The sequence below is a fragment of the Rhodococcus sp. JVH1 genome (assembly GCF_000280725.2).
Lineage (GTDB): Bacteria > Actinomycetota > Actinomycetes > Mycobacteriales > Mycobacteriaceae > Rhodococcus_F > Rhodococcus_F jostii_A.
Genome location: NZ_CP166289.1, coordinates 3195001 through 3310343, shown reverse-complemented (window position 1 = coordinate 3310343; position 115343 = coordinate 3195001). Strand labels below are relative to the sequence as shown.

106 protein-coding genes, 2 tRNA genes and 3 pseudogenes (2 of these 111 only partly in view) are annotated in these 115343 nt (G+C 66.7%); 73 read left to right on the top strand and 38 right to left on the bottom strand.

Features of this window, described 5'->3' with window-relative positions; genetic code table 11:
- The 3 genes in view from JVH1_RS15105 to JVH1_RS15095 are tightly spaced (each overlapping or abutting the next) and all read right to left on the bottom strand, a layout consistent with a single transcriptional unit that may run on beyond the window.
- Window positions 1–669, bottom strand: partial view of an SDR family oxidoreductase gene (locus tag JVH1_RS15105; RefSeq protein WP_009477324.1) — the 5' portion only. 162 nt of this gene lie to the left of the window's left edge; only the first 669 of its 831 coding nucleotides appear in the window; its start codon is at window positions 667–669; its stop codon lies beyond the left edge, outside the window.
- Window positions 666–1595 (bottom strand): alpha/beta hydrolase, encoded by a 930-nt coding sequence (locus JVH1_RS15100; RefSeq protein ID WP_192817858.1) that lies wholly within the window; start codon window positions 1593–1595, stop codon window positions 666–668. Before JVH1_RS15100 ends, JVH1_RS15105 begins: the two co-directional genes overlap by 4 nt.
- Complete coding sequence (locus JVH1_RS15095; protein WP_009477326.1) at window positions 1592–3052, bottom strand: NAD(P)/FAD-dependent oxidoreductase; 1461 nt, start codon at window positions 3050–3052, stop codon at window positions 1592–1594. The genes JVH1_RS15100 and JVH1_RS15095 overlap by 4 nt, the downstream gene beginning before the upstream one ends.
- 190 nt (window positions 3053–3242) lie before the next feature.
- On the opposite strand from JVH1_RS15095, the gene JVH1_RS15090 reads away from it, so the two are divergent.
- Window positions 3243–4199, top strand: a complete 957-nt coding sequence (locus tag JVH1_RS15090) for an AraC family transcriptional regulator (protein ID WP_371113091.1) — start codon at window positions 3243–3245, stop codon at window positions 4197–4199.
- Between the two features lie 56 nt (window positions 4200–4255).
- Here JVH1_RS15090 and JVH1_RS15085 read toward each other — a convergent pair whose 3' ends face one another.
- Genes JVH1_RS15085 through JVH1_RS15070 form a run of 4 tightly spaced genes read right to left on the bottom strand, consistent with a single transcriptional unit; the run spans window position 4256 to window position 9144 of the window.
- Complete coding sequence (locus JVH1_RS15085; RefSeq protein ID WP_009477329.1) at window positions 4256–5143, bottom strand: carbohydrate ABC transporter permease; 888 nt, start codon at window positions 5141–5143, stop codon at window positions 4256–4258.
- Window positions 5144–5146: 3 nt separating this feature from the next.
- Entirely contained in the window at window positions 5147–6184 is a 1038-nt protein-coding gene (locus tag JVH1_RS15080; protein ID WP_009477330.1) for a carbohydrate ABC transporter permease, read from the bottom strand.
- Between the two features lie 12 nt (window positions 6185–6196).
- The gene (locus JVH1_RS15075) at window positions 6197–7462 is read right to left on the bottom strand and encodes an ABC transporter substrate-binding protein (protein WP_009477331.1); all 1266 of its coding nucleotides are present in this window, start codon (window positions 7460–7462) and stop codon (window positions 6197–6199) included.
- The gene (locus JVH1_RS15070; protein ID WP_009477332.1) at window positions 7459–9144 is read right to left on the bottom strand and encodes a glycoside hydrolase family 13 protein; all 1686 of its coding nucleotides are present in this window, start codon (window positions 9142–9144) and stop codon (window positions 7459–7461) included. The genes JVH1_RS15075 and JVH1_RS15070 overlap by 4 nt, the downstream gene beginning before the upstream one ends.
- Before the next feature lie 183 nt (window positions 9145–9327).
- On the opposite strand from JVH1_RS15070, the gene JVH1_RS15065 reads away from it, so the two are divergent.
- Window positions 9328–10344, top strand: coding sequence for a LacI family DNA-binding transcriptional regulator (locus tag JVH1_RS15065; protein WP_009477333.1), 1017 nt, complete (start codon window positions 9328–9330; stop codon window positions 10342–10344).
- A gap of 2 nt (window positions 10345–10346) precedes the next feature.
- On the opposite strand, the gene JVH1_RS15060 is transcribed toward JVH1_RS15065, so the two are convergent.
- Window positions 10347–11429: an ABC transporter ATP-binding protein gene (locus JVH1_RS15060; protein WP_009477334.1), complete on the bottom strand. Its 1083-nt coding sequence runs from the start codon at window positions 11427–11429 to the stop codon at window positions 10347–10349.
- Window positions 11430–11658: 229 nt separating this feature from the next.
- On the opposite strand from JVH1_RS15060, the gene JVH1_RS15055 reads away from it, so the two are divergent.
- Window positions 11659–12663 (top strand): ROK family glucokinase, encoded by a 1005-nt coding sequence (locus JVH1_RS15055; RefSeq protein ID WP_009477335.1) that lies wholly within the window; start codon window positions 11659–11661, stop codon window positions 12661–12663.
- Entirely contained in the window at window positions 12648–12983 is a 336-nt protein-coding gene (locus tag JVH1_RS15050; RefSeq protein WP_005253437.1) for a WhiB family transcriptional regulator, read from the top strand. The genes JVH1_RS15055 and JVH1_RS15050 overlap by 16 nt, the downstream gene beginning before the upstream one ends.
- Window positions 12984–12993: 10 nt before the next feature.
- On the opposite strand, the gene JVH1_RS15045 is transcribed toward JVH1_RS15050, so the two are convergent.
- From JVH1_RS15045 to JVH1_RS15035, 3 genes are all read right to left on the bottom strand, one after another.
- Window positions 12994–14802, bottom strand: coding sequence for a serine/threonine-protein kinase PknD (locus JVH1_RS15045; RefSeq protein WP_009477336.1), 1809 nt, complete (start codon window positions 14800–14802; stop codon window positions 12994–12996).
- Window positions 14803–14854: 52 nt separating this feature from the next.
- Window positions 14855–15103 carry a hypothetical protein gene (locus JVH1_RS15040; protein WP_016884498.1) on the bottom strand — a complete coding sequence of 83 codons (249 nt, stop codon included), beginning with the start codon at window positions 15101–15103 and terminating at the stop codon, window positions 14855–14857.
- 90 nt (window positions 15104–15193) lie between these two features.
- The gene (locus JVH1_RS15035) at window positions 15194–17746 is read right to left on the bottom strand and encodes a LuxR C-terminal-related transcriptional regulator (RefSeq protein ID WP_009477337.1); all 2553 of its coding nucleotides are present in this window, start codon (window positions 17744–17746) and stop codon (window positions 15194–15196) included.
- A gap of 401 nt (window positions 17747–18147) precedes the next feature.
- Between JVH1_RS15035 and JVH1_RS15030 the strand changes: the two are divergent.
- Window positions 18148–19107 (top strand): annotated as a pseudogene (locus JVH1_RS15030) (acyl-CoA dehydrogenase family protein); the annotation flags it as partial.
- Between the two features lie 309 nt (window positions 19108–19416).
- Complete coding sequence (locus tag JVH1_RS15025; RefSeq protein ID WP_272943938.1) at window positions 19417–19782, top strand: acyl-CoA dehydrogenase family protein; 366 nt, start codon at window positions 19417–19419, stop codon at window positions 19780–19782.
- A 68-nt stretch (window positions 19783–19850) separates the two neighbouring features.
- Here JVH1_RS15025 and JVH1_RS15020 read toward each other — a convergent pair whose 3' ends face one another.
- Together JVH1_RS15020 and JVH1_RS15015 are read right to left on the bottom strand one after the other, a co-directional pair.
- Entirely contained in the window at window positions 19851–21659 is a 1809-nt protein-coding gene (locus JVH1_RS15020; protein ID WP_009477340.1) for an alkyl/aryl-sulfatase, read from the bottom strand.
- Complete coding sequence (locus JVH1_RS15015) at window positions 21656–22780, bottom strand: AI-2E family transporter (RefSeq protein ID WP_043780593.1); 1125 nt, start codon at window positions 22778–22780, stop codon at window positions 21656–21658. The genes JVH1_RS15020 and JVH1_RS15015 overlap by 4 nt, the downstream gene beginning before the upstream one ends.
- Before the next feature lie 172 nt (window positions 22781–22952).
- Here JVH1_RS15015 and JVH1_RS15010 point away from each other — a divergent pair, with 172 nt between their 5' ends.
- The 3 genes from JVH1_RS15010 to JVH1_RS15000 are packed head-to-tail and all read left to right on the top strand — an operon-like array spanning window position 22953 to window position 26790.
- A complete protein-coding gene (locus JVH1_RS15010) occupies window positions 22953–23375 on the top strand; it encodes a hypothetical protein (protein ID WP_009477342.1) in 423 nt (140 codons plus the stop codon).
- Between the two features lie 12 nt (window positions 23376–23387).
- Complete coding sequence (locus JVH1_RS15005) at window positions 23388–25094, top strand: SulP family inorganic anion transporter (RefSeq protein ID WP_009477343.1); 1707 nt, start codon at window positions 23388–23390, stop codon at window positions 25092–25094.
- A 28-nt stretch (window positions 25095–25122) separates the two neighbouring features.
- Window positions 25123–26790: a SulP family inorganic anion transporter gene (locus JVH1_RS15000; RefSeq protein ID WP_009477344.1), complete on the top strand. Its 1668-nt coding sequence runs from the start codon at window positions 25123–25125 to the stop codon at window positions 26788–26790.
- Window positions 26791–26841: 51 nt separating this feature from the next.
- Here JVH1_RS15000 and JVH1_RS14995 read toward each other — a convergent pair whose 3' ends face one another.
- Window positions 26842–29211, bottom strand: a complete 2370-nt coding sequence (locus JVH1_RS14995; protein ID WP_043780595.1) for an arylsulfatase — start codon at window positions 29209–29211, stop codon at window positions 26842–26844.
- 144 nt (window positions 29212–29355) lie between these two features.
- On the opposite strand from JVH1_RS14995, the gene JVH1_RS14990 reads away from it, so the two are divergent.
- Complete coding sequence (locus JVH1_RS14990; protein WP_009477346.1) at window positions 29356–30693, top strand: DUF1254 domain-containing protein; 1338 nt, start codon at window positions 29356–29358, stop codon at window positions 30691–30693.
- Window positions 30694–30866: 173 nt separating this feature from the next.
- On the opposite strand, the gene JVH1_RS14985 is transcribed toward JVH1_RS14990, so the two are convergent.
- Window positions 30867–31364 (bottom strand): DUF2254 family protein, encoded by a 498-nt coding sequence (locus JVH1_RS14985; RefSeq protein ID WP_009477347.1) that lies wholly within the window; start codon window positions 31362–31364, stop codon window positions 30867–30869.
- 69 nt (window positions 31365–31433) lie between these two features.
- Between JVH1_RS14985 and JVH1_RS14980 the strand changes: the two genes are divergently transcribed.
- From JVH1_RS14980 to JVH1_RS14960, 5 genes are all read left to right on the top strand, one after another.
- Entirely contained in the window at window positions 31434–32405 is a 972-nt protein-coding gene (locus JVH1_RS14980; RefSeq protein WP_009477348.1) for a hypothetical protein, read from the top strand.
- Between the two features lie 95 nt (window positions 32406–32500).
- Entirely contained in the window at window positions 32501–33766 is a 1266-nt protein-coding gene (locus tag JVH1_RS14975; protein WP_009477349.1) for an aspartate kinase, read from the top strand.
- 3 nt (window positions 33767–33769) lie between these two features.
- A complete protein-coding gene (locus tag JVH1_RS14970; RefSeq protein WP_009477350.1) occupies window positions 33770–34801 on the top strand; it encodes an aspartate-semialdehyde dehydrogenase in 1032 nt (343 codons plus the stop codon).
- Window positions 34802–34880: 79 nt separating this feature from the next.
- A complete protein-coding gene (locus JVH1_RS14965; RefSeq protein WP_009477351.1) occupies window positions 34881–35999 on the top strand; it encodes a lipase family protein in 1119 nt (372 codons plus the stop codon).
- 93 nt (window positions 36000–36092) lie between these two features.
- Window positions 36093–36758: a GAP family protein gene (locus tag JVH1_RS14960; RefSeq protein ID WP_009477352.1), complete on the top strand. Its 666-nt coding sequence runs from the start codon at window positions 36093–36095 to the stop codon at window positions 36756–36758.
- Window positions 36759–37137: 379 nt separating this feature from the next.
- On the opposite strand, the gene JVH1_RS14955 is transcribed toward JVH1_RS14960, so the two are convergent.
- The gene (locus tag JVH1_RS14955; protein WP_009477353.1) at window positions 37138–38442 is read right to left on the bottom strand and encodes an amidohydrolase family protein; all 1305 of its coding nucleotides are present in this window, start codon (window positions 38440–38442) and stop codon (window positions 37138–37140) included.
- 27 nt (window positions 38443–38469) lie between these two features.
- Entirely contained in the window at window positions 38470–40131 is a 1662-nt protein-coding gene (locus tag JVH1_RS14950) for an alpha/beta fold hydrolase (protein ID WP_009477354.1), read from the bottom strand.
- A gap of 169 nt (window positions 40132–40300) precedes the next feature.
- Here JVH1_RS14950 and JVH1_RS14945 point away from each other — a divergent pair, with 169 nt between their 5' ends.
- Window positions 40301–40972, top strand: a complete 672-nt coding sequence (locus JVH1_RS14945; protein WP_009477355.1) for a FadR/GntR family transcriptional regulator — start codon at window positions 40301–40303, stop codon at window positions 40970–40972.
- A gap of 98 nt (window positions 40973–41070) precedes the next feature.
- Here JVH1_RS14945 and JVH1_RS14940 read toward each other — a convergent pair whose 3' ends face one another.
- Together JVH1_RS14940 and JVH1_RS14935 are read right to left on the bottom strand one after the other, a co-directional pair.
- Entirely contained in the window at window positions 41071–41973 is a 903-nt protein-coding gene (locus tag JVH1_RS14940) for a hypothetical protein (RefSeq protein ID WP_009477356.1), read from the bottom strand.
- Window positions 41974–42034: 61 nt separating this feature from the next.
- Window positions 42035–42973 (bottom strand): formylglycine-generating enzyme family protein, encoded by a 939-nt coding sequence (locus tag JVH1_RS14935; RefSeq protein ID WP_009477357.1) that lies wholly within the window; start codon window positions 42971–42973, stop codon window positions 42035–42037.
- Window positions 42974–43106: 133 nt separating this feature from the next.
- Here JVH1_RS14935 and JVH1_RS14930 point away from each other — a divergent pair, with 133 nt between their 5' ends.
- From JVH1_RS14930 to JVH1_RS14910, 5 genes are all read left to right on the top strand, one after another.
- A complete protein-coding gene (locus JVH1_RS14930) occupies window positions 43107–44900 on the top strand; it encodes a multicopper oxidase family protein (protein WP_237735237.1) in 1794 nt (597 codons plus the stop codon).
- Window positions 44901–45000: 100 nt separating this feature from the next.
- Window positions 45001–45594, top strand: coding sequence for a TetR/AcrR family transcriptional regulator (locus JVH1_RS14925; protein WP_009477359.1), 594 nt, complete (start codon window positions 45001–45003; stop codon window positions 45592–45594).
- Window positions 45591–47081 (top strand): NAD(P)/FAD-dependent oxidoreductase, encoded by a 1491-nt coding sequence (locus JVH1_RS14920; protein WP_009477360.1) that lies wholly within the window; start codon window positions 45591–45593, stop codon window positions 47079–47081. Before JVH1_RS14925 ends, JVH1_RS14920 begins: the two co-directional genes overlap by 4 nt.
- Entirely contained in the window at window positions 47078–48790 is a 1713-nt protein-coding gene (locus tag JVH1_RS14915) for an FAD-dependent oxidoreductase (RefSeq protein ID WP_009477361.1), read from the top strand. The genes JVH1_RS14920 and JVH1_RS14915 overlap by 4 nt, the downstream gene beginning before the upstream one ends.
- Complete coding sequence (locus JVH1_RS14910) at window positions 48774–49418, top strand: hypothetical protein (protein ID WP_009477362.1); 645 nt, start codon at window positions 48774–48776, stop codon at window positions 49416–49418. The genes JVH1_RS14915 and JVH1_RS14910 overlap by 17 nt, the downstream gene beginning before the upstream one ends.
- A 5-nt stretch (window positions 49419–49423) precedes the next feature.
- On the opposite strand, the pseudogene JVH1_RS14905 reads toward JVH1_RS14910, so the two are convergent.
- Window positions 49424–49788 (bottom strand): annotated as a pseudogene (locus JVH1_RS14905) (helix-turn-helix domain-containing protein).
- Between the two features lie 64 nt (window positions 49789–49852).
- Here JVH1_RS14905 and JVH1_RS14900 point away from each other — a divergent pair.
- From JVH1_RS14900 to JVH1_RS14890, 3 genes are all read left to right on the top strand, one after another.
- Window positions 49853–50311: a Fur family transcriptional regulator gene (locus JVH1_RS14900; RefSeq protein WP_009477364.1), complete on the top strand. Its 459-nt coding sequence runs from the start codon at window positions 49853–49855 to the stop codon at window positions 50309–50311.
- A gap of 54 nt (window positions 50312–50365) precedes the next feature.
- Complete coding sequence (locus tag JVH1_RS14895; RefSeq protein WP_009477365.1) at window positions 50366–51835, top strand: catalase; 1470 nt, start codon at window positions 50366–50368, stop codon at window positions 51833–51835.
- A 302-nt stretch (window positions 51836–52137) separates the two neighbouring features.
- The gene (locus JVH1_RS14890; protein WP_009477366.1) at window positions 52138–52941 is read left to right on the top strand and encodes a metal-dependent hydrolase; all 804 of its coding nucleotides are present in this window, start codon (window positions 52138–52140) and stop codon (window positions 52939–52941) included.
- Window position 52942: 1 nt separating this feature from the next.
- On the opposite strand, the gene JVH1_RS14885 is transcribed toward JVH1_RS14890, so the two are convergent.
- From JVH1_RS14885 to JVH1_RS14875, 3 genes are all read right to left on the bottom strand, one after another.
- Window positions 52943–53953 (bottom strand): ABC transporter substrate-binding protein, encoded by a 1011-nt coding sequence (locus tag JVH1_RS14885; RefSeq protein WP_009477367.1) that lies wholly within the window; start codon window positions 53951–53953, stop codon window positions 52943–52945.
- Window positions 53954–54082: 129 nt separating this feature from the next.
- Window positions 54083–54156 (bottom strand) — tRNA-Pro (locus JVH1_RS14880).
- Between the two features lie 54 nt (window positions 54157–54210).
- Window positions 54211–55182: a metallophosphoesterase gene (locus tag JVH1_RS14875; RefSeq protein WP_009477368.1), complete on the bottom strand. Its 972-nt coding sequence runs from the start codon at window positions 55180–55182 to the stop codon at window positions 54211–54213.
- A 67-nt stretch (window positions 55183–55249) separates the two neighbouring features.
- Between JVH1_RS14875 and JVH1_RS14870 the strand changes: the two genes are divergently transcribed.
- Window positions 55250–55717 (top strand): GatB/YqeY domain-containing protein, encoded by a 468-nt coding sequence (locus JVH1_RS14870; RefSeq protein ID WP_005248498.1) that lies wholly within the window; start codon window positions 55250–55252, stop codon window positions 55715–55717.
- A 54-nt stretch (window positions 55718–55771) separates the two neighbouring features.
- Here the strand turns inward: JVH1_RS14870 and JVH1_RS14865 are convergent, their stop codons facing one another.
- Entirely contained in the window at window positions 55772–58117 is a 2346-nt protein-coding gene (locus tag JVH1_RS14865; protein ID WP_029539710.1) for a transglycosylase domain-containing protein, read from the bottom strand.
- A gap of 258 nt (window positions 58118–58375) precedes the next feature.
- On the opposite strand from JVH1_RS14865, the gene JVH1_RS14860 reads away from it, so the two are divergent.
- Window positions 58376–58699, top strand: coding sequence for a WhiB family transcriptional regulator (locus JVH1_RS14860; protein WP_005248496.1), 324 nt, complete (start codon window positions 58376–58378; stop codon window positions 58697–58699).
- Window positions 58700–58767: 68 nt separating this feature from the next.
- Here JVH1_RS14860 and JVH1_RS14855 read toward each other — a convergent pair whose 3' ends face one another.
- Together JVH1_RS14855 and JVH1_RS14850 are read right to left on the bottom strand one after the other, a co-directional pair.
- Complete coding sequence (locus JVH1_RS14855; protein WP_011596758.1) at window positions 58768–59907, bottom strand: ArsA family ATPase; 1140 nt, start codon at window positions 59905–59907, stop codon at window positions 58768–58770.
- Entirely contained in the window at window positions 59904–60920 is a 1017-nt protein-coding gene (locus JVH1_RS14850; RefSeq protein WP_043780605.1) for an ArsA-related P-loop ATPase, read from the bottom strand. The genes JVH1_RS14855 and JVH1_RS14850 overlap by 4 nt, the downstream gene beginning before the upstream one ends.
- A gap of 55 nt (window positions 60921–60975) precedes the next feature.
- Between JVH1_RS14850 and JVH1_RS14845 the strand changes: the two genes are divergently transcribed.
- The 3 genes from JVH1_RS14845 to JVH1_RS14835 are packed head-to-tail and all read left to right on the top strand — an operon-like array spanning window position 60976 to window position 62418.
- Window positions 60976–61140 (top strand): DUF4177 domain-containing protein, encoded by a 165-nt coding sequence (locus tag JVH1_RS14845; RefSeq protein ID WP_005248493.1) that lies wholly within the window; start codon window positions 60976–60978, stop codon window positions 61138–61140.
- Between the two features lie 5 nt (window positions 61141–61145).
- Entirely contained in the window at window positions 61146–61622 is a 477-nt protein-coding gene (locus JVH1_RS14840) for a RidA family protein (RefSeq protein ID WP_009477371.1), read from the top strand.
- A gap of 4 nt (window positions 61623–61626) precedes the next feature.
- Window positions 61627–62418: an MBL fold metallo-hydrolase gene (locus JVH1_RS14835; protein ID WP_009477372.1), complete on the top strand. Its 792-nt coding sequence runs from the start codon at window positions 61627–61629 to the stop codon at window positions 62416–62418.
- A gap of 64 nt (window positions 62419–62482) precedes the next feature.
- On the opposite strand, the gene JVH1_RS14830 is transcribed toward JVH1_RS14835, so the two are convergent.
- A complete protein-coding gene (locus tag JVH1_RS14830) occupies window positions 62483–63157 on the bottom strand; it encodes a Crp/Fnr family transcriptional regulator (protein ID WP_005256089.1) in 675 nt (224 codons plus the stop codon).
- A 219-nt stretch (window positions 63158–63376) separates the two neighbouring features.
- A complete protein-coding gene (locus JVH1_RS14825) occupies window positions 63377–63649 on the bottom strand; it encodes a hypothetical protein (RefSeq protein ID WP_005248489.1) in 273 nt (90 codons plus the stop codon).
- A 21-nt stretch (window positions 63650–63670) separates the two neighbouring features.
- Between JVH1_RS14825 and nth the strand changes: the two genes are divergently transcribed.
- The 4 genes from nth to marP are packed head-to-tail and all read left to right on the top strand — an operon-like array spanning window position 63671 to window position 67136.
- On the top strand, window positions 63671–64516 hold the full coding sequence (nth, locus tag JVH1_RS14820; RefSeq protein WP_051033746.1) for an endonuclease III: 846 nt from the start codon (window positions 63671–63673) through the stop codon (window positions 64514–64516).
- 12 nt (window positions 64517–64528) lie between these two features.
- Entirely contained in the window at window positions 64529–65191 is a 663-nt protein-coding gene (locus JVH1_RS14815) for a TlpA disulfide reductase family protein (protein ID WP_011596763.1), read from the top strand.
- Complete coding sequence (locus JVH1_RS14810) at window positions 65188–65949, top strand: CoA pyrophosphatase (RefSeq protein ID WP_005256094.1); 762 nt, start codon at window positions 65188–65190, stop codon at window positions 65947–65949. Before JVH1_RS14815 ends, JVH1_RS14810 begins: the two co-directional genes overlap by 4 nt.
- Window positions 65946–67136 carry an acid resistance serine protease MarP gene (marP, locus tag JVH1_RS14805; protein ID WP_009477376.1) on the top strand — a complete coding sequence of 397 codons (1191 nt, stop codon included), beginning with the start codon at window positions 65946–65948 and terminating at the stop codon, window positions 67134–67136. Before JVH1_RS14810 ends, marP begins: the two co-directional genes overlap by 4 nt.
- A 7-nt stretch (window positions 67137–67143) precedes the next feature.
- On the opposite strand, the gene JVH1_RS14800 is transcribed toward marP, so the two are convergent.
- The 3 genes from JVH1_RS14800 to nhaA are packed head-to-tail and all read right to left on the bottom strand — an operon-like array spanning window position 67144 to window position 69848.
- Window positions 67144–68082: an alpha/beta fold hydrolase gene (locus JVH1_RS14800; RefSeq protein ID WP_009477377.1), complete on the bottom strand. Its 939-nt coding sequence runs from the start codon at window positions 68080–68082 to the stop codon at window positions 67144–67146.
- A gap of 9 nt (window positions 68083–68091) precedes the next feature.
- Window positions 68092–68616: a phage holin family protein gene (locus tag JVH1_RS14795; protein WP_009477378.1), complete on the bottom strand. Its 525-nt coding sequence runs from the start codon at window positions 68614–68616 to the stop codon at window positions 68092–68094.
- Complete coding sequence (nhaA, locus tag JVH1_RS14790) at window positions 68613–69848, bottom strand: Na+/H+ antiporter NhaA (RefSeq protein WP_009477379.1); 1236 nt, start codon at window positions 69846–69848, stop codon at window positions 68613–68615. The genes JVH1_RS14795 and nhaA overlap by 4 nt, the downstream gene beginning before the upstream one ends.
- Window positions 69849–70024: 176 nt before the next feature.
- Between nhaA and JVH1_RS14785 the strand changes: the two genes are divergently transcribed.
- The 3 genes from JVH1_RS14785 to JVH1_RS14775 all read left to right on the top strand — a co-directional run bounded on the left by JVH1_RS14785 (window position 70025) and on the right by JVH1_RS14775 (window position 73326).
- Window positions 70025–71410, top strand: a complete 1386-nt coding sequence (locus JVH1_RS14785) for an MFS transporter (protein ID WP_009477380.1) — start codon at window positions 70025–70027, stop codon at window positions 71408–71410.
- A 73-nt stretch (window positions 71411–71483) separates the two neighbouring features.
- Complete coding sequence (locus JVH1_RS14780) at window positions 71484–72905, top strand: DUF5939 domain-containing protein (RefSeq protein ID WP_237735238.1); 1422 nt, start codon at window positions 71484–71486, stop codon at window positions 72903–72905.
- The gene (locus tag JVH1_RS14775; RefSeq protein WP_237735239.1) at window positions 72805–73326 is read left to right on the top strand and encodes an adenylate/guanylate cyclase domain-containing protein; all 522 of its coding nucleotides are present in this window, start codon (window positions 72805–72807) and stop codon (window positions 73324–73326) included. The genes JVH1_RS14780 and JVH1_RS14775 overlap by 101 nt, the downstream gene beginning before the upstream one ends.
- A 51-nt stretch (window positions 73327–73377) precedes the next feature.
- Here JVH1_RS14775 and acs read toward each other — a convergent pair whose 3' ends face one another.
- The gene (acs, locus tag JVH1_RS14770; RefSeq protein WP_009477383.1) at window positions 73378–75342 is read right to left on the bottom strand and encodes an acetate--CoA ligase; all 1965 of its coding nucleotides are present in this window, start codon (window positions 75340–75342) and stop codon (window positions 73378–73380) included.
- Between the two features lie 316 nt (window positions 75343–75658).
- On the opposite strand from acs, the gene JVH1_RS14765 reads away from it, so the two are divergent.
- The 5 genes from JVH1_RS14765 (at window position 75659) to JVH1_RS14745 (ending at window position 81816) form a co-directional block, all read left to right on the top strand.
- Window positions 75659–77275, top strand: coding sequence for an ABC transporter substrate-binding protein (locus JVH1_RS14765; RefSeq protein ID WP_009477384.1), 1617 nt, complete (start codon window positions 75659–75661; stop codon window positions 77273–77275).
- A 124-nt stretch (window positions 77276–77399) separates the two neighbouring features.
- Entirely contained in the window at window positions 77400–78326 is a 927-nt protein-coding gene (locus tag JVH1_RS14760; protein WP_009477385.1) for an ABC transporter permease, read from the top strand.
- On the top strand, window positions 78319–79293 hold the full coding sequence (locus JVH1_RS14755; protein WP_009477386.1) for an ABC transporter permease: 975 nt from the start codon (window positions 78319–78321) through the stop codon (window positions 79291–79293). Before JVH1_RS14760 ends, JVH1_RS14755 begins: the two co-directional genes overlap by 8 nt.
- Window positions 79290–81035, top strand: a complete 1746-nt coding sequence (locus JVH1_RS14750; RefSeq protein ID WP_009477387.1) for an ABC transporter ATP-binding protein — start codon at window positions 79290–79292, stop codon at window positions 81033–81035. The genes JVH1_RS14755 and JVH1_RS14750 overlap by 4 nt, the downstream gene beginning before the upstream one ends.
- Before the next feature lie 31 nt (window positions 81036–81066).
- Entirely contained in the window at window positions 81067–81816 is a 750-nt protein-coding gene (locus JVH1_RS14745; protein WP_009477388.1) for a hypothetical protein, read from the top strand.
- Between the two features lie 414 nt (window positions 81817–82230).
- Here JVH1_RS14745 and JVH1_RS14740 read toward each other — a convergent pair whose 3' ends face one another.
- Complete coding sequence (locus JVH1_RS14740) at window positions 82231–83067, bottom strand: HAD-IB family hydrolase (protein WP_009477389.1); 837 nt, start codon at window positions 83065–83067, stop codon at window positions 82231–82233.
- A gap of 382 nt (window positions 83068–83449) precedes the next feature.
- On the opposite strand from JVH1_RS14740, the gene ssd reads away from it, so the two are divergent.
- From ssd to JVH1_RS14695, 9 genes are all read left to right on the top strand, one after another.
- Complete coding sequence (gene ssd, locus JVH1_RS14735) at window positions 83450–84535, top strand: septum site-determining protein Ssd (RefSeq protein ID WP_043780671.1); 1086 nt, start codon at window positions 83450–83452, stop codon at window positions 84533–84535.
- Window positions 84532–85734: a TadA family conjugal transfer-associated ATPase gene (locus tag JVH1_RS14730; protein WP_009477391.1), complete on the top strand. Its 1203-nt coding sequence runs from the start codon at window positions 84532–84534 to the stop codon at window positions 85732–85734. The genes ssd and JVH1_RS14730 overlap by 4 nt, the downstream gene beginning before the upstream one ends.
- Entirely contained in the window at window positions 85731–86522 is a 792-nt protein-coding gene (locus JVH1_RS14725) for a type II secretion system F family protein (RefSeq protein ID WP_011596776.1), read from the top strand. The genes JVH1_RS14730 and JVH1_RS14725 overlap by 4 nt, the downstream gene beginning before the upstream one ends.
- A complete protein-coding gene (locus tag JVH1_RS14720; protein WP_011596777.1) occupies window positions 86519–87109 on the top strand; it encodes a type II secretion system F family protein in 591 nt (196 codons plus the stop codon). Before JVH1_RS14725 ends, JVH1_RS14720 begins: the two co-directional genes overlap by 4 nt.
- 57 nt (window positions 87110–87166) lie before the next feature.
- Complete coding sequence (locus JVH1_RS14715) at window positions 87167–87343, top strand: DUF4244 domain-containing protein (protein WP_009477392.1); 177 nt, start codon at window positions 87167–87169, stop codon at window positions 87341–87343.
- A gap of 4 nt (window positions 87344–87347) precedes the next feature.
- Window positions 87348–88739 carry a recombinase family protein gene (locus JVH1_RS14710; RefSeq protein WP_009477393.1) on the top strand — a complete coding sequence of 464 codons (1392 nt, stop codon included), beginning with the start codon at window positions 87348–87350 and terminating at the stop codon, window positions 88737–88739.
- 228 nt (window positions 88740–88967) lie between these two features.
- Complete coding sequence (locus JVH1_RS14705; RefSeq protein ID WP_009477394.1) at window positions 88968–89333, top strand: hypothetical protein; 366 nt, start codon at window positions 88968–88970, stop codon at window positions 89331–89333.
- 61 nt (window positions 89334–89394) lie between these two features.
- The gene (locus JVH1_RS14700) at window positions 89395–89610 is read left to right on the top strand and encodes a MerR family transcriptional regulator (protein ID WP_009477395.1); all 216 of its coding nucleotides are present in this window, start codon (window positions 89395–89397) and stop codon (window positions 89608–89610) included.
- A 240-nt stretch (window positions 89611–89850) separates the two neighbouring features.
- Complete coding sequence (locus JVH1_RS14695) at window positions 89851–90033, top strand: hypothetical protein (protein ID WP_009477396.1); 183 nt, start codon at window positions 89851–89853, stop codon at window positions 90031–90033.
- Between the two features lie 201 nt (window positions 90034–90234).
- Here the strand turns inward: JVH1_RS14695 and JVH1_RS14690 are convergent.
- Window positions 90235–91700, bottom strand: a protein-coding gene (locus tag JVH1_RS14690) for an IS3 family transposase (RefSeq protein WP_371112988.1) whose coding sequence is annotated in 2 segments (ribosomal slippage) — window positions 90235–91331 and window positions 91331–91700 — 1467 coding nt in all. Because the reading frame shifts where the segments join, the coding sequence is not laid out codon by codon here.
- 40 nt (window positions 91701–91740) lie between these two features.
- On the opposite strand from JVH1_RS14690, the gene JVH1_RS14685 reads away from it, so the two are divergent.
- From JVH1_RS14685 to JVH1_RS14630, 12 genes are all read left to right on the top strand, one after another.
- Window positions 91741–92439: a bifunctional DNA primase/polymerase gene (locus JVH1_RS14685; protein WP_371112987.1), complete on the top strand. Its 699-nt coding sequence runs from the start codon at window positions 91741–91743 to the stop codon at window positions 92437–92439.
- A complete protein-coding gene (locus JVH1_RS14680) occupies window positions 92440–93402 on the top strand; it encodes an AAA family ATPase (RefSeq protein ID WP_009477401.1) in 963 nt (320 codons plus the stop codon). It begins immediately after the preceding gene.
- Window positions 93403–93701: 299 nt separating this feature from the next.
- Complete coding sequence (locus JVH1_RS14675; RefSeq protein WP_157174045.1) at window positions 93702–94046, top strand: hypothetical protein; 345 nt, start codon at window positions 93702–93704, stop codon at window positions 94044–94046.
- Between the two features lie 616 nt (window positions 94047–94662).
- On the top strand, window positions 94663–95535 hold the full coding sequence (locus JVH1_RS14670) for a hypothetical protein (RefSeq protein ID WP_009477403.1): 873 nt from the start codon (window positions 94663–94665) through the stop codon (window positions 95533–95535).
- Between the two features lie 652 nt (window positions 95536–96187).
- Window positions 96188–96505: an HNH endonuclease signature motif containing protein gene (locus JVH1_RS14665; RefSeq protein ID WP_083849811.1), complete on the top strand. Its 318-nt coding sequence runs from the start codon at window positions 96188–96190 to the stop codon at window positions 96503–96505.
- Window positions 96506–96783: 278 nt separating this feature from the next.
- A complete protein-coding gene (locus tag JVH1_RS14660) occupies window positions 96784–97116 on the top strand; it encodes a hypothetical protein (protein WP_043780698.1) in 333 nt (110 codons plus the stop codon).
- Window positions 97117–97126: 10 nt separating this feature from the next.
- Entirely contained in the window at window positions 97127–97381 is a 255-nt protein-coding gene (locus JVH1_RS14655; protein ID WP_157174046.1) for a hypothetical protein, read from the top strand.
- A 422-nt stretch (window positions 97382–97803) separates the two neighbouring features.
- A complete protein-coding gene (locus JVH1_RS14650) occupies window positions 97804–98145 on the top strand; it encodes a hypothetical protein (RefSeq protein ID WP_043780702.1) in 342 nt (113 codons plus the stop codon).
- 392 nt (window positions 98146–98537) lie between these two features.
- Window positions 98538–98747, top strand: a complete 210-nt coding sequence (locus JVH1_RS14645) for a hypothetical protein (protein ID WP_063720702.1) — start codon at window positions 98538–98540, stop codon at window positions 98745–98747.
- A 122-nt stretch (window positions 98748–98869) separates the two neighbouring features.
- Window positions 98870–99325, top strand: a complete 456-nt coding sequence (locus JVH1_RS14640; protein ID WP_009477409.1) for a hypothetical protein — start codon at window positions 98870–98872, stop codon at window positions 99323–99325.
- Between the two features lie 139 nt (window positions 99326–99464).
- Window positions 99465–99971 (top strand): hypothetical protein, encoded by a 507-nt coding sequence (locus JVH1_RS14635; RefSeq protein ID WP_009477410.1) that lies wholly within the window; start codon window positions 99465–99467, stop codon window positions 99969–99971.
- Window positions 99972–100355: 384 nt separating this feature from the next.
- Window positions 100356–101042, top strand: a complete 687-nt coding sequence (locus tag JVH1_RS14630) for a restriction endonuclease (RefSeq protein WP_083849812.1) — start codon at window positions 100356–100358, stop codon at window positions 101040–101042.
- A gap of 74 nt (window positions 101043–101116) precedes the next feature.
- On the opposite strand, the gene JVH1_RS14625 is transcribed toward JVH1_RS14630, so the two are convergent.
- Entirely contained in the window at window positions 101117–101356 is a 240-nt protein-coding gene (locus tag JVH1_RS14625; protein WP_009477413.1) for a hypothetical protein, read from the bottom strand.
- Between the two features lie 341 nt (window positions 101357–101697).
- A complete protein-coding gene (locus tag JVH1_RS14620; protein ID WP_009477414.1) occupies window positions 101698–101898 on the bottom strand; it encodes a hypothetical protein in 201 nt (66 codons plus the stop codon).
- A gap of 239 nt (window positions 101899–102137) precedes the next feature.
- Between JVH1_RS14620 and JVH1_RS14615 the strand changes: the two are divergent.
- The 4 genes and pseudogenes from JVH1_RS14615 to JVH1_RS14600 form a co-directional block, all read left to right on the top strand.
- Window positions 102138–102209 (top strand): annotated as a pseudogene (locus JVH1_RS14615) (DUF4244 domain-containing protein); the annotation flags it as partial.
- Window positions 102209–102583, top strand: a complete 375-nt coding sequence (locus JVH1_RS14610) for a TadE family type IV pilus minor pilin (RefSeq protein ID WP_011596779.1) — start codon at window positions 102209–102211, stop codon at window positions 102581–102583. The pseudogene JVH1_RS14615 and the gene JVH1_RS14610, both read left to right, overlap by 1 nt.
- The gene (locus JVH1_RS14605; RefSeq protein ID WP_009477418.1) at window positions 102580–102936 is read left to right on the top strand and encodes an Rv3654c family TadE-like protein; all 357 of its coding nucleotides are present in this window, start codon (window positions 102580–102582) and stop codon (window positions 102934–102936) included. Before JVH1_RS14610 ends, JVH1_RS14605 begins: the two co-directional genes overlap by 4 nt.
- A 189-nt stretch (window positions 102937–103125) precedes the next feature.
- Window positions 103126–104535, top strand: a complete 1410-nt coding sequence (locus JVH1_RS14600; protein WP_009477420.1) for an MFS transporter — start codon at window positions 103126–103128, stop codon at window positions 104533–104535.
- A 9-nt stretch (window positions 104536–104544) separates the two neighbouring features.
- On the opposite strand, the gene JVH1_RS14595 is transcribed toward JVH1_RS14600, so the two are convergent.
- Window positions 104545–105441, bottom strand: a complete 897-nt coding sequence (locus JVH1_RS14595) for a LysR family transcriptional regulator (RefSeq protein ID WP_009477421.1) — start codon at window positions 105439–105441, stop codon at window positions 104545–104547.
- 110 nt (window positions 105442–105551) lie between these two features.
- Here JVH1_RS14595 and JVH1_RS14590 point away from each other — a divergent pair, with 110 nt between their 5' ends.
- The gene (locus JVH1_RS14590) at window positions 105552–106472 is read left to right on the top strand and encodes a CoA transferase subunit A (protein ID WP_009477422.1); all 921 of its coding nucleotides are present in this window, start codon (window positions 105552–105554) and stop codon (window positions 106470–106472) included.
- Entirely contained in the window at window positions 106469–107251 is a 783-nt protein-coding gene (locus tag JVH1_RS14585) for a 3-oxoadipate--succinyl-CoA transferase subunit B (RefSeq protein ID WP_009477423.1), read from the top strand. The genes JVH1_RS14590 and JVH1_RS14585 overlap by 4 nt, the downstream gene beginning before the upstream one ends.
- Before the next feature lie 4 nt (window positions 107252–107255).
- Here JVH1_RS14585 and JVH1_RS14580 read toward each other — a convergent pair whose 3' ends face one another.
- Window positions 107256–109619 carry a DEAD/DEAH box helicase gene (locus JVH1_RS14580; protein WP_009477424.1) on the bottom strand — a complete coding sequence of 788 codons (2364 nt, stop codon included), beginning with the start codon at window positions 109617–109619 and terminating at the stop codon, window positions 107256–107258.
- Window positions 109620–110016: 397 nt separating this feature from the next.
- On the opposite strand from JVH1_RS14580, the gene JVH1_RS14575 reads away from it, so the two are divergent.
- From JVH1_RS14575 to JVH1_RS14555, 5 genes are all read left to right on the top strand, one after another.
- Entirely contained in the window at window positions 110017–110220 is a 204-nt protein-coding gene (locus tag JVH1_RS14575) for a cold-shock protein (protein ID WP_005248460.1), read from the top strand.
- A gap of 140 nt (window positions 110221–110360) precedes the next feature.
- Window positions 110361–110945: a hypothetical protein gene (locus JVH1_RS14570; RefSeq protein WP_009477425.1), complete on the top strand. Its 585-nt coding sequence runs from the start codon at window positions 110361–110363 to the stop codon at window positions 110943–110945.
- A gap of 137 nt (window positions 110946–111082) precedes the next feature.
- Window positions 111083–114004, top strand: coding sequence for a type I DNA topoisomerase (gene topA, locus JVH1_RS14565; RefSeq protein ID WP_011596786.1), 2922 nt, complete (start codon window positions 111083–111085; stop codon window positions 114002–114004).
- 52 nt (window positions 114005–114056) lie between these two features.
- Window positions 114057–115271 carry a DNA polymerase III subunit delta' gene (locus JVH1_RS14560; protein WP_009477427.1) on the top strand — a complete coding sequence of 405 codons (1215 nt, stop codon included), beginning with the start codon at window positions 114057–114059 and terminating at the stop codon, window positions 115269–115271.
- Between the two features lie 31 nt (window positions 115272–115302).
- A tRNA-Thr gene (locus JVH1_RS14555) sits at window positions 115303–115343 on the top strand (it continues 32 nt past the right edge of the window).

Here is a 115343-nt window from a genome sequence, read left to right as displayed (position 1 = left end):
CTCCGGCGAGTGCAGGGCCAGCCGCTTGTCGAAAAAGTCCGCGAAGGTCTGTGCGTCCTCGTCCTCGGCGACAGTGGCGTTGCGGGCCACGGCGGTCTTGATGCCTCCGGGATGCACGCACGTCACCTCGACGGGGTGCTTGGCGATCAGCATCTCCTGCCGCAGCGACTCGGTGAAGCCGCGCACGGCGAATTTCGCGGCGTTGTAGGCGCTCTGGCCCGGCACGGCGATCAGCCCGAACAGGCTCGAGATGCTGACGACGTGCCCGTCGCCGGACGCGATCAGATGTGGCAGAAAGGCTTTGGTCCCGTTGACGACGCCCCAGAAGTCGACGTCCATGATCCGCTCGATGTCCTTGAACTCGGACTTCTCGACGTTGCCGTTGTAGCCGATGCCGGCGTTGTTGTAGACCTGGTGGACGGTGCCGAACGTTGCGACGACGGAGTCTGCGTATTCCAGCATCTCTTCCCGTTCGGCGACGTCGATTCGGTCGGACCTGACCTCCGCGCCCAGCGCCTTGGCCTGGCGGACGGTGTCGGCGAGTCCGACGGTATCGACGTCGGAGAGGGCGAGCCTTGCGCCCCTCTTCGCGAGATCGAGGGCGAGGGCCCGGCCGATGCCGGATCCTGCTCCGGTGACGACGGCGACTTTTCCTTCGAACGTGCTCATGTGGATGCAACCTTTGCTGTGTCGGGGTGAATTTCCTGGATGTGACGGCGCAGTGCCGCGCCGAGGTCGGTGACCGCCTCGCGTGCCTCGGCGAGGAGGCTGACCTGGAGGTGGAAGTCGTGCCACAGGTCGTCGAACCGGCGATGGTGCAGGACGCCCGCCGCAGCGGCGACGGCTGCTTCGATCTTCTCCGCGTCGACGGAGATCGGATCGTCGCCGGCCGTGTGCATGACGATCGGCGGCAGACCTGTCATGTCGCCGTACACCGGGGAGATGCCGGGTGATCTCGGATCGTGCTGTCCGGCATAGCGCGGGGCCCATTCGGCCGTCATGGACGGCAGGATCAGGGGATCGCGCAGCACCGGTCGCGACCGGTCGACGTCGATCGCGAGGTCGGCCCACGGGCAGATCAGGCCGAGTGCGGCCGGGGCGGGGAGGCCGCGGTCACGCAGTGCCGTCGCGAGCGCCAGCGTCAGTCCGCCGCCGGCGGAATCGCCCGCGACGACGGTGGTGACCGGGTCGAGTCCGTCGTCGAGTAGCCGGGAGTAGACCGCGACCATTTCCTCGAGGGCAATCGGATAGCGGGATTCCGGTGAGCGTGAGTAGTCGGGGATCACCGCCGTCGTCCCGGCGGCCGCGGCGAGGTGCGTGACCAGGCCGCGATACCCCTTCGCGCTCCCGAGGGCGTATCCGCCACCGTGGAGGTAGATCAGCGTCCCCCCGGTGGTGTGCGCCGGCCGCACCCGCACGACGGGGACGCCGGCGACCGTGTCGCGCTCGGACCGGGTGCCACGAGGCGGGCGGGCGGCGGCCGTCACCATTTCGACCATGAGGCGCTTCGCCCCGACGGGCACGCGGTGGGACGCGAACAGGGGGCGTGCGCTGCGCAGGCAGGCCCGGATGGCACCTCGGCTGACGTTCCTCATGCCGGCGCCCCGAACTGCAGAATTCCGTCGTGAACAGGGTCGTCGAGGAGCATCGTGGAGTCCTTCTCGTAGTGCATGAGAACCTTCCACGGCTCCGCGGACCCCTGGCGGGGCATGACGTCCTTACCGCGCTGCACGTACCCGGACTGCAACTGATCGAGCATGCCGATGTCCATCGCGGAGTTCTCGACGTCGCGGGGCGTCGCGACGGTGTGACCGACCTCGTCCATGTACCGGAGGAGCCGGCACAGGTAGGCGCCCGCGATATCGGACTTCAGGGTCCACGGCGCGTTGGTGTAGCCGAAAACCCATGCCAGGTTGGGGATTCCCTCGACGAGCACGCCCTTGTAGGTCATCTGACCGTGCAGCGGACGGGGCTGCCCGTCCACGGAGAGTTCCATTCCGCCGAGCATCTGGATCTTCAGGCCGGTGGCGGTGACGATGACGTCCGCCTCCAATTCCAGGCCCGACTTCAGCAGGATGCCCTTCTCGGTGAACGTGTCGATGTGATCGGTGACGATCGACGCGTCTCCCGACGACAGCGCGGTGAAGAGGTCCGCGTCCGGCACCGCGCAGAGGCGCTCGTCCCACGGCATGTAGTTCGGCGTGAAGTGGCTCATGTCGAATCCGGGGCCGAGGCGTCGTCGCACCTGCCAGAGCAGGAATCGGCGCATTTGCCGCGGCCACCGTCGGCACGCCAGGTACAGCCCGCGCTGGAGAGCGATGTTGCGCTTGCGGCCGAACGAATACACCCACTCGGCGGGCAGGAATCGGCCCAGCACCTCGGAGATCTTGTCGAGGGCGGGGATCGAGAAGATGTACGACGGCGAGCGTTGCAGCATGGTCACGTGCTCTGCATCGCCGGACATCGACGGGACCAGCGTGACGGCGGTGGCGCCGCTGCCGATCACGACGACCTTCTTACCGGTGTAGTCGAGGTCCTCTGGCCACTGCTGTGGGTGGACGCACCGGCCCCGGAATCGGTCCGTGCCCGGGAAGTCCGGCAGGTAGCCGGCGTCGTAGTCGTAGTAGCCGGTGCAGCTGACCAGGTACCCGCAGGTGTAGGTGCGGATGTCGCCGGTCGCCTCGTGCAGGGCGGTCACCGTCCAGCGTTCCTCGGTCGTCGACCAGTCCGCCCCGACGATCTTCAGGCCGTAGCGGATCTTGTCCTCGATGCCGAACTCCCGCGCGGTGTCCGCGATGTACCGGCGGATCGACGCACCGTCCGCGAGCACCTTCGAGTCACGCCACGGCCGGAACTTGTAGCCGAACGTGAACATGTCGGAGTCGGAACGAATACCGGGGTAGCGGAACAGGTCCCACGTACCGCCCAGCCGCTCGCGGCGCTCCAGCACCGCGATGCTCTTGTGGGGGAACTCGGCCGTCACCTGGCAGGCCGTTCCGATGCCGGACAGTCCGGCACCGATGATCAGAACGTCGAAATGTGTCGTGCTCATGGCTTCCTCGCGCTTCTGCCTGCTGGATTCGCAGGATGGGGTACAAACAGAATGACTGTGTGCCACGTCACAGGTCTTGACACTTTCGGACATGCTTTTAGCATTTCCCGACATCGTTTCCGGCGAGAGGAGAGTTGACCCCGTGGGAAGTCTGATCCGGGCCACGAACCTCTGGGGGTACGGCGACCTGATGCGGGAGCTGGGCGCCGACCCGGAGTCGTCCCTCGCGCGCTTCCACATCCCACCGGGAGTCGAGCACGAGGAGGACGCGTTCGTGTCGTTCGAGGCGGTCGTGCACGTGCTGGAGGCCGGCGCCGCCGACCTGGGCTGCCCGGACTTCGGGCTCCGGCTCTCGCACTGGCAGGGCTTGGACATCCTCGGGCCCGTCGCCGTGATCGCGCGGAATGCGCAGACCGTGCACGGTGCATTCGAGGCGATCGCCCGCTACTTCTACGTGCACTCGCCCGCCCTGAAGCTGACCGTCGAGCCGCGCACCGCAGGCGACGTCCGGTTCGTCTACGAGATGACGGAACCGACGCTGCCCTATCTGCCTCAGGGGTACGAGCTGGCGATGGCCAACGGCGTCCGCATCCTTCGGCTACTCGGCGGCCCGGACGCGCGTCCCTCGCTGATCTCGTTCGTGCACGACCAACTCGGGTCGGACGCCGCCTACCGCGGCGCGCTGGACTGCCCCGTCCTGTTCGGTCAGACGTGGTGCGGGTTCGAACTGCCCCGAGTCCTGGCGGACCGGCGGATCGACAGCGCAGATCCGGAGACCCGGCGCATCGCCACGAAATACCTGGAAACGCATTACCTGCCGAGCACCGCGGCGCTGTCCGAACGCGTGGCCGAGTTGGCCCGGCGTCTGCTGCCCACCGGCCACTGCAGCGCCGAGGCCATCTCCGACCAACTGTCGATGCATCCGCGCACGCTGCAACGGCGGCTGGCCGAGGAGGGTGTGCGATGCCAGGACCTCATCGAACGGGAACGTCGCGCCCAGGCGGCGAGATACCTCGCCGAACCGGGATTTCATCTCGGCCAGATCGCGGGACTGCTCGGCTATACCGAACAGAGCACCCTCAACCGTTCCTGCAGGCGGTGGTTCGGGAAGACGCCGAGGCAGTACCGGGCCGACCTGCACCCGTGAGTACTTATTAACCGCGGGCGGTTAATAAGTACTCACGGGCGGCGGAGCCGCACGCGCTACTTGACGCCACCGGCGGTCAGGCCGGACACGATGCGGCGCTGCAACAGCAGCACGATGATGACGAGCGGGATGGTCACGACCGTTCCCGCTGCCATCACGGACGTGAACGGCTCCTCGTGCGGCTTGCTGCCCGCGAATTGTGCGATGGCGACGGTGGCCGGCTGGGTCACGTCGTTGGACAGCTGACTGGAGATCAGGTACTCGTTCCACGACGCGATGAACGCGAGGATCGCGGTGGTGAACAGTCCCGGCGCGGCCAAGGGCAGCAACACCATTCGGAAGGCCTGCCGCCTGCTGGCCCCGTCGATTCGGGCGGCCTCCTCGAGTTCCCACGGCAGTTCCTTGAAGAACGCGGTGAGGGTGTAGATGGTGAGGGGCAGCACGAACGAGATGTTCGGGATGATCAGCGCCTGGTATGTGCCGAACCAGCCCATCGACGTGAACAGTTGGAACAGCGGTGTCAGGACGGCGACGCCCGGGAACATCGACGCCGCCAGGATGATTCCGAGGACGACGTGCTTTCCCCGGAAGTGCAGTCGCGCCAGCGCGTACGCGGTGCCGACACCGACGACCAGACCGATCGCGGTGGTGACGGCGCCGATGATCGTGCTGTTGACGAGTGCCCTGGCGAAGTGGTTGCCCGCCTCCGTCGAGAACACGCTCGCGAAATTCTCCAGCGTGACGTGGGTGGGCCACGGGGTGGTGTCGAACGTGTAGTCGGAGTGGCGGAAGGCGGTGACCACCATCCAGTAGACGGGGGCCAGACCCCAGACGACGATCACCGCCAGGCCCAGGTAGGTGCGGATGGAGGCGAGCGACGGTGCCCGGCGCCGGCGTGCCACCGCGGCACGGGGGATCCCCGGTGTGACGACTGCTGTGGACATGGATCAGGCCTTTCGCTGCTGCTCTTGGGTGTCGATCACGTTGACGCCCATCACCTTCACCAGTACGTAGGCGACGGCGAAGATGAACAGGAACGTGATCGTGGAGAGGGCGGACGCGCTGTTGAAACCCTGGCGCATCTGGTCGATCACCAGGATCGACAGCGTGGTGGTGGCGGTGCCGTCGCCGCCACCGCCGCCGGTGAGGATCGCCGGGAGGTCGTAGATCCGCAGGACGTCGAGCACCCGGAAGAGGACCGCCACCAGAATGGCCGGCTTGATGAGGGGCAATGTGATCGACCGGAACCGTTGCCACGCATTGGCGCCGTCCATCCGCGCCGCCTCGTACACCTCGGCGGGCACCATCTGCAGTCCGGCGAGGATCAGCAACGCCACGAACGGTGTGGTCTTCCAGGCGTCGGCGATGACGACGGCGAACCGGGCGGGCCACGTGTCACCGGTCCAGAGGATCTCCGTGCCGAGCAGTTTGTTGGCGATGCCGTCGTAGGCGAAGACGAAGTACCACAGCTTCGCGGTGACGGCGGTCGGGATGGCCCACGCCACGAGGATGCTGGTGCGCAGCAGTGCACGACCGCGGAACGCCCGGTTCATGATGGTGGCGAACCACAGTCCCAGCGCGACCTCGATGGCGACGGTGACGACGGTGAAGAACACGGTGACCCACATCGACTGCCAGAACAGCGACCCCAGCGTGCCGCCGGGGCAGGACACCGACGCTCCGGTCGTGTCGGTGCACCGCTGGAACAGCCAGTGCGTGTAATTCGACAGACCCGCGAAACCCTGGTCGACGAACTTGCCGGTGGCGGGATCGATCGTCGGGTCCTTGAACAGCGACATCACCATGGCGCTGACCACCGGGTACAGAACCACGATGCCCAGCAGGATCATGGTCGGCAGGATCAGGAACATCGCCGCCTTGCTGCGGCCCTTCCGCGGTCGCGCGCCCTGCGGTCCGCCGGATCTCGCGCCGTCCCGATGTGGGGGAGCGGGCGTCTTCTCGAGCGAGAGTTCGTGAACGGTCATCGGCTGTCTCCTCTAGGACCCGGCCGCGGCGATCGCGGACTGGATGTCGGCGGCGGCCTGGTCCACCGTCTTCTCGCCTTTGATCGCGGCGTAGGCGTTGTTCTGCACGGCCCGGGTGACCGCGGGATAGAACGGGGTGATCGGCCGGGTCACGGCGTTCTCGATCGACGTCTTCAACGTGGGGAGGTACGGGTACTGCTCGATCAGCTCCGGGTCGTCGTAGACGTCGGCGCGGACGGGGGCGAGCGATCCCTGCGAGAGGAAGAATGCCTGTGACTTCTTCTCCAGGAAGAACTTCAGGAAGTCCGAGGCGGTCGCCTTGTGCTCGGAGTACACGTTGATCGCGGCGCTGTGCCCGCCGAGTGTCGAGTGACCGGGCCCGCTCTTCCCCGGCAGCGGCGCCACCGCGAACTTGCCCGACACTGCGGAACTGCCCTGACCGTCCATCAGGCTGTACGCGTACGGCCAGTTGCGCATGAACAGCAGGTCGCCGCTCTGGAACGCCTGCCGTGCCTGCTCCTCCTGGAACGTGACGGACTCGCGGGGGATGGCACCCGAACGGTAGGCGTCGACGAGCGATTGGAGCCCCGCCTTGGCTTCCGGGGTGGTCATCGTCGGGGTCACGCCGTCCGGTCCGAGGATCGACCCGCCCGCGGTGTTGATGGCCTCGGACGCGTTGACGGTCAGCCCCTCGTACTTGGCGTACTGCCCGGCGTAGCAGCCGATTCCGGCGTGTTGCGCCGTCCCGCACGCGCCGAGGAGCTCGTCCCAGGTGGCGGGCGGATGATCCAGCAGGTCGGTGCGGTAGTAGAGCAGCGCGCCGTCACTGGTCTGCGGAGCCGCATACAGGACGTCCCCGTACGTGGCCCCCGCGACCGTCGCGGGGAGCAGGCCGGACGTGTCGATCGCCATCGGGCCCTCGAGTGGTTGCAGCCATCCGCGGGCCGCGAATTCGGCGGTCCACACGACGTCGACGACGGCGACGTCGTACCCGGAGTCGCGGGACTGGAAGTGCTGCACCAGGTCCTCGTGCTGCTGGTCTGCCTGGTCGGACTGCTCCTTGAACGTCACCTCCTCGCCTGGATGGGTGGCGTTCCACTCGTCGATCAGCGGCCGGATGACGTTGGAGTTGTCCTTGCCCTGCACGTAGGTGATGGGCCCGCGGCCATCCAGGTTCTCCTTCTCCGCCTGCGCGGCTGCGTCGATGCCCTGATCGGCGCAGGACGTCGCCGCGAACAGGACGCCGACGGCCACCGCGGCGGCGGCGACGCGCTTCATCGTGATTCACCCGCGCCCGGTTCCGACACCCACACCGCGGCGTCGGACGGAAGAACCCCGCCGGTGATGCCGGCGACCGAACCGAGTACGACGGTCAGTCGTTCGGGGAGTGCGATCGGTTCGGTGCCGGTGTTCACCCAGCACTGCACTGCCCCGCGGGCGAACGCGAGCACGTCCCGGGGAGTGTCGAGCCACTCGACGGCATGCGGGGTGTCGAAGAATTCGCGTCGCAGTTCCAGCGCCTCGCGGTACAGTGTGAGGAACGACTCGGGGTGGCCGGCCTGCGCTTCCGCGGTGTGCGGGGCCCAGTGTCCCGGCTGCGGAAGCCACGTGTCCTCCTCCGCGTCGAACGGGGAGAAGCCGTACGGCACTGCGTCGTTCGACCACGGGATCGGAACCCGGCAGCCGTCCCGGCCGCGGTCGGTGAAGCCGGTCTGGAACCACGTCGGATCCTGCCGGACCTCGTCGGGAAGGTCCTCGACCTCTTCCAGTCCGAGTTCCTCGCCCTGGTAGATGTATGCGGTGCCAGGCAACGCCAGCTGCAGCAGCGCGGCCGCGCGGGCACGACGCCGGCCCAGTTCGTGGTTCGGTTCCTCGAGCGCCCAGCGGGCCCGCTCCCAATCGGTTTCGACCAGGTGGTCGGGCTGCGAGCGCGAGTAGCGGGTGACGGTGCGGGGAACGTCGTGGTTGGAGAGCACCCACGTGGCGGGTGCGCCGACGGTCGCCGCCTGCTCGAGCGCGTCGTCGATCACGGCGCGGATGCTCACAGAACGCCAAGGGGCGCGCAGGAAATCGAACTGGAACGCGGTGTGCAGCTCGTCGGGCCGCAGGTAGCGGGCCAGGCGGTCGTTGCCGGGTACCCAGGCCTCGGCGACGAAGACGCGGTCGGCGTAGGTGTTGGCGACGGCCCGCCAGCCCCGGTACACCTCGTGGACGGCATCCTGATCCCACGCGGGGTGGGGGTCGGTGTGCTGCGAACCGGGAAGGCGCTCACCGGCATCGGGGAGTGCGGGATCCTTGGCCAGGCCGTGGGCGACGTCGATCCGGAAACCGTCGACGCCCTTGTCGAACCAGAAGCGCAGGATGTCCTCGAACTCCGCCCGGACCTCGGGGTGCTCCCAGTTGAGGTCGGGCTGGGCGGGAGCGAACAGATGCAGGTACCACTCGCCGGTGTCCAGGCGGCTCCACGCGGGACCGCCGAACGCGCTCTGCCAGTCGTTGGGCGGCTCGTCGCCTGCCGGACCGCGCCCGGGGCGGAAGATGTAGCGGTCGCGGGCTCCGGGCTCGTCGCGGAGGGCGGCCTCGAACCAGCGGTGCTCGCTGGAGGTGTGGTTGGGCACGATGTCGAGGATCACGCGGATCCCGAGCTCGTGGGCCTCGGCGATGAACGCCTCACCCTCCGCGAGCGTGCCGTACGACGGCTCGATGTCGCGGAAGTCGGCCACGTCGTAGCCGGCGTCCGCCATCGGCGACGGGTACCAGGGATTGATCCACACGGCGTCGACGCCGAGGTCGGCGAGGTAGGGCAGCTTGGAACGCAAGCCGGTGAGGTCGCCGATGCCGTCGCCGTTCCCGTCGGCGAAGCTGCGGATGTAGACCTGGTAGACGACGGCCGTCTTCCACCAGGCCTCTGGGTGCCGGCTCGCGACGGTGGTTGCGGTCGACTCCACGGACTGGGTCATCGAATCTCCTCGGTGGGGGGATGGGATGGAGGAATGTGATGCGTAAACGTTTGCGTAAATAGCGTGAGGCACGTCACAGGGGGCTGTCAACTCGAGCGGTGGGATTACTTTTTCGCACTACATCGGCATGGAACTTGTGAGAATTCAACGCAAATATTTGCGTTACTCGCTTACTGTAGGAACGTGATCCCCAAGCAGTCCGTCAACATGGCCGACGTCGCGCGCCGCACCGGAGTCTCGATCGCCACCGTCTCGCGCGCGTTGCGCGGCGAACGCGGCGTGTCTGAAGCGACCCGACTGCGAATTCAGAGGGCCGCCGACGAGTTGGCGTACGTCATCTCACCCGAGGCGTCGAAGCTGTCGGGCGGCGCGACGGGCCGGGTGGCCGTCGTGGTGCCGTGGATCGACGCCTGGTTCTACTCGCGGATTCTCGCCGGCATCGAACACGAACTCCGCGCCGCGGACCTGGACGTGTTGCTGTACTGCCTCGAGGAGTCGTCCCAGCGCGAATCGTTCTTCGAACGGCTTCCCTTGCGCCGCAAGGTCGATGCCGTCATCGCCGTGGCGTTTCCTCTCACCGGGCCGGAGCGGGCGCGGCTCGAGGAGATGGATGTGACCGTCGTCGTCATCGGCGCGCACGCCGGCGAGTTCCCGTCCGTCCGGATCGACGACGAACTGGCCGCGCGTCAGGCCGTCGGGCACCTGATCAGGATCGGCCACACCCGGATCGGAATGATCCGCACCGTGGACCCGGAGGGTCAGTACTGGGAGGGCGACATCGCCCGGGTGGCGGGATTCCATGCCGCTCTCGCCGACGCCGGACTCGACGACGACTGCACGGCGACCGTTCCCTGGGGAATCGAGGGCGGTGAGCGCGGCATGGAACTGCTGCTCAGCCGTGCCGAGGTGCCCACCGCGGTGTTCTGTCATTCCGACGAGGTCGCCGTCGGAGCGTTGCGCACGCTGCGACGTGCGGGGATTTCCGTTCCGGCCGGGATGTCGGTGATCGGGATCGACGATCACCCGACGGCCGAGCTGGCCGACCTGACCACGGTGCGGCAGCCGGTCGGGGAGCAGGGTGCGGCGGCCGGCCGGGCGGTCGTGGAACTGCTCAGCGGACGGGAACCGGCGGAACGGGCGGTCGTGCTCCCGACCCACCTGGTGGTTCGGGGCTCGACCGCCCGCCCTCCGGAACTCTGACGTCAGCGCACGAGACGCTCGCCCGCCGCGTCGGTGGCGAAGATGTGCGCGTGTGCATCGTCGACGCGGACGTGCACGACCTGGCCCTTCTCGGGTGGGTTACGCCAGTCGACCCGTGCGACCAGGTTCTCGGTCCGGCCGCCCACAGTGGTGCGGCCGAACACGAATGCCTCGGAGCCGAGTTCCTCGACGACGTCGATCTCGAGTTTCAGTCCGCCGGAGTCGGCGATCTCGACGTGCTCGGGCCGGATCCCGAAGATCACCTCACGCCCGCCCGCCGCGGTGAGGGCGTCGCGGGGAACGGGAACCAGCTGGTCGCCGATCTGCACCCCGCCGTCGGTGACGGGCACGGTGAACAGGTTCATCGACGGTGAACCCATGAATCCCGCGACGAAGACGTTCGCGGGCCGGCGGTAGAGCTCGCGGGGGGACGCGCACTGCTGCAGCACGCCGCCCTTGAGGACGGCGACCCGGTCGCCCATCGTCATGGCCTCGACTTGGTCGTGGGTGACGTAGACGGTGGTGGTGCCGAGTCGGCGCTGGAGCTGGGCGATCTGGGTGCGGGTCTGCACCCGGAGTTTCGCGTCGAGGTTCGACAGCGGCTCGTCCATCAGGAACACCTGGGGTTGGCGGACGATGGCGCGGCCCATCGCCACCCGCTGTCGCTGGCCGCCGGAGAGGGCCTTGGGTTTGCGGTCGAGGTAGGCGCCGAGGTCGAGCATGTCGGCGGCTTCCCCGACGCGCTTGCGGATCTCGGCTTTGTCGGTGCCTGCGAGTTTGAGGGCGAAGCCCATGTTCTCGGCGACGGTCATGTGCGGGTAGAGCGCGTAGTTCTGGAAGACCATCGCGATGTCGCGGTCCTTGGGTTCGGCGTGCGTGACGTCGCGGCCGCCGATCAGGATCTGGCCGCCGTCGACGTCCTCGAGTCCGGCGAGCATCCGCAGGGAGGTGGATTTGCCGCAGCCGGACGGGCCGACGAGGACGAGGAATTCGCCGTCCTCGATGTGCAGGTCGAGTTGATCGACCGCCGGGACGTCCGAGCCGGGGAAGAGCCTGGTCGCGCCGTCATAGGTGATTGTTGCCATGAGAAATGAATCCCTCCACCGGCAGGAACGTGCCGGACGATCCGAGTGTTAGGGGTGTGCCGGCAGACACCGACGAGGAAGAACTATGGCCTAGATCACAGTTCTTGTCCACTTGGAGGCCAGCGGGCTTTGTTCTCGGAAAGACGGAAGTGTGTATTGATGAAAATCCAAAGGTCCTCTACTGTCAGCGTGACACCCCTCACTCGCAGATTTGAAGAGGACACGAGACATGGCTCTGACAATTGGCATCGACGTGGGTGGCACGAAGATCGCAGCCGGCGTGGTCGACACCGAAGGAGTCATCCACCGGATGGTGCGTCGTGACACCCCGTCCCACGATGCGCGCCGTGTCGAGAACGTCATCGCCGAACTCGTCCGCGACCTGGCAGATACCCACCCGGTGCAGGCGGTCGGCATCGGCGCGGCCGGCTTCGTCGCCGCGGACCTCAGCACCGTGCTCTTCGCCCCGAACCTGGCCTGGCGCAACGAACCTCTCGGCGAGGTGGTCGAAGCGGCGTGCGGACTGCCGACGGTGGTGGAGAACGATGCCAACGCCGCGGCATGGGGCGAGGCGCGCTTCGGGGCCGGGCGGACGGGGCAGACCGTCGTCGTGCTCACGGTCGGAACCGGGATCGGCGGCGGCATCGTCGTCGACGGCGTGCTCCATCGCGGCAAATTCGGTGTGGCCGCGGAATTCGGGCATCTCAATGTCGAACCGCACGGTCGCCGATGCGGTTGTGGCAACCACGGCTGCTGGGAGCGTTACGCCAGTGGCCGGGCGCTCGTCCGCGAGGCGCAGGATCTGGCGAACGTCTCGCCCGGTTTCGCCGCCGACCTCCTGACCCGCGCCGGCGGACGGGCGGACGCCATCACGGGCCTGCACATCACCGCGGCCGCGCAGGAAGGTGACCCCGCCGCGCTCGAGTGTTTCCGGGTGATCGGCTCCTGGCTGGGTCATGGCATGGCGGACATCGCGGCGTTCTTCGACCCCGACCTGTTCATCATCGGCGGGGGAGTGTGCGAGGCGGGCGAACTGCTGCGCGGTCCCGCCGCCGCCGCGTTCGAGAACCGTCTCACCGGACGCGCACACCGACCGGTCGCCGAGGTGCGACTGGCTGAACTCGGCGCGAACGTCGGCATCGTCGGCGCCGCCGATCTGGCCCGGGAACGAATTCTCGGGCTCGCACACAACGGCTCACGAGTATCTGGAGGAGTGCAATGTCCAATCGGTTGAGTCTTCCCATTCCGGTCGCCGAGGTGTGGGACTGGCAGAGGGACGCCGCGTGCCGCGGCTACGAGTCCTCCACGTTCTTCCACCCCGACCGCGAACGTGGCCGGGCTCGCGAGATGCGGGACTTCCGCGCCAAGATGATCTGCCGCGGATGCCCCGTCCTGGTGCAGTGCCGGGAGCACGCGCTCAGTGTCGGTGAGCCGTACGGCATCTGGGGTGGACTCTCCGCGAACGAGCGTGAAGAACTGCTCGCCAATCACCACGGCCGGGTGGACGAGGCCGTCGCGGAATCCTTCGGCTTCGATCTGGCGCGCCAGGCCTGAGCGCGAACGGTCAGCTTCCGGCGGGCAGCATGACCACTCGGCTGTTGTCGGTGTCCGCGACGTACACGTCGCCTCGGCTCGACACGGCGATCCCCTCCGGCTGGTCCAGCCCGGAGAACGGGAGAACCTCCTGCTCGTCCGAACCGGCGGCCAGTCGCAGAATGCGATTGTGGTTCTGATCGATGGCGTACAGGGTTCCCTCGTCGTCGACCGCGACACCACCGACGCTCTGGAGGTCGGTGAACGGCAGATAACTCTGGGCATGGGTGGCGGCGTTCCACGCGAGAACCTTGTTGGGTGTGCCGACATAGAGATCCCCGTGTTCACTGACGGCGACGGCGAACGGGCCGATCACCGTCAGCGGCACCGCGACGGGAGCCGCGGTGACGTCGTGCAGCGACATCACCCGATTGTTCAGCGTATCGGCGACATACAGCGTGGCGTCCGGCCCGAGTGCGATTCCGAACGGCTGGTCGAGTCCGGCGAACGGCAGCGGCACCTGGGTGCTGCCGTGCAGCATCGTCACGGTGTTGGTCACCAGATCGGAGACGTACACGTCGCCGGACGCACTGACCGCGACTCCCTGCGGAACCTCGAGTCCGGTGAAGGGAAGAACTGTCTGCTCGTACGTCCCGGCGCTCACTTTCAGGACCTGTTTGGCCGCGCTGTCGGCGATGTACAGGTCTCCGGTGCCGGAGACCGTGAGCCCTGCCGGACCCTGTAGACCGGTCAGCGGGAGCACGACCTGCGCGCTCGTCGACTCCTCTCCCGGCCAGGCGACATAGGCGACGGCGGCGACGACGAGGACGAGGACGCCGGCCAGCAGCGCGGCGAGCAGTCGGCGCGTCCGCCGCCCCGCGACCGGTGTCGGTTTCGTGGGCACCGCACCCGGCACGGTGTCGGGACGGGTCACGTCCGGACCGCTCGCGCGGGTGGTCGAGGCGGGGTCGACCAGGGCAGCAGGCCGGGTCACGTGGCCGGGCCCGGACCACTCGATCGCGCGGACGGCGTCGCTGAACTCACGACAGGTCGAGTAGCGATCTTCGCGGTCCTTGGCCATGGCGCGCGCGACGACCGCATCGACACCGGTGGGCAACCCGGGGCGCACCACGCTCGGCTGGGGAATCGGTCCGTTCAGATGGCCGTGCATCACCGAGGACGCGGTGTTGCCGGGGTACGGCGGTTCGTTGGTGAGCAGGTGGAAGAAGGTGCAGCCCAACGCGTAGATGTCGACGCGATGGTCGAGTTTCTCGCCCTCGATCTGCTCGGGCGCGGCGTAGTGCAGGGTCGCCACCAACATCCCGGTGCGGGTCAGCTGATGTGTTTCGTCCAGGGCCTTGGCGGTGCCGAAATCGGTGAGCAGGACCCGTTCTGGGTCGCCCGGCGCGAGCAGGATGTTCGCCGGCTTCACGTCGCGGTGCAGAATCCCGGCCTCGTGGGCGTGGTCGAGTGCCTTCCCTGTCTCGCTGACGATGTGGACGGCGCGCTCGACGTCCAGGGCGCCGGAGCCGAGCGCTTTCCTGGCGTCGCTGCCGGGAACGTACTGCATCGCGATCCACAACCTGCCGCCTTCGCGGCCGCGGTCGTGGACGGTGACGATGTTGGGATGGTCGAGATGCGCGGCGTGGTCTGCTTCCGATTCGAAGCGTGACCGGACGTAGTCGTCGTTCGTCCACGACGTGTCGAGCAGTTTGAGGGCGATCTTGCGCGGCAGGTTGGGATGCTGGGCGAGGTAGACGGTGCCCATGCCGCCTCGTCCCAGAACCCGTTCGATCACGTAGCCGGCAAATACCGTGCCCGGTTCGAACTCGCCGCTCACATCGGCTTCACCGCCTCCCGGGTCCCTCCAACCATTGAACGCCGACGCCGGGTCAGTCCGGTAGCCGCCGCATCTCGATGACGGTCAGTCCCAGCGCGTCGAAGCGTGCCAGCATGCCCCGGAGATCCGTCGGGCTGTCGACCGGGCCGTAGAGCGTGGTGTCACCGGTCGTGACGTCCGAGACGTCCAACTCGGGGAACGCGGCCAGCACCCGATCGGAGAGGGCGCCGCTGATCAGGAAGGCGTACCTGACCTTGCCGGGCCAGTTCGATTCAGGACGCACCACGGTGGGCTCCTTCATTCGCATCGTCGTTCCAGAACTCGGTCAGCCGTAAATTTCAGGGTGACCGACGAAACGGCAACGCGCCTCACCCGCAAGTGGTGAACCGGCTCAGAGCAAGCCGTTGTGTTGCGCGGCGGCGATGGCGTCGCGGCGGGAGGTGACGCCGAGCTTGCGGTAGATCCCGCGCAGGTGGGTCTTCACGGTGTTCACCGACACGCACAGATCTGCGGCGATCTGCTCGGCGGTCCGCCACGACGGAAGTTCCACGAGGAGTTCCAATTCGCGGGGAGTCAACATGTCGGACGCAGCACTCTCCGACCGCGGGAACGACGCCCGGAGCCTGTCCGCGAAGGGTTCGAGGACACCGAACCGGCCGGTGCTCCGCACGAGTAGTTCCCGGATCTGCGGTCCGCAGTCGTGGAACGGGCGCAACGCCGACTGCGGTTCGGCGAGACGCAACGCCTCGGTGAGCGCGCTGTGGGCTCGTGAATCATGTTTGCGGGCAAGCGCGATGGATGCGTCGACGAGCCACGCCGCGATCAGGTTGGTTCCCGCCGCGCACTCCAGTTCACCGTCCAGGACGGGTTGGAGTGTCTTACGTGCCAGGTCGAGGCGATGGAGGTGCAGATGGACGATCGCCTCGACGACGGCTGTGTCGCCGGTGGGTCCGAGGAGGGCATGCGTCTCGGACGCCAGCTCGTGCGCCCACCCGGTCTCGCCGGCGAACAGATAGGCGTACTGGATGGCAGGCAGCAGCACCGCCCGGATGCCGGGCGGGACCGGCAACGAGGACGACACGGGGCTCTCCGCGTGCAGCGTTGTCACCGAACTGTGCCGGTTTCCGGTCTCGTCGAGACCGAACAGGGTGGCGGCGCCGTCGGCGAAACCCGCCGTCTCGGTATGTGCGCGATGCAGTGCCTCGGCGGACTCGGCGGCGAGACGTGCGGCATCGGGGTCCATCCGAATGTAGCGGCACCAGGAGTCGATGAGCTTCGCCAGCTGGAATGTCGGGTCGCTCGTTGCGGAATGGGTCCGGCCGATCGCCAGTGCCTCGTCGGCCAGTGCGGACGCCCGCACCACGTCCCCCCGCGACATCGCGACGCCGCCGAGAGTTCCCAGGCAGTACATGACGCCCAGCGGCGCATCGCCGAGTCGAGCGTGGGCAAGCGACTTCCCGAGCACGACCTCCGACTCGTCGTTCCGCCCGAGGAACAGCAGCGCGCGCCCTTCCTGGAGCAGGACGAACGCGTCGAGATCGGGATCGCCGCTCGATCCGACACCGACATTGCGCAGCCGGTTCAGGGCGGTCTCGATGCCCCCGGTGCCGATCGCGGTCTGCACCCGGAGCGATTCGCGGAGCAGCAGGTGTACCCGGGACTCGGCGGCGCCGTCCACCAGCAACCCCGACCGCCTGCGGTCGAGAAGCTCGAGGGTGGACGTGGCCACCGGGATGTTGCCCGATGCGAGCGCCGCGGCGGCGCGGATGAGCCGCGCCGTCGGGTGGTCCTGCGAAGATCGGGGTGCCCGGGTGAGGAGCCGGTCGACGGTCTCCCCATGACCTCCGACGATCAGGGCCAGCGAAGTCCGGGCGAGCAGCGCCACGATCTCGTCGTGATCACCGGAGTTCACCGCGTGCTCGAGTGCGAGCAGCGCGTCCCCGAATTCGTCGTGCCAGTGGGCGGCCGTCAATTCGAGATGCTCGACTTCGACGTGCCCGATCCGGCTGATCTCCGCCCGCAGATAGCTCCGCAGCAGCGGGTGGTAGCGATAGTGAGTGGGGCTGTCGGTGATTCTGCTGATCAGAAAATTGTGGTGTTCGAGCCAGTCGATGTTGCCGTGCGCATCCGTGCAGCCCGTGAGCTTCTCCGCGAGTTCGACTGTGAACGAGACGGGTACGGACGTGCGCAGGAGGAACTCGCGCATCTCGTCGGTCTGGCCGGCGAGGACCTCTTCGATGAGATAATCGGCGACCGCCCGGCGGTCGCCCGTGAACTCGGCGATCAACCGGCTCGGATCCGGATGTCCTTCCAAAGACATTCCCGCCAAACGAATTCCGGCAGCCCAACCCTCCGTGCGATCCATCAGCGCGTCGAGATCGTCCGCGCTCAGCACGACGTCGTGCTCGTCGAGCATCTCGGCCGCCTCGTCGGACGTGAAGGCGAGATTCTTGGCCGTGAGCGTGAACAGCTTGCCGTCCAGGCGAAGTCGCTGCAATGCCAGCGGCGGCTCGAACCGTCCGATGATGACCATTCGCAGCATCGGAGGTTGCCAGCGCACGAACGACTCGAGGTCGGTGAGTACGTCGGTGTCGCGGAGGAGGTGGGCGTCGTCGATGACCATCCAGATGTTCTCGCCCAGTTCGTGCAACGCGGCCGACAACTGCGCGCCGAGGTCCGGTGCCTCGGAATCGAGCCTGGCGCATGCCTTCTGCACGCGAGCATTCCCGGTGTCGGTGAGTGAGCGGAGGATCGCCCGGTGGACTACGTCGAGGTCGTTGTGCCGCTCCTCGATCGTGAGCCAGGCAATGGTCGGAGCGTCGCCCGCGGCGAGCAGTTCCCGCGCCCAGTCGCCCACGGCCCGCGTCTTTCCCGACCCGGCCGGTGCGCAGACGAGCGCCACCGGGCAGGGGTGGGAGTCGTCGGTGAGCGCTTCGGTGAGCATGGTGTGCAGGCGGGTCCGAGTAACCGTCCGACCCCCCGCACTCGTAGGTATTCGAGTGCTCAGATGAAATTCGCCGAGAGGTGCTGCCGTCACGCCGACCCCCAATTCTCGCTGCACCGAGAAACGATCTTCGACAAACGCCAATCCCGGACGCCGTTGGCCGGTTTGACGATTTTAGCGAGAATGCGTTGTCTTGTGTGGGTGAACGTGTTTTACCGAACGGGAACGCCACGCTGTCGTGCTGGTGTTCGGACTACTTCGTCATCGCGATCCTGCACCCGATTCGGAGTCCGTCACTCCGCGGGGACCTGGGAAAATTAGCCAAAGCCGCGTTGCAGGCGTGAGCCTGCGGAAGCATTCGACGCACTCGTCAACGGAAGTAGACAGCATGCACACACAGGGTGCCTGCCGCGGGCCCACCCGATCACGAACTCGATGCGTTGCGGGCCGAGGTGCGAACGTTCCTGCGCGAGCAGATCGACGCCGGCGTGTTCACACCCGGTGTGGACACGTGGCTCACCAGGTGGAATCCGGACTTCACGAAGGCCCTCGCAGCCCGCGGCTGGCTGGGCATGACGATCCCGGCGGAGTACGGCGGGCAGGGCCGCACGTTCATGGAGCGGTTCGTCGTCACCGAAGAACTGCTGGCCGTCGGCGCGCCCGTCGCCGCACAGTGGGTCGCGGACCGGCAGACCGCGCCGTCGCTGCTCACCTACGGCACCGAGGAACAGAAGCAGCGGTTCCTCCCCGGAATCGCGGGCGGCGAGATCAGCTGGGCGATCGGAATGAGCGAACCGGAATCGGGCTCCGACCTCGCGAGCGTCCGCACGAAAGCGGTCCGGGTCGACGGCGGCTGGCGGATCACCGGGACCAAATTGTGGACGTCCGGCGCCCACCGGGCCGACGCGTTCTTCGCTCTCGCGCGGTCGGCTCCGCTGGATCCGGCGCAGCGCCACGCCGGGCTCAGCCAGTTCATCGTTCTGCTCGACTCCCTGGGGGTGCAGATCAGGCCGATCCTCTCGATGTCGGGAGATCACCATTTCAACGAGGTGATCCTCGACGACGTGTTCGTGCCGGACGAGTTGCGGCTCGGCCGCATCGGCGAAGGCTGGAAGCAGGTCACGTCCGAACTCGGGTTCGAATGCAGTGGCCCGGAACGTTTCATGTCCACGTTCCCGATCCTCGCCGCGATGGCCGAGGAAACCCGGGAGGGACGGCAACCGGCCGATGCCCGCATCGGAGCGCTCGTCGCCCGGACCTTCGGACTCCATCACATGTCCCGTGCGGTGTCGGAGGCACTGGGGCGTGGTGACGACGCCGAACTCGGCCTCACGAGGCTCACCGGCCCCGAATCCGAGGGCGGCAGCGACGCCGGGTGGACGGAGTCGGCGTACCTGCTGGCGGCCGCGGGCGCCGCCGATCTCCCGATCGCCGAGAACGACCTGCTCGCGGGATGGCTGCTCGGCAGGTCCGGGTGCCCGACCGCGAACTCCGGCCCCGCCGTGGTCCGCACCGCAGCCGTGCTGGACGCCGACGGCACTGCGTGGCACGTCCCGTGGGCACGCTCGGCGGATGCGCTGGTGGGGCTGTGGGAGGCGGACGGAACGTGGCGGGTCGCCGAATTCGCCCGCTCGGACCTCGAGGTGACGGAGGCGGCCAATTTCGCGTCGATGCCGCGGGATCACGTCCGGGTCGACCTGTCCGCACAGCAGGGCACACCGGTGCCGGCGGACGTGGTGATCGAGTTCCGCCGCCGCGGCGCACCGGCCCGGGCGCTTGCGATGGCCGGGACCATGGAACGCGTCCTGACCCTCGTCGTCGAACACACCTCGGCGCGCGCACAGTTCGGTCGCGCGGTGGGCAAGTTCCAGGCGGTGCAGGCCATGGTCGCCGACATCGCTGCGGAGGGCGCCCTGGCACGCGCCGCCGCGAACGCCGCGGTGTCGATCGCCGAGGAACACGGTTTCGGAAGCCCGGAGGCCGGTTTCGCCGTCGCCGGGGAACGGGGCCTGTGGCCGCTCATCACCGACGGGTAGGCGGCTCCGCTGCCCGTGCGCGGTTAGCGAGTGCAGAGACTCGTTGACCGCGCACGGGCGCGGAGCGCCTACGGCGTGACGATCGGGAACGCGCTGTCGGGTGCGTCGAGGAGTTCCGTGAGGACCAGGAGCTTCGACGGGTCGCCCGTCACCTCGATGCCCTCCAGCCCCTTGCCGGCGAACAGTCCGAGTAACTGCATCTTCGTCAGTGTCAGCGAGACGTCCGGTTGCGTCGGGGTCCTCGGCGACAATGTCTGGATGAGTGCACCGTTGGACAGCGTCGTCCGGTAGTGCGCTTCGGGTTCGGTGAAGTGCCACTCCGCGACAAGGGTCTTGTCCCAGGCTCGTGGACCGTTGATGCGGAGGGCGATGGAGTCGAAGATCTGCTCGATCGTCAGGGCGCTCAGCATGTCGGCGCCGAGGTCGCCGAGCGGAGGGGCGACGATGCCGCCGCGCAGTTCGAGTGCACCCGTGAGGTAGAAGTTGCGCCACGTCGCGTTCTCCGCGCCGAACCCGAGTTGCTCGTAGGTGCGGGCCAGCAGGTCCTTGGCCGCACCGTCGGAAGGGTCGGCGAAGACGGCGTGCTTGAGCAGTTCGGCGGCGAACCGCAGATCGCCTTGCTCGAGGTACTGCGTCGCCTTCGACCGCACCTCGCTCTGGCCGCCCATGCACTCGACGTAGCGTGTGGCCGCGTTCTCGGGTGGGTGCTGCCACAGCGACGTCGGGTTGCCGTCGAACCAGCCCATGTACCGCTGGTAGATCGCCTTCACGTTGTGGCTCACCGAGCCGTAGTAACCACGTGCGTGCCAAGCGGATTCGAGAGCAGGCGGTAGCGGGAAGTCCTCGGCGATCTCGATTCCCGTCCTCCCGGTGTTGAGCATCCGCAGGGTCTGGTCGTGCAGGTACTGGTACAGGTCGCGCTGCTGCGACAGGAATGTCACCACCCGGTCGCGACCCCACGTCGGCCAGTGGTGGGAGGCGAAAGCGACGTCGTAGCCGCCGTCGAACATCTCGATCGCCTGGTCGAGGTACCGCGACCAGGCGCGGGGGTCCCGCACCAGCGCGCCCCGCAGCGTGAGGAGATTGTGCAGATTGTGGGTGGCGTTCTCCGCCATGCACAGTGCCCGGTGGTCGGGGAACAGGAAGTTCATCTCGGCGGGCGCCTCCGTTCCCGGCGTCACCTGGAAGACGATCCGGATGCCGTCGACGGTCTCCTCCTGGCCGGTGTGGGTGATGTCGACGGTCGGTGGGATCAGTCCGGGTCGACCCGCCGAGGTGTTCGTTCCGAGCCCCGCCCCGAGGTGCCCGCGCGCGCCCTTGGGGAGCAGCGGTCCGTACATGTAGGTGGCGCGCCGGCCCATTGCCGTTCCGGCATAGACGTTCTCGGATACCGCGTGTTCGAGGAAACCTTCGGGGGCGAGGATCGGGACGTCGCCGCGACCGTCCGGGAGAACGCCGACGACGCCACCGAAGTGATCGATGTGGGAGTGCGTATAGATGACTCCGGTGACGGGCCGGTCGCCACGGTTCTTCCGGTACAGCGCGAGCGCGGCGGCCGCCGTTTCCTGCGAGATCAGCGGGTCGATCACCAGGACGCCAGTCTCGCCCTCGACGATCGTCATGTTGGACAGGTCGATTCCGCGTAGCTGGTAGATGCCCTCGGTGACTTCGTACAGACCGTTCTTCGCGCACAGTTGCGACTGACGCCACAGGCTCGGGTGGGCGGTGTCCGGGCAGTCACCGTTCAGGAACGAATACTCCTGCATGTCCCACACCACGCGACCGTCCCCACTCGTGACGGTGCAGGGGTCGAGGCGGTCGACGAAACCGCGGTCGGCGTCCTCGAAATCGGTGGTGTCCGAGAAATCGGGTGTCATGTTTCTTCCTTCTCGTGTCGCGGTGGGGAGGGGGCAGGAACCGGTGCAGGGGGAGTGGGAGCGCTGCTGAGGATCGTGTTCACCCACCGCGTGGACGGGTCGATGTCGATCAGCAGCGCCTTCGCCATCAACGACAACGGGATTGCCAGGATCGCGCCGAGCGGCCCGAGGATCCACGCCCAGAACACCAGCGACAGGAACGTGAACGTCACGGACAGGCCCACCGCGTCACCGACGAACTTCGGCTGGATCACCGACTGGATGATGACGTTGATGACGCTGTACACGACGATGACCGTCAGCATCAGTCCCGGACCACCCTGGAGCAGCGCGAGCAGGGCCGGCGGAACCAGCCCCAGGATGAACCCGACGTTCGGGATGTAGTTGGTGATGAACGACAGCAGTCCCCACAGGATCGGCAGCGGAATTCCCAGCGCCCACAGTGCCCCCGTGTCGATGACGGCGACGATCAGCCCGAAGACCGTGGACACGATCAGGTACGTGCGGGTGCCGGCCGAGAACGACGTGAGAGCGGTGGCGATATCGGGACGCATCTGCGTGACGATCCGCATCCGCGCACCGTAGGAACTTCCGTCGACGGCCATGAACAGCAGAAGGGCGAGGACGAACAGAAGATTCGAGAAGATGCCCAGCATTGACTGCAGGATCGCCTCCACGAAGCCGAAGACCTTGCCGTAATCCACCTGGGAGAGCAGGGTCTGGGAATCGGTCGAGTTCACGCCGTTGCTGTTCAGGAAACTCTGGGCGTCATCGATGAGGGCGGTGAAGTCGTCCGCGTACTCCGGTAGGAGCGTGGCGAGTTGGGCAACCGACAAGGCCAGCGACAGCACGAGGACGAGAATGATGCTGTTGACGACCAGGATCGCCGCGATCGTGGCGAGCCAGGTCGGGAGACCCTTTCGGTGAAGCCATTCGGGCAGCGGGTGAACCGCGACGGTCAGCATGAGAGCGAGAAAGATCGGGCCGACTATCGACGCGGCCACCTGTATGCCGGCCACGGTGACGACGAGTGCGGCCAGGCCGAGGATCACGATCAGACCCCGCGGCATCGACCACTGAGAATCCGGCGCCGCGCCGGATACGTCCTGCGGATCGGTCATCGCGTGTCCCTTCGCAACAATCGGCCAACCGGGATGCCCCGAATCGACTGTTGCACCCGGCCGACGACGACACATCATCCGTTGCAGATGAGGATCACCCGGCGCGGATGATGCCGATGCCATCGCGAAGCCGCACGATTCCACTGTTCGAGCACATCCTTTCGAGAAGGGCATGGACATGACGACAAATCCGGAGTCCAGGACCACCAGCCCTGTCAAACAGGGCTTTGCCGCGGGAACGTCGCTGGCAGCGGCGATATTGCTGCTGACCGTCGGCGTGATCTCCTTCTTCCAGGGCATCGCCGCGGTCGCCTCCGACAACCTGCTGGTCATCGGTGTCCAGTACACCTACCAGTTCGACACCACCGCATGGGGATGGATCCACATCCTTCTCGGCGTCGTTCTGGTCATCAGCGCGATCGGCCTCATGACGGGCGCCACCTGGGCCCGTGTCGTGGCCGTCTGCATCGCCGCGCTGTCGATCCTCGCGAACTTCCTCTGGCTGCCCTACTACCCGCTGTGGTCGATACTGATCATCGCGCTCGATGTCGTCGTGATCTGGGCGGTCACCACCTGGGATACCGCCAGGGACTAGGACGATGACGACGTGGTGAGCTCCGCGACCGGCACTTGGCCGGTATTCGGCTCGCTGCAGGAGTATCGGAAAGGGTGGGTCAGGCCCGACGTCATCGCGGGCCTGACCGTGTGGGCCGTGCTGGTCCCGGAGGCCCTGGCCTACGCGACTATCGCGGGAGTTCCCCCTGTCGTCGGTCTGTACGCGGCGACACCGGCCCTGGTCCTCTACGCCGCGGCAGGCAGTTCCCGGCATCTGGTGGTCGGGCCGATGTCGGCGACGGCCGCCCTGTCGGCCGCGATCGTCGCGCCGCTCGCCGGGGCGGACGGTGGCAAATACGCTGCCCTGACAGCGGTGCTGGCAATCGCCACCGGCATCGCCGGGCTGCTCGCGGGGCTCCTGCGTATGGGCTTCATCGCGGCTTTCATCTCGGAGCCGGTGCTGAAGGGCTTCATCGTCGGGCTGGCTCTGACCATCATCGTCGGGCAGGTTCCTGCCCTGTTCGGAGTGGAGAAGGAGCACGGCAACTTCTTCGAACAGGCCTGGGGAGTCGTCACCCACCTGGGCGACATCGACTGGGGCACATTCGTCGTCGGTGTGCTCAGTCTCGTCGTGGTGCTCGGATTCAGACGGTGGCTGCCGCTCGTGCCCGGTTCGCTGCTGGCCGTCCTCCTCGGTATCGCCGCGGTCGCCGTGTTCGGTTTGGACGGTAGAGGTGTCGACATCGTCGGTCACATCGACTCCGGTCTGCCGTCGGTGGGACTGCCGGGCGGTGTCGGATTCGACGACTACGTCGACCTTCTCGGGCCCGCAGTGGGCGTGCTGCTCATCGGGTTCGCGGAAGGGCTCGGTGCCGCGAAGACGTACGCCGCGAAAGAGGGCTACGAGGTGGACGCCAACCGGGAACTCCTCGGCCTCGGCATCGCCAATCTCGGCTCCGGGCTGTGCTCGGGGATGGTGGTGAACGGCAGCCTCTCCAAGACGGCGGTCAACGGCGAAGCGGGCGCAAAATCGCAGGTCAGCGGTCTCGTCGTCGCGGTCCTCACCGTGGTGACCCTGCTGTTCCTCACCGGACTGTTCGAGAAACTCCCCGAGGCGACGCTGGCGGCGGTGGTCATCGCCGCCGTCATCGAACTCGTCGACATCTCCGCGCTGCGCCGGCTCTACGGGGTGTGGACCGAAAGGCTCGGCAGCATCTACGGATACGCTGCGCGCGCCGATTTCGCGGCCGCGCTCGCCGCCATGGTGGGCGTGCTCGTGTTCGACACCCTGCCCGGACTCGTCATCGGCATCGGGGTGTCCATGCTGTTGTTGCTCTACCGGTCGTCGCGTCCCCACGTCGCGGCGCTGGCGAAGGAAGGGTCGCTGTGGGTGGACGCCGAGCGTCACCCCGACCTCCCGACCACCCCGCACGTGGTCGTGGTGCGCGTCGAGGCTGGACTGTTCTTCGCGAACGCCGATCACGTCAAGGACCGCATCGAGGCCCTGTGCGCCGACGACACGCGAGTGGTGGTAATCGACGCCGAGACGTCGCCGTTCGTCGACGTCAGTGCCGCGCAGATGCTCGTGCAGTTACGGGATGTGCTCGCACGCAGGGGAATAGAGCTACGTGTGGCGCGGGACATCGGGCAGTTCCGGGACACGATACGACGCTCGGGCTCGGACGCGACCCCCGTCGGCCTGTATCCGACCGTGCGCGAGGCCCTCGGGGAACCGGATCGGCGTAGCGAGGATTCATGACAGGGCCGACGTTTCGGTGTGAGTCACCGTGACCGTTCTCGCGCCGACCCTCGTCGGGTACCGGAAGAAGTGGCTCCGCGCCGACGTGGTCGCGGGCCTCAGCGCCGGCGCGGTCGTGATTCCGCAGGCGATGGCGTACGCCACCATCGCGAACATGCCCGTCCAGATCGGCCTGTACACCTGCATGGTGCCGATGGTGGTCTACGCGATGCTCGGCGGATCCCGCACCGCCAGTGTAAGTACCACCTCGACCATCGCGACCCTCACCGCGTCCACCCTGATCGGAGCGGGAATCGCCGCCGGTTCCGACGACGCCCAGACGTCGCTGATGACGCTGACGCTGTTAGTGGGCGTGATCCTGCTGCTGGCGAGGCTGCTGCGGCTCGGTGCGATCATCGAGAACATCAGCGAGGCAACACTGTCCGGGATCAAGGCCGGGGTGGGGCTGACGGTGGCCGCGAGCCAGCTGCCGAAACTGCTCGGCGTACCGTCCGATCCGGACGCCACCGGATTCTTCCGCGTCGTGTGGTCGGCGCTCCGGCAGGTCGGCGACGCGAACGCCGCCACCGTGCTGCTGGCCGCCGGGTCGATAGCGGCGCTGTACGCGATGGCGAAATTCATACCGCGGGTCCCAGGGCCGCTGGTCGTTGCGGTCGCGGGGATACTGCTCGTCGCGCTTGCGGGCATCGACGGCCGCGGGGTCGCGTTGATCGCCGAGGTGCCGCGTGGCATTCCGCTACCCGGTATCCCACCGCTCGCCGACATCGGTGCGCTGGTGCCCGGGGCACTGGCGATCGCGATCATGGCGTTCCTGGAGACGGTGTCCGTCGGGCGTGGAGTGCGGCGGCAGACGGAACCGCCGATCGACAGCGACCGCGAACTGCTCGCCAACGGCGCGGCGTCTGTGGCGGGCGCGTTCTTCCACACCCTGCCGCCGGCGGGCGGATTCTCGCAGACCGCGGTCGCGTTGCGGGCAGGGGCGAGGACCCAGCTGAGTGGGCTCGTCACGGCGGCGCTGGCGGTGCTCGTCGCGCTGTTCCTCGCCCCGGTGCTCAGCGACCTGCCGCAGGCCACGCTCGGCGCGATGGTGGTCGTCGCGACGCTCGGACTGCTCGATTTCGGGTCGTTCGCACGGTTCTGGCGCATCGACAGGACAGAGTTCTGGGTGGCGCTCGCGACCGCACTCATCGGTCTGGTCGCCGGACTGCTGCCCGCCGTCGCGGTCGGGGTGCTGTTCACGTTGTATCTGGTACTGCGCGAGCTGAACCGGCCGCACGTCGTGCAAATGCAGAAGGACGGACACGGCCAGTGGCGCGCGGGGGAGGAAGACGCGCCGACCGTGCCCGCCGATCCTCTCGTACTCCGGCTGAACGTCGGTCTCTACACCGCGAACGTGCGGGCGAACACGGTGGCGATCCGCACCCGCCTGGGGGTGGTCGAGGGCCACGACACGTCGACCGTGCCCCACACGCTGATTCTCGACTGCTCGCGCCTGCAGAAGGTGTCGCTGACCGTGATGCGCAGCTTCCTCGACCTCGAGCGGGAACTGTCGGACGCCGGGGTCACCGTGTACTTCGCCGAGTTGCCCCGCGCCAACCGCGACACGGTGCTCCGCACGGACCTGGGGCGCGAATTCGACGGCAGGGGCCGGTTCTTCCCCACCGTCGACGACGCCGTAGGCGCTGCGCACCCGTGAGTGGTTGACGAGTCTCTGGACTCGCTGACCACTCACGGGCGGCGGAGCCGCCTACTGGTGGCGCAAGGCCGCGGCGAGGGCGTCCTCGGGGTCGATCAGGTGGTTGTGGTCGTCGTCGCCCAGTTCGATGTCGGCCCAGTCGATCTTGCCGTTGAACTTGCCCCGCGGCGTGGTGTACCCCTCGTAGACGGGCATTCCGGTGTCCACGCCGACGTCGAGTCCCTCGTCGAACGAGAAGTACAGCGGATGGGTCCGTTCGACGTGCTCGCTGCCGGCCTCGTCGCCGTCGATGTACAGGGTGGCGGTGCCGCCCTTGCCGATGCCGCCGCCGTCGTACGCGAACTCGACGCGAACCTGATGCTCGCCCGCCGTGAGTGCGGTCGGCGCCAGCACCGTCGTTCTCCGTAGACCGCAGTAGTTGTAGTGGTAGCCGAGTGTGCCGCCGACGGTGAACAGGGCCCAGCCGCCGGTGCGTCCGCCCTGGGTGACGATCACCCCTTCGGCGCCCGATTCCGGAACCTGGATCTGCGCGGTGACCGAGTAGCTGCGGTTCTTGATGTTGATCGCGACGTTCTCGCCGAGCCGGGTCATGCCCTCGAACAGCCGGAGCTTGTCGCCCCGGACGAGGGTCGGCCGTCCCGCGATCTCCGGGTTCATCCGTTCGGCGGCCCGGTCGTCGAGCGGGAGCACGTTGTGCCGCACCGCCTCGATCAGGAACAGCTGCTGCAGTTCGGCGAGCTTGTCGGGGTTGTCCTTCGCGATGTCGTGGGCCTGCGTCCAGTCCGTGGTGGTGTCGTACAACTCCCACACGTCCAGGGAGAAGTCCGGGGCCTTCGCGACGACGTCCCACGGTGTGCGGTGTTTGGTGACGGCGGTCCACCCGTCGTGGTATACACCGCGATTGCCCATGAGCTCGAAGTACTGCGTCCGGTGACGTTCGCCTGCGTCCGCATCGTTGAACGTGTATGCGAAGGACGTGCCGTGCATCGGCACCTGAGTGACGCCGTTGACCGTGTGCGGTTGCGCCAGTCCCGCCAATTCGAGGATGGTCGGCGCGACGTCGATGACGTGATGCCACTGGTGACGGGTCTCGCCCTTGGCCTGGATGCCGCCGGGCCAGTGCATGATCGTCCCGTTGCGGGTTCCGCCGTAGTGGGAGGCCACCTGTTTCGTCCACTGGTACGGGGTGCACATGGCGTGCGCCCACCCGACCGCGTAATGGTTGTACGCCTCGGGGCCGCCGATCTTGTCGAGGTGCTCGTTCCAGAACTCGACAGTCTCGTACTCGCCGCCGCCGTTGGAGGCGGTGGTGATCATGTACGTGCCCTCGAGCCCGCCCTCGGCCGAGGCACCGTTGTCGCCGATGATGTAGAGGATCAGCGTGTTGTCCAGTTCGCCGATCTCCTCGACGGCGTCGACGACGCGGCCGACGTGGAAGTCCGCGTACTCGAGGAACGCCGCGTACTCGAGGAACGCCGCGTACACCTCCATCTGGTGCCGGAGGATCGGTTTGCGCTCCTCCGGGATGTCGTCCCACGCCATGATGCCGTCGGGGCGGGCGGTGAGATCGGAGTCGGGTCCGATGACGCCGAGTTGCAGTTGCTTCCGGAACGTTTCGTCGCGGACGGCGTCCCACCCCTGGTCGAACCTGTCCTTGTACTTGGCGATCCATTCCTTCGGCACGTGGTGCGGGGTGTGCGTCGCACCCGGCGCGAAGTACGTGAAGAACGGCTTGTCGGGTGTCAGCGCCTTCTGCTGTTTGATGTAGTCGATGGCCTTGTCGGCCAGGTCGGGCATCAGGTGGTAGTCGGGGTCGTCGGGCGGGAGGACGGCGGTCACCCCGTCGACGAGCGCGGGCTGCCACTGGTTGGTCTCGCCGCCGATGAATCCGTAGAAGCGTTCGAACCCGCTGAACGCAGGCCAGTGATCGAACGGGCCCGTGGGCCCCGATTCCCAGACCGGAATCTCGTGGCACTTTCCGAATTGTGCGGTGTTGTAACCGCTCTGCCGCAGGATCTCGGCAAGCGGTGTGCACGAGTTCGGCCGCGTCGACCGATAGCCGGGTGCGGGGGTGGCGGTTTCGGTGATGTGGCCCATCCCGACCGCGTGGTGGTTACGGCCGGTGAGCATGGCGGCGCGCGTCGGCGAGCACAGCGACGTGGTGTGGAACCGGGTGTATTTCAGACCATCCGCCGCGAGCCGCTCGGCGGTCGGGGTGCCGACCGGACCTCCGAACGCGCTCGACGCCCCGAATCCGACGTCGTCGAGAAGGATCAGCAGCACGTTCGGGGCGCCGGCGGGAGGGCGCTTGGCGGTGATGGGAGGCAGCTTCTCGGTGGCGTGTTTGGCGTCGAAGTACAGCGGCCCCTGATACTGCTGATCGGGGAGCGGGAGGATCGATCCGGGAAGCTCCTCAGGCATGGTGTTCGCCCTTTCCATGGACAGCACGGTCTCCCCGCCGACGCTAGGGCCGGCAACTCCGTTCCGGCTCACACTTTCCGGGTGAAGCCGTGACCCGTCCCGCCGTGGTCGCATGGATCGGAGACCGCGGGACAGGAGCCAGTCGTGAGTGCAGAACTGCAGGAACTCGCCGCCAAGGCGTGGGTGTACGGTTTCCCGCTGGTGTTCGACCTCGACCAGGTGAACCGCTTCGTGGCGGAGGGGATGGGGAGCCTCGATGCCGCACCCTTCAACACGTTCGGTCACGCGCGCACGCTCGCCGGGCCGCAGGACACGTTCGTCTCGGTCAACAACGACACCATCTATTCGATCGCCCAGATCGACCTCGGCCACGGACCGCAGTTGCTGCGAGTCCCGGACGCCGGTGGGGCGTACTACGTGCTGCAATTCGTCGATGCGTGGACCGACAACTTCGCGTACGTCGGCAAACGCGCGACGGGAACGGCGGCCGGCCGTTACCTGCTGACCGGTCCCGGGTGGTCCGGTGAGGTCCCCGACGGCGCGACGCAGATCGCGTTCCCCACCGCGGTGGGCACCGTCATCGGCCGCTGGGCCTGCGACGGCGAGGCCGACCTGGAGCGGGTGAAGGGATTGCAGTCGGCCCTCACGTTGGAACCCGTCGGCGACCAGGAACCGGCGGAGGGCCTGCCGGTACCCGACCCGAATGTCCCCGAGGAACTTCAGTTCTGGGAGAAGCTGCGGGTGTACTCGCAGGCGTACCCACCCGCTGCGCAGGACCTCGCCGCGCAGCAGGCGTTCGCCCCGCTCGGGTTGCTCGAGACGGGGCAGTCGCCGTACCTCGAAGCGCCGCCGGACCTCGCATCCGTGCTCACCGCTGGTGCCGAGGCCGGGCGCCAATCACTGGTCGCCGCACTGAAATCGGGTGCAGGAAGCGAGGTGGTCAACGGGTGGCAGTTGATGTACCACGCCTTCGACTACAACGACGACTTCTTCGAGATCGGCACCCTCGACTCACCCGAGTGGCGGATCGAGGACCGCTCGAAGGCGCTGGGACTGCGGGCCGGCGCCGCGATGGCGGGGCTGTGGGGAAACCATGGTTACGAAGCCGCATACGCACCGATCTACCACGACAGCGAAGGCAACGAACTGTCCGGCGAGCACACCTACACACTCACGTTTGCGCCGACCCCACCGGTCGACGCGTTCTGGTCGATCACCATGTACGACCTCCCGGACTTCTACCTCGTCGACAATCCGATCGACCGTTACTCGATCGGTGACCGCACGCCGGGACTGGTGTTCGCGGACGACGGTTCGCTGACCATCACACTCAGCGCGGACGCCCCGGCCGATCCGGTGGCCCGCGCCAACTGGCTGCCGACACCGGCAGTCGGGTTCCGGCCGCTGCTCCGGATGTACAGCCCGAAGCCGGAGGTGTTCGACGGAACGTTCGAGATCCCGCCCTTCGTGAAGACCAGGTGATGAGGGGGCGCAGGTGATCGGACTGATCTGAGTGCGAACGTCGTACGACGCCGCCGACACGTAGTCGTCCCAGTCGGGAAGGAGCAGGACGACGCGCAGTTCTCCCATCGCGGGGTCGGTGATTGATCCTCGACAGCAGAGTTCCCACGCAGTCGATGGCCTGCATCAGGGCGTCACCCACCCGGACCCGCATCCGCACGAGGACAGCCGCCCCGCGCGCGAGGTGCGCCAGCTTCGGCAGGTCGATCTGACAGAGCATCCCGCCGGTGCCGGTCCACCGGATGGTTGACGACCAGGCCCGCCGTGGTCGCGAAGACGAAGAAGCCCAGGAACATCCCGAAGGAGTTCCACACCAGCGGGTCGTCGCGGAACAGCGTCAGTCGCGGGGTCAGAGTCGTGGCACCGAACTGACCCACGAGGAACAGCAGCGAGAACACCACGCTCGCCGGCGTGATGACGGCGCCGGCGAGAGTGAACAGCAGGGTGGCCACGCTGGTGCCGCTCGTCCGGGGACCGATGTCGAGGGTGGGGAGCGCGAGGCCGAGGAGGAAACCGCCGAACAGATAGCCGAGCTGGACGAGCCCCAGTCGCAACGGCGGCCGGCGGCGAAGCGCGCGCAGAATGGGTCGCGAATCCGATCCGGACCGGGGGAACTCGGCTGCTCTGTTCACGGCGTCCCCTTCGCCCTCCGATGATCCCGAATCGGCGGTAGGGTTCGTGCCGATTCGAGGGGGGATCGAGTGAAGAAAGTTGCCGCGGCGCTCCTGTGCGCCGCGATCACGTCCGGGTGCGCGCACAGCGTGTCGGGGACTGCGGGGGCGTCTCCGCTGCAGGAACTGAGCACCGGGCAGCAACGGCACATCCACGTCGAGAACGCGCTCCGCGACGCCGATCCGTGCGGACTGCTCGACGTGGCCGTGGTGCGGGGCGCCGGAACAGTCCAGCAGTACGGGTCCGCCGTGCAACTGCCGGTGTGTTCGGCGTTGATGGCCGGGCCCGGCGGCGCGACCACTTACGTGGAGTTGTCCCTGCTGCCGTTGATGCTGTCCGACGCGGCGCTGACCCGGCCGGAGACGGTCGACGGGGTGACCGTCTACCGCGGTGCGGGCGCCGACCCGATGCGCGGGACGTGTGAGCGCGTCTTCCGGCTGAACCTCGGAACCGACCGGGAACAGGTGGAAGGGCAGCTGGCGACCGTCCGCGCCGGAACCGTCGCCGGCCAGGACGCCTGCCCGATCGCCGACGCGGTGCTGGACTCGGCGATCGACAGGATGCGGTCGGGACTGCCCGCTCGCGACGTCACGTCCGCGCATCAGGTGGCGCTCGCGGTCCACGACCCGTGCGAAGTACTCGACGTGCTGGGCGCCACGGCGGGCGGACGCGTCGTCGATCCGGAATCGCCGCCCACCCCGTTCGACTGCGTGCTGTTTCCGAACCCGAATCGGGTGCCGGGGAGTGAGGTGACCGTGTCGTTCACGGTGTCGCCGGTCAAGGAAAACCGACCATCCGTTCCCGCCGAGCCGGAGACGGTCGGCGACCGATGCCGGTGGACGAGCCCGATGGGCGAGCCGATCGACATCACTCGTCCCGGAGCGGGCGTCGACGAGTTCACCCGCAGGCTCGGTCACGCGGGTGCAGTCGTCACTGTTCACGGCCCGAACTGCGCGGCGGTGGCGAGGGTCGCGGACGCCGCGAACACGGCGTTCGGATAGGCGTCCGAATGGACTCACCCGGGATCAGATTGGACTCCGCCGGTAAGCTCGACAGCTGGACCAGTACAGATTCATCGACCTGGAGGTAGAAACGCGTGGCTCTCGTCGTCCAGAAGTACGGCGGATCCTCGGTGGCAACCGCCGAGAGAATCCGACGAGTGGCTGAACGGATCGTCGAGACCAAGAAGGCCGGCAACGATGTCGTCGTCGTGGTTTCAGCGATGGGGGACACCACTGATGAGCTGCTCGATCTGGCTCAGCAGGTGTGCCCAGCCCCACCCGCCCGCGAAATGGACATGCTGCTGACCTCCGGTGAGCGCATTTCCAATTCTCTCGTCGCGATGGCAATTCATTCGCTCGGTGCGGAGGCCCGTTCGTTCACGGGCTCCCAGGCGGGCGTCATCACCACCGGTGCTCACGGCAACGCCAAGATCATCGACGTCACACCGGGCCGCGTCCGGGATGCGCTCGACGAGGGCTCGATCGTCCTCGTCGCCGGGTTCCAGGGCGTCAGCCAGGACAGCAAGGACGTGACGACCCTCGGGCGCGGCGGTTCGGACACCACCGCGGTGGCCCTCGCCGCGGCCCTCGAGGCCGACGTCTGCGAGATTTACACCGACGTCGACGGCATCTTCACCGCCGACCCGCGCATCGTTCCCGACGCGCAGCGTCTCGAGACGGTGTCGTTCGAGGAGATGCTCGAGCTCGCGGCGTGCGGCGCGAAGGTGCTCATGCTCCGCTGCGTCGAGTACGCCCGCCGATACAACGTGCCTGTGCACGTCCGTTCGTCATACACGACCAAGCCGGGCACCATCGTGTCCGGATCGATGGAGGACATCCCCGTGGAAGAGGCAATCATCACCGGAGTCGCGCACGATCGCGGCGAGTCCAAGATCACCGTCGTCGGCCTGCCCGACACCCCGGGTTACGCCGCGCAGGTCTTCCGCGCGGTGGCCGAGGCGGAGATCAACATCGACATGGTGCTGCAGAACATCTCGAAGGTCGAGACCGGCAAAACCGACATCACGTTCACCTTGCCCACCGCCGACGGCCCGCGCGCCGTCGAGAAGCTGACGAAGCTGCAGGGCGACATCGGCTTCACGCAGGTGCTGTTCGACGACCACATCGGCAAGGTGTCGCTCGTCGGCGCCGGCATGAAGAGCCACCCGGGCGTCACCGCGACGTTCTGTGAGGCTCTCGCGAAGGCCGGTGTCAACATCGACCTCATCTCCACGTCCGAGATCCGTATCTCGGTGCTCGTCAAGGACGTGGAGCTGGACAAGGCCGTGAAGGCGATCCACGATGCATTCGGGCTCGGCGGCGACGAAGAAGCCGTCGTGCACGCAGGAACGGGACGGTAGATCATGACCACCATCGCTGTCGTCGGTGCCACCGGACAGGTCGGCATCGTCATGCGCACCCTCCTCGAGGAACGGAACTTTCCCGCGGACAAGGTGCGGTTCTTCGCTTCCGCGCGGTCGGCGGGCAAGAAGCTGCCGTTCCGCGGCGAGGAGATCGTCGTCGAGGACGCGTCCGCGACGTCCGACGAGGACTTGAAGGGCATCGACATCGCCCTGTTCTCGGCCGGTGCGACGCTCTCTCGTGAGCAGGCCCCGCGGTTCGCGGCGGCAGGCGCCACGGTCGTCGACAACTCGTCGGCGTTCCGCAAGGACCCCGACGTTCCGCTGGTCGTCAGCGAGGTCAACCCGGAGCAGGCGAAGAACCCGCCGAAGGGCATCATCGCCAACCCCAACTGCACCACGATGGCCGCGATGCCGGTGCTGAAGGTTCTGCACGACGAGGCCGGTCTGCAGCGTCTCATCGTGTCGAGCTACCAGGCCGTGTCGGGCAGTGGCATCGCCGGTGTCGAGGAGCTGCTGGGCCAGGCCCGTGCCGTCATCGACGATGCGGAGAAGCTGGTGCACGACGGCAGCGCCGTCGACTTCCCGGCCCCGAACAAGTACGTCGCACCCATCGCGTTCAACGTTCTGCCGCTGGCCGGCTCGATCGTCGACGACGGCAGCGGTGAGACGGACGAGGACCAGAAGCTCCGCAACGAGAGCCGCAAGATCCTCGGCCTGCCTGACCTGCTGGTGTCGGGCACGTGCGTCCGCGTCCCCGTGATCACGGGCCACTCGCTGTCGATCAACGCCGAGTTCGAGCGTCCGCTGTCGGTGGAGCGTGCGCAGGAGCTTCTGTCGAAGGCTCCCGGTGTGCAGTTGGTGGACGTCCCCACCCCGCTCCAGGCCGCGGGCAGCGACCCGTCGCTGGTCGGGCGCATCCGTCAGGATCCGGGTGTCCCGGAGGGCCGCGGTCTGGCACTGTTCGTGTCCGGCGACAACCTGCGTAAGGGTGCCGCCCTCAACACCATTCAGATCGCCGAACTGTTGGTCTGATCTCCCCCACGTGAGTGGCAAAGTGTGCTTCCGCACGCTTTGCCACTCACGTCTGTTTGTGCGGGTGGATACTGAGCCGATGAGAGTCGTCGGTGCTGCGGTGGCGGCGATTCTGTTGCTGCTCACCGGTGCGAGCGAGGCGCCCGCGCAGCCGGGAATCCTGCTGTCGCAGGAAGAACTTCCACCCGCCGCGGTCCCCGGCCAGGCAGGCGACAGCGTCCGGGTCCGCTACTCGACCCTGCGCACCGCGACCGCGACCGGTGAGTCGACCGGATCGATCTTCCTTCCCCGTGGCGATCCCCCCGACGGCGGCTGGCCGGTGGTGTCCTACGCGCACGGCACGGTCGGGGTCGCCGACCAGTGCGCGCCGTCCGTCGCCGGGTTCAACTACGTCGAACTGCCCGCGATCGAGCAGTGGCTGGCCGCCGGGTATGCCGTCGCAGCAACGGATTACGCGGGAATCGGCACGCCCGGTGTCAATGCCTACCTCGACGGCCCTGCCGCCGCCGCGAACGCCGTCGACATCGTCCTGGCCGCCCACGACGTCTACGGGGACGTGCTCAGTGACCGGTGGATCGTCACCGGACTGTCGCAGGGCGGGCACGCGACCTACTTCGCTGCCCGCGGGGCCTCCGCCCGGGCACCCGCGCTCGACTTTCGCGGCGCCGTCGCGGTGGCCGCGCCGACACACCTCGAACAGCTCTTCCCGGCCGCGGGTCCCTCGATTCCGGCGCTGCCGACAACCGGAATCGTGAACTACGGGTTGCTGAGCCTCGCCGGCATCGACGACCAGCGTCCGGAGGTCGACATTCGGCGGTATCTGTCGCCGAAGGGAATCGAATTGATGGAGCTGGCGGAGGTGACGTGCATCCGGGAACTCGGCCGGTACCTGCTCGCCCATCCCGCTTCGGGCGGGGACCTGTTCGCGGCGCCCCTGTGGAACGAGCAGTTCCGGGCGCTGTTCCGGGAGATGCAGCAGGTGCCCGTCGACGGGTTCGACCGCCCCCTGCGGGTGGTGCACAGTCTGTCCGACACGTCGGTGCCGATGCCGTTGACGTGGGCGCAACTCGCCGAGATGCAGCAGCGCGGGGTGAACGTCGAATATCAGCAACTCGCCGCCGAGGATCACCGCGAATCACTGATGGCCTCCATGCCGGAGTCCCTGGCGTTCGCGGCGCGCGTGCTGTCCCCCAGGTGAGTGGCACCGCGTACCCGAGCACACTTTGCCACTCACCTGGGTTCACCCGGCACGTGCGAGGCGGAGACGGCGCCCCGAACCTACGGTTCGGACATGGGCTCAGTCATCGGAGAACTGTTACCGCTCGCAGTGGGTGTCGCGATCTCGCCGATACCGATCATCGCCGTCATCCTGATGCTGCTGTCGAAGCGTGCGGGCGGTGCGAGCGCGGGCTTCGGTGTCGGCTGGATCCTGGGGATTCTTGTTGCGACGGGCATCTTCATGCTCCTCGCCGGCAGCATCGACACGTCCGGCTCCGACGGTCCGTCGGCGGCCGCGTCGTGGGTGAAGGTGGTTCTCGGTGTGCTGCTGCTCCTGCTCGCGGGGCGGCAGTGGAGAAGCCGCAATGCCCACGCGGAGCCGCCGAAGTGGATGCAGGCCATCGACGACCTGAACTTCGTGAAATCCACCGGTCTCGGATTTGCGCTGGCGGCAATCAATCCCAAGAACCTGCTGCTCTGCGTGTCCGCGGGCGTCGGGATCGGTACGGCCGGGGTGAGCGGCGGCGAGCAGGTGGTGGCGCTGATCGTGTACACGGTGCTGGCCGGATCGACCGTCCTCGTCCCGGTCATCGCCTACGCCGTCGCAGCCGACAAGATGCGCGGGACCCTCGACAACCTCAAGGTCTGGCTCCAGTCCAACAACGCCGCGGTGATGAGCGTGCTGCTACTCGTGATGGGGGCCGTCGTCCTCGGTAAGGGATTCGGCGGCTTGTTCTGACAAGCGCGGACTTCGCCGTGGGAGTGAGGGTCAACGCGGGTGCGTGCGGCCGATCGGCGGCGCAACGTATAACTCGGAAGAGCGGTGCGGGGCCGAGCGGTTGCGGGGATTCTTGGTCCCGGCGCGCGGAGAAGGTGGCCGAACCGACGGCGCGGCATCGTTCGTGGAGCTGCCAGTCCCAGAATTCGGTGACGGCGGTGAGCTTGGCCTGCTGGAGAGTCGACTGCGGCACGGTGGTTTCTCCTCAGGAGGGAGAGGGAGCCGGGTGACGGTCCGCCGCGGGCAATGAGGTGTCGGCGGACGTGGTTGTCCGTGGCCGGCCGGAGGGGTGGGTGCGCCACGCTCCCCACCCCGCCGACCGCCGACGGTCAGCGAATTCCTACGCGGGGATGGGGGTGCCGCGGTGGGTTTCGCTGAGCTCGGACGGGCGCGCGGACTGTCCGGAGCCCGGGTCCTTGTGGAAGGCACCGTTCTTCATGATGCCCACGATCTTGGACTGGTCCTGAAGGATGGTGATGTCTTCGAGCGGGTCACCGTCGATGAGGATCATGTCCGCGTAGAACCCGGCCTTGACCTGCCCGAGGTCGTCGGGCATCCGCATGATCTGCCCGCCGAGTGCGGTGGCCGAGAGCAGCGTGTCCTTCGGGGAGAACTCGAGTAGTTCGACGAAGTGCTGCAGGTCGCGGGCGTAAGTGCCGTGCGGGGTCCAGGCGAAGCCGTAGTCGCCGCCGGGCAGCACCCGGATGCCGCGTTCCTTCATCTTCTTCAGATTGTCGATCGCACAGTCGAGTTCGTGCTGGTATCCGGCAGCTTCGGCGGCCTCGGGGGGATACCCGAACGCTTCGGCGTCGTGCAGGGTGGCGACCAGCCAATTCAGCCCGGGTGCGACGAAGATGCGGTCCTTCTGCTCTTCGAGCATGTCCAGACCCTCCTCGTCGGTGAAGGAGGCGTGGTAGATGATGTCGACGCCGTTGCGCAGCGACATCTTCACGCTCTCCCCGGACCTGGCGTGGGAGCACACCCGCAGTCCGCGGCGGTGCGCCTCGGTGACCGCGGCGAGGGTTTCCTCGTCCGAGAAGTAGTTGTCCTCGGCGTGCTGGTTTCCGGTGATCTCCTCACCGGACATGCTCAGCTTCACCAGGTCCGCGCCCAGGTCGACGTTGCGCCGGACGGCCTTGCGCATCTCCTCGGGACCGTCGGCGAAGGCGGTGATGCCCTTGACCAGGGCGCCGCCGGTGACCGCGATTTCCTGACAGTTCGCCAGGTAGCGGGGTCCGGGGATCTGGCCGGCGTTGATGGCGTTGCGGATGACCACATCCAGTCGCGGCTTGGCGGCCGCGGCACCGACGCACATGGTGTAGCCGGAATCGATGTAGGTCTGCGCCGAGCGGGCACACAGCAACGTGTGTTCCTCGACGCCCATCGTCCCGAGACCGGGCAGGTCTGCGGAGTTGACCCAGGAGAAGTGGGTGTGAGCATCACACAGACCCGACATCAGGAACTTGCCCTGGCCGTCGATGACCCTCGCGCCTTCGCGAGGCAGATCTCCTGTGCCCTTGCGGACCTCGGCAATGCGTTCGCCTTCGACCAGCACTTCACCCTCGTACGGGTCGGAGCCGGTGGAGTCGAAAATCCGAACGTCGGTGAAAAGGATGGACTGATCGGGGGTGTTGGCTGACGTCATTGTCGCCACTCCTTTCTTCGGAGAAGCTCAGGGCTTGTTCAGGAATTCCTGGAGCCGGTTGGTGACAGCACTGGGATCTTCGAGGGAGTGCCAGTGGCCCACCCCGTCGAGCACGTGCTTCTGGGCGTTGGGGTAGATCGAGAGCAGTTCGTCGTTGATCGCGACCGGGCTGACCTTGTCCTCGTCGCCGGTGAGCAGCAGAACCGGGACCTCGATCGACGCGAAGTCGGGTTCGACGGCGGCGGCGAGTGCCTCGCAGGCGCTCGCGTAGCCCTCGGGGTTCTGGCCGAGCAGCAGTTCGCGGACCAGGGCCACCGACGTCGGGCGGGTGCTGTGCGTTTCCTGCGACAGCGCCGCTGCGACGACGGTGTCGGCGACGGCGGACATACCGCCTTCGCGGACGGTGCGGGCGCGGGCGCGGGTGGCGGTTTTGGCTGCCTCCGGCTGAGCGCGGACCGCCCCGAGGAGCGCGACCTTGCTGACACGCTGCGGGTACTTGGCGGCGAACGTGTTCGCGACCAGGGTGCCCATCGAGTGCGCGACCAGGGCGGTCTGCTCGATGCCCTCCGCGTCGAGCAACTCGCGCAACTCCTCGACCCAATTGTCGATGCTCGCGGGACCGGCGAACGGGGAGCGGCCGTGACCGGACAGGTCGTAGCGCAGCACGGTGTGGGTTTCGGCGAGCGTCGCGATCTGCGGCTCGAACACGGTGGTCGCACCGCCGAGGCCGTGGATCAGCACGACCGCGGGTCCGCTGCCGGTCTTCTCGACGAACAGCTCGCTGGTGCCGACCGGGGTGAGGTGGTCCGCAGTGGCCGGGATGCCGATGGTGTTGCGCAGTTCGCCGAGGCCGGGTGCGGAGACGATGACCTCGTCGCCCTCGCGGAGGTACTTCGGCGGGTCGAAGCCGATGCCGACGCCGACCGGGGTGCCGGTGGCGATCACGTCACCGGGTTCGAGGGTGATGCCGGCCGAGAGCGTCTCGATGATGGTGGGCACGTCGAAGATGAGCTGGGCGGTGTTGGTGTCCTGGCGGAGCTCGCCGTTGACGCGGGTCTGCAGCTGCAGGTCGTTGATGTCGATCTCGTCCGCGGTGACGGCCCAGGGGCCGAGCGGGCAGAACGTGTCGAGGGACTTGCCGATGAACCACTGCTTGTGGTCGCGCTGCAGGTCACGGGCGGTGACGTCGTTGATGAGGGTGTAGCCCCACACGTAATCCATCGCGTCGTCGCGGCTGACCTTGGAGGCGCGCTTGCCGATGATGATGCCGATCTCGCCCTCATAGTCCAGGGCCGAGGTGATGTCGGTGTGCGGGTCGACCGGATCGCCGGAGGCGATGACCGTGGCGGCAGGCTTGGTGAAGACCACCGGGTACTGGGGCACGTGCTGACCGTCCGCGGAGCCGGTCGCGTCGAACCCGCTCTTGGCGAACTCGGCGGCGTGCTCGGAGTAGTTCCGCCCGACGCAGAACACGTTGCGGTGCGGGGTGATGGGGGCGAGCAGCTTTCCGCCTTCGGCAGGGGTGCTGGTGCTCAGCCGGCCGAGTGCGGCCCGGCCGCCGGCGATGATCTCCTGCAGCTCGCGCACTGGGGCACCGGTGTCACCGAACTGCACGGGCAGTGCAGCTCCGTTCGCGTCCACGGCGCAGACGACCTCGCCGTTCTTACCTTGAATCCGCGCGAAGCGCATGAGACCTCCTGTGAAACCAATGTGAACCAAACCGGGTTGCGGTTCGTATTGGTTACGATAGGTCGAGGCTGGTGTGATCGTCAACACGTGATTTTTCCGATTGTTGTCAGGGGAGCTGTTGACCAAGCCCCTATAATTGGTTCGAATTGGTTCGTCGAGAGGAGTTGTTGTGACCCTGGCTGTGGGACCTACGGCTGCCGCTCTGCGGCACATCGAAGCCGTCGTCGCCGAGCGGCAGTTAGGCCCGGGCGACAAGCTGCCGACCGAGCGGGAACTCGCCGCCGAGGCCGGTGTCAGCCGTGCCGTGGTCCGGTCTGTACTCGAGGACCTCGAAAACCGTGGAACAGTGGTGCGTTACGTCGGCCGGGGCACGTTCCTCGCCCCCAGTGAATCCGCGGCCGCGGAGACGGCGAATCATCCCAGCCCCAGCGAAATCATGAGCTCGCGGCTCATCCTCGAACCGGAACTGCTCCCACTCGCCGTCGCCGCAGCGACCCGTGACGACATCGAAGAAATGCGGCGCTGCCTGCGCGGCGGCGACGGCGCCCGATCCTCGGAAGAGTTCGAACGATGGGACACCGCGCTGCACCACAGCTTCGCGCTCGCCACCCACAACATCGTCCTGATCGGGGTCAGCCAACTCCTCATCGACAGCCGTCAACAACCGATCTGGGGTGGCCTGAAGAAGCGCACCTTCAACCCGGAGTTACATCGCGAATACTGCGGCGAGCACGAGGACATCGTCGAAGCCATCGCCGACCGGGACCCGGACAGCGCCCGCACCGCGATGCGCGTGCATCTGCGGCACGTCCGCACGACCCTGTTGGGCGACAACGCCTGACCGCACCACAGCACCACCGACGAAGTGGCCACCGGTCGACCATACTTCGGCGGTCTCGGCTCATACGCGTACGACGACGTGGCCCCGCGCGGCGTCCGTCAGGCCGCGTCGTCGTGTGCGGGTGAGTCCAGCGCGGGGGCAGGTCCGCGCAGATATTGCCCGACGTAGCCTTCGTCGAGCGCGATGGCCTTGACGATCACCGCGGACCCCACGATCACGACCGACAGGACGAACAGCCAGCTGATCGCGGTGAACACCAGGCCGAGCGGTCCGAACTGGTGTTGCGCGGCGGCGGTGATCCGGGGCAGGACGAGACGTCCGCCGACGTGGAGAGCGGTGAGCGCGGCGGCGGTCAGCGCCCCCGTCGCCCAGAGCACGCGACCCTTGAGGGTGCCCATCGTCAACAGGTACGGACTGAGGGTCCACACGGCCATCCACACCGCGAACTCCACGGCGACTGCGAGAGGTGGCCCGATGAACCGGACGGTCGTGAGCTCGGCGGCCAGGCCGATCGCCGTTCCCGACATCGCAACGGCGAACAGGACGACGAGCCACCGCCAGGCGTCTCGGAGGGTGATCGACGGGACGTTCCAGATCTTTCCGTAGATCCGGGCGAGGGCCCTCGCGAAGGACGTGCCGCTGATCGCGATCATCAGCAGACCGACGACCCCGAACGCGGCGAAGGAGGGGTTGGTGGTGTCGACGGTGCCGGACGTGGTCGTCAGTTCCGTGGGGTCGAAGCCGAACTGGGTCTTGATGGTGCGTGCGGTCACGTTCCAACTGCTCAGCGTCGATGCCGCAATCATCACGGGCAGCACCGACGTGAAGATCCTGGCGGCGAGCGTCATCGACCGGTCGACGAGTTCGATCGCGATCAGCCCGTCGATGACGCGTCGAACCGTGCGGCCGGGTGGTGTGCCCTGCAACCAGCCGTTGGCCGTTTCGGTCCGCGCGGCCAGCGCTTCCCGGGCCAGCGCCACAGACAATTTGGTGGACCGCACACCACCGACTCAACCGCAGTGGACGCGGCGCGTCTTCATCCCCGTGAGGTGAGAAAGACCGTCACGGGCGGATGATGCACCGGAACCCGATGTGGCAGGTCGACGTCTCCTCGGTGTCGCCCTGCCGGGCGGCGGGTCGGTAGCGCAGGCAGTAGTTGGGCGCGCAGAGGTGCGAGCCGCCCTTGATCACGCGGCGCGCGTAGGGCTCGTCGGGATTCTCGACGCGCGCCGTCTCGACTCGCGGGTTGGTGGGAATGCAGCAGGAACTGGCGGGCGCGACGTTCTTCCCGCTCGCCGAGTGATCGGCGGTGAAGTAGTCGGTGGTCCATTCCCACACGTTGCCGGCCATGTCGCTGAGTTCGTAACCGTTGGGCCGGAAATGGCCGACCGGCGACGTCCCGGCGAAGCCGTCCTCGAGGAGGTTCTCCCACGGGAACCGTCCCTGCCAGACGTTGCCGCCGGGCCTGCCGCCTGGTTCGTGCTCCTCGCCCCAGACGAACGGCTTCCGGTCCAGGCCGCCGCGGGCGGCGAACTCCCATTCGGCCTCGGTCGGCAGGTCCTTGCCGGCCCATTCCGCGTAGGCGCGGGCGTCGAACCACGACACGTGCGTGACGGGATGGCGTTCGCGTCCGCCGACGTTGCTGCCCGGACCCTCAGGGTGGCGCCAATCCGCTCCCGGCGTGAACGACCACCAGCGGGTGTAGTCGTCGAGCGGGACGGGCCCCGGTGTCGGGGTGAACACGAGCGAACCGGGCACGAGCAGAGCGGGATCCGCGCCCGGGTACTGCGCGGGATCGGGTGCGATCTCGGCGGTCGTGACGTGGCCGGTGTCCTTCACGAACCGCCGGAATTCGGCCACGGTGACCTGGTGCGCGTCCATCCAGAATCCGTCGACGGTCACCTGGTGAACGGGGCGTTCCTCGGGGTAGAAGTCCTCCGAGCCCATCCAGAAGGTGCCCCCGGGGATCCATGCCATGTTCTTCGGAGCTGCACCGGTCATGGAGTCAGACTGGCACGACGGTGGTCGCTGCGCGAAGAGACGCCCCGTAAACCCGGTGAGAGGGGCAACGGTTGCGGTACCGTCGGCTACTCGATTCGCAATGCTGTTCTCACCGTGCAGGGGGCTCCTCCGAATGGATCGACGGATTCCGCGTAGGTCGTTCGTTCGTGGATTGGCGCTGACGGCCGGGCTCGGGGCCGTCGGGGTGGGATCGGCGAGCGCCTACCCGTTCGGGATCGATCCGTTGCGGCCGTTCGTCTTCTCCTCGCCGCCGCTCCAGCCGTTCCGGGAACAGTTGCCGCCGTTGCCGATGATGGGTGGGAGCGCTGTCGAGGTGCACGCGAGCAGCACGACGCACGTGTTCCATCCCGATCTGCCCGCGTCGCCGGCCCTCGGCTACGGCGGCATGGACTACCTCGGCCCGACGATCGAAGCCCACGTCGGCGAGCGGACCTCACTGACCTACCGCAACGACATCGCGAGCAACCCCCTCGCCGCCGACGTCGACCCGCGGATCCACGGCGTGAGCGAGCAGGACCGCACCCAGGTGCCGACGTCATTGCACTTGCACGGTGGTCGGACGCCCCCCGAGTTCGACGGGCACCCCGAGGACACGATGCGGCCCGGGCAGGGGATGGTGCACGAGTTCCCGAACCGGCAGGAAGCCTGCGCGCTCTGGTATCACGACCACGCGATGGGCGTCACCCGGCTCAACATCTACGCCGGGCTGGCGGGCATGTACCTGCTGCGCGACGAGTACGACACCGGTCGGAGCAGCAACCCGCTCGGTCTGCCGTCGGGCGAATTCGAACTCCCGCTGGTGTTGCAGGACAAGAACTTCACCGACGACGGACGGCAGAGCGTCCGTTCCAACCCGCTGAATCCGCAGGGCAGCTGGGAGGCCGCCACACCCGGTGACGTGGGGGTGGTCAACGGCAAGGTGTGGCCGGAGATGTCGGTGGCGCGGGGCCTGTACCGCCTGCGGATGGTGAATGCCGCATCGTTCAGCGTGTGGAATCTGTTCTTCGAGAACCGGATGAGGTTCTGGGTGATCGGCGCCGAGGGCGGGCTGCTCGACGCGCCGGTCGCCACCGACCACGTCCGGCTCGGACCCGGCGAGCGGGTGGACCTCCTCGTCGACTTCGGAACCCTCGCACCCGGCACGACGGTGGAACTGCGCAACGACGAGCCGATCCCCGCGCAGGTCGCGCAGCGCGGGGTGCAGATCATGCCGCGGTTCTGCCGGTTCCAGGTCGGAACCGCTGCCGGGTTCACCGGTGGCGTTCCGGAGACGCTTCGGGGCGGAAGCCGTGGTCTCGCCGTCCTCCCGCCCGTCGCGCCCCCATCGGTCGTACGCAACGTGTCGGTGATGCAGCTCGCGCAGGGCCCCGGTCAGCCGTCCCCGCTGATGTCGCTGAACAACCTGCGCTACACCACCGACGACATCGAGATGCCCCGGCAGGGCACCGTCGAGCAGTGGAACATCGTCAATGTCACGCCGGAACCGCATCCGATCCACCTGCATCTGGTGACGTTCCGGGTGGTCGGACGGCAGTCGATCGACACGAACGCCCTGATGCAGGCCGTCCCGGTGCCTGCCGTCGGGATGCGGTGGACGCCGTCGGCGGACCCGTTTGCTCTCGGGCCGAACCTCGCGCCGCAGGTGTGGGAGTCGGGGTTCAAGGACACCGTGATCGCGGACGCGAACTCGATCACCCGGATCATCGTCCGGTTCCCGACCGCGGACGAACTCGGCTTCGACCCGGATGCCACGTTCGGGATGTCGGCGCACACGATGGATCACTCCGAAGGCGGACACGGCCACATGGAGCAGGCTTCGCGTCCCCTGCAGGGTTACGTGTGGCACTGCCACATGCTCGACCACGAGGACCACGACATGATGCTGCGGTACCGCGTGGTGCCCTAGGCCCGTGAGTACTTATTAACCGCCGGACGTTAATAAGTACTCACAGGCACGCAGCGCAAACTTAAAAGCAGTCTGGACTGTTTTCTTTTTTCCGCCTACAGTGCTGGGTGTGACACCTGACACAGAAGTGGTCAAACCGACCCGCACGCAGGCCGAGCGGACCGCGGCGATGCGCACGAAGCTGCTCGACGCGGCCGTCGACTCCCTGGTCGAGCTCGGGTATGCCCGCACCACCACGCAGGGCATCGCCCGGCGGGCGGGGGTGTCGCGCGGCGCGCAGCTGCACCATTTCCCGACCAAGGAATCGCTGGTGGTGGCCGCCGTGGAACATCTCGTGGACAAGCGGATGGAGGAGATCCTCGCCGCCGACGTGGACGCCGGCCGCGGCGTCGACGTGCTCGCCGACGCCTTCTCCGGCCCGCTGTTCTATGCCGCCCTCGAGTTGTGGGTGGCCGCCCGCACCGACCCGGCGCTGTACGAGGCGACGGTTCCGCTCGAGCGGAAGGTCAACGACGCTCTGCGCCGCGGGTCGGCGGAGGTGTTCGGCGATCGGTTCGACGCCGACACCATCGAGCTCAGTATCGAATTGGTTCGCGGTCTGGCGGTGTCGGCACTGTTCCGCACCCCCGAGGCCGAGCAGTCACTACGCGCGCGGCTGTTGCCCGTGTGGGAATCGAAGGTGGAGAAGTCGTGAATCTTCCGCAGCACGTACACACCCTCATCGTGGGGGCAGGTTTCGCGGGCATGGGACTGGCGGCGCGCATCCTGCAGACCCAACCGCAGGCCGACGTCCTGATCATCGAGCGCGGCGACGACGTCGGCGGCACGTGGCGAGACAACACCTACCCGGGATGTGCGTGCGACGTCCCGACGTCGCTGTATTCGTACTCGTTCGCGCCGAGCGCCGACTGGAGTCACACGTTCGCCCGCCAACCCGAGATCCACCGTTATCTGAAGAAGGTCGCGGCCGACACCGGTGTCCGGTCTCGGGTGGTGACCGATTGTGAACTGCAGGAAGCGCACTGGGACGACGACGAGGCCGTGTGGACCGTCCGGACCAGTCGCGGAACGGTGACGGCGGACGTCGTGGTGGCCGCGACCGGTGCGCTGTCGACTCCCAGCGTCCCGGACATGCCCGGGTTGGAGACGTTCGGCGGCACCACGTTCCACTCGGCCACGTGGAACCACGACCACGACCTCACCGGTGAGCGCGTGGCGGTCATCGGTACGGGTGCGTCCGCCGTGCAGTTCGTGCCGGAGATCGCCCCCGTGTCCGAGCATCTCACCGTGTTCCAGCGCACTCCCGCCTGGGTGATCCCGCGCCTCGACCGCGAGCTGTCCGGCTCCGAGAAGGGCCTCTACCGTCGACTGCCATTGGTGCAGAAGGCCGTCCGCGGGACCGTGTACGGCTTCCGCGAAGCGCTGGGTGGAGTGCTCGCCCACGCTACCGGGCTGCTGCCGGTGTTCGAGATGGTGGCCAAGGCGCATCTGCGCCGGCAGGTGCGGGATCCGGAACTGCGCCGGAAGCTCACACCGAACTTCACGATCGGCTGCAAGCGGATGCTGCTGTCGAACGACTGGTTGCGGACCCTCGACCGTCCCGACGTCACCCTCGTCGACGCGGGACTCGTCGGGGTCACACCGGACGGCGTCGTCGACGCGGTGGGTAACGAGCACAAGGTCGACACCATCATCTTCGCGACGGGCTTCACGCCGACGGAACCGCCTGTGGCGCACGCATTGCGCGGTGCGAACGGCCGCACCCTCGCCGAGCACTGGGACGGGAGCCCGAGTGCGTACAAGGGGACCACTGTCGCCGGTTTCCCCAATCTGTTCCTGATGTACGGTCCCAACACCAACCTCGGGCACAGCTCCATCGTCTACATGCTCGAATCGCAGTCCGCGTACATCGCCGACGCCTTGAACGTGATGCACCACAGCGGGATCACCGTATTCGAGGTCACCGAGGAGGCGCAGCGCCGGTACAACACCCGCATCCAGTCCGAACTGCAGACCACCGTGTGGAACAAGGGCGGCTGCTCGAGCTGGTACTACGACTCCGAGGGTCGGAACTCGGTGCAGTGGCCGACCTTCACCTGGAAGTTCCGCTCCCAGTTGCAGCGTTTCGATCAGGAGAACTACGTCTCACGACGCAGGGCCGCGAAGGAGACCGTCGCGTGACGCATTACGACGTGATCGTGGTCGGCTCCGGTTTCGGTGGCAGCGTCGCGGCGCTCAGGCTGACCGAGAAAGGGTACCGGGTCGGCGTTCTCGAAGCGGGCAGGCGCTTCGCCGACGACGAGCTGCCCGAGACGAGCTGGCGGCTGCGGCGTTACCTGTGGGCGCCGTGGCTGGGCTGCTACGGCGTGCAACGGATCCACCTCCTCCCCGACGTCCTGGTCATGGCCGGGGCGGGGGTCGGGGGTGGGTCGCTGAACTACGCGAACACCCTCTACCAGCCGGCGCGCCGCTTCTTCGAGGACAAGCAGTGGGCGCACATCACCGACTGGCAGTCGGAGCTGGCCCCGTATTACGAACAGGCGAAACGGATGCTGGGCGTGACGACCAATCCGTCGTTCACCCCCGCCGACGCCGTCATGCGTGAGGTGGCCGAGGAGATGGGCGCCGGTGAGACGTTCACGTCCACACCGGTGGGCGTCTTCTTCGGCGAACCGGGGTCGCGGGTGGCCGATCCGTTCTTCGGCGGAGTAGGGCCCGAGCGCACGGGGTGCACCGAGTGCGGCGGTTGCATGACGGGTTGCCGTGTGGGCGCGAAGAACACGCTCGTCAAGAATTACCTCCACCTCGCCGAGAAGGCGGGCGCCCGGGTCCATCCGCTGACGACGGTGAAGGAGTTGCGCCCGCGATCGGGCGGGGGCTACGAGCTGCGGACCCGCCGCACCGACGGCCTCCGCAAGCGGGAGCACACGTTCACCGCCGACCAGGTGGTGGTCGCCGCAGGCACGTACGGCACCGCCCGGCTGTTGCTGGCGATGAAGGACTCCGGTGCGCTGCCGCGGTTGTCGCCGAGGCTGGGGTCGGTGGTGCGCACCAATTCGGAGGCGGTCCTCGCGGCCACGGCGAAGAACCGCGCCACCGACTTCACGAAGGGCGTGGCCATCACGTCCTCGTTCCACCCGGACGATCACACCCACATCGAGCCCGTGCGGTACGGCAAGGGCAGCAACGCGATCGGACTGTTGCAGACCGTCCTCAGCGACGGCGGCGGCAGGACGCCGCGGTTGCTGAAGACGGTCGGCGTCGCGTTGCGCCGCCCCGGGGCGTTCGTGCGGAGCCTGTCGGTGCGGCACTGGTCGGAACGCACCGTGATCGCGCTCGTGATGCAGACCGACGACAATTCGCTCGAACTGGCCAAGGGTCGGGGCCGCCTCGGTCGCGCGGTCACCAGCCGTCCCGGGCCCGGAGATCCGCCGCCCGAGTGGATCCCGCAGGGTCACACGGCCATCCGCAAGGTGGCCGAACGGATCGGGGGAGACCCCGGCGGTTCGTTCGCCGACGTCGTGAATATTCCGATGACCGCGCATTTCCTCGGGGGTTGCACCATCGGGGACTCGCCGGACACCGGCGTCGTCGACCCCTACCTCCGGGCGTACGGCCACGACGGTCTGCACGTGGCCGACGGTTCCGTGGTGAGCGCGAACCTCGGCGTCAATCCGTCACTCACCATCACCGCCCAGGCCGAGCGTGCATTCGCGCTGTGGCCCAACAAGGGTGAGGCCGACACCCGGCCCGAGCCGGGCAAGCCATACGTACGTATCGAACCGTCGCCGCCCCGGAATCCGGTGGTACCCGCCGACGCGCCGGGTGCGCTGCGGCTCCCGCTGACGGTCACCACCCGAAGGGAGACAGTCGATGTGGAGCGTGCCTGAATCGACCACCCGGCGCACCGACTGGCCCGAGAGCGCGCCACCGCCGTGGCCGGCGGGGGTGCGCGCGACACTGTGGTGGCACCGCAGCACCACGGCCGCTCGCGCGCTCGGACCCGACGGTGCCACCGTGCCGTTGACCCTCGCGATGATGGTCGACTACCTCGACTCGCCCGTCGGCCCCTACCGGGAAATCCTCGCCAGTCCGGTGCTCCGCGCGCCCGGACGTCGCATCGGCCTCCTGCCGCGCATGGCGGTCCCGTTCATTGCCGTGGATTCGGAACCCTCCGTGCACGGCGGCCGCGTGCACTGGAGCCTGCCGAAGGTGCCTGCCGAGTTCGGCGGCGACGTGCACGGCGACTTCGAAGCCTCGTCCGACACGTGGCGCGTCGTCACGAGCACTCGTCCGCGCGGACCGCGGCTACCGATCGCCGGCGCGCTGGGTTTCGCTCAACCCGGCGACCACGGCCTCGTCACGGCGTCCGCGCGACTTCGGGGCCATTTCCGATACGCCCGCGTGGACGTGACGGCCGAAGGTCCCACCCTCGGTGACTGGCTGACGCCCGGCACCCACCACGGCATCGTGATCACGGACGGCCGGATGACCACCGGACCCGCGCAGCACCGCTGACCCGCTCAGGCCGGTCGCTGTCCGATGCCCGCGACCACGCCGGTGAGGCGTGGCAGCACGGTGTCGCGCCAACCCGGACCCATCCGCTCGAACGCGTCGCGGCTGCGCTTGTCGTCGAGGTCGAAGCGGGAATGGTCGAGGAACAGGCGGGTGCCCGCACCTCGGGAACGAGGCGCCAGACAAGCGTCCAGTTCTCAGCGGTCAGGTGGTAGTGCCGTTGCCGCCCGGACGGTTCGTCGCGGACGAGCCCGGCCCGGCGCAGGACCTGCAGGTGCTCTGCCACGGCGGGCCGGCTGAGGTCGAACCGGCCGGCGAGGTCCCCGGCGGTGAGGGGGCCGTCCACCGGGATTTCCGGCAGGCGCCGTCGCACGGGGTTGGCGAGGGCGACACATCCTTTTCTTGACTAATTCCAAAAAGGAGCGATACTTGAACACATGCGACACGACACGGATCCCAAAGCGCAGCTGCGCGAGGTGGGCCTGCGTGTCACTGCACCACGTGTTGCAGTGTTGAATGCGGTTGCCGTGCGGCCGCATTCCGACGTCGACGACATTGCGGCCGTAGTTCGTGAAGAGCTGGGATCGGTCTCCACCCAGGCGGTATACGACGTCCTCAAGGCGTGCACCGCCGCCGGCCTGCTCAGACGTATCGAGCCCGCGGGATCGCCCGCACGGTTCGAAACCCGTACCGGAGACAACCACCACCACCTCGTGTGCCGCAGCTGCGGGACCGTCGTGGACGTGGACTGCGCCGTCGGTGAGGCTCCGTGCCTCGACCCGTCGGAGGCCCACGGTTTCGAGATCGACGAGGCCGAGGTCGTCTTCTGGGGGCTCTGCTCGCAGTGCCGGATCGGCGCGCAGAGCGGAACCGGGTCGGCAGCAGCCCTGACCTGACCCCGTCCGTCCCCACCGCTCCACCCTCACCCGATGCAACCTGGAGGCTTTGCCATGCCTGAAACACAGCGCGCCACCACCAACAACTTCGGAATTCCCGTCGCCAGCGACAACGAATCCCTCACGGCGGGCACGCAGGGCCCTATCCTGCTGCACGACCACTACCTGATCGAGAAGCTCGCCCAGTTCAACCGTGAGCGTGTCCCGGAGCGCGTCGTCCACGCCAAGGGTGGCGGTGCGTTCGGCGAACTGGTCGTCACCCACGACGTGAGCCGCTACACGAAGGCCACGCTGTTCCAGCCCGGCGCCAGGACCGAGTCACTGGTCCGCTTCTCCACCGTCGCCGGCGAGCAGGGCAGCCCCGACACCTGGCGTGACCCGCGCGGATTCGCCGTGAAGTTCTACACCGAGGACGGCAACTACGACCTCGTCGGCAACAACACGCCCGTCTTCTTCATCAAGGACCCGATCAAGTTCCCCGACTTCATCCACTCGCAGAAGCGACTGCCGGGATCCGGTCTGCGCGACCACAACATGCAGTGGGACTTCTGGACGCTGCGGCCCGAGTCCGCGCACCAGGTGACCTGGCTGATGGGTGACCGCGGAATCCCGAAGACTTGGCGTCACATGGACGGTTTCGGCTCGCACACGTACCAGTGGGTCAACGCCGAAGGCGAACGGTTCTGGGTCAAGTACCACTTCAAGACCGATCAGGGCATCGAGTTCCTCACGCAGGACGAGGCCGACACCCTCGCAGGCAACGACCCCGATCATCACCGCGCCGACCTGTACGACACGATCGCCCGTGGCGAGTTCCCCAGCTGGACGCTGAAGGTTCAGGTCATGCCCGTCGACGAGGCCGAGGGCTACCGGTTCAACCCGTTCGACCTCACCAAGGTGTGGTCGCAGAAGGACTACCCGCTGATCGAGGTCGGCAAGTGGACCCTCAACCGGAACCCCGACAACTTCTTCGCGCAGATCGAGCAGGCGTCGTTCGAGCCGTCGAATGTCGTTCCGGGAATCGGCTTCTCGCCCGACAAGATGCTGCTGGGGCGGGTCTTCTCCTACGCGGACGCGCACCGGTACCGCATCGGCGCCAACTACGCGCAGCTGCCGGTCAACGCACCGAAGAACCAGGTCAACTCGTACTCGCAGGACGGTGCGATGCGGTACGCCACCAATTCGCCCGAGACCCCCGTGTACGCGCCGAACTCCTACGGCGGCCCGCACGCCGACGCGTCGCTCGCGGGCGACGAGGGACAGTGGGCGTTCGACGGCGAGTCCGTGCGAGCCGGCTACATCGAGCACGCCGAGGACGGCGATTTCACGCAGGCGGGCACGCTCGTCCGTGAGGTCCTGAGCGACGACGAACGCGACCGCCTGGTGAACAACATCGTCGGCCACGCGCTCGGCGGCGTCAGCGAACCGGTTCTGCTGCGGGTCTTCGACTACTGGAAGAGCGTGGACCCCGACCTGGGCAAGCGAGTGGAAATCGGTGTCCGGGAAGGGCAGAGCCAGAACTGATGTCGGTGGTGGGGCAGGCTCAGAGCAGGCCCCACCAATAGATCAGCACGGCGAGAACGAACACGATCACAGTTTCCACGACGACCCTCCTCCGCCCGACTGCACGCATCTCCATCATCCACCTTCAGCGGGGACGGACGCCACTGCGCTTCGCGCCCGTGAGTACTTGTCAACCGCCCGCGGTTAACAAGTACTCACGGCCGTGTGACAGGTGTGTCGGATGTTGTTGCTAGGTTGGGCGGTGTCAGGACACCGGCTCGGATGACCGTGTCCCGAGTCGGGGTCGAAAGGTGCTGTCTTCCATGGTGATGGGTCCCACCCATGCAATGTCCGGTGCGGCTGTCGGTCTGGCGGTGGCGGATCTGCTGCCGCTCGACTGGGGTGGGCCCACGTCGACCGCCGAGACCTTCACGTTCGCGGCGGTGTGCGCCGGAGCGGCGCTTCTCCCGGATCTGGACACCAGCCAGTCCACGGTCGCGCGCTCGTTCGGTCCGGTCAGCAGCGTCGTCGCGAAGGGCGTCGATGCGGTGTCGCTGGCTTTCTACACCGTCACCAAGGGCAAACGCGACGGCAAGCGGCGTGGCGGGCACCGCACGCTCACCCACACGGCCCTGTTCGCCGCCGGTATCGGGGCCGGGGTGTCCGCGCTGGTCGTCCAGTTCGGCAAGCCGGCCATCATCGCGACGCTGTTCGTCTGCCTCGGGCTCGCGCTCCGCGGGCTGGCCGGGGAGCTGGCCAAAGAAAAAGGCTGGCTGGCGGTTTCGGCGGTCGCCGCGGTGCTGTCCGCGCTCACCTGGCAGTCGTATCCCACCGAGGCCGGTTCCACCGGACTCGGAGTCGCGGTGGCCCTCGGCTGCGCCACCCACTGCCTCGGCGACGCCATCACCAAGGAAGGCGTCCCCTTCCTCGCCCCGTTCCTCACACTCGGCAAGGAACGGTGGTGGGAGTTCCGGCTCCCGTCGTTCCTGTCCATCCGGGCGGGCGGGCCCTTCGAGAAGGTCGTGCTCGGGCCCGCCCTGACGGTGGCCGTCGGTCTCATGGTCATCTGGGCCATCGACGGTGCGCCGCAGGCAATCTACGACGCGTTCATGCCTGTCCCGCAGTGACTCAGGCGGCCGCGAGCATGTTCTCGAGGTCGTCGAGGACGAGCATCGCCCCGGTGGGTCCCAGCGCGAGGAACCAGGTCTCGTCGCTCACGTGCACGGCCTTGCCGTCCTTCACCGCCTGCATCTGATTCCACAGCGGGCCGCCGACCACGGTCGACTCGTCGGTGGTCTCGGGCGCGCCGTAGCTGGAGTAGAAGATCCGGTCGGCGTTCGCCTCACCGATCGTCTCCTGGCTCACCTCGACGGCGAGTTCGTCGACGTTCTGCACCGTCGGACGCGGAAGTCCGACGTCCTTCAGGATGACGCCGATGAACGACAGGTTGCCGTACAGGCGGATCTTGCCGGACATGAACCGGACCAGCGAGATCGTCGGCTCGCCCGTGATGGTCTCCCGGACCTCGTCGGCGCGGGTCTGATAGGCGTTGAGTACCTCCTCCGCCTTGGTCTCCTCACCGAGGGCGTCGGCGACCAGCAGGAAGTTCTCCTTCCACGGGAAACCGGGGCGGATGCCGAACACGGTCGGTGCGATGGACGACAGCTGCGGGTACAGCTTGTCGGCGCGCAGCTTGCTGCCCAGGATCAGATCGGGCTGCAGCGCGGAGATCGCCTCGAGATTCAGGTTGTTGGTGGTCCCGACGTCCGGCACCCCGGCCAGCTTGTCGGCGAGGTACGACGGCTGGCCGGCGGCGCTCTCGGGGCTGGCCAGTCCGACGGGCGTGATGCCCAGGGAGAGCACGTCGTCCAGCTCACCGCCGTCGAGGACGATCACCCGTTCGGGCTTCTTCTCGATGACGGTCTCGCCGAGCGCGTGGGTGATGGTCCGGGGGAAGACGCCCGGTTCGGCGTCGGTGCCGAGCTTGGCGGTCTCGGCGTCCGCCGTGGCGAACAGACGGCCGCCGGTGGCGACGTCGGCGTTGCCAGCAGACGACCCGGTGTCGGTGGTGCCGCAGGCGGCGAGAAAGACGGTGGCCAGGGCGACCAGCCCGGCGCGTACGTAGAGCCTCGAAGACATGAGGTGAGGCTAGCCTGAGGTTTCTGGCGGGTGCTCGCGGGGTCCCGGGCAATCGGACAACGCCTCCACCATGCAGAAGAGGCCCTGACCGGCGAACCGGTCAAGGCCTCTTCTCGGTGTCTCACACTGTCGGGGTGGCGGGATTTGAACCCACGACCTCTTCGTCCCGAACGAAGCGCGCTACCAAGCTGCGCCACACCCCGTGTTGAACCTCGGCTAGCTTACATTACCCAACCAGTGACCATTAAATCCCCTGGTCAGTTGCGTATAACGGTGCTCTCCGACGGCTCGGTGCGACCCCGCGCGGCGTCGGCGTCCGCGCCGCCGCGCTGAGCCGGAACCAACGTCAGGAGCGTCGCCTCGGGGCGGCAGCAGAAGCGGGCGGGCGCCCACGGGGACGTCCCGATCCCCGCGGACACGTGCAGCTGGGTGTGCGCACCCCACTTGGACGGACCCTTCACCCGCGAACGGTCGATGTCGCAGTTGGTGACCAGCGCGCCGTAGAACGGCAGGCACAACTGACCGCCGTGCGTGTGGCCCGCCAGGACGAGGTCGTAGCCGTCGTCCGCGAACCGGTCGAGCACCCGGGGCTCGGGCGAGTGGGTGATGCCCAGCCGGAGATCGGCCAGCGGATTGGGCGGACCGGCGATCGTGTCGTACCGATCGCGCTTGAGGTGCGGATCGTCGACACCGGCCGACGCGATCCGGACACCCGACACCTCGAGGTCGCGGCGGACGTGCGTGACGTCGAACCAGCCGCGCTCGGTGAACGCGGCCCGCAGGTCGCCCCACGGCAGCGGCTCGCCGAGGACACGCTTGTGGTCCTTGCGGAAGTACTTGAGCGGGTTCTTCGGCTTGGGCGCGAAGTAGTCGTTGCTGCCGAAGACGAACAGTCCGGGGCGGGCGAGCAGATTCCCCAGCGCCTGGACCACTGCGGGCACGGCGCGCTGGTGCGACAGGTTGTCGCCGGTGTTCACGACGAGGTCGGGGTCGAGGTTGTCCAGTTCCCGCAGCCAGTTCTGTTTCAGCCGCTGGCCGGGCATCATGTGGAGGTCGCTGATGTGCAGCACGCGGAGCGTCGACGACCCGGGTTCGAGTACCGGCATCGTGACCTCACGCAGCGCGAACGCATTGCGCTCGATGAGCGAGGCGTAGCCGATGCCGAGGGCGGCGGCACCCGCTGTACCCAGGGCGGCGCGGGTCAGGTTGGCACGGAACTCGTCAGACACTCTTCCAGGATACTGATGAGCGCAATCGAGATGCAGTGGACGAATCGGGGCGCGTAGCGTTTCGCCCATGCCAGATTCACTGAAAGCAAGACTGCGCTCCGACATGACGGCCGCCATGAAGGCCAAGGATTCGCTGCGCACCGCCACCATCCGCATGCTGATGGCCGCCGTGCAGACCGAAGAGGTCTCGGGCAAGGAAGCCCGCGAACTCACCGACGACGAGGTGCTGAAGGTCCTCGCGAAGGAGTCGAAGAAGCGTGGCGAGTCCGCCGAGATCTACACCGAGAACGGTCGAGGTGAGCTGGCGGCGCAGGAGCGGGCCGAGGCGCAGATTATCGACGAGTACCTCCCGACGCCGCTGACCGACGCGGAACTGGTCGACGTCGTGGACACCGCGATCGCTCAGGTGGCCGAGGAAATCGGTGAGCGTCCCGGCATGCGTCAGATGGGTCAGGTCATGAAGGCCGCCGGCGCGCTCGCGGGCGGCAAGGCGGACGGTTCGCGGCTCTCGCACGCGGTGAAGTCCCGCCTCTGACTCCCCGAGGTGAGGGGAAAGCGTGCGTCGACACACTTTCCCACTCACCTGCGGTCACCGGGGTATGGGCGGCAGCTGGATCGGCGGCAGGCCGGGCAGCTGGATGGGCGGAACGGGGATCCCCTGAGCCGGCGCCTGCGGGGGAGCGGCCTTCACCGATCCGTCGCTGACGTAGATCGTGATGGTCGACCCCGGAATGGCCGAACCGGACGGCGATGCGCTCGTGACCGTCCCCTTGGCCGCCTGCGACGCGGTGGTGACTGCGTTCACGGTGAACCCCGCTCCCTGCAGGCGGGACGTCGCGGCCGACTGGCTCAGCCCGGTGACGTCCGGAACCTGACCGTTCTGCGATCCCCGCGCGTACTTCTGGTCGACCGGAGGCAGCGTCGTCGGCCCGAAGTTGTTGGCGATGGGGTTCATCGCCGCGTACCAGGTCCGCGCCGGTTCGTTTCCACCGAACAGGTTGCCGTCGCCACACGGCCGCAGCGGCGCCGAGCAGATCTCACCCGGCGTCGGCGAGTCGCCGAACACGTAGACGGCGGCGGCGAAGTTGTTGGTGAATCCGAGGAAGCCCGAGGACATGTGGGATTCCGTGGTACCCGTCTTGCCTGCCATCGGCAGCGTCCAGCCGACGCTGCCCGCCGCCCCGGCGGACGTGCCGCCGGGCTTGTCGTCCTTGCTCATGGCGTTGGTGAGGGTGTCGGCGAGCCCGGGTTCGACCACCTGCTCGCAGGCCTGCTGGGTGACCGAGACGGGCTTGCCTTCACGGTCGAAGACCGAATCGATGGGGGTGGGCGGGCACCACTTGCCGTGCGAGGCGAGCGTCGCCGCGACATTCGACAGTTCCAGGGGATTGATCCATGTGGGCCCGAGGGTGAACGAACCCAGGTTCTGATCCTTCTGGAAGTCGGCCATGCTGCGGTCGTCGAATCCCGAGGTGCCGGGCTGGGTGTACGAGCGAAGACCCAGCCGCACCGCCATGTCGACGGTGGGGGCGACTCCGGTCGCCTGGATCAGCTTGACGAACGCGGTGTTGGGCGACTGTGCCAGCGCGTCCGTCACCGACAGTGCCGCGGGGTACTTGCCTGCGTTCTCGACGCAGTACGTGGCCGCGGGGCAGCCTCGTGCACCACCGCTACCCATGCCCCTGGCCTCGAACCGCCCGGGCACGTCCAGGATGGCGTTCGTGCCGAGGCCCTTCTCCATGGCGGCGGCAGTCGTGAAGATCTTGAAGATCGACCCGGCGCCGTGACCGGCCAGTGAGTACGGCTGCGCCTGCACGGTCTCGTTGGCATTCGCGTCGAGGCCGTAGGTGCGGCTACTGCCCATCGCGAGGATCCGGTGCGAATCCTGGCCGGGCTGGACCACGTTCATGACGTTCGCGATGCCGTCGAGTTCCGGGCTGGCGTTCGCGTTGAGCGCCGCCTTGGTCGACGCCTGGACCGCGGGGTCGAGCGTGGTCTTGATCAGGTAGCCGCCCTTGTCGATCTGCTCGCGGCTGATGCCGGCGTTGGCCAGATACTGCAGGGCGTAGTCGCAGAAGAAGCCGCGGTCGCCGGCGGCGATGCACCCGCGGGGCAGCCGGTTGGGTTCGGGCAGCACGCCGAGGGGTGTGTCCTTGAGCTGCCGGAGTTCGGCGGCACGCTCGGGAATGTTCGAGATCATCGTGTCGAGAACCACGTTGCGTCGTTCGAGGACGCCCTCGGGGTTCGTGTACGGGTTCAGCGCCGAACTCGACTGCACCATGCCCGCGAGCATCGCGGACTGCTGAGTGTTCAGTTCGGAGGCGTCGATGCCGAAGTAGGTCTGTGCGGCGTCCTGGATGCCGAACGAGGCGTTGCCGAACGGAACGAGGTTGAGATAGCGGGTGAGGATCTCGTCCTTGGTGAGTTCTTTGTCGAGCGTCAGCGCCATCCGGATCTCGCGGATCTTGCGGGCGGGCGTCGTCTCGATCGCGGCGCGGCGTTCGGCGTCGGTCTTGGCCACGACGAGCAGCTGGTAGTTCTTCACATACTGCTGGTCGAGGGTGGACGCGCCCTGCTGCACCTCACCGCTCGTGGTGTTGGTCAGGAAAGCGCGCATCGTGCCCTGCCAGTCGACGCCCTTGTGCTCGGGGAACCGGCGGTCCTCGACGGAGACGATGGCGAGCTTCATCTCGTTGGAGATCTTCTCGCTGGGCACTTCGAAGCGCCGCTGGTCGTACAGCCACGCGATGGGATTGCCCGCCGAGTCGACCATCGTCGAGACCGCGGGAACCGTTCCTTCGACCAGTTCGGCGGACACGTTGTCGACGGTGTCAGCCGCCCTGTTGGAGGCGTAACCGAACCCTCCGGCGAGCGGAAACATCACGCCGGCGAGGAGCACTCCTGCCAAGGCGGAGGATCCTGCGAGCTTCCCCACTGTTTTTGCAATCGACACGATCTACAGACTACGTGGGGTCTGTGGGTGCGCTGGTTGGGCGCAGAATTCGGCCAGGAAAAAGCCCTGAGCACGGGGTATGGACGGGCGTACCAAAAAAGCGTGTTCTTCGTCTTGCGCGTTGCGGTTTCTTTACCTAAATTGTTGGAACAGTGTGATGGAGATAACACTCCATCGCTTATGTGGTGCAGCCTCGGCGTGCTAGGTGCTGGGTTGCGCAGACTCGAAGAGGGGAAACGAATGCACATGACCACCCCAACCAGCCGTCTGGACGTCGAGCAAGCAGAAGCGCGAATCGCCTGGGTCACCCAGGCCCGTTGCCGGGAAGTCGATCCCGATCAACTCTTTGTACGCGGCGCAGCACAGCGCAAGGCCGCAACCATTTGCCGGCATTGCCCGGTACTGATGCAGTGCGGAGCCGATGCTCTCGACAATCGTGTCGAGTTCGGCGTGTGGGGTGGCATGACGGAACGTCAGCGCCGGGCGTTGCTCAAGCAGCACCCCGAGGTGGAATCATGGTCCGATTTCTTCGAAGCTCAGCGGCAGCACCAGTCCGCTGTCTGACGTTCGGGATCTGATTCGCAGAACAGGTAAGACACAGGCGGGTGACCGGTTCTCCGGCAGCGAGCTGATCAGCTCGTGCGGGTGAGCTGGTCACCTACCGCTCTCAAGGCCTCGAGGTCCGACACCTCGAACGGCAGCGAGGGCACGCCGACGATCGGCACCCGAGGGTGGGCGGCCGTGAACCGGCTCAGCAATTGGACCTCACGCTTGGCGATCACCGCCCGATGGGCGTGGATCCGCAGCACAGCGGCGGTGAGGGGGTCTTGGTCCCCGAGTTGGTCGGCGGCAGTGACCGCATGATCGGCCGACAGGGAACTGAGAGTGGGGTGCGTCCGATTCAGGACGAGGCCCGCGAGCGGCATCTCGTCGCCCGCGAGCCGGTCGACGAAGAACGCCGCCTCCCGCAGTGCATCCGGCTCCGCCGCCGCGATCACCAGGAACTTCGTGCCCGGCTGCCGGAGCAATTCGTAAGTGCGCGTGGCTCTTTCCCGGAAACCACCGAACATCGAGTCCAGTGACTGCACGAAACTCGAGGCGTCCGACAGCATCTGACTGCCCACGATGGTGGAGACGCCGCGCAGGGCGAGGCCCATCGCACCGGTGACGAGCCGGGTGAGACCTCGACCCGGCGCGGTGAGCAGCCGGATCATGCGACCGTCGAGGAATGCGCCCAGACGCTGGGGCGCGTCGAGGAAGTCCAGGGCGTTGCGGGACGGCGGGGTGTCGACGATCACCAGGTCCCACTTGTCGCTGGAGGCGAGCTGCCCCAGCTTCTCCATCGCCATGTACTCCTGCGTTCCCGAGAACGAGGTGGCGACGGTCTGATAGAAGGGGTTCGCGAGAATCTGCTCCGCCTTCTCCGGTGTGGAGTGCTCGATCACCATCTCGTCGAACGTGCGACGCATGTTGAGCATCATGGCGTGCAGTTCGCCCGTCGCGTCCGGTCCGAGTTGCACGGGTTGCGGCGTGTTGTCGAGTTCCGCGACGCCGAGCGCCTGCGCGAGCCGGCGCGCCGGGTCGATGGTCAGCACGACCACCTTTCGCCCCTGCTCCGCCGCACGCAGTGCCAGCGACGCGGCCGTGGTGGTCTTGCCGACGCCGCCGGCGCCACAGCACACGACGATCCGCGTGGCCCTGTTCTCCAGAATCCCCGCGACATCGAGAGCGGAGGCGGTGCGGCGACGCTCGTGTTCAGTTGTCTGGGTCATCGGACACCCTGTTCCGTCAGATATTCGGCGAGTTCGTAGAGCCCGCCCAGGTCGACACCGTCGGCGAGGGACGGCAGATGCAGTCGCGCCCCGTCCACTTCGCTGAGTGCTCCGGCACTCTCCTCCTGTGCTTCGAGGACCGACGCGTGCTCGATCGTCTCGGTGAGCAAACCGGCGAAATCGTGTTCGTCGAGGGTGATCCCGCTCTTCTGCAGTCCGGCCTGGATGACCTCGGCGTCGATGCGGCCCTTCGCGGCGTCGGCCAGCGTCTCGGCAGGCAGGAACTGCGGGCTGGTGCGGTTGACCACGATGGTGCCCAGCCGCAGGTCGGCGCGGGCCAGTTCCTCTGCGGCGTCGGTGGTCTCCTGCACCGGAAGCGCCTCGAGCAGCGTCACGAGGTGGACGACGGTCTCGTCGGAGTGCAGCAGGCGCACCACGCCCTCACTCTGCGAACGCACCGGCCCGCCTTTCGCGAGGTCCGCCATCGCCTTCGTCACGTCGAGGAAGTTGCCGATCCGCCCGGTCGGCGGGGCGTCGACGACGACGGCGTCGTACACCCGCTTGCCGGACTTGTCGGTGCGGACGACACATTCCTTGATCTTGCCGGTCAGCAGCACGTCCCGAAGCCCGGGTGCGATGGTGGTCGCGAACTCGATGGCGCCGAACTTGCGCATCGCGCGGCCGGCGAAACCGAGGTTGTAGAACATCTCGAGGTATTCGAGGAAGGCGGTCTCGATGTCGATGGCCAGGGCCATGACCTCCCCGCCACCCTCGGCGGCCGCGACTTTCGTCTCCTGCGGCGGCAGCGGGGGCACGTCGAAGAGCTGGGCGATCCCCTGCCTGCCCTCGACTTCCACCAGCAGCACGCGACGCCCACCCTCGGCCAGCGCGAGAGCCAACGCGGCGGCCACCGTGGACTTTCCGGTGCCGCCCTTTCCGGAGACGAAGTGCAGCCGGGCCTGCGCGGCCTTCTCGGGCCACGTCGGGGTGAGCTGGTCTGGGGATGCAACCACGGGGTCGAGCCTATAAGTCTGGGAGCCGGGATGTGCGGGGGATAGGCTCACCGGCATGAGTGAATTGACTTCCTGGGAGTACGCCACCGTTCCGCTGCTCACACATGCGACCAAGCAGATCCTCGACCAGTGGGGCACCGACGGCTGGGAACTGGTGACGGTTCTGCCCGGGCCCACCGGTGAGCAGCACGTCGCGTACCTGAAGCGTCCGAAGGGCTGACGGCCGTGGCAGAGACACAGAACTGGTCCGCCCGCCTCGCCGAACTCGGCATCACGCTGCCTTCCGTCGTTCCGCCGGTGGCCGCCTACGTGCCCGCCGTGCGCACCGGCAACTACGTCTACACGTCGGGGCAGCTGCCGATCGTCGAGGGCAAGCTGACGATCGCGGGCAAGCTCGGCGCCGGCGTGTCGGACGAAGACGCCAAGGCCGCGGCCCGGGCGTGCGCACTCAACGCGCTGGCGGCAGTCGACGCGCTCGTGGGCATCGACTCGGTGGTGCGGATCGTGAAGGTCGTCGGATTCGTCGCGTCCGCCGAGGGATTCACCGGTCAGCCCGGTGTTGTGAACGGCGCTTCGGAATTTCTCGGCGAGGTGTTCGGCGACGCGGGTGCCCACGCACGTTCGGCTGTCGGCGTCGCGGAATTGCCGCTCGGCGCCCCCGTCGAGGTGGAGCTGATCGCCGAAGTGCAGCCGGAGTCGTAGTGCCATGACTCTTGCCCATCCGGCCTACGCCCAGGTGCGGGAGGTCACCCCGATCGTCTCGGTGATGCTCGAGAACAATCCCGGCATGATGACGCTCGACGGAACAAACACGTGGATTCTGCGTGCGCCGGGCCGGGACGAGTGTGTGGTGGTCGACCCGGGTGACGCCGACGAGGAGCATCTCGCCCGCGTCGCGGCGCTCGGACCGGTCGCGCTGACGCTGATCACTCACCGTCATTTCGACCACACCGGGGGAGTGCAGCGGTTCTTCGAACTCACCGGCGCGCCCGTGCGTTCGGTGGACCCCGAATTTCTCCGCGGCGGCGGCGAAACCCTCGTGGACGGCGAAACCATCGACGTCGCGGGACTCACCCTCACGGTGATCGCCACGCCCGGGCACACGAAGGATTCGGTGTCCTTCACCGTCGAAGGCGAGGGCACCGTCCTCACCGGCGACACGATCCTCGGCCGCGGCACCACCGTGCTCGACGACACGGACGGCGACCTCGGCGACTACGTGTCGTCGCTACGCCGCCTGCTGGACCTCGGAACCGGACACCGGGTCATGCCCGGCCACGGACCCGAACTGCCCGAACTGAACGTCGTCGCGCAGCAGTACCTCGATCATCGCGAGGAGCGACTCGACCAGGTGCGGGCCGCGATCGAGGCACTCGGGGGCACGCCCACCGTCCGCGAGGTGGTCGAGCACGTCTACTCCGACGTCGACCCCAAGTTGTGGCCGGTGGCGGAGAAGTCCGTCAACGTGCAGCTCGCCTACCTGCGCAGCCACGACTAACCACTGAAACGACTGCGGCCACCCCCTCGATAGGAGGGGGTGGCCGCAGTCGTAGGTGCGGGAACTACCGCGCGCGACGTGCCAGGCGCTCGGAGTCGGAGATCAGCACGCTCTTGCCTTCGAGGCGCAGCCATCCGCGGTGCGCGAAGTCGGCGAGCGCCTTGTTGACGGTCTCACGGGAAGCGCCGACGAGCTGGGCGATCTCTTCCTGCGTGAGGTCGTGCGTGACGCGGAGCGAGCCCGCCTCCTGGGTGCCGAACCGCTGCGCGAGCTGCAACAGCGCCTTGGCGACACGACCGGGGACGTCCGTGAAGATGAGGTCGGCCAGGTTGTTGTTGGTACGACGCAGACGGCGCGCGAGCACCCGCAGGAGCTGTTCGGCGATCTCGGGGCGGTGGTCGATCCACGCCTTGAGCGCTTCGCGGTCCATGCTGACCGCGCGGACCTCGGTGACCGTCGTGGCGGTGGACGTACGCGGGCCCGGGTCGAAGATGGACAGCTCACCGAACATGTCGGACGGGCCCATGATCGTCAGCAGGTTCTCACGGCCGTCCGGCGAGCGGCGGCCGATCTTCACCTTGCCCGAAACGATGATGTACAGGCGGTCACCGGGCTCACCTTCGTTGAAGATGACATGTCCGCGGGGGAAGTCGACAGGCTGCAGCTGCTTGGTCAGCGCCGCTACCGCTGAGGGCTCGACTCCTTGGAAGATGCCGGCTCTTGCCAGGACGTCGTCCACGTGCGCTCCTTGGGAATATTGTTCGTCTGTATGCATATTGTGCGCGATTTGCTGCATGTCGACGATGCCCCGGTGATCCGCGGCGTGTCGCTGTGCAACAGGTACGGCTCTGAAGTCTACGTTGAGACGGCTCGGTCTGAGTGACCGATACCACGGAAGTCGCAAAAGTTAACCGGGGGAAGCGGCCTGCGGTGTGCTGTTTCGGGGGCTTCCCAGCGCTCAGCTGGCGCGCCGCGAGCCCACTTCGGTGACGGCGGCGTCGTCGGATTCGAAGCCCGACCGACCCTTGCGCCGTCGATGGAAGCGTGCCAATGCGTGGGGAAAACCTTCGTGGGCCAGGGTGGCCACTTCGTCGTGACTTGCCTGGTCGAGGAACTCTTCCACCTCTTGCTGACGAACCGTGAGCCGGCGGAGTCTGAACTCCACCCGCTCCATTGCCAGCGCAAACAGCATCAGCAGCACTGGGAAGAGGACCACAGCGAGACCTTGCATACCGGGAAGTAAACACTGCAAATGTCTCAGAAGCGACACAGCGGCAATTCGGATCGGTCGGGTATCCGTAGAGTTGATCCCGTGCATGCGACCCCCAGCGACGGCTCCGAAGTGCGTGGACGCACCCGTTCGCGGGCCGCGAAGCAGGACGAAACCCGGCTCGGACTCGTCCGGCGCGCCCGGAGAATGAACCGGCGGCTCGCCGAGGCGTTCCCGCACGTCTACTGCGAGCTCGACTTCACCACCCCACTCGACCTCGCCGTCGCGACCATCCTCTCCGCGCAGTGCACTGACGTGCGGGTGAACATGGTGACGCCGGCGCTGTTCGCCCGCTACCCCGACGCCAAGGCGTACGCGGAGGCCGAACGCACCGAACTCGAGGAGTACATCCGGTCCACGGGTTTCTACCGAAACAAGACGAATTCTCTGATCGGGCTCGGGCAGGCTCTGCTCGAACGGTTCGACGGCGAGGTCCCCGGCAACCTGAAGGACCTCGTGACGCTGCCCGGGATCGGCCGGAAGACGGCCAACGTGATCCTCGGCAACGCGTTCGATGTGCCCGGAATCACCGTCGACACCCACTTCGGGAGGCTCGTCCGACGCTGGAAGTGGACCGAGGAGGAAGACCCGGTCAAGGTCGAGCACGCGATCGGCGCCCTGATCGAGCGCAAGGATTGGACGCTGCTCTCGCACCGGGTGATCTTCCACGGCAGGCGCGTCTGCCACGCCCGCAAGCCCGCCTGCGGGGTGTGTGTGCTCGCCAAGGACTGTCCGTCGTACGGGCTCGGTCCGATCGATCCGGACGTCGCCGCCGAACTGGTTCGTGGACCGGAGACGGAGCATCTGCTGCGTCTGGCCGGCAGGTGAGGGTAGATACGAGTGTCTAGCGCAGCGCGGTGGAGTCTGGCCGCCCTCGTGGTCGTGGTGGCTCTCGTCGTCGCGATCTGGCCGCGGGGCGACGACGCGGAGACGCCGTCGTACCAGGATCGGTTCGGTTCGGGTGGTCGCACGCCGACAGCGGTGAGCGCCGATCCCGACGCGCTCGCGGCACTGAGGACGCAGGCGGGGCTGGCATCGTGCCCGGCCGCGACGGCCACGTCCGAGCCGTCGCCGGGTTCGGTCCTGTCCGGCATCACGCTGGAATGCGTGGGCGACGGCAGCCAGGTGGATCTGGCCGCCGCGCTCGGTGGTAAACCGGCGCTGCTGAACCTGTGGGCCTACTGGTGCGGCCCCTGCGCCGAGGAGCTGCCCTATATGCAGCAGTTTTCGGATCGTGCAGGCGACGCGGTTACCGTGCTTACGGTGCACACCGATCCCAACGAGGCCAGCGCGCTGTCCCGGCTCGTCGATTACTCCGTCACCCTGCCCGGTGTGCAGGACGCCGACGGGCGTGTCCGCGCCGCGGTCGGAGCCCCGCCCGTCCTGCCCGTCTCGGTGCTGATCCGACCCGACGGCACGGTGGCCAAGGTCCTGCCGCAGCCGTTCCGCAGCGTCGACGAGATCGCGGACGCCGTCGAACAGAACCTGGGGGTGGCGGCATGACGAACTCCGTGGACGGTGTCGCCGTTCCGCCGTGGCTGCGCCGGGTCGTGCACCGGACCCCGGCCGACCCGCACAAGATCAACCCCGTCCTCGATCGTCGCGCACCCCGCGGCGCAACCACCCGTGAGGCGGCGGTGCTCGTGCTGTTCGGCGGCCCCGTCGAGGCGGACCCGCTGATGTCGGGAGGCCTGCCCGCCGACGCCGACATCCTGCTCACGCAGCGTGCGTCCACGATGCGTCAGCACAGTGGCCAGGTGGCATTCCCCGGCGGCGCCAGCGATCCCGGCGACGAGGGGCCCATCGCCACCGCTCTGCGCGAGGCGCAGGAGGAGACGGGACTCGACCCGTCCGGTGTCCGCCCGCTCGCCGTGCTCGAGGAGATCTTCATCCCGCCGTCCGGTTTCGACGTCACTCCCGTCCTCGCGTACTGGGAGAAGCCCAGCGAAGTCGGGGTGGTCGATCCCGCGGAGGCCGAACGTGTCGCCCGGGTGCCCGTGCACACCCTGATCGACCCGCGGAACCGGTTCCAGGTGCGTCACCCGGCCGGATACCAGGGGCCCGCGTTCGCCGTCGACGGCATGCTCGTGTGGGGTTTCACGGCCGGCATCCTGGCCGCGCTGTTCGCTGTCTCCGGCTGGGAACAGGAGTGGGACCGCCACGACATCCGCGACCTCGACACCGTCCTCGCCGAACTCGACAACGATCTGGACGACGACCATCTGACCCACGGTCACGGCCGGCCGGCGGCCGAGCGATGACGGGCTCGCACTGGATCGACCTGGCGATCGTGCTGATTGCCTTCGTCGCCGCGACGTCGGGCTGGCGGCAGGGCGCGGTGGCGTCGGTGCTGGCCTTCATCGGGGTCGTGCTCGGTGCGGTGGCGGGCATCCTGATCGCCCCGCACGTGCTGGTGCACGTGGACGAGGGCCGCGGTCGTGTGCTGGTCGGTATCGCCCTGATCGTGGTGCTGGTGATCGTCGGCGAAGTCGCGGGCATGGTCCTCGGCCGGGCCGCGCGGGGAAGCATGCACAGTCCGGTCGCGCGGTCCGTCGACAGCGTGATCGGCGCCTGCGTGCAGGCCGTCGCGGTGTTCGTCGCGGCGTGGCTGCTGGCGATCCCGCTCACGTCCTCGTCCCAGCCTCAGCTGGCGGCGGCGGTGCGCGGGTCGAGTGTCCTCGAAACGGTCGACAACATCGCGCCCGCCTGGATGCGGCAACTGCCCACCGAGTTCACCGCCCTGCTCGACACGTCCGGGCTTCCCGACGTCATCGGGCCGTTCGGGCGCACCCCCATCACGACCGTCGACCCGCCGGACGCCAGCGTCCTGCAGAGCCCCGTCGCGTCCTCGCTGCAATCGAGCGTGCTGCGGATCCGGGGTGTGGCCCCGAGCTGCCAGCGGGCGCTCGAGGGGTCCGGATTCGTCGTGGCCCCCGACCGGGTGATGACCAACGCCCACGTGGTCGCGGGGACGGCGGGCATCGTCGTCGACACCGCGAACGGGCCGATGGACGCCGAGGTCGTGCTGTTCGACCCGTCCGCCGACGTCGCGGTGCTCGAGGTGCCCGGACTGGACGCCCCCGTCCTGAACTTCGCGCCCGAGCCGGCGCAGACCGGCGACAACGCCCTGGTGCTCGGCTACCCGGGCGGTGGGCCGTACACGGCCAGCGCCGCGCGTGTCCGGGAGATCCTGGACCTCAGTGGTCCCGACATCTACCGGGCGGGAACGGTTCAGCGTGAGGTGTACACGGTCCGCGGTTCCATTCGGCAGGGCAACTCGGGCGGCCCGCTCGTCGACAGCGACGGCCGGGTGCTCGGGGTGGTGTTCGGCGCCGCCGTCGACAACAGCGACACCGGGTTCGTGCTCACCGCCGCCGAGGTGTCGCGTCAGCTGCAGGCGGCGTCCGGGGCGTCCGTCGCCGTGGACACCGGGGCGTGCATCCTCTGACGGCCGGTCAGACCGTGCGGGGTGCGACGAGGTCCAGCAGGGCGGCGTTGACGCGTTCCGGGGCTTCCCAGTGCGCGTAGTGGCCGACACCGGTCACCGTCTGCATCTGCTGGGTGGGCGCGAAGCGGTGGCTGCGGCGCACGGTGTCCGCGAGCACGTACGGGTCGAGGTCGCCGTGGAGGTGCAGCACCGGGATCCGCAGCGTCTGATCCATCGACGCCATGAACCGGCTGCCGTCCGGACGGAACTGGCTGCGGAACGCCCACCGCTGGTACTCCAGGGTGCAGTGCGCGGTCCCGGGAATCTGGATCGCCGAGCGCATCCGTGACATCACGACGTCGAACTCCGGGTTCTCCGACCAGGCGGGGCCGGAGCGCTCACGGATCAACCGTTCGACCTCCGATCCGTTGTCCCGGGTGAGGCGACGTTCGGGACGCCACGGCACCTGGCAGGAGACGAACGAGGGCAGCAGGGCCTTGCGCTGGTAGCGGTCGTGGAGGACGGCCTGCTTGAGCGCGACGGGATGCGGCGAGCTGACCAGTGCGATCGACCGGACGAGGCGAGCGTGGAGGACGGCCGTCGCCCAGCAGACGAGTCCGCCGTCGGCGTGCCCGACGAGGGTGGCCTCGCCGTAACCCATGGCGCGGATCAGACCGGCGATGTCGCCGGCCAGCGTCCACCCGTCGTAGCCGCGCGGCGGTTTGTCGGAATCGCCGTAGCCGCGGAGGTCGACGGCGACAGCCCGATATCCCTCCGCGGACATCGCGGTCAGCTGATGGCGCCACGACCACCAGAAGTCCGCGAATCCGTGCAGCAGGACGACGAGCGGCGCATCCGGTGCGGATGCGCCGACCTCGACGGTGTGGAAGCGGATTCCGTTGGCGTGGATGTCGCGATGAATCCAGGGGCCGTCGAAACGGACGGTAGACGGATCGGGTGATGCCACAGGAGCGAGTTACCGCGCGTGACGTCCGCTGGACGACGCGAGATGGGCTTCCGCGTCCGAATACGACGTCGGAAGGACCGTCTTGGCCTGCTTCAGGGAGTCGATGGTCTTCTCGGGCGCGCGGAGTTTGCGTACCCGCAGATAACCGAGCAGCGCGAGGAGCGCCGTCACCACGACCATGATCAGGAAGACGATCAGGAACGCCAGCCAGCGGGCGATCCACACGTCGAGGAGTTCGGCGAGGAAGAAGAAGAAGAAAAACGAGCTGAACAGCAGCACGGTGAACGCGAGGATGAAGAACAGGCTGCCCTGCAGGCCCTTCTTGACCTCACCGGTGACCTCGGCCTTGGCGAGCTCGACCTCGGCCCGGAACAGGGTGGACACCTGTGCGGTCGCATGCTTGACCAGCGTGCCGAGGCTCGCCTCGCCGGGTGTCTGAGCGTCCACGTCCGTGAGCGGGATCGACGACACCGTGTTCGGCACCCCGTCTCCCGTGTATCGCGGGCTGTCTCCCTTGCCGTGAGTGATGCTCACTTGTCGACCCCTCCAGGTAGCTCTTGCACGTCCGAGTCATCCTTCCGGGCCGCATGGGCCCGACCGCGTCGCCACAGTAACGCTGATCCGATCAGCGACGCTGTCAACGATGTCACGAGCACCGCGACCTTAGCTATCTCGGCCTCGCTGCCGTCACCGATTCCCGCAAGCGCGAGATCCGCTACGAGAAGGCTAACGGTGAACCCGATCGCACCGAGCACTGAGAGGGCAAACATGTCCCGGAACCCCAGTGCTCGCGGCTTCTTCGCGATACCCAGGCGGATCGCGAGCCAGGAGATGCCGAAGATGCCGACGGTCTTGCCGACGAGGAGCCCCGCGATCACGGACTGCGAGATGGGGTTGGTGAACAGCTGCCCGAGGAGCTCGCTGCTCAGGGCCACGCCGGACGCGAACAGGGCGAACACCGGGACGCAGACGCCCGCCGACAGCGGCTGGATGCGGTGCTCGAGGCGGGAGGCCGGGGATTCGCGCTCGCCGGGGTCGCGCCGGACGCGGGTGAGGAGGCCGAGAGCGACACCGGCGAGGGTGGCGTGGATTCCGGCGTCGTGCATGCAGTACCAGGTCAGCAGTGCGAGTGGAACGTAGAGCAGTGGGGTGGTGATGCGCCGGTGCTGGGCGAACGCGTAGACGGCCAGGCACACGATGGCGCCCAGAAGCCACAGCAGGGCGATCGAGCTGGTGAACAGGACCGCGATGAGCACGATCGCGAGGAGGTCGTCGACGACGGCCAGGCTGAGCAGGAACACGCGGGCGCTCGTCGGGATGCGAGACCCGGTCAGCGCCAGCACTCCCAGTGCGAACGCGATGTCGGTGGCGACCGGGATCGCCCAGCCCCGGTCCATGCCGGGAGTGCCGGCGCCGATCGTCGCGGCGATGATCGCGGGCACCACCACACCGCCGCAGGCGGCGATGATCGGGAGGAGGGCGCGTTTGCGGTCGGCGAGTTCGCCCACCACCAGTTCCCGCTTCAGTTCGAGGCCGGCGACGAAGAAGAAGACCGCCAGCAGCCCGTCCTGCGCCCACGTCCCGACCGTCAGGTTCAGGTGGAGCGCCTGCGGGCCGATCTGCCAGTCGCGCAGTGCGAAGTACGAATCCGAGACGGGGGAGTTCGCCCACACGAGGGCGATCGCCGCGGCGATCAGCAGGATCGAACCGCCGACCGTCTCGGTGCGGAGGTAGCGGGAGAGTTCGGAGCGGAGAGGCTGGGTCACCGGGGACGCTCGCTTTCGATGTGGTCCGGGTACGGCAAATGCTCTGCCGACCAGACTTCCCGGCGCACCGAGAAGAGCTTATCCAATTTGCCAAGCGAAAGACACGAGGTGTTCAATTCCTAAGAAATGGACTCTCGTCCCAATAGTTGAAATAGCATCGTGCAGGAGTAAGTCGAGTGAGCAGTGCCGTCGATACGTCGAAGCCAGATCCGGACGGCGGGGCCACCGTCGCCGGCGTACCCAGAAGCCGGATCGTCGTCGCGAGCATGGTGGGAACATCCATCGAGTTCTACGACTTCTACATCTATGCCACCGCGGCCGTGTCGGTGTTCCCACACCTGTTCTTCCCCAAGGGAAACGGCACCACCGCCTTGCTGGCATCGCTTGCCACGTTCGGTCTCGCCTTCGTCGCCCGGCCGCTCGGCTCGATCCTGTTCGGCCACTTCGGCGACCGCATCGGACGCAAGACGACGCTTGTCGGCTCACTCCTCACCATGGGCATCGCCACGTTCGTGATCGGACTGCTGCCGACGTACCACCAGATCGGCCTCGTCGCGCCCGCCCTGCTGGCGTTGATGCGTTTCTGCCAGGGTCTGGGACTGGGCGGTGAGTGGAGTGGCGCGGCGTTGCTCGCGACCGAGACCGCGCAGAAGGGCAAGCGGGCCTGGGCCGCCATGTGGCCGCAGCTCGGCGCACCCATCGGGTTCTTCCTCGCCAATGGTCTGTTCCTGATCATCACGCTGTTCCTGGACCACGACAACAGCAGTCCCGACCTGGACGGCGCGTTCCTGACGTGGGGCTGGCGTATCCCGTTCCTGCTCAGCGCGATCATGGTGATGATCGGCCTGTACGTGCGGCTGAAGCTCGAGGAGACGCCCGTGTTCGCCCGCGCGGTCGCGCGGGGCGAGAAGGTGAAGACCCCGCTGGCCGAGGTGTTCAAGACCAGCTGGCGTCAGCTGATCATCGGCACGTTCGTCATGCTCGCCACCTACACACTCTTCTACATCATGACCACCTGGGTGCTCAGCTACGGCACCGGCAAGACCCCCGCCCAGGGCGGCACCGGAGCCGGCTTCCACTACACCGACTTCCTCGTCCTCCAGCTGATCGCGGTCCTGTTCTTCGCGGCCGCCGTCCCCGTCTCCGGATGGCTGGCCGACCGCTTCGGCCGCCGCATCACGCTGCTCACGATCACCGGGCTCATCATGGTCTTCGGGCTCACGTTCGGTGTGATGCTGAACCAGGAAGGCATGGGCAACGCCCGCATGCTCGTATTCCTGGCCATCGGAATGTTGTTGATGGGCATGACGTTCGGGCCGATGAGCGCCGTTCTGCCCGAGCTGTTCCCGACCAACGTGCGCTACACGGGCTCGGGGATCGCCTACAACACCGCCAGCATCCTCGGTGCCGCCGTCGCGCCGTTCATCGCCACCTGGCTCGCCACGTCGTACGGCGTCGGCTGGGTCGGCATCTACCTGCTGATCGCCGCCGCGCTCACGTTCGTCGCGCTGCTCCTCATGCGCGAGACGCGCGACCAGTCGCTCGACGACGTAGGGGCGTAGCCCCCGTGCGTGGTTGACGAGTCCAGGGACTCGTCAACCACGCACGGGCCGCGCAGCGGCCTATAGTTCTTGCATGGCGAAAGCCGTGCTGCTGTCCAGGACGGCCCGGATCCGGCTGCCGAAGCAGGATCTGTGGTCGTTCCTCGCCGATACCGATCGGCTCAACCGCAACATCGATCTGTCGCCGGTGCACTTCGCTCCGATGCTGGACCGTCGGCGCAAGGGTCATTATTCGGCGGAGACCCGTTCGTACGGGCGGCGGGTGCGGTACGAGGAATTCCCGTTCGAGTGGATCGAGGGCCGCTTCTACCAGGTCCTTCGCCGCTTCTCCCGCGGTCCGCTCGCGGAGGTCTCCACGGGTGTCCGGCTTCGCCCGGCCGCCGACGAGACCGAGGTCGAGGTGTTCGCCCGGATCGTCCCGCGGACCTGGTTCGGGGCGATTGCGGCACGAACCCTGCTGGCCCGCACGGGCATCCGGAAGACGGTGGCGCTCGCGCGGGCGTTAGAACTCCACATCCGCGACCCGCACACGCATGCCGTGCCCGCCCTGCCGCCGCCGGAGCAACTCGACGCCGGCCGACTGGAACTCCGCACGGCACAGCTGTCTCGATCGCACGATGACCCGAACCTGATCGGGCGCTTGGAATCCCACCTGCGGACCGCGTCCGACCTGGAGGTGACGGGCATGCGGCCGTTCGAGCTGGCGGACCGCTGGGGGATCGATCGGATGCAACTGCTGTACGTCTTCCTCCACGCCGCGGACTGCGGACTGCTGGACCTGAGCTGGAGCGTGCTGTGCCCGGTCTGCCGGACGGTCCGCGAGGACGCCGGTCGGATTCGACAGCTGGCGAGCCGCGTCCACTGCGACACGTGCGACATCGCCTTCGACACCGACCTGGCACGGTCGGTGGAGATCCGCTTCGACGTCAACCCGGCCGTGCGCCGGGCCGAGCGGGCCCGGTACTGCATCGGTGGTCCGGCGAATTCCCCGTCGGCGGTGGCGCAGCTGCGGCTCGAGCCGGGCGAGCAGCGGTCCGAGCGGCTCGAAGTCGACCCGGGGTGGCTGCGGCTCCGGTGCTATCAGGTGGGCACCCCGGTGGCCTGCGAGGTCGGCCCTGCCGGTGGAACGCTGCGGGTCGAGTGCGGGCCCGGCGAACTCCGGGTGCATGGTTCGCCCGACACCGACGGCGCTTTACGGCTGGAGGTCGACAACCGGCTCCCCGGCGAAGCGCTGGTGGTGGTCGAGCGGGAGCGGTGGAAGGACGCCGCGGCGACCGGCGCGCTCGTCACGTCGCTCGACGGTTTCCAGGACCTGTTCCCGGATCAGGGGGTGGAAACCGTCGAGCGACGTGACGAGCGCGCCCGGCGACGAGATCGGGATAGCGAACCTGGCGGTGCTGTTCACGGATCTGAGCGGTTCGACCGCCCTGTACGAGCGCATCGGGGACGTCCGGGCGTTCGCGTTCGTGCAGAGCCATTTCCGCTACCTGCGTGACGCCGTGGTGCGCGAGAACGGCGGTGTCGTGAAGCAAATGGGCGACGCGGTCATGGCGACGTTCGCCGATGCGAGGGAGGCCTGGTCGGCGGCGTCGACGATGCAGTCCGGCTGGGACAACTTCCGTCGCGGGCACCTCGGCGACGACGACTCGGTGGCGTTGAAGGTCGGGCTGCATCAGGGGCCCGCCGTGATGATCGACAACGACGGCCGGATCGACTACTTCGGCGCGACCGTCAACTTGGCGGCGCGGGTGCAGGGTTGTGCGGCGGGCGGCGACATCGTCCTGTCCCGGGCCGTTCACGACGACCCGGAGGTGGCGCCGCTGCTGGCGGAATCGGACTACGGGTGCAACGTCTTCACGACCGGTCTGAAGGGTATCGGCGAGGAGCAGACGCTGTGGCGGCTTCGCCGCCCGTGAGTGGTTGAGGCGTGCAGGGACTCGTCAACCACTCACGGGGCGCGGAGCGCCCTACTTGCCGCGGATCGCGTCGAAGACCTTGGGGTCGACGAGCGTGGAGGTGTCGCCGAGGTCGCGGCCTTCGGCGATGTCCTTGAGCAGGCGACGCATGATCTTGCCGGAGCGCGTCTTGGGGAGTTCGGGGACGATCGTGATCTGGCGGGGCTTGGCGATCGGGCTGATCTCCCGGGACACTTCGGCCTTGAGTTCGGCGATGAGGGTGTCGCCGGTGTTCTCGACGCCCTCGCGGAGGATGACGAACGCGACGATGCCCTGGCCGGTGGTCTCGTCCGCGGCGCCGACGACGGCGGCCTCGGCGACACCGTGGTGTCCGACGAGGGCGGATTCGACCTCGGAGGTGGAGATGCGGTGTCCGGAGACGTTCATGACGTCGTCGACGCGGCCGAGGACCCACAGGGCGCCGTCCTCGTCGTACTTGGCGCCGTCGCCGGCGAAGTACCAGCCCTGCTCGGGGTAGCGGGACCAGTAGGTTTCGCGGTAGCGGTCCATGTCGCCCCAGATGCCGCGGAGCATCGCCGGCCACGGCTTGTCGAGCACGAGGTAGCCGGAGCCGCCGGCGCCGAGTTCGTTGGCGTCGTCGTCGACGATCTTCGCGGAGATACCGGGCAGGGGTGCCATCGCCGATCCGGGTTTGGTGGCGGTGATCCCGGGGAGCGGGGAGATCATGATCGCGCCGGTCTCGGTCTGCCACCAGGTGTCGACGATCGGGGCTTTGTTTCCGCCGATCACCTCGCGGAACCACTTCCAGGCCTCGGGGTTGATCGGTTCGCCGACCGAGCCGAGGAGCCGGATCGAGGTCAGGTCGTGGGCGTCGGGAATGTCGCGACCCCACTTCATGAACGTGCGCACCAGGGTGGGTGCGGTGTAGTAGATGCTGACGCCGTACTTCTCGATGATCTGGAAGTGGCGGTGCTCGTCGGGGGAGTTCGGGGTGCCCTCGTAGACCACCTGGGTGACACCGTTGCTCAGTGGCCCGTAGACGATGTAGCTGTGGCCGGTGACCCAGCCGATGTCGGCGGTGCACCAGTACACGTCTTGACCGGCCTTGTGGTCGAAGACGTTGTGGTGGGTGTACGACGCCTGGGTGAGGTAGCCGCCGGAGGTGTGGATGATGCCCTTGGGCTTTCCGGTGGTGCCGGAGGTGTACAGGATGAACAGCGGGTGCTCGGAGTCGAACGGCTGCGCCTGATGGGTGCCCTCCGCCTTCTCGACGGTCTCGTGCCACCACAGGTCACGGCCCTCGGTGGTGTCGACGTCGATGCCGGTGCGCTTGACGACGAGCACGTGCTTGACGGACTCGGCGCCGTTGACGGCCTCGTCGACGGCGGGCTTGAGGGGTGCGGCCTGGCCGCGGCGCCACTGTCCGTCGACGGTGACGACGAGCTTGGCTTCGGCGTCGTCGATGCGTGAGCGCAGGGCGCTGGCGGAGAAGCCGGCGAACACCACCGAGTGGGTCAGGCCGAGGCGGGCGCAGGCGAGCATGGTGACGATGGCCTCGGGGATCATCGGCATGTAGATCGCGACGCGGTCGCCGGCGACGAGTCCGAGGTCGGTGAAGGTGTTGGCGGCCTTGCTGACTTCGGCGAGCAGGTCGTTGTAGGTCAGGTCGCGGGTGTCGCCCGGTTCGCCCTCGAAGTGGATGGCGACGCGGTCGCCGTTGCCGGCGATCACGTGGCGGTCGACGCAGTTGTAGGCGACGTTGAGCCGTCCGTTCACGAACCACTTCGCGACGGGGGCGTCGGACCAGTCGAGGACCTCGGAGAAGGGGGCGTGCCAGTGCAGGCGCTCGGCCTGCTTCGCCCAGAACGCGAGGCGGTCTTCGTCGGCGGCAGCCTGGAGGTCGGGGCCGGCGTTCGCCGTGGCGGTGAACTCGGGGCTCGGGGGATACACCTGCGGGACGGAATCAGAATGTTCCGACTTCTCCGTCGCTCCGCTCGCCTGTGCTGCACTGGTCATTGTGGCCCGGCCTTCTTTCCAGTCTCGAATTCGGCACTTCTAGCACGTGTGAGGGTAGTCACATGGTCTCCCGAGCGCACCGTTGCACAGGGTTGCATGCCCATATTCTGCGACGATCGGTCGACTGGACGCGACGGACGGCGACCGGGTGCGACGAGTGGAGACCCCTGCGCCGACGATGTTTCGATCAGGTGCCGATTGCACGAGTTTCGCCCGTCGTGGCTACACAAATTGAAACGTTGACTTATCGTCATCCCATCATTCGGGCTGCGCCCGGAACCGCTGCCCGGAACCATGCAGATCTGGGAGGATCGTTTTGCGCATCACACGTGTGGCAACCGCCGTTCTGGCGGTCGGCCTGGCAGCAGGGATGCTGTCCGCCTGCTCCTCCGGAGATTCGACGAGCGGGGGTGGTAGCGGAATCGTCAACGCCTGGGCAGGTGAACCGCAGAATCCGTTGATTCCCACCAATACCAGCGAGAATCAGGGTGGCCGCGTCGTCGATTCGCTCTTCGCAGGGCTCGTCTCCTACGACGCGGAAGGCGGGGTGAACAACGAGGTTGCCGAGTCGATCGAGACGACCGACGGCAAGAACTTCACCGTGAAGCTGAAGGACGGCTGGACGTTCACGGATGGCACGCCGGTCACGGCGGCCTCGTTCGTCGACGCCTGGAATTACGGCGCGCTGTCCACGAATGCACAGATCCAGGCGTCCTTCTTCGACCCGATCCAGGGCTACGACGAGGTGGCCGCCGAGAACCCGACGGCGCAGACCATGTCGGGACTGAAGGTGGTCGACGACTCCACGTTCACGATCGAACTGAAGCAGCCCGAGTCGGCCTTCCCGGACCGCCTCGGGTTCGCGGCCTACTACCCGCTGCCTGCGGTGGCGTACCAGGACATGGCCGCGTTCGGCGAGAATCCCATCGGCAACGGCCCATACATGATGTCCGGCCCCGGAGCGTGGCAGCACAACGTCCGGATCGACACCGTCGTGAACCCCGACTACAACGGCAACCGCAAGCCGAGGAACGCCGGCGTCGACTTCGTCATGTACAACAGCCTCGACACGGCGTACACGGATCTGCTCGCCGGCAACGTCGACGTCCTCGACCAGGTGCCGCCGAGCGCGGTCACCACGTTCGAGACCGACCTGCCGGGCCGCACCGTGAACCAGCCGTCCGCGACCATCGAGACGTTCACGATCCCGGGCCGTCTGCCGCACTTCAGCGGTGAGGAGGGCACGCTGCGCCGCCAGGCCATCTCGATGGCGATCAACCGCGATCAGATCACCCAGCAGATCTACAACAACACCCGCACCCCCGCGCTCGACTTCACCAGCCCCGCCATCGAGGGCTGGTCGGATTCGCTCGTCGGCAACGGCAACCTGAAGTACGACCCGGAGGTGGCGAAGAGGCTGTGGGCCCAGGCCGATGCCATCGCACCGTGGTCGGGCAGTTTCGAGATCGCGTACAACGGCGACGGCGGCCACAAGGAATGGGTCGATGCCACCGCCAACAACATCCGCAACACCCTCGGTATCGACGCGAAGGGCAAGGAGTACCCCACGTTCGCGCAGATCCGCACGGAGGCCACCAACCGCACCATCCCCAGCGCGTTCCGTTCGGGCTGGCAGGGCGACTACCCGCAGCAGTACGGCTTCCTCGCGCAGAACTACCAGACCGGTGGCAGCTCCAACGACGGCGACTACTCGAACCCCGAGTTCGACCGGCTCCTGCGCGCCTCCGCGGGTGAGGTCGATCCCGGCAAGGCCCAGGAACTGCTGAATCAGGCGCAGGAAGTTCTCCTGCGCGACCTGCCCGCCGTCCCCACGTGGTACCGCAACGCCGCCAGCGGCTGGTCGGAGAACGTGTCGAACGTGGTCATCGATTGGAAGGGCATTCCGATGTACTCCGACATCGAGAAGAACTGACGCACCGGAGATTCTTCGACGACGGGTGGGGCCGCGAGCTGTCAGTTCGCGGCCCCGCTCGGGAGTACGAGCCGAGGCTACGGATTCCTGACGTCACTGCTCCCGACGAATAGGAGGTGATCCGATGCTCTGGTACGTCGGTCGCCGTTTGCTCCAGATGATCCCCGTTTTTCTCGGGGCCACGTTCCTGATCTACGCGATGGTGTTCCTGCTGCCCGGAGACCCCATCGCCGCGCTGGCCGGCGACAAGGCACTCAGCCCCGCGGTGGCGGCCCAACTCCGTGAGCGATACCACCTCGACGAGCCGTTCCTGACGCAGTACCTCCTGTATCTGAAGGGCATCTTCACCCTCGACTTCGGTACGTCCTTCTCCGGCCGCGCCGTCAGTGAGGTTCTGGCGCAGGCATTCCCGATCACCATCAAGTTGTCCCTGATGGCACTCGCCATCGAGGGGATCTTCGGGGTCGGCTTCGGCCTGTGGGCCGGACTCCGCAAGGGCGGCATCTTCGACAGTTCCGTCCTCCTCGTGAGCCTGGTGATCATCGCGATCCCGATCTTCGTCATCGGCTTCCTGGCCCAGTTCTTCGTCGGCGTGAAATGGGGGCTGGTGCCGCCGACGGTCGGTGGCAACACCAGTTTCAAGAATCTGCTGCTGCCCGCGTTCGTCCTCGGGTCGGTGTCGTTCGCGTATGTACTCCGGCTCACCCGGACGTCGGTCGCGGAGAACCTCACCGCCGACTACGTGAGAACCGCGACGGCCAAGGGTCTTTCGCGGCGCCGCGTGGTGCAGGTGCACGTGCTGCGGAACTCGCTGATCCCGGTGGTCACGTTCCTGGGCGCCGACCTCGCGACCCTGATGGGCGGTGCGATCGTCACGGAGGGCATCTTCAACATCAACGGTGTCGGCGGCACGATCTATCAGGCGGTCACCCGCGGTGAGGCGCCGACGGTGGTGTCCTTCGTGACGGTGCTGATCGTCATCTATCTGCTCGCCAACCTGCTCGTCGACCTCCTGTACGCCGCGCTCGACCCGAGGATTCGCTATGTCTGAGAAAGTGGAGAACGAGTCGCCTCGGACGGGCGACCGGAAGACCCGGCAGGCGCATTTCGTGGCACCCGAAGAAGTGGCGGCGCCGGGAGAGACCGACGCCGTCCACATCGACCAGCCGCCGACGAGCATGTGGTCGGATGCGTGGCGGGACCTCCGCAAACGTCCGCTGTTCCTGGTCGCCACGGTGATCATCGTGGTGGTGATCGCCGTTGCGGCTTTCCCCGGTCTGTTCACCGGCACCGATCCCAGGTTCTGCGATCTCGCGTTCAGCATGCAGGGGCCGTCGTCGGGGCACTGGTTCGGATTCGACAAGCAGGGCTGCGACATCTATTCCCGCACGATCTACGGGGCGCGGGCGTCGGTGCTGGTGGGTGTCGGGGTCACGTCGATCGTGCTCGTCGTGGGCGTGGTGTTCGGTGCGGTCGCCGGGTACTACGGCGGCTGGGCCGACTCGCTGCTGTCCCGGGTGGCCGACATCTTCTTCGGCATCCCGCTCATCCTCGCCGCGATCGTCCTGATGCAGCTGTTCGCCAACCGCACCATCTGGACGCTGATCGTCGTCCTCGCCCTGTTCGGCTGGCCTCAGATGGCGAGAATCGCTCGCGGCGCAGTGATCTCGGCGAAGAACAACGACTACGTGATGGCGTCGCGGGCGCTCGGGGTGTCGAACATGCGCACCCTCGTCCGGCACGTGCTGCCCAACTCCCTCGCCCCAATCATCGTGATCGCGACCATCTCGCTTGGCATCTACATCGTGGCCGAGGCGACGCTGTCGTTCCTCGGCATCGGTCTGCCGTCCACCGAGATCTCCTGGGGCGGAGACATCAGCACCGCCCAGGTCACGCTGCGTCAGGGGTCGCCGATCCTCTTCTATCCGGCGACCGCGCTGGCGATCACGGTGCTCGGTTTCATCATGATGGGCGACGCTCTGCGGGACGCGCTCGATCCCAAGGCCAGGAAGAGGTGAGCGCGGTGTCCACGAACGAACTAGCCGGACCGCAGAATTCGGCCGACGAGGTGCCGCTGCTCGAGATCCGGGACCTGGAAGTGTCGTTCCAGTCCCATTCCGGGCTCGTGCCCGCGGTGCGCGGTGTCAGCCTCACGGTGTATCCCGGGCAGACTGTGGCGATCGTCGGCGAGTCCGGTTCGGGCAAGTCCACGACCGCCCACGCGATCATCAACCTGCTGCCCGGAACGGGAAAGGTGACCGGCGGCCGGATCCTGTTCGAGGGGCAGGACCTCGCGGAGGCGTCCGAGCGCGAGTTCGTCGCGCTGCGCGGTCAGAAGATCGGCCTCGTCCCGCAGGACCCGATGTCCAACCTCAACCCGGTGTGGAAGGTCGGCTTCCAGATCGAGGAGGCGTTGGAAGCCAACGGGATCGCGAAGGGCAAGGCCGCGAAGGCGCGTGCCGCCGAGCTGCTCGAGGAGGCCGGACTCGCCGACGCCGAGGACCGCCTGGGCCAGTATCCGCACGAGTTCTCCGGCGGCATGCGTCAGCGCGCCCTCATCGCCATCGGGCTGTCGGCCCGCCCGCAACTGCTGATCGCGGACGAGCCCACGTCGGCACTCGACGTCACGGTCCAACGCCAGATCCTCGACCATCTGGACGGTCTCACCAACGAGCTGGGTACCGCGGTCCTGCTCATCACCCACGACCTCGGCCTGGCCGCCGAGCGGGCCGAGCACCTGATCGTCATGAGCAAGGGGCGGGTGGTCGAGGCGGGGCCGGCGCTGGAGATCCTGCAGCGGCCGCGCCACCCGTACACCCGGAAGCTGGTGGCCGCGGCGCCGTCGCTGGCGTCGCAACGCCGGAGTTCTTCACTGGCCCGGGCGGACATCCGGGAGCACGCCCTCGAGGTGGTGGGCGAGGCCGAACAGCACGGTGAGATCGGCGTCGAGTTCGGCAACGCCACCGACGACGTGGTCGTCGCCACCGGACTGACCAAGGTGTTCAAGATCCGGCACGGGCTACGGAAGTCCACCGACTTCACCGCGGTCGACGACGTCTCCTTCGCGGTCCGGCGCGGAACGACAACGGCCATCGTCGGCGAGTCGGGGTCGGGCAAGTCGACGGTCGCGCAGATGGTCCTCGGGCTTCTCGCGCCGACGTCGGGGAATGTCGTGTTCGACGGCAAGGACGTCGCGACGCTGGACCGCCGGGAGACGCTCGCGTTCCGTCGCCGGGTGCAGCCGATCTTCCAGAACCCGTACGGCACGCTCGACCCGATGTACTCGATCTTCCGCACCGTCGAGGAGCCCCTCCGCACCCACAAGGTGGGGACGAAGGCGGAGCGGGAAGCGCGGGTCCGCGACCTGCTGGACAAGGTGGCGCTGCCGGCGTCGGTGATGCGGAGGTTCCCGAACGAGCTGTCCGGTGGCCAGCGGCAGCGGGTGGCGATCGCCCGGGCGCTGGCGCTGCAGCCGGAGATGGTGGTGTGCGACGAGGCGGTGTCGGCGCTCGACGTGCTGGTCCAGGACCAGATCCTGACGCTGCTGAACGACCTGCAGGCGGAGCTGGGGTTGACGTACCTGTTCATCACCCACGACCTGGCGGTGGTGCGGCAGATCGCCGACGACGTGCTCGTCATGTCCACTGGCGCGATCGTGGAGAAAGCGACCACGGATGAGGTCTTCACGTCACCGAAGGAGGAGTACACGCGGAAGCTGCTGGACGCGATTCCGGGCGGATCGATCCGGCTCGGCGCCTGACGCTGGACGGCGCCGGGTAGCGTTCCGGTACGTGAGCGACCCGTTGCAGCCCCTCGTCGACCTTCCCGGCGTCCGCGAAGCCGCGGACCGTGCGCGCGACGCGCTCGGTGCGGTTCACCGCCACAAGACCAACCGGCGCGGCTGGCCGACCACGGCGGCCGAGGCGGCGGTCCGCGCGGCCCGCGCCTCGGCGTCACTGGACGGCGGCAGTACCGAGTTACCCGCTCCCGGCGAGGCAGGCGACCCGATTCTGTCGGGGGCGCTGCGGGTCGGGCAGGCCCTCGACGGTGACGCCCTCACGCTTCTGCAGTCCACCTGGCAGCGGGCACCGCTGCAGGCCCTCGCGCGGCTCCATCTGCTGGCCGCGGCCGACCTCGTGGAAGATCAGGAATTGCTCGGCAGGCCGCGTGCCGGGTCCGGCGTCGCGGAGCGGCTCGACGGTCTCGCCCAGCTCGTGACGGGGGGAACGGCTGCCCCCGCGCCGGTTCTGGCGGCCGTGGTGCACGGGGAATTGTTGACGCTGAAGCCGTTCGGGGTCGGCGACGGTATCGTCGCGCGCGCCGCGTCACGCCTGGTTTCCGTGGCGAGCGGGCTCGATCCCCACAATCTCGGGGTCCCGGAGGTCAGCTGGTTGCGCCGTCAGCAGGCGTACCGCAACGGGGCGGCCGCGTTCGCGTCGGGCGAGCCGGAGGGTGTCGGCAGCTGGGTCGTCCTCTGCTGTGGCGCTCTGGAGGCCGGAGCCCGGGAGGCCACCTCGATCGCGGAGGCCGCGGCGAGTTAGCCGAAATGCCCTGCGCTGCAACAAGTTCCCGAACATGTGAAACGGGCGGCGCTGCCGACTGGTGTCGACTTCGCCGCCCGTTAGCACGGACAACCGGTTACCAAGCGTGCAAAGGTGGGTTGTGTGGGTGGCCTCGGCGAGAGTCCGAATATCCTCGGGTCGTCCTTGCAACCTGTGCAGGGTCCTTGCCGGTGAAGACTCGGGTCTCGCAGGCCCACAACGCTTCTGCCCTTATAGTGGCTTATGCTTCGCGTGGGTACCTAGTGCCCGTGCTGGGAATCCTGGTCGGGAGATCGATCCTTCTCTTCTGGGTCGACCTTGGCCTTCCGTTCTTCCGTAACTCCTTTGTACCCCGTGACCCCCCTCACAGCAAGTATCAAATTCGGTTTGTGACCGTGTCGCGGGTTGCGGCGGTCAGCGCTTGCGGCGCAACACTCCATACGTGAACGCACCCGCGACCAGGGCCCCGACGCTCACCGCCGCTGTGGTCACGACGGTGGTCGCGGACGGCGCCTGGAGGCGTGCCCGGAGGGAGACCGGATTGGAGAAAGTTAATATGGGCCAACCGTTTCCGGCCGCGGCCTTCCGCAAAGCCCGGTCCGGGTTGACCGCCGTCGGGTGGCCGACCGCGGTCAGCATCGGGAGATCGGTCACGGAGTCGGAGTAGGCGTAGCATGCCGACAGGTCGTAGTGGTATTCGTCGGCCAGTTGCCGCATCGCGTCCACTTTGCCTTCGCCGTAGCAGTAGAACTCCACCTCGCCGGTGTAGAGCCCGTCCGCGACCGCCATGCGGGTGGCGGTGCTGCGCGTGGCCCCGAGTGCTTCGGCGATCGGCGCCACCACCTCCTCGCCTGACGCCGACACCACGATGACGTCGTGGCCCCGCAGCTTGTGGTCCGCGATGAGGTCGGCGGCCTCCGCGAACACCAGAGGGTCCACGATGTCGTGGAGGGTTTCGGCGACGACGGACCGGACCTGGTCCACGTTCCAGCCCGCGCACATGCTCGTGAGGTAGGCGCGCATCCGCTCCATCTGATCGTGATCCGCGCCCGACAGCAGGAACAGGAACTGCGCGTAACTGCTCTTGAGAACCGATCGGCGGTTGATCAGGCCCTGGTCGAAGAACGGTCTGCTGAACGCGAGGGTGCTGGATTTCGCGATGATCGTCTTGTCGAGGTCGAAGAATGCGGCAACCCGACCTGTCTCGGTGTGTCGACCTGTCTTGGCACTTCTCTGTGGCTTCGCGGTCACAATTTCCAAGGATATGCGGACTTCGGGTGGGGTGGGGGCTCGTATGACGGGGCGGAGGAAGGGTCTTTCGGCACTATCGACACGACGGAACGTTTCAACAGTTGAACTTGCAAATACTGATCGGGGGAGGTGTAGTATTGCTGATGTCCGGATTTGATCCGGGCGATGTTCAGCCCGACCCCCCGGGGCTGAACACTGACGACCCTCGCCTCCTCCCCCCCTGGCGAGGGTCGTCCTCTGTCTGCGGCGGGTCTGCCGCACTCCTCGGCTCGAACCCTTGAAATTGGTGCGCTGGTACCAGTTTCTATCCACAGGGCCGAAGTTGTCCACAGTTCGAGCCGAGCCCCTTCCGGCAGTCTCCGGCAGCGGGCACGCTCGCTGCATGGACGCAGAAGGCAGGGGTGAAGTGCTGGTTCTGGTCGACGACCCGGCATTGCTGCACAGCATCAGGCGCGTGGCGGCAGCGGCCGACCGGGCGCTGAACGAGGTCGACGTCGCCGACGCCCGGCACGTCTGGGGAAGCGCCCCGATCGTCGTGCTCGACGCGCGAGCAGCCGCCGCGTGCCGCAACCGGCTCCCGCGCCGGCGGCGGGTGGTGCTGCTGTGCGACGGGCCGCCGGGCATCGACGAGTGGCGGATCGCGACCGCGGTCGGGGCAGAACACGTGCTCGCGGTACCCGAGGACGAGTCCGCGCTGGTCGCCGTGCTCGGCGAGCAACCCCAGCGTCCCGACGCGGACGGCACCGTCGTCGCCGTCGTCGGCGGATGCGGCGGTGCGGGCGCCTCCACGCTGGCGGCGGCCACAGCCCTCACCGCGGCGTCGCGGCCGCAGCCGGCCCTTCTGCTCGACACCGATTCTTGGGGGTCCGGCCTCGACGTGCTGCTGGGCATCGAGGACATGCCCGGACTGCGATGGTCGGGTCTGTCGATCGAGGGCGGCCGGATCTCCTCGGGCGCGCTCCGGGACGCCCTCCCTGCCCGCGGCGAGCGGCTGCGGGTGCTCGCCTGCAGCCGGACGGGGCACGGCGCCGGACCGACAGAGGCCGCGGTCCGTGCGGTCACCGATGCCGGCCGTCATGCCGGCGATCTGGTCGTGTGCGACGTGTCGCGGTTCCCCGGCCCGGTCACGGAAACCGTCCTCGAACTCGCCGATCTGGTGGTCCTCGTGGTGCCCGCGACCGTCCGGGCCTGCATCGCCGCGGGAAAGGTATCGCAGTGGATCACCGAGAGGAACTCCAACCAGGGACTCGTGGTCCGCGGCCCCGCACCCGGTGGGCTCCGCGGCGCCGACATCGCGGAGGTTCTCGACCTGCCGCTGATCGCGTCGATGCGCGCCGAGCGCGCGCTCACCGGAATGCTCGAACACGGCGGATTGAGGCCTGGCAGGCGCTCCCCGCTGGGCGCCGCGGCCGAGGCGGTCCTCGACACGGTCGGCAGCAGACCGCGGTCGCGGGAGTGGGCGGCATGAGTTCCCTCGTCACACAAGACCTCCTCGACCGGGTGCGCGAACGTCTCGCGCACACGTCCGGCGAGCCGACGCCGGCGACGGTCGCCGCTGCCATCCGTACCGAGTCCGGTGGCGTGCTCGGCGACACCGATCTGCTCGGGGCGCTGCGGGTGCTCATGACCGAACTCACCGGCGCCGGCCCACTCGAGTCGTTGCTGACGGAACCGGGAGTAGCGGACGTGCTCGTCACCGCGCCCGACCGCGTGTGGGTCGATCGAGGCCGCGGGCTCGAACGTGCAGCCGTCCGGTTCACCGACGAGGCGGCGGTGCGCCGGCTCGCGCAGCGGCTCGCGCTGTCTGCCGGGCGCCGCCTCGACGACGCTCAGCCGTGGGTCGACGGAAGGCTGCGCGACGTCGGAAACGGCTCGTTCGGTGTGCGGCTGCATGCCGTCCTCGCTCCCGTGGCTCAGGGCGGCACCTGTCTGTCGCTGCGGGTGCTGCGCCCGGCCACCCAGGGGCTCGGCGCGCTCGTCGCGGGCGGTGCCGTGGCTGCGGCGGCCCACGACCTGCTGATGACGATCGTGCAGGCACGGCTCGCCTTCCTGGTCACCGGCGGCACCGGCGCAGGCAAGACCACGCTGTTGGCCGCATTGCTGGGGGCGGTGGACCCGGCGGAACGGATCGTGTGCGTGGAGGATGCCGCGGAGTTGGCGCCGACGCACCCGCACGTGGTCCGGCTCGTGGCCCGGGCACCCAACGTCGAGGGCGTGGGTGAGGTCACCGTCCGGGACCTCGTCCGTCAATCGCTGCGTATGCGACCCGACCGGATCGTCGTCGGCGAGGTTCGCGGCGCCGAGGTCGTCGACCTGCTGACGGCGCTCAACACGGGTCACGACGGCGGTGCCGGAACGGTGCACGCCAACTCGCCCGAAGAGGTTCCGGCACGGCTCGAAGCGCTTGCGGCACTGGGTGGAATGGACCGCGCGGCGCTGCACAGTCAACTGACCGCTGCCGTGCAGGTGGTCCTGCACGTCCACCGGTCGTCGAGCGGGGCGCGGCGGCTGACGCAGATCGGTGTCGTCACTCGGGACGAACACGGGCGCGTCACGATCGTGCCTGCCTGGAATCACGACACGGGTGAGGGTCCGGCGGTGGACCGTCTCCGCCACTTGTGTTCTCGGCGTGGACCGGTGGACTCGGGGACGGTGGTGCCGACGTGATCGCCGGTCTGGTGGTCCTCGGCTGCGCGGTGCTTGCGGTGCCGTCCGCGAGATCGCGGCCCCGGTTGCTCGCGGTGACGGGCAGGGAGGGTCCTCGTCGCCGGTTGCGTCTGCCCTGGGTGGTTCCGGCGGCGCTCGCGGGCATTCCGATCGTGTACGAAGTGGGCGGGCTCTGCGCGGTCCTCGCCGCGACGATCGTCTGCGCAACTGTGCGTTTCAGATCGGCGCGACGCAGGGCGGCGAAAGCGAAGGATGCCGATCTGCGTGTCGTACTGTCGAGTCTCGAGGTGGTGACGGCGGAACTTCGGGTGGGTGCTCATCCGGCTGCCGCATGCCAGACGGCGGCCGACGAGTCGGCAGGCAGTGTGGCGGCGGCATTCCGGGCTGCGTCGGCGCGCTCGCGGCTCGGAGGATCGGCCGCGGACGGGTTCCGGATCACGGACTCCCGCGTCGGTACCGAGTTGGGGCGGATCGCCGATATCTGGGCGGTGGCCGATGCGCACGGTCTCGCGCTGGCGGAACTGCTCGAGGCGGCACGGACGGACCTGTTGGGACGCAATCGCTTCCGTCAGCGAACGGAGGCCTCCCTGGCCGGCGCGAGGGCGACGGCGACCGTACTCGCCGGGCTGCCGCTGCTGGGTGTCGGTCTCGGCCAGATGATGGGGGCGGCCCCTCTGACGGTGCTGTTCGGCGGTGGTGTGGGCGGAATCCTGTTGCTGCTCGGTGCGGGGCTGGTGTGCGCGGGCCTGTTGTGGACCGACCGGATCACCGGACGCGTGACGGGATGATCTGGTGCGCGGCACTTCTCCTCGCCTGCGGCGTGCTGGCGCTGCCCGCACCCAGCTCGCCGGTACAGCGAGTGCGCGGCAACGGCGGTCGCGGCCCGGGTGACGCGGCGTCCGCGGTCGACGACACCGCGCGCCGTGAGGACCCGCTCGCGATCGCCGCGACCTTCGACCTCCTGGCAGCGTGTCTGCGCGCCGGACTGCCCGTCGCGACCGCGGCGCAGGCCGTGTCGCGGACGGCGCCGGCACCGCTGTCGGAATCGTTGCGCCGCGCCGCGGACCTGCTGTCGCTGGGGGCGGATGCGGCGACCGCGTGGGAGGCGGCGGCGTCGGACCCAGCCACCGAATCGCTCGCCCGCATGGCGCGCCGGTCGGCCGCATCGGGATCGTCGCTCGCGGGTTCGATGACGGAACTCGCCGCCGACGGCCGGATCCAAGTCGAGCACTTGGCGGCGGCGGCGGCCGAACGAGCGGGCGTGCTCATCAGTGGCCCCCTCGGGCTGTGCTTCCTGCCGGCATTCATCTGCCTCGGCATCATCCCGGTCGTCGTCGGGCTGGCCTCGCGGGTGCTGGACGGCGGGCTGTTGTGACACATCGGCACTTCCGGAGCAGAACCGCTGCGCCGGACACTCTGAAGGGGGAACACCATGGGACACGGAATCCGGGCCTTGGCGGAAGTTCGAGCACTGATCGCTCGCTTGACGCTGCTCGCGACGGACGAGGACGGCATGTCGACGGCGGAGTACGCCATCGGCACCATCGCGGCGGCGGCCTTCGGCGCCGTTCTGTATTCGGTCGTCACGGGATGTCAACGAGTACTGTAATGGCATGGATGCTGTCGTGTACGCCCGGATTTCCCAGGACCGTGCAGGTGCAGGGCTAGGCGTAGAACGCCAGGAATCCGACTGTAGAGCCCTCGCCGAGCAACTGGGCTGGAACGTCACCCACGTTTTCGTGGACAACGATGTGAGCGCCTACGGCAGCAAGCCCCGCCCGCAGTATCTCGCCATGCTCAAGGCGTTCGAGTCGGGCAAGTATCAGGGTTTGCTGAGCTGGCACGTTGACCGGTTGTATCGGTCGATACCGGACCTGTCGAAGCTGGTCGAAGTCTGCGACGCCAACAAGGTTGAGATCCGGACCGTGAAGGCGGGAAAGATTGATCTATCGACATCGGCGGGCAGGTTGAACGCCACGATGTTCGCCAGCATCGCCCGGTATGAGGTGGAACGTTCAGCGGAGCGCATCAAGAGCGCTAAGCAGCAGCAAGCGTTGGATGGAAAGTTCAGGGGTGGCCCGCGACCGTTCGCTTACAAAGAGGGCGGCATGGAATTGGAACCCACTGAGGCTGATGCGTTGCGTGACGCTGCCGAGCAGTTCCTACGGGGTGTGTCGCTGATGTCTATCTCGCGGCAGTGGATGGATGCAGGAATCAAGACTGCTCGCGGGACGGAGAAATGGACTGTGACTGCGCTGCGGAAGGTGCTGACGCGGGCACGGAACGCTGGGTTGGTGGAGCAGGGGGACAAGATCGTTGGTCCGGCGTTGTGGCCGGCGGTGTTCGATGCGGAGACGCTGCACGCTGTCCGGGCGGTTATTGCTGATCCCTCACGACGTGTGAGTACCTCGTATGAGCGTGTGCATCAGGGCGCGGGGATCTATCGCTGCGGGAAGTGTGGGGAACCTATGAAGGTGTTCACCATGCGCGGAGGTGGGGATACCTCGTACAAGAGCTATCGGTGCGCTGCCAAACCTCACCTATCTCAGCGGAAGGAACCGTTGGATGACTTCATTGATCAGGTGGTGGTTGCGAGGCTTTCCCGCGCGGACGCGGAGCTGATCCTGGACCACGGTCACGGTGTGGACGTTGTTGCGTTGCAGATGGAGCGTGACGGGCTACAGGCGCGGAAGAAGGAGTTGGTGACGCTCTTCGCGAGCGGAGATATCGACGGTGTGCAGTTGAAGGCTGGCAGTGCTCACCTGCAAGCGAAAATTGACCGCCTTGATGCGCAGCTTTCGTCTGCGAGGCAGTCTTCGCCGTTGGCTGACCTGGTGTTGTCCGGGGATGATCTGCGTGCGGTGTGGGAGGGGTTGTCGGCTGACGTTCGGGGGAAGGTAATTGGGCAGCTGATGAGTGTGACGATTCTGCCTGTGGGGAGTGGTCAGCGCCCGAAGGGTGGGGGTTTGGATATGGAGCGGGTCAAGATTGATTGGAAAGTCTGACTCCTACACTGACAATCCGGGTAATGCAGTGATCTACACCACAGTAAGTATATGATCTAGATCACCTACGTTATCAAATCGTTACCTTATCTAGAGGCGGTTCTCACACTGACGTGGGGTTACTGCGAAACTTGACCCTCTAGACAACTGTGTGTATAAGCAACCCGTCGTGCTAGCTTTCTCTCGGTCCGGATTCGGACAAGAGGTTTTGCTAATTAGAGGTTGGTTATGACTGATAAGAAGAACCCCGCCGACGTACTGCCATTGCGTCCCCATCAGGCCGGCTATATCGGATGCCTCAAGAAGTGGTACGACGAAAAGAAGCCTGCGCATGCAGACATGCACGACCTGTGGGCGAGGACGTGGCTGGACGAGTTCGACGCGGCGCGATTCGCCGGTAAGACGACCCGGACGCTACGGCGCTGGCGACAGCAGGAACTCCTGCGCGCGAGGCCGGATGTACACGGCGTGATGCGCTACAACAAGCTCTCCCTGATGTTCGCGTCTATGGCTGCGCAGTACAACTATCGCAACCGCCCCTTCGTTGCTGGTCCCGGACGTGGACACAAGAAGGAAAAGGTCGTGTCCGCGTAACTCTCTATGTTGGGGTGTATGTGCAAGTAGTTGCAGATTCCCCAACCCGAGGAGGGTTGCAGTGACCGAACAACTCACCGAACCAGACGCAGCCCTCTATGTCGACCGCAGCATCAGAACCCTGAAACACTGGCGCAGTCGCGGAGACATAACCGCCGAGAAGGATGGTCCGGGCAGGATTCTGTACCGGACAACTGATCTCGATGCGGCGCTCGCTTTGCAGGCTGAACGCTATCTGGCACGCCCCAAGGGCGGAAGGCCACGACGTAACACCTAATTGCAGGCCACTGGCTGCCTCGCTGAGCGCCTAACGATTGCCACTTGGATAGAAGGGTTGCGCATGCCCGCAACTGAACTTAGAAAGCAATGCTACACAGATAGCCACATCACAGAGTACGTCAAATCTCTGGTCAGTCAAGCTCCGCCTATCAGTGCAGAGACGTTGGACCGGATCACCGCACTCCTCAGGACTTCCCGCTGACGCGGGGCGCATAACCGCAAATAGGAGAACCGACCGATGAACGAACGACCCTACGTAGCAAACAATTTCGTGGTTGCCGAACGATTCTCACGCAACCTCAATATGAGCCTCTTTCGAGTGATCTTCAGCCAGTCGTCACGTGAGTTCACTGTGAACCTGGAAGAGATGCGGCGCCTGGCCGAAGTGCTCGACGACGTGATCACAAAACACGAAAAGTAAAGCCCCGCTTCCCTTCGAACCCCTCTCATACGAAACCGAGTGCCGCACGCAGCGGACGATTTGAACTGATGAGCTGAAGGAATAACCCCAATTGATAACCAAATACCGCGAGTACGCAACCGCATACGCGCCGGCTGGACTCGAAGTCCTGCCGCTACGGCCCGGAACGGAACTTGTCAAGGTGTTTGAGTCCAACAGGTGTTACGCGGCGAGCTGATCCGCGTCGGGTTCGGCCTCCTCGGACTCGGCGACGGGCTGGTTGATCCAGGCGTCGGTCGGCAGGTCGAGGATCTTCGGGGTACCGGTCGTGCCGAACCGCTCGGGATGCGCGAGCCGGGCCGCAGCGAGCACCGCAGAGCGTTCGTCGGCCTTGTGCGCGGCCAGTCCGAAGTGCAGGTCGGCGGGGGTGTGCAGGCCTATGCCGGTATGGCGATGTTCGTGGTTGTACCAATGGACGAACGAGTCCATGAACTCTCGTGCGTCGTGGATGGACCCGAACCGCTCCGGGAATGCCGGGCCGTACTTGAGGGTCTTGAACAGTGACTCTGAATAGGGGTTGTCGTTGGATACTCGCGGCCGAGAATGCGAGCGGGTGACCTCGAGATCGGCGAGCAGGGTGGCGACGGTCTTGCTGGTCATCGAGGTTCCCCGGTCGGCGTGCACGACGTTCGGTATTCCGTGCACAGCAAAGGTTTCGGTCATCATCTCGGCAGCGAGGAGCCCCGACTCGTGGGTCTGGACGTGGGCGCCGACGATGTAGCGGGAGAAGATGTCGATCATCACGTACGCGTCGAAATACGTGCCCTTGACTGGGCCTGGAAGTTTAGTGATGTCCCACGAGTACACCTCCCGCGGTGCGGTCGCCACCAGTTCCGGACAGGCCCGGGCGGGGTGGCGGGCCTGCCGTCGACGGTCGGTGACCTGCGCGTTTTCGCGCAGTATCCGATACATCGTCGAGACCGAGCACAGGTAGATGCCCTCGTCGAGGAGTTGGGCATAGACCTCGGCCGGGGCTCGGTCGACGAACCGGTCACTGTCGAGAACGTCGAGGACAGTCCGGCGTTCGGCGTCGGTGAGCTTGTTCTCCGGGGTGCGCGTGACTGCGGCGGCGGTCGGATCCGGTGCCGCGGGCCGGGTCTTGTCTCGTGCTGCGGTGGATCGAATGATTCCCGTCAGTTGGGTTGCATCCCTTGTTGTTACACCGGAATCGGTGAGTTCGTGGTGGGTGCGCATCAACGTTTCTTGCGCTGCTCGTCCGCATCCGCGCTCTCGGAGAGTTGCTCCAAGAGCGAATGTGCTTTTCCCATGATTTCCAGTGCAGTCTCGGTGGTGGCCAGTCGCTTGTTTGCTCTCTCCAACTCGCGTTTGAGGCGTGCGATCTCGGCCTGCTCGGTGGTGAGTTTGCCGATCTTGTCGCCGGGCTTCTTGCCGTCGAGGACGCCGGCATCGCGTTGTTTGCGCCACTCGCTGATCAGGGACGAGTACAGGCCTTCGCGGCGCAGGTACGCGCCTCCGCCGTTGCTCTCGCAGGCCTGTTCATAGGCGGTCAGGTGGGCGAGCTTGTCGGCGGCGCTGAAGGCGCGTCGTCGCTGCGGGCCGTCGGCGCGTGGGTGCGAGGGGTCCATCCGGACATTGTCCTCGACCAGAACCGTGGGAGAAATCGTCATCGCGGGTTGATCCGTATCTCGCCCTGCAGGCGGGTTTGCTGTGAACCACTGGACTCAACTCACCCTGACACCCAGGGGAACGAAGATTCCGGACTGCGAGCATGGCAAAGACGATGCCACCACAGACCCCGACCGGATCAGCCGTTGGTGGGATGAGAACCCCAACCGCAACGTCGGCATACGACCACCAGAAGGTTTCCTAGTCCTCGACGTGGACCGCCGACACGACGGGTGCCAGAACCTATTGGCGCTGACTCAGGCGCACGGGGACCTCCCGCAGACGTGGACCGCCGTGACCGGTGGACAAGGTCTGCACATCTGGCTACGCGCAAAAGGGCCGTTCAAAGGGCAACTCTGCGAAGGCGTCGACCTGAAGTCGCACACCGGATACGTGGTTGCGCCACCATCCCTGCACCCGAACGGAAGCAACTACGAGTGGCTGAATGATCTCCCTATCGCGCACGCCCCCAAGTGGTTGCTGACGTTGGCACGCAAGCCGCTACCCACCCCACGGGACGACCGCGCCGCACAGGGCAACTCAGACGGCCTAGTTCGTGCTGTCGCTGAAGCTGTCGAAGGCAACCGGAACCACGTCCTGTTCTGGGCTACCTGCCGTGCAGTCGAAGACGGCACCTTGAGCGCAATCCGCGCTGACCTAGAAGCCGCTGCAAGAAGCATCGGACTCGATGACATCGAGATTGAGAACACCATCCGTTCCGCTGAGAACGGGGGCCGATAGGTGGACTTCAGCAACGTCAACGCACCCCCACCGAACGACGAACCATCTCCGTTCCCCAAGTTGGACTGGCACCGAGCATTCCAGGCGCAGCCGGTGGAGATCCCCTGGTTGATCGAGGACCTGTTCATTATCGGTCGGTCCTACGCGATGGTTGCCGCAGCAAAGGCCGGCAAGTCGCTCCTGATGCTCGACCTGTGCGCTGCACTCTCCAGTGGCAGGACGGCGCTAGGCAGGGCGAAACGGGAACCGATCAGCGTTCTCTACGTAGACCTCGAAAACACCGAGCAGGACGTTATTGAACGGCTGTTGGAGATGAACTACGGCCCTGACGACCTGGCGAATCTACACTATCTGTCGTTTCCGTCGATGGAAGCACTGGATACCCGGACTGGTGGGCAACAGTTGGCCGAAGTCGCTCGGTACTGGGATGCGCAACTCATCGTCATTGACACCCTGTCCCGCGTCGTTGAGGGCGATGAGAATTCTTCGGACACGTACCGGAACCTGTACCGATGTGCGCTCGCACCGCTGAAGGCGGAGCGGCGGACCATCGTCAGATTGGACCACCTCGGCAAGGATGCAACGAAGGGTGTCCGTGGTTCATCGGCGAAAAACGATGATGTGGACGCGGTCTGGTTGCTGACGCAGAAGTCTGAAGATGTTGTAACTCTGCGTCGTGAACGGCAGCGCTCGAATCACCATCCCGAGTTCATTGAGGTTCGACGGGAAGATTCCCCGTTGCGTCACGTGGCAGCCGCGGGCACCGATAAACCGGAACTCGCGAAGTTGCTTGCAGATATGGACCGCTTGGGAATCCCACCCGAGATGGGACGAACTACGGCGCGCGCAATCCTGAGCAACAACGGGATCACCGCGAAAACGAAGCTGCTAGCGGAGGCGATCAAGCATCGAAAAGCTGTCCCCGACAGTCAACCGATGAGTCTCCTGGAGGACAGCGCGTGATGCTGACCCTGAACGAAGGGACAGCGGGCACAAGTGGTCCAAACCGTGAGGTGAACACTGTCCCCGGTCGTGGGGACAGTGGGGACAGTCCTGCTGCTGTGCATACGTCGGGGGCTGTCCCCAGAAGTCCCACCCTTAAGGGGGGACATGGGGGACAGTCCACGCGCACCGAGATCTCAATGGTTGATGCGGTCCGCAATCTCTTGGCGGCAGGGATGAGCCCCACGTCTGACCCTGAAGTCCTGCTCGGGTACTGGCGCAAGTCCGGTGAACCCATATACCTACGGAAGGAACACCCCATGCCTGTGCGCGTCCACTTTGACGATGCCGGCCCCGACGGCTACCTGCTGACGTTCCCCTACGACGCAGAGGTGGTTGGTCTTGTGAAGGCACTGCCGAAGAACAGGCGCAGGTACTCACCAGACACGAAGCAATGGGCAGTGCACCCCGACGTTGCACGGGACCTAGTGGGCGCATTGCACGCACACGGACACACCACGACCGGGCTCGACAGTTCGGATGGTGCCCAGCAAGGCACCCAACGTGAGCCGAGACCGACGCCTGTGAATGTCAGTGGTGATCCGCGTATCAGGCAGGCAATTGCACTGCTGGAAGCGGTGCTTGCTGACGATCCGGGTTTCTGAAACGTGCACCTAAGTACTCCTGGACCTGAGAGGGCATCCGATGACTGAACCGGCCAATCCATACGCGAAGAAGTCTCAGGGGCGCGGACGGCAGGGGGTTGAATGCGCCGAACCTGGCTGCGCCGACCTCACCAGATCCACGCAAGGACGTTGCGCGAAGCACCGGCCCAAGCCGACAGTCCGCCTACACAACCGTGACTGGATCAGCGTGGGACCTGTCCAGTTTAAGGCCGATGTTGCTCGGCAGATCGCTGACGAAATTCATGACGTCCTCGACCGCGCAGGACTCTAACAAGAAAGACCAACATGACTGAACCGCAGTACCCGCCCGAATGGGATACACGCCCGCAACAGGTTGAAGAGGCACCCGCACGGGACTACCCCACATCGTGGACCCGACCGGAGGACCGTGTCAGCCCCTCAAGTTTCTCGTTAGACGACGAGCTTCTGCCAACGTCAGATGCCAGACGGGATAACCCTGAGACGCGCGTCCCACCCTTATCCGAGGACGCACGCGGACAGCAGCAACTCGACGCGCTGTACCGCGCCGTAGGCAAACCCGAACTAGCGGACCGATCCGCACACCCCTTCACGATCAACTGAAAGCAGAACCAACATGACGAAGACCTTCAACCTCGCCCACGGCGTCAGCATCAGCACTTGTCGCGGATTCCTCGCCAACGTCGCCGCACTCGGTATCGAAGCGCCCGCCGAACTCACCAACATTCTGGCGTCCTGGGATGACCTGCGGAACTTCACGAACGCCCCCGACACCACCGCAGACGAGATCAAGGCGCACGCAGCAGCCGGGACACTCACCGAGAAGAAACTCGCTGAACTCGCGAAGCGCGGAGCAGACGAAGCCGCACGCCGCCAGTACGTCAGCCAGCTCACCGGAAACGAAGTCGCCATTGCAAGCCGCTTCCACCAGGCTCTCGCCGATGGCGCGGCAGACACCGTTCTCGACCAGCTACGCCCCGTCGTGGAAAAGGCAGCCGAAGGTATCGCACAGGCCAAGTCGGTAATCAACGGTGACGAGGATCCCACCACGTTCCTTGACCGTGCTGATGCGGAAACCCTGAAGGTGTGGCAGGGACTCCCCAAGCACACCGGCACCCTGGATCAGTGCGAACTGCTGGTCGCCGAGTTCACGCCGCAGGGCAAGTTCCCCCTCATCGAAAGTGCCGCCGGCGCAGGATTCATCAACACCTTCGCGTTGTTCTTCGTCCCCGTCGAGACCGGCAAACTCTACGAAGCATCCACGTTCCGAGTAGTCCACGGGCTCGGTCCGCGCGGTAGCCGTTGGTTCCGGGCAGGAGTGCCGATCACCCTGAACACGGTTGCTGAGGCACGTGAGCGCCTGCGTTCCTACCTCGAGCAGTCGTGGGATGCGGCGATCACACCGGGTCGTTCGGGGCGGATGAGCGAGACTGAGGGGTTCGTCCCGGACGTGCACGTGAACCCGTACAAGGTCGCTGACCAGGGCTGACCACAGACTGACTGACCTGGGCGTCAAGGTCGCCGGCACCGGATGGACCGGACGGAACCATGCACTGACCACGACCCACCTTTCCGGCGAGTCAGTAGCAGCGCCCCACGTGGGCGGGCGGGCATCACTTCCAAGCGAGGTGGTGCCCGCTCGACGGGTCAGAACTGATTCCACCACTGGGCGAACATGTTCCATTGAACGGTGCCTGGCCAATAGTCACCGACGTCAAAGAACCCTGGAAGATCGAACACGATGCCGATCATGATTTCTCCTAGAACTGATTGAACCAAAGGGCGAAGTTGTTCCACGCCTCTGCGAATGGACCAAGCCAAATCATGAAGAACAAGTCAGGCAGGTTTCCGGTCATAATGGGTTCCACCAGTTGGCGATTTGAACCAGTACGGGAAACCAAAAGGCGGTTTCTCCTTCTGAGAACCATCCTGGTAGGTCTGGCAGGTTGCCGATCATGTCGACTCCTAGAACTGGTTGAACCAGTTGGCGAAGTTGACGTACCAAACGCCCGGAGGCCAGATCGGGTCACCGAACACCGGTATGTCAAACACGTTGCCGATCATGACTGTCTCCTGGTCCTCCCGACCTGCATGAACTATCGCTGACGGTGTGACCGCCGTTACTCACCGAGGGCTGAGAGATGCCCCCAATTCAAGGACAACCCATGACACACAACTGGGGTTCAGGCGACCCCCGAACCAGCACCGCCGCATGGCGCAGACTCCGCCGAACCATCCTCGAACGCGACAACAACACCTGCACCACATGCGGACAACCAGCCACCGAGGTGGACCACATCCGCAACACCAAAGCCGGTGGCACCGACCAGCCAGACAACCTGACCAGCACATGCCGCAACTGTCACCTCAAGAAGACACAGGCTGAGGCAGCCACGGCGCGAGCCGCACGACGAGTACGCCTGAGGCTCCCCACCCAACGGCACCCAGGTCTCAAGTGACCGGGGCCTTCATCTGACCCCCACCGGGATACCCCACGACCACTCCCGCGAGTGCACACGTTGCACATACAGCCCAGGACTCGCTGCATCGCATGGGGGAAACCCACGGGGTAGCGCACCGGACCGTGAGTGCTGCTATGGCGCAACAGAATGCGCGTCAGGTGTGCAGGGGTGGGCGAATCCGGCACAGGGCAACTCAGGGCTCACGCAATCGGTGAGCCGCATCGGTGCAGGTCAGAGGTATCGAGTCGTAACAGACCAACGTAAGGAATGAAGACATGGGCAGACGAGCACGAACGGCCGGCGAGAAGGCCGTAGACCAACTGGCGAAGCTACTGACGCCGCCGATGGAGTGGGATGAGGCGGAGCTATTGACCCTGGATAGCATCCGTAAGGCCACTGATAGAGGCGCGATTCTGGCCGATTTGCTGGCGATAGAGGTTGCGAAGACTCCTGTCAGCACCCGGCGCGTTGTCGAGTTGGCCGCCGAGATCCGCCAGACGGAGTCGAATGTGCTCCGGTGGTCTGCCTCGCTGAATCCAGACGCAGCCGTGAATGCGCCGAAGAGTGTGCGACACCAGCAAGCGGCGAACATCAGGTGGGGGAACTGACATGGCGAGGATGCCACGCGGGACAACGTCGAACGGGTTGCGCGAGTACCTACTGCGTGAGGCTGAAGACTTCCGCAACCAGTACGGACACCTCGGCGCAAAGGTGTACGACGAACTGTCGAAGCCCGTGCAACTACTGGCATCAGGTGAAGTAGTTCAGCTACGCCGGTACCAACTCCCAGACGATCATTACGCACGCAACGCGGGCCAACCCCACGACGTGCTGATACTCGACGCCGCCAACGTGCTGCACCTTGAGGGCTGATGCTGTCATGGCAGGGAACCCACGAGACAGCAGACGCTACCGCCACGCAGCCAAACGACTACGGCGCGCCAACCAGGTCTGTTGGCTCTGCGGCAAAGGCATAGACCCCGACCTCCCCTACACCGATAAGGGCGCTTGGACCGCGGACCACGTTGTGCCTCTGAACGCTGGCGGGGACGTGCACGGGGCTCTCCGACCTGCACACCGGGGCTGTAATTCCTCTCGCGGCGACGGCATCCGTAACCGGAAGCGCGACCAGAAGCCACCCACCAGCAGGGACTGGTAAACCCGTCGGCTAGGCCGGCAAATTCTGAAGGGGTGGGACCGGGACCACCTCTGACCCGCTGACGCTCGCTCCGCACTGTGTCAGCTTCCCTCTCCACCAGGTGAAACGAATGGACCTATCCAGAATGGACGTACCAATGACGGAAGTTACTGCCCCAGAAGGGCTGTTAGAGGCCGGTAAACGGCTGTGGGGTGCACTCTCAGACGAGTTCGAGTTGTCCCCGCACGAGTTGGAGTTGCTGCGGGAGGCTGCGTCTACCGCTGACCAGATCGCTGCGTTGCAGGCGTTGGTGGAGTCGGACGGGTTGATGATGGCTTCGCCGCAGGGGCAGAAGGTGCACCCGGCTGCTGTGGAGGCCCGTCAGCAGCGGATTGTGCTTGCTCGACTCCTGGCGGCTCTGCGTATCCCCGCTGAGGAGGACGACGAGCGTGGATCAGTTCGTGGTGCACCTCGGGGCGTGTATCGGGCGAAGTTGTGAAGCGCCGGCGGGTGTTGGGTGATCCGCCCCCTGAGCGCCTGGTGGTCTTCACGGAGGCTGATTGGCCTGGTGAGACTCGTGCGGAGCGGGTGACGGCCTGGTGTGATGCCCGTAAGTCCTGGTATCGGGTGAGCGGCTGGCCGGGTGGGTTCGTTCGACTGCTCCAGGAGCACGGTCCTGTGCGGGGGGTAGGGCCTTCCCTACGTGAGGGGGCATCACCGCCCCCGAGGGCGACCCTCGGTGTGGAGGGTTCAAAAGTTTCTCGGCGAACAGGCTAACGAGACCTTGATAGGGCACGATCTGTGGATAGGGATGTGAGCACTGTGTGGATTGATCCTCGGGTAGTGTCAGACACCTCGGGTATACATCCAGTTGACGAGAAGGAGGCGTTCATGAGCATCGCAACAGATGTGATGGGCCAGGTCACTGTGGTGGATGGTAAGGAAAGCTCAGACTTGTTCGACCAAATCGCCCGCCAAAACATGGGGATAACTGGAGCTCAGTTCCTTGTGCGTTGGGACAGCGGTGAATTTGATGGAGTGGACTGGGACGACGTGCCAGGCCTAACTGAGGTGGCTATGGCGCTACCCTTCGCCCGCTAGACCCATTCATGCCTGGACATAGCCCGCAGGAAGCGGTCAAGAATTACATTGATCCACTTCAGCGGGCTGTTTCATGCCTCAAGGGCGGCGCGAAGATAGTGCAGACCAACAAGGTGAGGCGGGTGGGTGACACCGGCGCCTGGATCCTGAATGGCGCAACTGGCATGGTCTTGCCACGGTTTGGGGTTTTCCACGCTCAACAGTTGTTCGAGTTGGTGGAGTGCGATCCCAAGCGATTCGATCTGTCGGCAGGCAAGTACCGGGTTTCGACGAGGATGTACGCATACAACCTGGTTGCCGATGAAGGGTGGAAGATGCAATGGCATTGGCATCCTGACGGCAACAGCCCAGAGCATCGGCCTCATATTCATCCGACCGTGAACCCGAAGGCTCATATGCCGAGCGGTCGCCACACGCTCGAAGATATTGTGGAAGGTTGCATTCAGCTTGGTGCTCAGCCGGGTTGTGATGACTGGGCAAAGCGGTTGTTGGAGACCAGTGGTCCCCACAAGCTGTATCGAACGTGGGTGAATGATCCCAACGAGAACGCCCCGGCCTCTTCTAGCACCGCCGAGTGAAGAAAAGCGCATTCGTTAAGGCTCCCCAACGGGGGTCCGTGGTGGGGGTAGGGGTCAGTGCAAGGGCGGGGTTCCGCTTGTCGCACTGGCGTGTCCGTCACGTGAATGAGCGATACGGCGTCTGGTACACATCACAGGCATGAAGCTGAGAAGTGTTTCCCTTGCAGTATTCGCGGCTGTCCCGGCGGTCGCCTTGCTGACTACCGGCACGGCTGCCGCGGCACCGGAAGATGTCGCCCTGACCGCTACGGTCAGTGGCAGCACCGTCACCACGACGATCACCAACAACACTGGTGCGGATGTCTTTTGCATGGTGTACGGCACGAAACCGGGAACGAACCCCGAGGTGGACCCGATCACGTTCTCAGCCGGGTTGGGTGATTGGCTTGAGGGTGGCGCTCTCGATCCCGTGAAGATCCCGGTCGGCGGCGGTCCGCTCACCTACCCGGACGTTCCCGTGGGTGAGTATCAAGTCGACTGGGCGTGCGCGAACAACTATTCCGGTGAATCTGGCCACGAGGAATGGGGAACGCCGGGGGCGATTAGCGCCTCTGCGACAGCACAACCCGTCCTGGTCACTGTCAGTGCTGCGCCTGTCCCGGCTCCAGCTCCCGGGAATGGGTCTGCCTCAATTTTCGGTTCCTGAGAATCAAGGCATCTGTTCCCGTGTCACCCACCGCTCACCAGGTGTGAAGTCCTGGCCGGCGCATGGTGGGACGAATTGGGTGGTGTCGCATCTCCGGCAATAAAAGGTGCGGTGACCACCGTATGAGGCATTGGGGCAGGAGCAGACTGTCCAGCCCACCAAACATCCGCCGCTGACCAGTGGGTGACCGTTCGGGCAGGTCGCGGGTGCCTGCTCGACCTTGGGTGCCATAGATCGACCCTACTCTGATTCGAAAGTTTGTTCGACACGCCTCACTCGTCTGAGGTAGCGTCTGTTGTGTGGGTATCGGGGTTGTCGGAGGGAAGCTGCCGGCCCCGGTCCCTGCGTTCTCTGCGGTCGTGGAGCAGTTCGAGCGTCCACAACATGAAGTCCTCGCGCCAATCGTTGTCCATGCTGGATTCGACGCACCAACACCGGTTTCGGTTCCATCGCCCTGCTATCAACTTCGGTCGGTACGTCCGGCTAAGCTCCCGCTACCAACAGGGAGCGGAGACGATGGCAGTAATCAACAACCCACGCGACGCAGAGTTGTTCGCTGCCGACTACATGCGAAGTTCCTTCGGCTTCTCTGACGCTCGAGCCGTCTCGGGTGGGCCAGATGGAGGCGTGGACGTCCGCTCCAGGCACGCGTTGGCGCAAGTGAAATGTAAGTCGGCGCAGACGGGACGGCCTGATCTTCAGCGGCTCTATGGTGCTCGTGGAGCCGACATGTCGAAACAGCTCCTTTTCTTTAGTGCCTCTGGGTACAGCAGGCACGCGATCGAGTATGCAAACGAGCACGGAATCTGTCTGTTCGAGTACGACCTTTTCGGGAACGTTGTTGCGGTGAATGTGTCAGCGCGGCGACTCGCGCCCCGCACCTCCAGTACAGGGTCTGGGTTCTGGGCTTGGTTGGCTGCCGAATGGCGAAGTTTGCTGATAGCGGGCATGCTCATTTGGCTCGTGGTCGCGTGGATTAGCTCGGGGAGTTTGGGTTCCGCAATCGGCTCCTTGCTCTGCCCCGGCATCATCGTTGGAGTGGTCACAATGGCGCAGAATACGAAGAAGTAGCAAACGACTGGCCATTTAAGACGATGCCCCCGGACCCATTGTGGGTTGCCGGGGGCATCTTTTGTCGTTCTGGGTCATTCGAATGAGCGGAACCACTCCACCCAGTTGCCGCCGACCAGCTTGGAGATCCGGTACACGTCATCAATGCTCAGCCCGTTGGGGTTTTCAGCCGACAGGACGGGGGTGCGTAGCTGGTGTTCTGCGTAGCCGAGGTGTTCTGCAACCTGCGGGATGGTGTAGCCAGCACTGTGGATGTCGTCGTGCATCAGTGTGAGGAAGTTGGTGTGCTGGGCTGTGGTGATGAGGGTGGTCACGTAGGTTCTCAGTTCTCTGTGCGGGGAGCTAGATTCGGCTCCGGTGGGTAAGAGCGATGGTTCAAAGTTTCGTGGGTTCGGTCCAGGGAAGGAACGGACTAAAGGCAGAAGGCTTGGAACCTCCCAAGCCCTACCTCCCAAATTCCGCCGACCGTCGTTCCGCTCCACGACCTCTAGCCACTCGCGCCTGTGAGCGTGAGCGGCTGTCGGTTGATCCTCTGGCGGATGATCAGTCAGCTAGGGGACTCCCCGAACCTGGTTCCGGGGATTGTCAGCACTGGCAACAGGAGCGGTCGGTTTACGTCGGACCCACCAGATAGCGACGTACAGCTATGGGTGGATCAGCGCTGAATGCGTTGTGCGATGACGTCGAGGTCACTCTTGCTGAGGACAGGGACCTGCCGGTACTGGCACGCGTCGAGCCCATCCTGCTCTGCGGCATGTTCAAGTTCGCCAAGGGTGAGGCCGGATGCGTCCACGATCTCGGCTGGGGCGACACCAAGCCGGGATGCTGCCTGGTTGATGCTGACGAGGGCGCTCATGCGACGTACCAACCGAGTGCGATGCAGAGGCGCAGTACACCGATGGTGGCGGCGTAGAGGCCCAGGAGGGCGAGAAGGCTGATGCAGGTGAGCAGTGGCTCGAACCTGTCACTGGACAGAGATATGATGCGAAAACGGCTCATCGGGAATGGCACTTTCCGTAGAAGCTGAGGCCCTGGAAGAGTGTTGGCGCACTCTCTGGGGCCGTTGTCGTATTTGACAGTCCAAGTTGTACCCCCGTCGTCACCGGCGACAGCATCGTGACGGCGTTGACGAACATCATCGACAAAGCGCTGAACACCGCGGTGTGATGAGTGCTGCCGAGAACCTGCGCCGGTCGGAGGCCGGCGGCGTGACGGTCGAGGCCGCCATCGCGATCGCGTCGATCGTGGCGGTGGTGGTGCTGTGTGTCGGCGCGATCACCGCGGCGACGCTGCACGTCCGGTGCGTCGACTCGGCCCGTGAGGCAGCACGGCTCGCAGCCCGTGGAGATCGCGAGTCGGCGATCTCCACGGCGGCGAAGGTGGCACCCGACGGTGCCGACGTGTCGGTCCGGGCCGAGGGGGAGTTCGTCGTCGCGACCGTGCGGGCACGCAGTCCACTCCTTCCGCTCGTGAACATCTCCGCGGAGGCGGTGGCGGCTCTCGAACCCACCGTGCCGGGGTGGGGCGGGGGAGGGTGGTGAGTTCGGTGATCACCGACGATCGTGGTTCCGTGACCGTCACGGCGTGCTGTGCGCTCGCGGCGCTGGTGGTGGTCACGGCGATGTTGGTGCACGTCGGCTCGGCGGTGTCGGTGCGGCACCGGGCGCAGTCCGCTGCGGATCTGGCTGCCGTCGCCGCGGCCGTCGGGCTGGACCGCGGCACCGAGGCGGCGTGTGCCGCGGCGCGGGAGGTGGCGGGGCGAATGCGCACCGAAGTCGTGTCCTGTGAGATCGACGACTGGGACGTCGAGGTCGCGGTCACCGCGCCGGTGCTCCTGTCCTCGCTGGGTGTCCGGGATGCCCGGGCGGTCGCGAGGGCAGGTCCCGCGGAGTGACGTCGGAGCGAGGAGGTGGTCCGGTGAGGCGCATCACTCCAGCGTGTGCAAGGTTTTGGTGATTGTGACCGGAATCGCAATAATCCCCCGCTCAGGAAGTATTGGACGGCATCGATCCTGTGATGCGAGTCTCACTGGTGCGAGCTGGTTTTCATCCACACCACTCCCTTTGGCGAGAGAGGGCATTACATGACCACGGCACCACCGAAGCGGACCGAGGCCGAGACAAAGGCGCGGAGGGCGGGCATTGCCTCGTTCATCGGCACCACGATCGAGTGGTACGACTTCTACATCTACGGCACCGCGTCGGCGCTGGTCTTCGGTCAGGTGTTCTTCTCCGACACCCTCCCGGCAGGCATGGGCACCCTGCTCGCGTTCGTCACGTTGTGGGCGGGGTTCCTCGCCCGTCCGATCGGCGGTATCGTCTTCGGCCATCTCGGCGACAAAATCGGTCGAAAGAACACCCTGGTCATCACGCTCATGATGATGGGCACCGCCACCGTCGGAATCGGACTCCTGCCCTCCTACGCGCAGATCGGGATCTGGGCGCCCGCCGCCCTGGTGTTCCTCCGGGTCGTCCAGGGTGTGGCAGTAGGCGGTGAGTGGGGCGGGGCGGTGCTGATCGCCAGTGAGAACGCACCCAAGGGGAAGGGGATTCTGTACTCGGCGTTCGCCCAACAGGGGTCGCCCGCCGGAAACCTCCTGGCGACGATGGCGTTCTTCCTTCTCTCCGCCATGCCCACCCCGGCTTTCGTGCTCTACGGGTGGCGCATCCCGTTCCTGATCTCCGCGGCCCTGGTGATCGTCGGCATGATCATCCGCCTCAGGCTCGAAGAGTCGGATGCGATGAAGACCGTGCTGAAGCGCAAGAAGACTGTCGCACTGCCGATCGGTGAGGTGCTGCGCAAGCATTGGGTCCTCGTCCTCCTCGGTGCGGGCGCGCTGCCCCTGGCCCAGGTGACGTACTTCAAGAACACCTTCGCGTTGTCGTGGGCCACCAGCGAACTCGGCTACGACCGGGGCACGTTCCTCGGAGCCATCGCCATCGCCCTCGTGGTCCAGTTCATCGTGCAGCCGTTCGGCGCCGTCCTGGTGTCGCGGATCGACATGCGGAAAGCCATGTGCATCATGGTGATTCCCGAGTTCGTCCTGATGCCGGCCATGTTCTTCGCGATCCGGACCGAGAACTTCGCGATTGCCGTCGTCGCGATGTGCCTCGCGACCATTCCACACTCGATGTTCTACGGCGCCATCGCCGGAGTGCTCGCGCGGGCCTTCCCCGCCAACATTCGCTACACCGGCCTTTCCGCGGCGTACCAGCTGTGTTCTCTGATCGTCGGCGGCGGCACCCCGGTGCTGGCGCAGTGGATGCTCAACTCGTCCGGAAACATCGTCGGTGTTGCGTTCGTGTCGGCCGGCTATGCCGCCGTCTCCTTGGTCTGCACGCTGTTGCTGCTGAACCGGACCGGATTCGACGCGCGCCGGTTGTCGACCGCGGAGCAATCCGACGCGGACGAGATGCAACTCGAGATCGATGAGGACGATGCGGTGGACACCGCTCCGAATGCAAGGCAGGCCCGTGCGACAGCCCACTCCTGACCGCGGGGGTCATTCCGGCGTGGGCAAGGCCTCTTCGGACAGCCGGAGGACTTCCCGCAACGCGGCGTTGTCGTCGTCCGCTCTCCAAGCGATCCGCAGTTGCAGGGTGCTGGGACCGCCGACCAGCGGCAGGAACACGACATCGGGGTTGTTCACGTTCTCGGCCACGGAGGAGACGGTCAACGCGCAACCGACCTCCGCGGACACCAACGCCATCAACGCCATCGAGTCCGGGGCGCTCTGCACGATCCGGGGCGTGAAACCGGCGTCGTGGGCCGCCCTCTGCAGGGAGTCCCGCAGCGCCGATCCGGGATCGGCGGGCAGCGTCACCCAGGGCTCGGTGGACAGTTCCTCGATGCGAACGCCGTCCCTGCCTGCGAGCGGGTGGTCGGTGGGCAGGGCCACCACGAAGTCCTCGTTGAGGATGACGCGGGACGCGATGCCCGGCGGGGTGAAGATCCACCGGACCAGGCCGATGTCGAGGGTTCCGTCGAGGAGCTTGCTCAGCGCTTCGCTCGCGAAAGCGGAACTGTCCAGCACGAATTCGATACCCGGGTGGGTGTGCCGGACGAGTTTCGCCCACCTTCCGATGAGCAGGTGGGACGAAACTCCGGCGAAGCCGATGCGCACCCGGCCGACCTGTCCGCGCCCGGCGGCGGCGACGGCGATCTCCGCGAGCCGGCAGGCGTCCAGGATTTCGCGCGCCGGGCCGAGCAGTGCCTCACCGGCGGAGGTCAACCGGACGTTCCGCGTGTTTCTTTCGAAAAGAGTTGCTCCGAGCTGTTTTTCCAGTTGCCGAATCGTTCGGCTCAGCGGCGGCTGGGCCGAGTGCAGGCGCTGCGCGGCGCGGCCGAAATGCAACTCCTCGGCAACTGCGAGAAAGGCAGTGATCTGAGAAATCTCCACGGGAGAACTATTGCAGTTCCAGCAACAGATTTGTCAACACTATTGATTCACACGGCGGTAATCCGGTGGGAGAGGTTCCGAGGCGGCCTCCCGTCGTTCCGGAGAAGGGCATGGCGATGAGCAAAGTGGTCAGCATGGCGGAAGCCATGGAAACGTATGTCGAAGACGGGATGACCGTGTGCCTCGAGGGCTTCTCGCATCTCATCTCCTTCGCGGCTGCGCACGAGATCATCCGGCAGAAGCGGCAGAACCTCACGCTGTGCCGGATGACGCCCGACATCGTGTCGGATCAACTCGTGGCCGCCGGGTGTGTCACCAAGCTCGTGGCCTCGTTCTTCGCGAGCGGCTCGGCCGGATCGCTGCACGAGTTGCGACGCCGAATCGAGCACCACGATCCGGTGGCCCTCGAGGTCGAGGAGTACAGCCACTACGGAATGGTCTGCCGCTATCAGGCGGGCGCCGCACGACTCCCGTTCTTTCCGCTGCGCTCCTATGCCGGAAGCGACCTTCCGCGGCTCAACCCGCGAATTCGACTCGTCGACGATCCCTACGGCGAGGGCACCGTGTACGTCGTGCCTCCGCTGAACCCGGACGTCACCATCGTCCACGCGCAGCGCGCCGACCGTCACGGCAACGTGCAGATCTGGGGTATCTCCGGGGTTCAGCAGGAAGCGGTGTACGCCGCGGGGAAGGCGATCGTGGTCGTCGAGGAGATCGTCGACGACGAGGTCGTCCGCTCCGACCCCAGCCGCACGTTGATTCCCTCCCACGCGGTCGATGCCGTCGTGGTCTGTCCGCGCGGGGCGCATCCGTCCTACGTGCAGGGGTACTACGACCGGGACTGCGCGTTCTACCGGCGATGGACCGCGATCAGCAAGGACTCCGCACTCCTGCAGGCGTGGCTGAAGGAGTGGATCCACGGCACCGCGAATCACGACGAGTACCTGGACAAACTCGGCGGCGACTACTGGAACGACCTCGCCGTCGAGCCCCGATTCTCCGAACCAGTCGACTACGGGAGCCGGAAATGAGCACAGCACCACTCGGAGCGATCTCGGCGACGGAGATCATCGTGTCCGTCGCCGCCCGCGAACTCGCCGGGAAGGGGCGCGTCTTCGCCGGCGTCGGCTTGCCGACTCTCGCCGTCGATCTCGCCAAGAGGACAAGTAACCCGGACGTCGAATTGATCTACGAATCGGGAGTGTGCGGCGCGCACCCCGCCGCGATGGCCGAGGGCATCGCCGACTCGGTCGTCGTGTCGGGCGCGGAGTCGGTGGTATCGATGTCGGCACTGTTCGGTTACGTGCTGCAGGGCGGCAACGTCGACGTCGGATTTCTCGGTGCGGCCCAGATCGACCGGTACGGCAGCCTCAACACCAGCATCATCGGCGACTGGGACAAGCCGACGGTCCGGTTGCCCGGTGCCGGTGGCGCCGTGGAGATCATGCCCAACGCCGGCGAGATCTTCGTGGTGATGCGGAGACACGACCCGAGCGCCTTCCCGGCGGAACTGGACTTCTGCACGTCCCCGAGCCCTGTCCGGGCCCGGGAGGCAGGTGACGGAATCATGCCCCGAGGCCGAGGGGTGACGAAGGTGTTCACGAACCTGGGGGTGCTGTCGAGGCAGGGTCCGTTCGACGAACTCGAGCTGGTCAGCGTGCACGAGGGGGTCACCGTCGACGACGTGCGAGCGCAGACCGGCTGGGAACTGAAGGTCGCCGACGATCTCACCGTCACCGCCCCGCCGACCGGCGAGGAGATTCACCTGCTCCGCGATGTGATCGACAAGGTTCGGCTGTATCTGCGCTGACCCGTCAGCCGAGTGAGTCCAGTACCGCCGTCAGGACCCGGATCGCGCCGTCCTTGTCGAGGGGGTCGTTACCGTTTCCGCACTTCGGTGAGTACACGCACGACGGGCAGCCTGACGTGCATTCGCACGATTCGATCGCTTCACGGGTCGCGCCGAGCCAGCGAGTGAGTTCGGCGTGACCCCGGTCGGCGAACCCGGCGCCGCCTGCATGACCGTCGTAGACGAACACCGTCGGAAGTCCGGTATCGGCGTGCACCGCCGTCGAGACGCCGCCGATGTCGCCTCGATCGCACACCGCGACGAGAGGCAGGAGCCCGATCGCGGCATGTTCGGCGGCGTGGAGCGAACCGGGCACGCGTTCGGCCGGAACACCCGCCCGCACCAGAAGTTCCGGGGTGACGGTGTACATCACCGCGCGGGTGTGGAGGGTCTGCTTCGGCATGTCCAGTTCGACCGCGTCGAGGACCTCGCCCGAAGGCAGCCGTCGCAGGTACCCGATCACCTGATGGGTCACCTCCACCTCGACGAGCGCAACCTCGACGTCGCCGAACTGCTTCTGCTCGAGTACCGAGGTGACGGTGATCTCGGTGGTCTCGCGGGCCGACGTCGTCCAGTCCGGGTCCTCCGCGTGCACCAGGGCGAGTCCCTGGTCGAGGTCGAGTTCGTCGACGACGTACGACTCACCCTGGTGGATGTGGACGGCGCCGGGGTGTGCCGTGGCGGGAGCGCGGCCCGTGTCGACAGTTCCGAGCATGCGTCCGGATTCCGACACGACAATTGCCACCTGGGTTCCGATTCCACCCCGGATATCCACTGCGCCATGAGGATTTGTGCCGGCGGTGACGAACCAGCCGTGTGCCCGCCGGCGGATCAGGCCCTGCTCGGCCAGCTTTCCGAGAACGTCGATCGCCCCGAACGCCTCGGCCTCGGCGTCGGAAAGTGGTAGTTCCATTGCCGCGCAGAGCAACTGCGGTCCGAGGACGTACGGATTGCTCGGGTCCGTGACGGTCGCCTCGACGGGTTTGTCGAGCAGCGCGGACGGGTGGTGGACGAGGTAGGTGTCGAGAGGGTCGTCACGCGCGATCAGGACTACGAGCGAACCTTCGCCGCGTCGGCCGGACCGGCCTCCCTGTTGCCAGAACGACGCCACCGTGCCGGGGAACCCGGCGACCACGACGGCGTCGAGGCCGGCGATGTCGACGCCGAGTTCCAGCGCATTCGTCGTCGCCGCCCCCAGCAGCGTGCCGTCGGCGAGTGCGGTCTCGAGCTCACGCCGGTCCTCGGCGAGGTACCCGGCTCGATACGACGCGACTCGCGACGAGAGTTCGGGATCGATCTCCCCGAGTAGGCGTTTGGTCGCCATAGCAGTCAGCTCCGCGCCCCGGCGGGAACGCACGAAGGTGAGCGTGCGGGCTCCCTCGACCATCAGGTCGGCCATGATGCGCGCGGCCTCCGAACCGGCGGGCCGTCGAACGGGGCTTCCGTTCTCCCCGGTGACCTCCCGCATGAGCGGGGGTTCCCACAGCGCGACCGTCCGGGGGCCGTGTGGTGAACCGTCTTCCACGACCTCGGCGCAGGGCGCTCCGATCAGCCGTGACGCCGCCGCTCCAGGGTCCGCTGTCGTGGCGGACGCGAGGACGAAGACGGGGTCGGCGCCGTACCGTGCCGCGATGCGCCGGAGCCGTCGCAGCACGAGCGCGACATTCGAGCCGAAGACACCACGGTAGGAGTGGCATTCGTCGATCACCACGTACGCCAGGTTCCGGAAGAAGTGCGCCCATCGCTGATGGGTCCGGAGGAGGGAGATGTGCAGCATGTCGGGGTTCGTGAAGAGCCACCGCGAGTTCTCCCGTGCCCAGTGCCGCACCTCGAGTGGGGTGTCGCCGTCGAACATGCACGGGCACACGCCCCGGAGGTCGTCCCCGGCGTCCAGGACTTCCGAGTCGATGAGCGAGGTCACGGCCCGGAGTTGGTCTGCTCCCAGCGCCTTGGTCGGCGAGAGGTAGAGGGCGGTCGCCCGCGGATCCGTTGCCAGAGTGGTGAGTACCGGAAGCTGGTAGGCCAGGGACTTGCCCGAGGCGGTGCCGGTCGACACCACGACGTTCGTCCCGTGATGTGCCAGGTCGGCGGCGGTGGCCTGGTGGGTCCAGGGACGGGGGATCCCGTTCTCCTGCATGGCCCGGACGACGCTCGGGTGCGCCCATGCGGGCCATTCCGACAGCTGAGAAGTCCGGGCAGGCATTTCGGCGGCGAAAGTGAGCGGGTTTTCGTCTCGGGGAACACCCTCGAGGACTCGGTTCAGCAGCGCCCGGCCGTATGTTTCGCCCGTATTTCCACTGTCGTCACGTGGTGAAAACGGTGTGCTCACTGATGTCTCCGGGCTGTCGTAGGGTACGGGCGAGTAGCTTCCACACCGCCACGACCTGCGCATTTGATGATAACGAGTCCCTTTCCGGGGCTGTCGCCCGGGGTGTCGTGACCCCCGCGCCAATCCGCTGTTTCGTGCCTGTTCGCTACAAGATCAACTTTTTGTGTGAATTGTTCGGATTTCGACTGTTGCGTTCGCGGAGTTCATGGTTGACTACAACTGGTCGCAGCTTCTGTGTTCGTAGGCTTGAAAGAGTGAACGTTCGCAGGATCGATGTTGCGAACGCGGTGCTCTGCTTTTCCTGAGGGGGAAATCTAGAAGTACAGCGGTCGGAACCGGCCCGGCGGACTGTATGTGCTGTCCGCCGAATCCGGTGGTTAGAAAGAGAAGGAAAAGCATGGCACAGGGCACTGTGAAGTGGTTCAACGCGGAAAAGGGCTTCGGCTTCATCGCACCCGAAGACGGCTCCGCTGACGTCTTCGTTCACTACTCCGAGATCCAGGGCAGCGGCTTCCGCACCCTCGAGGAGAACCAGCGCGTGGAGTTCGAGGTCGGCCAGGGCACCAAGGGCCCCCAGGCTACCGGCGTTCGCGCAGTCTGATTCTGCCGTTCACATTCGTGAACACGTAAATCAGATAGGCGGGGTCTTCGTGACCGCGTCTGATTCGTCCCCCATCGCCTGAGGCGGTGGGGGACGAGTCGTTTTCACGGCAACGGTGCCGTGGCAAAGGGGGTACTTCAGTGAGCCAGCTCTCCTTCTTCTCCGCGGAGGCGATGCCGCCGGCAGTCACCGATCTGTGCGGTCTTCTCGCCGCGACGGGTCAGGTGGTCACATCGGCCGGGCGTGCGCGCATCTCGATCGTGGTCGACGCCCAGTGGCGGGCGGAGGCGATTGCGGAGTTGATCACCCAGGCCGGACTCGAGGTCGAGATCACGCGCAGCGACGAGGGCAGCCCGCTGGTCCGCACCGCATCGGTCGTCGACTTGCGGCCTCTCGCGGACCAGTGGACGAGAGGGGCGGTCAAGGCGGTGCCCTCCGGCTGGGTGCCGTCGGGGCGTCAGCTGAGGGTGTGGGCTCTCGCGTCGGGCAGGAGTGAAGCGGAGGGGGAGCGGTTCGTCCTCGGACTCGATCCGCATGCCCCGGATACCCACGCGCCGTTGGCTCAGGCATTGATGAGAGCGGGCATCGCGCCGACGCTGATAGGTACCCGTGGCTCCGGTCCGGGGCTCCGAATCTCGGGTCGGCGTAGGCTCGGCAGACTCGTCGAGAGCATCGGTGAGGCGCCCGGAAATTTGGACGACCGTACCGGTTGGCCCCACGTGTAGAGCCGCGCACACGGTACTGATCTGCGAGGATGGGTTCCGGGTATGTCACTCTAGTAATAGGCGAACCGGGTATAAAAGGGTTTGTCTGCACAACTGCCGAGTGGCAGCGATCGACTTCAGGAAGGCTCGGGCTACAGGTGGCTAAAGGGGACAACGGCAGTGCACAGGGTGCGGCGGGAGCGTCCGGCCAGCCTCGCCGCCTCGTGATCGTCGAGTCGCCGACCAAGGCCCGCAAGATCGCCCCGTACCTCGGAAAGAACTATGTCGTCGAGGCGTCGGTCGGTCACATCCGCGACCTTCCGCGCGGAGCCGCAGACGTCCCGGCCAAGTACAAGGGTGAATCCTGGGCGCGGCTCGGAGTCAACGTCGACCATGATTTCGAACCCCTCTACGTGGTCAGTCCAGAGAAGAAGTCCAAGGTCACGGAGCTGAAGAGCCTCCTCAAGGACGCCGACGAACTCTTCCTCGCCACCGACCCCGACCGTGAGGGCGAAGCGATCGCCTGGCATCTCCTCGAGACGCTCAAGCCGAAGATCCCGGTTCGCCGGATGGTCTTCCACGAGATCACCGAGCCGGCCATCCGCGCCGCGGCCGAGGACACCCGCGAACTCGACAACGACCTGGTCGACGCGCAGGAGACCCGCCGCATCCTCGACCGTCTGTACGGCTACGAGGTCAGCCCCGTGCTGTGGAAGAAGGTCATGCCGAGGCTGTCGGCAGGCCGAGTGCAGTCCGTCGCCACCCGTGTCATCGTGCAGCGGGAACGTGAGCGGATGGCGTTCCGCTCGGCGTCCTACTGGGACATCTCCGCCACCCTCGACGCCGGCGCCGACGCCAGCCCCCGCAGTTTCGGGGCGCGTCTGGTGAGCGTCGACGGCTCCCGGGTCGCCACCGGCCGCGACTTCGGCGCCGATGGCCAGCTGAAGACGAGCACCGTTACGGTTCTGGACGAGGCGCGAGCGCAGCGTCTGGCCGAGTCCCTCGCCGGTGTCGACCTCACCGTCTCCTCCGCCGAGAGCAAGCCGTACACCCGCAAGCCGTACGCGCCGTTCATGACGTCGACGCTGCAGCAGGAGGCGGGCCGCAAGCTCCGCTTCACGTCCGAGCGGACCATGCGCATCGCGCAGCGGCTGTACGAGAACGGCTACATCACCTACATGCGTACCGACTCGACGACCTTGTCGTCGTCGGCGATCGCTGCCGCCCGCGCGCAGGCCACCGAGTTGTACGGCGCCGAGTACGTGCACGACACACCGCGCCAGTACACGCGCAAGGTCAAGAACGCGCAGGAGGCGCACGAGGCCATCCGCCCGGCCGGTGACGTGTTCCAGACCCCTGGTCAGCTGCACTCCCGCCTCGACACCGACGAGTTCCGCCTGTACGAGCTGATCTGGCAGCGCACCGTGGCGTCGCAGATGGCGGACGCGCGGGGCACGACGCTCACCTTGCGGATCACCGGAACCGCGGGCACCGGCGAGGAATGCACCTTCTCCTCGTCGGGCCGCACCATCACGTTCGCCGGATTCCTGAAGGCCTACGTGGAGAGCGTCGACGAGGAGGCCGGCGGCCAGTCCGACGACGCCGAGTCGCGCCTGCCGGTGCTCGTCGAGGGCCAGGCGGTCACCGCCACCAAGCTCGATCCCGATGGCCACACCACGAACCCGCCCGCCCGCTACACCGAGGCGAGCCTGATCAAGACCCTCGAAGAGCTGGGCATCGGCCGCCCGTCCACCTACTCGTCGATCATCAAGACCATTCTCGATCGCGGATATGTCTACAAGCGCGGCAGTGCGCTGGTCCCGTCCTGGGTGGCGTTCGCCGTCATCGGTCTCCTCGAGATGCACTTCGGGCGGCTGGTGGACTTCGACTTCACCGCCGGGATGGAAGACGATCTCGACGCGATCGCCGGTGGCCGGGAACAGCGCGGCAACTGGTTGAGCAGTTTCTACTTCGGCGGCGATCACGGCGCCGAGGGTTCGGTTGCCCGTGAGGGCGGCCTGAAGAAGATGGTCGGGGTCAACCTCGAGGAGATCGACGCTCGCGAGGTCAACTCGATCAGGCTCTTCGACGACGCCGAGGGACGGGAAGTGCACGTCCGCGTCGGACGGTTCGGTCCGTACCTCGAGCGGATGGTCCAGAACCCGGACGACCCCGAGGGCGACCTCATTTCCCAGCGGGCCAACCTGCCCGACGACCTTCCGCCGGACGAGCTGACACCGGAGTACGCGGAGAAGCTCTTCTCGACGCCGCAGGAGGGTCGCAAGCTGGGCGTCGACCCGCTCACCGGCCACGAGATCGTCGCGAAGGAGGGCCGCTTCGGCCCCTACGTCACCGAGATCCTTCCCGAGCCGGAACCGGAGCCCGAACCGGCAGTGGTGCCGGTGACGGACGAATCCGGCGACGGGACGACCAAGACGAAGACAGCTGCCAAGAAGGCGCCCGCGAAGAAGGCGGCGGCGAAGAAGGCCACCGGTCCGAAGCCGCGGACGGGTTCGCTGCTCAAGTCGATGGACCTGGCGACGGTGACCCTCGACGACGCCCTGAAGCTGCTGTCGCTGCCGCGCGTCGTGGGTGTCGATCCGGAGTCCAAGGAAGAGATCACCGCGCAGAACGGCCGCTACGGCCCGTACCTGAAGAAGGGGACGGATTCGCGGTCCCTCGCCACCGAGGACCAGATGTTCACGGTGACCCTCGACGAGGCGCTGAAGATCTATGCGGAGCCCAAACGCCGCGGACGTCAGGCTGCGGCCACCCCGCCGCTGCGTGAGCTGGGCGTCGACACGGTCAGCGAGAAGCCGATGGTGATCAAGGACGGCCGGTTCGGGCCGTACGTGACCGACGGTGAAACCAACGCCAGCCTCCGCAAGGGCGACGAGGTGGAGTCCATCACCGACGCCCGCGCTTCGGAACTGCTGGCGGATCGGCGTGCCCGCGGTCCCGTCAAGAAGAAGGCCGCCGCGAAGAAGGCGCCCGCCAAGAAGGCTGCAAAGAAGACCGCCGCCAAGAAGGCGCCGGCCAAGAAGGCGGCCTCGAAGAAGGCAGCGGACAAGAAGGCGTGAGCCGGTACCTCGGGCCGGTCGTGCTGTCGCATGTGCCGGTTAGGCTGGCGCGGTGACGGTATTCGACCGGTTGGTGGGCCAAGAGGACGTCGAGGCCGAGCTGACGGCCGCGGCGACCGCCGCCCGTCGCGGAGTCGGCGCGATGGGCTCCTCGATGACGCATTCGTGGCTGTTCACGGGCCCACCCGGATCGGGTAGGTCGGTGGCCGCGCAGTGTTTCGCCGCAGCACTCCAATGCACCAGCGACGGCGTTCATGGCTGCGGCGTCTGCCACGCGTGCACCACCGCGATGGCCGGTACCCACGGCGACGTCCGGCAGGTAGTCCCCGAGGGGCTGAGCATCAGCGTCAAGGAGATGCGCGCCATCGTGCAGACCGCCGCCCGACGGCCGAGCACCGGGCGCTGGCAAATCGTGGTCGTCGAGGACGCGGACCGGCTCACCGAGGGGGCGGCCAACGCCCTCCTGAAAGTGGTGGAGGAGCCGCCGGATCGCACCGTGTTCCTGTTGTGTGCGCCCTCTGTCGACCCGCAGGACATCTCCGTGACGCTGCGGTCGCGCTGCCGGCACGTCCATCTCGTGACCCCGTCGGCCGACTCCATCGCCAAGGTCCTGCGCGAGCGGGACGGCCTGGATCCCGCCGATGCGCAACTGGCGGCCTCGATCAGCGGCGGTCACGTCGGGCGCGCCCGACGTCTCGCGACGGATCTCAATGCCAAGGTGCGCCGTAAGGATGCTCTGGATCTCGCCGTCGCGGCGCTGCGGCCCGCCACCGCGTTCGCCGCCGCGGAGGAACTGGTGCGTTCCGCCGACGCGGAGGCGAAGGAGATGAGCGCGTCCAGGGACGAGCAGGAGACCGAGGAGTTGCGCACCGCGCTGGGGGCGGGCGGCACCGGCAAGGGTGCTGCCGGAGCCCTGCGAGGCTCGGCCGGCGTGCTGAAGGATCTCGAGAAGCGCCAGAAGTCCCGGGCCACTCGCACGGGCCGTGACGCACTCGACCGTGCACTGATCGATCTGGCCGGTCTCTACCGCGACGCGCTCGCCGTCGCATGGAAATCGAACGCGGCCGCGAACCACCCGGACATGGCGGATCGGGCCGCCGACCTCGCCTCGCGAACAACCCCGGAAGGCCTTCTGAGGTGCATCGAAGCCGTCCTCGAGTGCCGCGAGGCGATCACCGTCAACGTCAAGCCGCAGTGGGCTGTCGACGCCATGGTGGCCACTCTCGGCGACGCGTTCAGGGAGCCGTTTTCGCATACTCGGGGTTGAGGCGCTAGACTCGCCACCGCCGAAAGGCACCGCTGCCTTAGCTCAGTCGGTAGAGCATTTCACTCGTAATGA

What these genes read in the sequence shown, in the direction of transcription:
- JVH1_RS15060 (WP_009477334.1), bottom strand. Translation starts at nt 11,429, where the DNA reads ATGGCAACAATCACCTATGACGGCGCGACCAGGCTCTTCCCCGGCTCG.
- JVH1_RS15090 (WP_371113091.1), top strand. Translation starts at nt 3,243, where the DNA reads ATGCGGGAGCTGGGCGCCGACCCGGAGTCGTCCCTCGCGCGCTTCCAC.
- JVH1_RS15055 (WP_009477335.1), top strand. Translation starts at nt 11,659, where the DNA reads ATGGCTCTGACAATTGGCATCGACGTGGGTGGCACGAAGATCGCAGCC.
- JVH1_RS15025 (WP_272943938.1), top strand. Translation starts at nt 19,417, where the DNA reads ATGCCGCGGGATCACGTCCGGGTCGACCTGTCCGCACAGCAGGGCACA.
- JVH1_RS14885 (WP_009477367.1), bottom strand. Translation starts at nt 53,953, where the DNA reads ATGTCTTCGAGGCTCTACGTACGCGCCGGGCTGGTCGCCCTGGCCACC.
- JVH1_RS14655 (WP_157174046.1), top strand. Translation starts at nt 97,127, where the DNA reads ATGCCACGCGGGACAACGTCGAACGGGTTGCGCGAGTACCTACTGCGT.
- JVH1_RS14575 (WP_005248460.1), top strand. Translation starts at nt 110,017, where the DNA reads ATGGCACAGGGCACTGTGAAGTGGTTCAACGCGGAAAAGGGCTTCGGC.
- JVH1_RS14930 (WP_237735237.1), top strand. Translation starts at nt 43,107, where the DNA reads ATGGATCGACGGATTCCGCGTAGGTCGTTCGTTCGTGGATTGGCGCTG.
- JVH1_RS14855 (WP_011596758.1), bottom strand. Translation starts at nt 59,907, where the DNA reads ATGACCCAGACAACTGAACACGAGCGTCGCCGCACCGCCTCCGCTCTC.
- JVH1_RS14610 (WP_011596779.1), top strand. Translation starts at nt 102,209, where the DNA reads ATGAGTGCTGCCGAGAACCTGCGCCGGTCGGAGGCCGGCGGCGTGACG.
- JVH1_RS15010 (WP_009477342.1), top strand. Translation starts at nt 22,953, where the DNA reads ATGGACATGACGACAAATCCGGAGTCCAGGACCACCAGCCCTGTCAAA.
- JVH1_RS14910 (WP_009477362.1), top strand. Translation starts at nt 48,774, where the DNA reads ATGTGGAGCGTGCCTGAATCGACCACCCGGCGCACCGACTGGCCCGAG.
- JVH1_RS14660 (WP_043780698.1), top strand. Translation starts at nt 96,784, where the DNA reads ATGGGCAGACGAGCACGAACGGCCGGCGAGAAGGCCGTAGACCAACTG.
- JVH1_RS15050 (WP_005253437.1), top strand. Translation starts at nt 12,648, where the DNA reads ATGTCCAATCGGTTGAGTCTTCCCATTCCGGTCGCCGAGGTGTGGGAC.
- marP (WP_009477376.1), top strand. Translation starts at nt 65,946, where the DNA reads ATGACGGGCTCGCACTGGATCGACCTGGCGATCGTGCTGATTGCCTTC.
- JVH1_RS15100 (WP_192817858.1), bottom strand. Translation starts at nt 1,595, where the DNA reads ATGAGGAACGTCAGCCGAGGTGCCATCCGGGCCTGCCTGCGCAGCGCA.
- JVH1_RS14665 (WP_083849811.1), top strand. Translation starts at nt 96,188, where the DNA reads ATGCCCCCAATTCAAGGACAACCCATGACACACAACTGGGGTTCAGGC.
- JVH1_RS14635 (WP_009477410.1), top strand. Translation starts at nt 99,465, where the DNA reads ATGAAGCTGAGAAGTGTTTCCCTTGCAGTATTCGCGGCTGTCCCGGCG.
- JVH1_RS14965 (WP_009477351.1), top strand. Translation starts at nt 34,881, where the DNA reads ATGAGAGTCGTCGGTGCTGCGGTGGCGGCGATTCTGTTGCTGCTCACC.
- JVH1_RS14890 (WP_009477366.1), top strand. Translation starts at nt 52,138, where the DNA reads ATGGTGATGGGTCCCACCCATGCAATGTCCGGTGCGGCTGTCGGTCTG.
- JVH1_RS14960 (WP_009477352.1), top strand. Translation starts at nt 36,093, where the DNA reads ATGGGCTCAGTCATCGGAGAACTGTTACCGCTCGCAGTGGGTGTCGCG.
- JVH1_RS14590 (WP_009477422.1), top strand. Translation starts at nt 105,552, where the DNA reads ATGGCGATGAGCAAAGTGGTCAGCATGGCGGAAGCCATGGAAACGTAT.
- JVH1_RS14585 (WP_009477423.1), top strand. Translation starts at nt 106,469, where the DNA reads ATGAGCACAGCACCACTCGGAGCGATCTCGGCGACGGAGATCATCGTG.
- JVH1_RS14825 (WP_005248489.1), bottom strand. Translation starts at nt 63,649, where the DNA reads ATGCAAGGTCTCGCTGTGGTCCTCTTCCCAGTGCTGCTGATGCTGTTT.
- JVH1_RS14900 (WP_009477364.1), top strand. Translation starts at nt 49,853, where the DNA reads ATGCGACACGACACGGATCCCAAAGCGCAGCTGCGCGAGGTGGGCCTG.
- JVH1_RS14950 (WP_009477354.1), bottom strand. Translation starts at nt 40,131, where the DNA reads ATGCGCTTCGCGCGGATTCAAGGTAAGAACGGCGAGGTCGTCTGCGCC.
- JVH1_RS14600 (WP_009477420.1), top strand. Translation starts at nt 103,126, where the DNA reads ATGACCACGGCACCACCGAAGCGGACCGAGGCCGAGACAAAGGCGCGG.
- JVH1_RS14970 (WP_009477350.1), top strand. Translation starts at nt 33,770, where the DNA reads ATGACCACCATCGCTGTCGTCGGTGCCACCGGACAGGTCGGCATCGTC.
- JVH1_RS14780 (WP_237735238.1), top strand. Translation starts at nt 71,484, where the DNA reads ATGGCGAAAGCCGTGCTGCTGTCCAGGACGGCCCGGATCCGGCTGCCG.
- JVH1_RS14705 (WP_009477394.1), top strand. Translation starts at nt 88,968, where the DNA reads ATGACTGATAAGAAGAACCCCGCCGACGTACTGCCATTGCGTCCCCAT.
- JVH1_RS14720 (WP_011596777.1), top strand. Translation starts at nt 86,519, where the DNA reads ATGATCTGGTGCGCGGCACTTCTCCTCGCCTGCGGCGTGCTGGCGCTG.
- JVH1_RS14935 (WP_009477357.1), bottom strand. Translation starts at nt 42,973, where the DNA reads ATGACCGGTGCAGCTCCGAAGAACATGGCATGGATCCCCGGGGGCACC.
- JVH1_RS15020 (WP_009477340.1), bottom strand. Translation starts at nt 21,659, where the DNA reads ATGACACCCGATTTCTCGGACACCACCGATTTCGAGGACGCCGACCGC.
- JVH1_RS14755 (WP_009477386.1), top strand. Translation starts at nt 78,319, where the DNA reads ATGTCTGAGAAAGTGGAGAACGAGTCGCCTCGGACGGGCGACCGGAAG.
- JVH1_RS14630 (WP_083849812.1), top strand. Translation starts at nt 100,356, where the DNA reads ATGAAGTCCTCGCGCCAATCGTTGTCCATGCTGGATTCGACGCACCAA.
- JVH1_RS14760 (WP_009477385.1), top strand. Translation starts at nt 77,400, where the DNA reads ATGCTCTGGTACGTCGGTCGCCGTTTGCTCCAGATGATCCCCGTTTTT.
- JVH1_RS14860 (WP_005248496.1), top strand. Translation starts at nt 58,376, where the DNA reads ATGCACATGACCACCCCAACCAGCCGTCTGGACGTCGAGCAAGCAGAA.
- JVH1_RS14870 (WP_005248498.1), top strand. Translation starts at nt 55,250, where the DNA reads ATGCCAGATTCACTGAAAGCAAGACTGCGCTCCGACATGACGGCCGCC.
- JVH1_RS14695 (WP_009477396.1), top strand. Translation starts at nt 89,851, where the DNA reads ATGAACGAACGACCCTACGTAGCAAACAATTTCGTGGTTGCCGAACGA.
- JVH1_RS15015 (WP_043780593.1), bottom strand. Translation starts at nt 22,780, where the DNA reads ATGACCGATCCGCAGGACGTATCCGGCGCGGCGCCGGATTCTCAGTGG.
- JVH1_RS14670 (WP_009477403.1), top strand. Translation starts at nt 94,663, where the DNA reads ATGACGAAGACCTTCAACCTCGCCCACGGCGTCAGCATCAGCACTTGT.
- ssd (WP_043780671.1), top strand. Translation starts at nt 83,450, where the DNA reads ATGGACGCAGAAGGCAGGGGTGAAGTGCTGGTTCTGGTCGACGACCCG.
- JVH1_RS14730 (WP_009477391.1), top strand. Translation starts at nt 84,532, where the DNA reads ATGAGTTCCCTCGTCACACAAGACCTCCTCGACCGGGTGCGCGAACGT.
- JVH1_RS15080 (WP_009477330.1), bottom strand. Translation starts at nt 6,184, where the DNA reads ATGACCGTTCACGAACTCTCGCTCGAGAAGACGCCCGCTCCCCCACAT.
- JVH1_RS14715 (WP_009477392.1), top strand. Translation starts at nt 87,167, where the DNA reads ATGGGACACGGAATCCGGGCCTTGGCGGAAGTTCGAGCACTGATCGCT.
- acs (WP_009477383.1), bottom strand. Translation starts at nt 75,342, where the DNA reads ATGACCAGTGCAGCACAGGCGAGCGGAGCGACGGAGAAGTCGGAACAT.
- JVH1_RS14845 (WP_005248493.1), top strand. Translation starts at nt 60,976, where the DNA reads ATGAGTGAATTGACTTCCTGGGAGTACGCCACCGTTCCGCTGCTCACA.
- JVH1_RS14895 (WP_009477365.1), top strand. Translation starts at nt 50,366, where the DNA reads ATGCCTGAAACACAGCGCGCCACCACCAACAACTTCGGAATTCCCGTC.
- JVH1_RS14675 (WP_157174045.1), top strand. Translation starts at nt 93,702, where the DNA reads ATGCCTGTGCGCGTCCACTTTGACGATGCCGGCCCCGACGGCTACCTG.
- JVH1_RS14995 (WP_043780595.1), bottom strand. Translation starts at nt 29,211, where the DNA reads ATGCCTGAGGAGCTTCCCGGATCGATCCTCCCGCTCCCCGATCAGCAG.
- JVH1_RS14710 (WP_009477393.1), top strand. Translation starts at nt 87,348, where the DNA reads ATGGATGCTGTCGTGTACGCCCGGATTTCCCAGGACCGTGCAGGTGCA.
- JVH1_RS15035 (WP_009477337.1), bottom strand. Translation starts at nt 17,746, where the DNA reads ATGCTCACCGAAGCGCTCACCGACGACTCCCACCCCTGCCCGGTGGCG.
- JVH1_RS15040 (WP_016884498.1), bottom strand. Translation starts at nt 15,103, where the DNA reads ATGAAGGAGCCCACCGTGGTGCGTCCTGAATCGAACTGGCCCGGCAAG.
- JVH1_RS14810 (WP_005256094.1), top strand. Translation starts at nt 65,188, where the DNA reads ATGACGAACTCCGTGGACGGTGTCGCCGTTCCGCCGTGGCTGCGCCGG.
- JVH1_RS15070 (WP_009477332.1), bottom strand. Translation starts at nt 9,144, where the DNA reads ATGACCCAGTCCGTGGAGTCGACCGCAACCACCGTCGCGAGCCGGCAC.
- nth (WP_051033746.1), top strand. Translation starts at nt 63,671, where the DNA reads ATGTCTCAGAAGCGACACAGCGGCAATTCGGATCGGTCGGGTATCCGT.
- JVH1_RS15095 (WP_009477326.1), bottom strand. Translation starts at nt 3,052, where the DNA reads ATGAGCACGACACATTTCGACGTTCTGATCATCGGTGCCGGACTGTCC.
- JVH1_RS14955 (WP_009477353.1), bottom strand. Translation starts at nt 38,442, where the DNA reads ATGACGTCAGCCAACACCCCCGATCAGTCCATCCTTTTCACCGACGTT.
- JVH1_RS14835 (WP_009477372.1), top strand. Translation starts at nt 61,627, where the DNA reads ATGACTCTTGCCCATCCGGCCTACGCCCAGGTGCGGGAGGTCACCCCG.
- JVH1_RS14645 (WP_063720702.1), top strand. Translation starts at nt 98,538, where the DNA reads ATGAGCATCGCAACAGATGTGATGGGCCAGGTCACTGTGGTGGATGGT.
- JVH1_RS15085 (WP_009477329.1), bottom strand. Translation starts at nt 5,143, where the DNA reads ATGTCCACAGCAGTCGTCACACCGGGGATCCCCCGTGCCGCGGTGGCA.
- JVH1_RS14650 (WP_043780702.1), top strand. Translation starts at nt 97,804, where the DNA reads ATGACGGAAGTTACTGCCCCAGAAGGGCTGTTAGAGGCCGGTAAACGG.
- JVH1_RS14620 (WP_009477414.1), bottom strand. Translation starts at nt 101,898, where the DNA reads ATGAGCGCCCTCGTCAGCATCAACCAGGCAGCATCCCGGCTTGGTGTC.
- JVH1_RS15075 (WP_009477331.1), bottom strand. Translation starts at nt 7,462, where the DNA reads ATGAAGCGCGTCGCCGCCGCCGCGGTGGCCGTCGGCGTCCTGTTCGCG.